Below are 115,343 nucleotides of genomic sequence, written 5' to 3' on the forward strand. Positions count from 1 at the left end.
AGGGGTGGCTCTTGCGGTAGAGGCCGTACGCGTGGAACAGCAGCTCCTCCAGCGGCTTGGGGTACGAGACGTCCTGGAGCCGCTCCATGCGCTCCTCGTACTCGACGCCGTCCGCCTTCATCGCGGCCACCGCTTCGCCGCGCGCCTTGTTCTGCTGCGCTGCCAGGATCTGGCGCGGATCGTCCAGGGTCGACTCGACCACCGAGACCATGTCCAGGGCGTAGGAGGGGGATTCGGGGTCCAGGAGCTCGAAGGCGGCCAGCGCGAAGGTGGACAGCGGCTGGTTCAGCGCGAAGTCCTGCTGGAGATCCACCGTCAGCCGCACCGTCCGCCCTTCGGCATCGGGCTCCTTGAGCTGCTCCACCACGCCGCCGTCCAGCAGCGACCGGTAGATCGCGATGGCGCGGCGGATGTGGCGCAGCTGATTGCGGCGCGGCTCGTGATTGTCCTCCAGGAGGCGCCGCATCCCCGCGAAGGGGTTGCCGGGCCGGGCGATGACCGACAGCAGCATGGCGTGGGTGACCCGGAACCGGGAGGTGAGCGGCTCGGGCTCGGAGGCGATCAGCTTCTCGAAGGTGTTCTGCCCCCAGCTGACGAACCCCTCGGGCGCCTTCTTGCGCACCACCTTGCGCCGCTTCTTCGGATCGTCCCCGGCCTTCGCCAGCGCCTTCTCGTTCTCGATGACGTGCTCGGGCGCCTGCGCCACCACAAAGCCCGCGGTGTCGAACCCGGCCCGCCCGGCCCGGCCCGCGATCTGGTGGAACTCCCGGGCCCGCAGCGTGCGCACCCGCTGGCCGTCGTACTTCGTCAGCGCGGTGAACAAGACCGTACGGATGGGCACGTTGACGCCCACACCCAGCGTGTCCGTACCGCAGATGACCTTGAGCAGCCCGGCCTGTGCCAGCTTCTCCACCAGCCGCCGGTACTTCGGCAGCATCCCGGCGTGGTGCACCCCGATACCGTGCCGCACATAGCGGGACAGGTTCCGGCCGAACTTGGTGGTGAACCGGAAGTTGCCGATGAGCGCGGCGATCTCGTCCTTCTCCGCCCGCGAGCACATGTTGATGCTCATCAGCGCCTGGGCGCGCTCCACCGCGGCCGCCTGGGTGAAGTGCACGATGTAGACGGGCGCCTGCCGGGTCTCCAGCAGCTCGGTCAGCGTCTCGGTCAGCGGAGTGGTGCGGTACTCATAGCTCAGCGGCACGGGCCGGGTCGTGGACCGCACCACGGTGGTGGGCCGCCCGGTGCGCCGGGTGAGGTCCTCCTCGAACCGCGTCACATCGCCGAGCGTCGCCGACATCAGGACGAACTGGGCCTGGGGCAGCTCGATCAGCGGGATCTGCCAGGCCCAGCCGCGGTCCGGTTCCGCGTAGAAGTGGAACTCATCCATCACGACCTGGCCGATGTCGGCGTCCTTGCCGTCCCGCAGTGCGATGGAGGCCAGCACCTCGGCCGTGCAGCAGATCACCGGCGCGTCCGCGTTGACCGACGCGTCCCCCGTGAGCATCCCGACGTTCTCGGTGCCGAAGATCTTGCACAGCTCGAAGAACTTCTCCGAGACGAGGGCCTTGATGGGCGCGGTGTAGAAGGTGACCTCGTCGCGGGCGAGCGCGGCGAAGTGGGCGCCCGCCGCCACCAGGCTCTTGCCCGAGCCGGTGGGGGTGGACAGGATGACGTTCGACCCGGACACCACCTCGATCAGCGCTTCCTCCTGGGCGGGGTAGAGCGAGATGCCCCGCTCCTCGACCCACGTCGAAAACGCCTCGAAAAGGGCGTCGGGGTCGGCGTCGCTCGGCAGCTGATCGATAAGAGTCACCCCCCTATACTGCCTGCTTTCCCGCGCGAGCCGGGAACCGGCTGGCGGGACGAAGATCGCTCGCCGCTAGGCTGTGCCGCGCTGAAGAGACCGAACTCCCGCGCGTACGCGGGAATGAACAGGGGCGGGGTTAAGACCATGATGGGACCGGCGCATTCGCTGTCCGGGGCGGCGGCCTGGCTGGGGGTGGGCGCGGCGACCGCGGCGGCGGGCCATGCGATGCCCTGGCCGGTGCTTGTCGTCGGCGCTCTGATCTGCGCCGGGGCGGCACTCGCCCCCGACCTCGACCACAAGGCGGCGACGATATCCCGCTCGTTCGGGCCGGTCTCGAGAACCCTGTGCGAAGTGACCGACAAACTCTCGCACGCGGTCTACAAGGCGACCAAGAAGCAGGGCGACCCGCGCCGCTCCGGCGGCCATCGCACACTCACCCACACCTGGCTGTGGGCGGTGCTGATCGGCGGGGGCGCCTCGGTGCTCGCCATGATCGGCGGCCGCTGGGCGGTGCTCGCGATCCTCTTCGTCCACATGGTGCTGGCCGTCGAGGGCCTGCTGTGGCGGATGGCCCGGGTCTCCAGCGATGTGCTGGTGTGGCTGCTCGGCGCGACCAGCGCCTGGATCCTCGCCGATGTGCTGCACAAGCCGGGCAACGGCGCCGACTGGCTGTTCACCGAGCCGGGTCAGGAGTACCTGTGGCTCGGCCTGCCGATCGTCCTGGGCGCGCTGGTGCACGACATCGGGGACGCGCTCACCGTCTCCGGCTGCCCGATCCTGTGGCCCATACCGATAGGCCGCAAGCGGTGGTACCCGGTCGGCCCCCCGAAGGGGATGCGGTTCCGGGCGGGCAGCTGGGTCGAGGTGAAGGTGCTGATGCCGGTCTTCATGGTGCTGGGCGGCCTGAGCGGCCTGGGCGCCCTCGGCGTCATCTGACGCCGAGGACACCGGGCCCGGCGGCGCGGGGGCGCCGCGCCGCCGGGGAGGCAGGCTACTGATGCCAGGAGCGCCACAGCGCCGCGTAGGCGCCGTCCGCCGCGACCAGTTCGTCATGGCTGCCCAGCTCGCTGATCCGGCCCTGCTCGACCACCGCGATCAGATCCGCGTCGTGCGCGGTGTGCAGCCGATGGGCGATGGCGACCACGGTGCGGCCCTCCAGCACCCGGGCCAGGGACCGCTCCAGGTGCCGCGCCGCCCGTGGATCGAGCAGCGAGGTGGCCTCGTCCAGCACCAGCGTGTGCGGGTCGGCCAGCACCAGCCGGGCCAGGGCGATCTGCTGGGCCTGCGCCGGAGTCAGGGCCAGCCCGCCCGACCCGACCTCGGTGTCCAGACCGTCCTTCAGCGCCCGCGCCCACCCGTCGGCGTCCACCGCGGTCAGGGCCGCCCACAGCTCGGTGTCCGCCGCGGCGGTGCGGGCCAGCAGCAGATTGTCGCGCAGCGACCCCACGAAGACATGGTGCTCCTGGTTGACCAGGGCGACATGCTCGCGCACCCGCTCCGCGGGCATCCGGGCCAGCTCGGCGTCGCCCAGCGTCACCGTGCCGACCCGGGGCGCGTAGATCCCGGCGAGCAGCCGGCCCAGCGTGGACTTGCCCGCGCCGGACGGCCCGACCAGCGCCAGCCGCGTCCCCGGCCGTACGCTCATCGTCACCCCGTGCAGCACATCGCTGTCGGCCCGGTACCCGAACCGCACCTCGTCCACGCGCACATGGCGGCCGCCGGGCGCCACCGTGTCGTCGGCCGAGTCCGGCTCGATCTCCCGCACCCCCACCAGCCGGGCCAGCGACACCTGCGCCACCTGGAGCTCGTCGTACCAGCGCAGAATCAGCCCGACCGGCTCCACCAGCATCTGTGCCAGCAGCGCCCCCGTCGTCAGTTCGCCGACCGTCATCCAGCCCCGCAGCACACAGGCGCCGCCGATCATCAGCACCGAACCGGTGATCAGCGAGTACGTCACATTGATCACCGGGAAGAGCACACTGCGCAGCCACAGGGTGTACCGCTCCCAGGCGGTCCACTCGCGGATCCGGCGCTCGGACAGGGCGGTCCGCCGGTCGCTCAGCCGCTGCGCCTCGATGGTCCGCCCGGCGTCCACCGTCTCGGTGAGGGACGCGGCCACCGCGGAGTATCCGGCGGCCTCCGAGCGGTAGGCGCTCGGCGCGCGCCGGAAGTACCAGCGGCAGCCGATCACCAGCACCGGGAGCCCGACCAGCACCGCCAGCCCCAGCGGCGGCGCCGTCACGGTCAGCGCGCCGAGCAGCAGCCCGGTCCACACCACCCCGATGGCCAGCTGCGGCACGGCCTCGCGCATCGCGTTCGCCAGCCGGTCGATGTCGGTGGTGATCCGGGACAGCAGATCGCCGGTCCCCGCCCGCTCCAGCACGCTCGGCGGCAGGCCCACCGACCGTACGAGGAAGTCCTCGCGCAGATCCGCCAGCATCCGCTCGCCCAGCATCGCGCCGCGCAGCCGCACCAGCCGGACGAACACGGTCTGCACGGCGAGCGCCACCGCGAACAGCGCGACGGTGCGTCCGATGTGCAGCTCACGCTCTCCGGCTGAGATGTCCTCGACCAGCCCGCCCAGCAGATACGGGCCGACCATCGAGGCGATCACGGCGGTCGCGTTCACCGCCATCAGCACGGCGAAGGCCGTCCGGTGCCGCCGCAGCAGCTCGCGGACGTAGGTCCGCACGGTGGCGGGAGAGCCGACCGGCAGCGTCGTCGCCGACCGCGGTGCGGCCGGGTCATAGGCCGGTGGGGCCACTCCGATCATGCCGACTCCTCGATTCTGTCGATCCGCCCCACGGCCCCGGCCCCGGTGGCGGTCCCCGTGGCGGTCCCCAGGCCGGTATCCGCGTCCGCGTCCTCCGGCTCGCGGGTGACCACCGCGCGGTACGCGCCCTCGGTGCCCAGCAGTTCGCGGTGGCCGCCCGCGGCCGCCGCCTTGCCGTCCTGCACGAACACCACCCGGTCCGCCCGGTCCAGCAGCAGCGGGCTGGAGGTGAAGACCACGGTGGTCCGCCCCGTCCGCAGCCGCCGCAGGCCCTGTGCGATCCGTGCCTCGGTGTGCGAGTCCACCGCGGACGTCGGCTCGTCGAGGACCAGCACCTCGGGGTCGGTCACCAGCGAACGGGCCAGCGCCAGCCGCTGCCGCTGGCCGCCCGACAGCGAACGGCCGCGCTCGGTGATCCGCGCCAGGAGCGGATCCGCCGCGCCCGGGCCGTCCACCGACGCCTGCGCGAGCGCGTCCAGCACATCGCCGCACTGGGCCGCCTCCAGCGCCTCCGGCACCGTGACCGCCCCCGAGCGGGGCACATCGAGCAGCTCGGCGAGCGTGCCCGACAACAGCACCGGGTCCTTGTCCTGGACCAGCACGGCCCGGCGCGCGGCGGCCAGGGGCACCTTGTCCAGCGGGACGCCGCCCAGCAGCGCCGACGGAGCCGGTTCGGCCTCCGCCTCCGCCGCGCCGTCGTCGCCTCCGTCGTCCGGGGGGTGTCCGCCGAGCCGGTCGGCCAGCCGCCCCGCCAGGTCCGGGTCTCCGCAGACCACCGCGGTCAGCTGCCCGGCGGGCGCGAGCACCCCGCTCGCCGGGTCGTACAGATCGCCGTCGAGGCTCTCCTCGTCCGGCCCGTCGGCCGTGGCGGCGACGCCGGGGGCCTGCGCGCCGGGCGAGAAGCGTTGCAGCCCCAGCACCCGGGCGGCGCGGCGCGCCGAAGGCCGGGAGAAGGAGTACGCCATCGCGATCTCCTCGAAATTCCGCAGCGGAAAAAGGAGAAACGTCACCGCGCTGTAGACGGTGACCAGCTCGCCCACCGTGATCTGCCCTTCCCGGGCGAGCGTCGCCCCGTACCAGACGACGCCGATCATCAGCAGCCCCGGCAGGGCGATCTGGACGGCGGCGATCAGCGCCCACATGCGGGCGCTGCGCACCGCCGCCGTCCGCACCTCCTGCGAGGCCCGCCGGTAGCGGTCGAGGAACAGCTCCTCGCCGCCGATGCCGCGCAGCACCCGCAGCCCCGCCACGGTGTCCGAGGCCAGCTCGGTCGCCCGGCCGGCCTTCTCCCGCTGCTCATCCGCCCGCCGGGTGGCCCGGGGCAGCAGCGGGAAGACCGCCAGCGCCAGGGCCGGCACGCCGAGGGCCACCACCACCCCCAGCGCGGGCTGGTACACGACCAGGGCCACACACACCGCCACCGTGGTGATCGCCGCCGCCGTGAAGCGGGACAGCGCTTCCACGAACCAGCCGATCTTCTCGACATCGCCGGTGGAGACGGCCACCACCTCACCCGCCGCCACCCGCCGCGTCAGCGCCGAGCCCAGCTCGACCGCCTTGCGCGCCAGGAGTTGCTGCACCCGTGCCGCCGCCGTGATCCAGTTGGTGACCGCCGCCCGGTGCAGCATGGTGTCGCCGAGCGCGGTGAGCCCGGTCAGCCCGGCCATCAGCCCGCCGGCCAGCGCCAGCCGCGCGCCCGAGCGGTCCACGACCGCCTGCACGGCGAAGCCGATGGCCACGGGGAAGGACACCAGGGCGGCCATGTGCAGCAGACCCCACAGAGCCGCCTTCACCTGCCCGCCCAGCTGATTTCGGCCCAGCCACCACAGGAAGTGGGGTCCTGACCGGACGTCGGGTCGACCGGGATCGTCGTACGGAAGATCGCGAATGTGCATGGTGTCCCAGGGCTCGGGCGGGGTGACGGGCAGGCAAAGAGCCGTGAAAGACTCGCGCCCCACCCCCGAGGCATTCAACTGGTTTTCCCGGGCCGGGACACGGAACACGCCAATCCCGTGTACGCCATCGCGACGCGGGAGTGGGACGATGGGGGACATGCGAATTTCCGGCACCCCCTCCCTGCGCGCCGCGGCCGCCACCGGCGCCGCCCTCATCCTGCTGACGGCCTGCGGTGGCGGGGCGGGCGGCGACGGCGACAAGGGTGGTGCCCAGGGCAAGCAGGCGCTGCGCAGCGCTTCACCCGCATCGGATCCCACCCGCATCCCGGACGTGGGCGACGCCCTTCAGGCGAAGATCCCGGCCGACGCGCGGCAGGTCGTCGCGGTGTACGGCAAGGGTGTGAACTCCGCGGACGCGACTGTCGTGCTGTACTCGAAGCAGGGCAAGAACTGGCAGCGGACTCGCAGTTGGGCCGGGCACAACGGCAAGCGGGGCTGGACGACGGAGCATCACGAGGGCGACAAGCGCAGCCCGGTCGGCGTCTACACGCTCAGCGACGCGGGCGGGGTGCTGGCCGACCCGGGGGCCCGGCTGCCGTACAGCCAGGCCGCGGCCTTCGCCGCTCCGCACTACTGGCCGAAGACACACTGGAATGACTTCAACTATGTCATCGCCATTGACTACAACCGCGTCAAGGGCACCTCACCGCTCGATCCGACCCGGCCCGAGGGCCAGAGCAAGGGCGGATCGATCTGGTTGCACATGGACCACGGCAGCGGCACCTCGGCGTGTGTGAGCCTGTCCAAGTCCGGCATGGAGTATCTGTTGAAGAACCTGGACCCCGAGCTGCACCCGGTCGTGGTGATGGGGGACAAGGCCCACCTGGCCGGGTGAGCCGACGGCCGCGCGGGCCGGGCCCGCGCGGCACCCGCTCAGCGTGGCGCGAGGGAGGCGCGCACCACGTCGATCACCTCTTCGTCACGGACCTGCGCGAAGTCCTCGTACCACAGGCCGACCGCCTGGAACGGGTCCGGCTGGCCCAGAAACACCAGGTCGTCCGTCTCGGAGCGGACCGCCGCGGCGGCCTCCGGCGAGCACACCGGCACCGCGAGGATCACCCGGGCGGGCTCGCGCCGGCGTACGGAGCGCAGCGCGGCCCGCGCGGTGACGCCGGTGGCCAGCCCGTCGTCCACGACGATCACCGTGCGGTCCCGTATCTCGGCGGGCGGGCGTCCACGGCGGTAGAGCTGCTCGTGGCGGCGCAGCTCGGCGCGCTCCTCCCGGGCCCTCGGGGCGAGCTGGGCCGACGTCAGATCGAGCAGGGCGAGCGCCCGTTCGTCGTACAGCGGCGGATCGTCCCCGGCGAGCGCGCCCACCCCGAGCTCGGGGTTGAACGGGGCGCCGATCCTCCGGGCCACCAGCACGTCCAACGGCGCCCGCAGCGCCTGGGCGATCTCGTCCGCCACCGGCGCGCCGCCCCGGGGCAGCGCCAGCACCACGGGATGTCCCAACCGCTCGCCGCGCGGCGGCTCGCACAGCCGCTCGGCCAGCTTCCGCCCGGCCTGTCTCCGGTCGCGAAAACGCATCGTCCCGCGTCTCCCTTCTGCGGTCGTCCCCGGCGGCCGTCCCCGCGTCGGGCCCGTCAGGTCCGCTCCTCGCACCCGGGTGCCCATCGGCCGGGGCGGTATGCGCGGGGAGGATTTTCCCGCTTGTTACACGCGGCTCTTCCGTGGAACCTCGCGCTCCGCCATAGTGGCGCATCGCGGAATTCATTTTCCGCATCTCAGAAAACGAGCCCGGAGGTGTTCACGTGCCGCTCGCCGCACCATCCCTTCCCCTGCGCGCCCTGAGACTGCTGCGCACCTCGCTGTTCACCCAGGTCGCCTGCGCCCTCGTGCTCGGAGTCGCCGTCGGGCGCCTCTGGCCGGATGTGGGCACGGCTGTCCAGCCGCTCGGTGACGGATTCGTGCGTCTGATCAAGGCAGTGATCGCCCCGCTGGTCTTCTGCGTCGTCGTCGCCGGGATCGCCAAGGCGGGGGACCTCAAGGCCTTCGGGCGGATCGGGCTCAAGGCCCTCATCTGGTTCGAGGTGGCCTCCACCGTGGCGCTGGTCCTCGGTCTGCTGGCGGCCAATCTGACCGGCCCCGGCACCGGAATGCACGTCGACCCCGCCTCGCTCGACTCCTCCGCCGTCGACGACAAGACCGGCGGCGGGCATCTGCCCTCGACCTCCCAGTTCGTCCTGGACGCGCTGCCGGAGAGCGCACTCGGAGCCTTCGCCCAGAACTCCCTGCTCCAAGTGCTGGTGCTGGCCTGCCTGGTGGGCGCGGCGCTGCTGCACCTGGGCAAGACGAAGGTGCCCGCGATCCTGCCGGCCGTCGAGCAGGCTCAGGAAGTCGTCTTCGCGATCGTCGGCTTCATCATGAGGCTCGCCCCGCTGGCGGTCTTCGGCGCCATGGCCCACCTGGTCGGCCAGTACGGGATGGGGGCCCTGACGACCTACGGCAAGCTGATCGCGCTCTGCTACGGCGTCGCGCTGCTCTTCCTGGCGCTGCTCGGCCTCGCGCTCAAGGCGATCACCGGGCTGAGCCTGTGGAAGTTCGTCAAGTACACCCGCGAGGAGATGCTGCTGGCCCTCGGGACCGCCTCCAGCGAAACGGTGCTGCCGCGGATGATGCAGAAGCTGCGCGCGGCCGGGTGCCGGGACGACGCGGTCGGGCTGGTCCTCCCCACCGGATACTCCTTCAACCTGGACGGCGCCTCCATCTATCTGTCCATCGGCACACTGTTCATCGCCCAGGCGGTCGGCGTGGATCTGAGCCTGGGGCAGCAGATCACCGTCGTCCTCGTGCTGATGCTCACCAGCAAGGGCATGGCGGGCGTGCCCGGTTCGGCCTTCCTCGCCCTCTCGGCGACCGCCTCCGCCCTCGGGGTGATCCCCGCGGCCGCCGTGGCGCTGCTGCTCGGCGTGGACCGGATCATGGACTCGATGCGGGTGGCGACCGGTCTGCTCGGCAACTGTGTGGCCGTCTTCGCCGTCTCGCGCTGGGAGGGCGCGCTGGACGCGGCGAAGGCCAAGCGTGTGCTGGCGGGGGAGGAACCGGCCGTCGATGAGGAGCCCGCGCACGACGCGGCCTCGGCCGAGGCCGCCCCGCCCACGGCGTCCCCCGCGTCCGGGCGCTGAGCCGACGCCGCTGGGCGCGGCGTCCCGGGGCGGGCATGGCGCGTCCCGGCGACGGGCGCCTCAGTAGCGGCCCTGATCCGGTGTGCCGGCGAGCGTGTCCAGCAGCTCACCGAGCACATCGCGCTGCCGGTCGGACAGCGGGGCCAGGATGTCCTCCGCGGCGGTCCGGCGCGCGTCGCGCAGCGCGCGGAGCGTGGCGCGGCCGGTGTCGGTGAGCTCGACGCGCACCACCCGGCGGTTCTCCGGATCGGGCGCACGGCGCACCGAGCCGTGCGCCTCCAGAGCGTCCACCAGCGTGGTCACGGCGCGCGGGACCACCTCGAGCCGCTGGGCGAGGTCCGCCATGCGCGGCGGCCGGTCGCAGTGGGCGACCGTGCGCAGCAGCCGGGACTGGGCGGGGGTGATGCCCAGCGGTTCCATGTGCCGCTTCTGTGCGCGGTGCAGTCTGCGGGTCAGGCGCAGCAGCTGCTCCGCGAGGATGCCTGAGGTCTCGGGCGTGGGCATGATCGCAGTCTATCAGGACCTGGTTCATTGTGAGTATAGGTAACAATGAGCTATGCTCTGAAAGGCCGCGCCGTCAGCGGCCACAGGTCGTCCGCCCCTGCCCTGAAGGAGCCCATGCACCACGACACATCCCCGTGGACCCCACCTGCCGCCGACCCCGACCAGCCCGCCCAGCTGCGGCGCATCCTCGGACTCTTCCGCCCCTACCGCGGCCGCCTGGCCCTCGTCGGCCTGCTCGTCGCCGCCTCCGCGCTGGTCTCCGTCGCCTCGCCGTTCCTCCTCCGCGAGATCCTCGACACCGCGATTCCCGATCGCCGCACCGGACTGCTGACCCTGCTCGCCCTCGGCATGATCGCCGCCGCTGTCGTCACCAGCGTCTTCGGCGTGCTTCAGACGCTGATCTCCACGACCGTCGGCCAGCGCGTCATGCACGATCTGCGCACCGCGGTCTACGACCGGCTTCAGCGCATGCCGCTCGCCTTCTTCACCCGCACCCGCACCGGCGAGGTGCAGTCCCGGATCGCCAACGACATCGGCGGCATGCAGGCCACCGTCACCTCCACCGCGACCTCACTGGTCTCCAACCTCACCAGCGTCGTCGCCACGGTCGTCGCGATGCTCGCCCTCGACTGGCGGCTGACCGTCGTCTCGCTGCTCCTGCTGCCGGTGTTCGTCCTGATCAGCCGCCGGGTCGGGCGCGAGCGCAAGCGGATCACCTCGCAGCGCCAGAAGCAGATGGCAGCCATGTCCGCGATGGTGACCGAGTCCCTGTCGGTGAGCGGGATCCTGCTCGGCCGCACGATGGGCCGGTCCGAGTCGCTGACGCGGGAGTTCGCGGGGGAGTCCGAGCGCCTGGTCGGCCTGGAGGTGCGCTCCAGCATGGCCGGGCGCTGGCGGATGTCCACCATCGGCATCGTCATGGCCGCCATGCCCGCCATCATCTACTGGGCCGCCGGCATGGTCCTGGACTCGGGTGGCCCCACGGTCTCCATCGGCACACTGGTCGCCTTCGTATCGCTCCAGCAGGGGCTGTTCCGCCCCACGGTCAGCCTGCTGTCCACCGGAGTGGACATCCAGACCTCCCTCGCCCTCTTCCAGCGCATCTTCGAGTACCTGGACCTGCCGATCGACATCACCGAGCCGGCCGAGCCCGTGCGGTTGGAGAAGGTGCGCGGTGAAGTCCGTTTCGACCACGTCGACTTCTCGTACGAGCAGGGCGAGAAGGGCGCGCTCAGCTCCATCGACCTGACCGTCCCGGCGGGTGACAGCCTGGCCGTGGTCGGACCGACCGGCTCCGGCAAGACCACCCTCAGCTATCTGGTGCCGCGGCTCTACGACGTGACCGGCGGCCGGGTTCTGATCGACGGAGTGGACGTTCGCGACCTCGACTTCGACACCCTTTCGCGCGCGGTCGGCGTGGTCTCCCAGGAGACCTATCTCTTCCATGCCTCCGTGGCCGACAATCTGCGCTTCGCCAAGCCCGACGCCACGGGCGAGGAGATCGTGGCGGCCGCGCGGGCCGCCCAGATCCACGATCACATCGCCTCGCTGCCCGAGGGCTATGACACCCTCGTCGGCGAGCGCGGCTACCGCTTCTCCGGCGGTGAGAAGCAGCGCCTGGCCATCGCCCGGACCATACTGCGCGACCCGCCCGTCCTCATCCTCGACGAGGCCACCAGCGCCCTGGACACGCGCACCGAGCACGCCGTGCAGGAGGCCATCGACACCCTCTCCGCCGGGCGGACCACGATCACCATCGCCCACCGCCTGTCGACCGTCCGGGACGCCGACCAGATCGTGGTCCTCGACGGCGGCCGCATCGCCGAGCGGGGCAGCCATGACGAGCTGCTGGCCATGGGCGGGCGGTACGCCGCCCTGGTGCGGCGCGACGAGAGCGTCGCGGCCCCGGCCGGGTGAGCCCTGGCCGGGTGAGCCCCGGCCGGTCCGCTCCGCTACCGGGAGGGATCGGCGGGGGCGCGCCCGCTCACCCGAACAGGCCGCGCAGAAACGCGATCTGCTCGGCCTGCTGGTGCACGCCCCCGCCCTCGTGGCCGTTGAAGGCCCACACCTTCAGGTCCTTGTCGCCCGCGTAGTGGTTGTACGCGGCGAATCCGCAGGACGTGGGGGTGACCGCGTCGCGCAGCGCGGTCGAGAAGAGCGCGGGGGCGTTGGCGCGGACGGCGAAGTTCAGCCCGTCGAAGTGGTCCAGCGTGGCCAGGACCTGATCCGCCAGATCCCGGCGGCCGGCGCAGAACCGGGCCACCTCCCCGTACGGGTCCGCGTCGGTGATCTCCATGGCGCGGCGGATGTGCGTCATGAACGGCACATCGACCAGCGCCCCGGTCAGATCGGGCACCAGCCCGGCCGCCGCCAGGGCCAGACCGCCACCCTGGCTGCCGCCGCTGACGACGATCCGCGCCGCGTCGACCAGCGCGTGCTCGCGGGCGGCCGCCACAGCGCGCACCGCGTCGGTGTAAAGACGGCGGTAGTAGTAGTCGTCCGGGGACAGAATGCCCTTGGTCATCTTGCCGGCGGCCTCGGGCCCGGTGCCGCCGACCGGATCGGGCGTGGTCCCGGGGTTGTTCGGGGACGTGCCCTGGCCACGGCTGTCCATGACGAAGACCGCGTAGCCCACCGAGGGCCACAGCAGCCAGTTGTGCGGCAGGCCCCGCCCGCCGCTGTAGCCGATGTACTGCACCACGCACGGCAGCGGGCCCGTCGCCTCCCGCGGCGCCAGCAGCCAGCCGTGTATCCGGTGCCCGCCGAAGCCGGAGAACTCCACATCGTAGGTGTGCAGTCGCGCCAGCCCCGTGTCCGTCTCGGTGAACACCGCGTCCAGGGCGTGCTCGCCCGCCTCGGCGAGGGTGCGGTCCCAGAAGGCGTCGAAGCCCTCGGGCTCGGGCAGGGACGGCCGATAGGTGCGCAGCTGGTCCAGGGGCATATCGACGAACACGGCGGAGGTACCTCCCGGGTGAGTGGTGCGACGGTGCGGGCGGGGCGGGCGCAGAGCTCTGGTAAGCGCTTACCGTAGCGCTGTCGCTCATCGCCGTACATGATCGTCCGGATATCCGGTCAGTGTTCGACTCCTCGGTCAAGAGAGAACGCCGGGCGGAGGCGCGGTGCTGGAGCGGACCACCAGCCGGGTGGACAGCTCCGTCCGGGTGCCCTCGGGCACCTCCCCCGACATCAGCCGCAGCAGACTGCGCAGCGCCGTCGCCGCCATCTCGGACAGCGGCTGGCGCACCGTGGTGAGCGCGGGCGTGACCCAGCGGGCCTGCGGTAGATCGTCGAAGCCCACCACGCTGAAGTCGTCCGGCACCCGCAGCCCTCGCTCCGCCAGCGCCTGGTACACGCCGAGCGCCATCTGGTCGGAGCAGGTGAAGACGGCGGTGGGCGGCTCGGGCAGCTCCAGGAGCTCGCACATCCGCTGATGGGAGACGCCCTCGTCGAAGTTGCCGTACCGCACATAGTCCGGCGGGACGCGCAGCCCGGCCGCCGACATCGCCGAGCGGTATCCGGCGACCCGGGCGCTGCTGCACTGCTTCCGCCGGTATCCGCCGATCACCGCGATCCGCCGGTGCCCGAGGCCGATCAGATGCTCGGCCGCGCTCACCCCGCCCTGCCAGTTGGCGGCGCCGACGGAGGGCACCCCGGGAGGCGGGTCCAGCACGGGATCGATCATCACAAACGGGATGCGGTGCTCGTCCAGCCACGCGTACTGGGTGGGCGTCAGCTCGGCCAGGTTGAACAGCACCCCGGCGCTGCCGCGGGCGCACAGCTTGTCCAGCCAGCCCCGCTCGGGGCGGCCGCCGCGGGTGCGGGTGAGCCCGGCCGAGACCACCACGTCGAGACCCGCGTCGTACGCGGCCTGCTCCACGCCGTGCAGCACGGCCCCCGACCACGCGGTGTCCAGCGAGTGCACCACCAGGTCGATCAGCGCCGGCGGCTTGGACGCCTCGAAGCGGGGCCTGCGCACATACCCCAGGCGGTCCAGCACCTCGGTGACCCGGCGCCGGGTGTCCGGGGCGACGTCCTCCCGGCCGTTGACCACCTTGGAGGCGGTCGGCACCGACACCCCTGCCTCGCGGGCGATGACCGCCAGGGTAGGACCCGTCGACCCCGAGGATCGCGCCATCGAGAATCCCCTTCCGTCCCCACCGGTTGATGCGAAAGTTTCGAATACGAGCGCTTGGCGCCCGAGATGTTGACCGGATAGCAACCGGTCCCTACATTAAGGCGCCCCAAGTCAGCGGGGAAGCCCTCGGAATTGAGGATTCAACATCGCTCGAAACTTTCGAAAAACCGAGGACAGGCCCCGTACGCTGGGGGGCGTACGGGGCCGCGGTACGGGTGCTACAGGCCGTACCGGCTCTTCAGATGGCGCCAGAAGTCGCGGTACATCCACTTGTCGAACTCGGTGATGTGGTCGGCCGTCCCCGCCTGCATCAGGAAGCCGCCGACACCGGTCGGGGTCCAGTCGTAGAAGTCGTCCAGACCGTAGGTGTGGCCGATCTCGTGGAGCAGGATATGGATGTTGTCCTGGTTCACCGCACCGACCATGTACTCACTGCCGATGCGCTGGCCCCAGTCGCCGCCCGCGCCGCCGCCGAAGCCCTTGGTGAGCCACAGCGACTGGTCGTAGTGGCGCGCCGCGCCGCCCGGACACTTGGAGTAGTTGCCGTCCTGGTGGAAGAAGCGGCCGCAGTCGGGGGAGCACTGCGGCGCGCCTTCGCTCTCCAGCCCGGTGTAGATGTCGACCGAGTTGTCGGTCCACTGGAGGGTCGAGCGGTTCTTGACGGCCCAGCCGACGATCTTGACCGGGACGTCGTTGTACGGGAAGCCCTCGAAGCCCGCGACGGAGTCGATCCACTTCTTGGACTGCCGCTTGAGGGCGGTGTGGATCTGGTCGCGCAGCGCGGCGCTGACGGGCTGGTCGGATTCCCAGCGGACGCAGTAGTTCAGGCTGCCCTTGTTGGCCATCACCTGGTCCCAGCCGTAGTTCTTGAAGCCGTACAGGTCCGGGTAGGTGGACTCGACGTGCTTCCAGACCTCGTTCAGCGGCTGGACGAGGTTGCTCGGCGGGTTCCAGGTGTCGGCCGCCGCCGAGGGGGCGGCCACCGCGGGGGCGGAGAAGCCGATGACGGACAGTGCCCCGGCCGCCACGGCGACCAGGAGCATTCGGAGTTTTCTTAAGAGCGGCATGGCGGCTCGCTTCCGGGTCGGGAAGTGGACGCGGGCGGCACGCCCCCGTGGAGGGGCGGTACGGGTACGTGCCGGCCCGCGACGGTTGGTCGCCGCCGCTCATCGAAACGTTGCCGCCCTGCCCGCCGAAAATCGCCGCCCCTGTCGCCACCGCCGGCGCGATCGCCGCTGCCGCTGCTAGCGCCGCCGTCGCCGCTTGCGGCGCTTGCTCCAGAACCAGCCCGCCGGGGGCTCGTCGGCGCGCCACGGCTGAGGCTCGGGCGCGCGGCGCCGCCAGCGGGCGGTCAGCATCCGGGTGCGCGCGGCGGGCTCGGACACCTCCGCGCCCCGTACGAACTCCTCGTCCAGCACGACATCGTCCCAGTCGCCTGGGTCGCCGGGGTCCGCTCCCCGGTCTGTGGAGCCGGTGCTCAAGGCGCACCTCCCGTTCGCCGGTGCCCTCGGGCACAAGACCGTGTTCCTCGGCCGGACAACGTCCGGGCCGCACGGTGAGTTCCACGGCCCGGGCGAGGGCCCGTAGCGCGGCCGTCCGCACAAGCCGTCCGCGCAAGCCCCTACACCGGGATCCACACCCGCATCGCGCCGGCTTCGCGGTTGGCCCACGCGTAGTAGGGGATCGCGGTCACCCGGACCGGCTCGGCCGCGGGGGAGCCCGGTCCGCCGGCCGCGCCGGGCGCCTTGGCGTCGGCGTACGGCCACCAGCCCTCGGGCCGGATCCGGGGGCGCAGCGCTCCGGCGGTGATCGCGGTGACCCCGCCGAGCAGCTCCGGCCGATGCCCGGCGGTCGGCGTCGCCGCGGGGTCGAGCCGGACGCGGTCGAGCCGCAGCCCGTCCGGCTGGTCCGGCTCCTCCAGGCAGTACACGAGCGGCCCGCGCTCGATCGCGACGCAGCCGCGCACCGCGTCCACCCGGGGGTCGGGACGGGTGAGCCGGGGGCGCAGCGGCAGGTCGAGCACCACCGTCTCACCGGGCCGCCAGCGGCGCCGCAGCCGCAGCCAGCCGTTCTCGGCGCGCGCGGCCACCGGCTCGCCGTTCACCGTCACGCCGTACTTGTCCGCCCAGTGCGGGACGCGCAGCGACAGGGTCCACTCGCCGTCGCCGGGGACCTCGTCCACCACGACCGCGATCCGGCCCTCCCAGGGGTAGCCGGTACCCACCCGCACCGCTCCGCCGCCCGCCGCGTACGAGCCCGAGGCGTACTGGTGCAGCTGAAGGCCGTCCGCGTCGCCGCTGGCCACGTAGTGCGGCAGCGAGGCCAGCAGCCGCATCACGTTCGGCGGGCAGCAGGCGCAGCGGAACCACTCCGTGCGGCGCGCCCCCTGGTCGCCGTGCGGGCCGGTGTAGTCCTCGCGGACCTGGAGCGGATTGACGTACAGCCAGCGGTCCCCGTCCAGCGAGACGCCCGACAGGAATCCGTTGTACAGGGTGCGCTCGATCAGATCGCTGTAGCGGGCCTCGCCCGTCAGCAGCGCCATGCGCCAGCCGAACTGGATCGAGGCGATGGCCGCGCAGGTCTCGGCGTACGCCCGGTCCGGCGGCAGTTCGTACGCGTCGCCGAACGCCTCCAGGTCGTGCCGGGAGCCGACGCCGCCGGTCAGATAGGTCTTCGTGGCGGCCATGTCCTCCCACAGCCGCACCAGCGCCTCCCGCAGCCGCGTGTCGCCGGTCTCCGCCGCCAGATCCGCGGCCCCGGCGAGCAGATACAACTGGCGCACGGCGTGCCCGGTGACCTCGGTCGCGTCCCGCACCGGGGCGTGGTCCTGCCAATAGGGCGCGCCGGGGCGGCGGTCGGCCTCCCGGTCCTCGGCGCCGTCGCCGAGGGTGCCCTGTCCCCGCCGGTCCATGAAGTAGGCGGCGAGGTCGAGATGGCGCCGCTCGCCCGTCTCCCGGTACAGCTCGACCAGCGCGGTCTCGATCTCCGGGTGTCCGCACACCGCGTCCACCGGTTTGCCGGGGCCGAAGGTGGCGTCGATGTGATCGGCGAACCGCACCGCCACATCGAGGAGTTCGGCACCTCCGGTGGCCCGGTGGTGGGCGACCGCGGCCTGGATGAGATGGCCCGCGCAGTACAGCTCATGTCCCCAGTGCGGCTCCGACCAGCGCTGGGCGCCCGGTCTGACCTGGTAGTACGTCTGGAGGTAGCCGTCGGTGTCCTGCGCGGCCGCCACCAGCTCGATCAACCGGCCGACCTCCCGGGCCAGTTCCCCGCCGACCGCCCCCGCTGTCCCGGCCGCCCCATCGGCCAGCTGCCAGGACGCGGCCTCCAGCCACTTGTGCACATCGGAGTCCTGGAACTGGAAGTCGCCGGTGAACCCCGGCGACTTCGCCCCGGCGGCCGCGCGCAGATTGTCCAGGTTGCCCGCCTCCTCGAGCCTGCGCGGCCCCTGCGCGATGCTCACCTCGGCGTTGACGCGGCGCCTGGCCGCCCAGAAGCCGCCGGTGATACGGGCCGCGGTGGCCGGGCGCAGCGCGGTGTGCGCCCCCTCGGAGAGCCGGATCGGTCCTGCGGTCATCTGCCCACCACTTCTTCCTGGTCACAGCTGTAGAAACCGGTTGTTGCGGCGAGCTTAGGTAAGCCTGGTCTCCGCGACAAGCCTTCAGTCTCGACGAGTGAACTGACGCCGATCCACAGTGTTTTCGAAAGTTTCGCACCTCCCACAGGGCCTGTCAGAACTCATCAGAAGCCTTAATCTCCGAACAAAATCGATCACGGGGGTCCGTCATCGGGAGACAGACTTGAGCCGCAGTGAACAGCAACCCGGCCGCCGGCTGGTCCTCAAAGGCGCCCTCGCCGTGGGCGCCGTCGTGGGCACGCCCGGCCTGGCCCATGCCTCGGACCGGGACGCCGCGCCGGGCGGGCGCCGGGCGGATCCGTACCGCAATCCCCTCGTCCTCCAGCGGGCCGACCCGCACATCGTCAGGCACACCGACGGCTACTACTACTTCACCGCCACCGCACCCGAGTACGACCGCATCGTCCTGCGCCGCTCCAGAACCCTCAACGGCCTGGCCACCGCCGCCGAGTCGGTGATCTGGAGGAAGCACGCGAGCGGCGACATGGGCGCCCACATCTGGGCGCCGGAGATCCACTTCATCGACGGCAAGTGGTACGTCTACTTCGCCGCCGCGCCCGCCAACGACGTCTGGAAGATCCGGATGTGGGTGCTGGAGAACACGAGCGCCAACCCGGTCACCGGCACCTGGACCGAGAAGGGCCGGATCGCCACCCCGCTGGACACCTTCTCCCTCGACGCCTCCACCTTCGTCCACCAGGGCACCCGCCATCTGGTCTGGGCCCAGTCCAACCCGGACGTCGGCAACAACTCCAGCCTCTACATCGCCCGGATGGCGAACCCGTGGACCATCACCGGCCCGCAGGTGGAGATCTCACGCCCGACATACGACTGGGAGACCCGCGGCTACAAGGTCAACGAAGGCCCTTCGGTCCTCCAGCGGAACGGCCGGGTGTTTCTGACGTACTCCGCGAGCGCCACCGACAGCAACTACTGCATGGGGCTGCTGACCGCCTCCGCGGGCAGCGACCTGCTGGCCCCCGCGTCCTGGGCCAAGAGCCCGACACCGGTCTTCACCAGCAATGACACCACCAAGCAGTACGGCCCTGGACACAACTCCTTCACGGTCGCCGAGGACGGTCGCACCGATGTCCTCGTCTACCACGCGCGCCAGTACAAGGACATCACCGGCGATCCGCTGCACGACCCCAACCGGCACACCCGCATCCAGACCCTGCCCTGGAAGGCCGACGGCACCCCGGACTTCGGCATACCGGTGGCCGACGCGCCCGCGCGCGGGCAGGGGACGACGATCCACCCGAAGGAGACTGCGTGATGCCCGCCCCGCGGATGAGGCGCCCCCGCCTCTGGACGCTCGTGGCCGCCGTGTGCGCGGCCCTGCTGGCCCCGCTGATGGGCGCCTCCGGCGCCCAGGCCGCCCCGGTGACCGTCCTCAACGGAACGCAGTTCGCCACCACCTCGGGCGATCCGGTGCACGCCCACGGCGGCGGAGCCATCAAGGTCGGCGCCTACTACTACTGGTTCGGCGAGAACCGGAACACCGACAACACCTTCCGCTATGTGTCCGCCTACCGCTCGAAGGACCTCAAGAGCTGGGAGTTCCGCCGGCATGTCCTGACCCAGGCGACCGACCCCGAGCTGGCGAAGGCCAATATCGAGCGCCCCAAGGTCCTCTACAACCAGCGGACCAAGCAGTTCGTCATGTGGATGCACAAGGAGAACGGCACCGACTACAGCGAGGCGCGCGCCGCGGTCGCCACCTCCCCGACCGTCGACGGCGACTACACCTGGCGGGGCAGCTTCCGCCCGCTCGACCAGCACATGTCGCGGGACATCACGCTGTTCCAGGACAACGACGGCACCGGATACATGGTCTCGGCGGCCCGGGAGAACTACGACCTCCAGATCTACCGGCTGACCGACGACTACACGGGCGTGGCGAGCCTGGTGGCCAACCCGTGGCCCGGCGGCCACCGCGAGGCGCCCGCGCTCTTCAAGCGCGGCAACGTCTACTTCATGCTGACCTCCGGCGCCACCGGCTGGAATCCCAACCAGCAGAAGTACGCCACCGCGACCGACCTGGCCGGGCCGTGGACCGAGATGGCGAACATCGGCGACGCCACCGCGTACGGCTCCCAGACCGCGTACGTCCTGCCGGTGCAGGGCGACGGGGCGACGTCCTATCTGTATCTGGGCGACCGCTGGGGCAACTCCTTCGGCGGCAAGGTCAACGACTCCCGCTATGTGTGGCTGCCGCTGTCCTTCCCGACCTCCCGCACCATGACGATGGACTGGTTTCCGCAGCTTGCCGTCGACACCGAGGCGGGCACCGTGACCGGCTCCGGCGGGCCGTACCGCACCCTCGTCGCGCGGCACACCGGCAAATGCGCCGACATCACCTCCGCCTCACAGACGGACGGCACCGCGGCCGTGCAGTACACCTGCAACGGCGGCGGCAACCAGCTGTTCTGGTCCAAGGACGCCGGAGGTGGCTATGTCCAGCTGATCGCCCGGCACAGCTCCCAGTGCCTGACCGTCAGCGGCGGCTCCGCCGACGACGGCGCCAAGGTCGTCCAGTCGGCCTGCGGCACGGCGGCCGGCCAGCAGTGGCAGGCCACGGACACCGGCGACGGGTATGTCCGGCTGACCTCCCGGAGCAGCGGCAAGTGTCTGGACGTCGCGGACGAGTCCACCGCGGACAAGGCCGCCATCGTGCAGTGGACCTGCATCGGCGGGGCCAACCAGCAGTGGAAGCGCGGCTGACCGGTCCGGTGCCCTGGTACGGCTGGGACTGTTGACTTCCAGGGAGGGGCCGGTAGCGTCACCGTGCGCAACATGTCGGACATTGTTCGTAATTTCGAACCTCTGTGAGGGAAGAACATGAACGAACCAGTCGACAGACGGCACTTCCTCGCCACCACGGCGTCCGGCGCCGCGGCCGTCGCGCTCACGGCAGCGGCCGGTGGCACGGCCCTGGCGGCCGCCCCGGCCGCCTCGGCCGCACCCCGTGGCCGGGCGCGGGCGGTCACCGCCGTCCGGCCCTTCCCGCTCGGCTCCGTCACCCTGCTGCCGGGCCCCTTCAAGGACAACCAGTCCCGCAACACCGCCTATCTGCGGTTCGTCGACATCGACCGGCTGCTCCACACCTTCCGGCTCAACGTCGGCCTGCCCAGCAGCGCCCAGGCCTGCGGCGGCTGGGAGAGCCCGACCACCGAGCTGCGCGGCCACAGCACCGGCCATCTGCTGTCCGGTCTTGCCCTCGCCTACGCCAACACGGGCGACACCGCGCTGCTGGACAAGAGCCGCAAGCTGGTGTCCGCGCTCGCCGCCTGCCAGGCGAAATCCCCGGCGGCGGGCTATGGCCAGGGCTATCTCTCGGCCTTCCCGGAGAACTTCTTCGACCGGCTGGAGTCCGGCTCCGGGGTGTGGGCGCCGTACTACACCATCCACAAGATCATGGCCGGGCTGGTCGACCAGCACCGGCTGGCGGGCAGCGCCGAGGCCCTGGACGTCGTGCTGCGCCAGGCCGCCTGGGTGGACACGCGCACCGGCAGGCTCGGCTACGACCAGATGCAGCGGGTGCTGCAGACCGAGTTCGGCGGCATGAACGAGGTGCTGGCCGATCTGCACGCGATCACCGGCGACACCAGGTGGCTGAGGGTCGCCGAGCGCTTCACCCACGCCAGCGTCTTCGACCCGCTCGCCCGCAACGAGGACCAGCTCGCCGGGTTGCACGCCAACACCCAGATCCCCAAGATGGTCGGCGCACTGCGGCTGTGGGAACAGGGCCTGGCCAGCCGCTATCGCACCATCGGCGAGAACTTCTGGAAGATCGTCACCGACCACCACACCTATGTCATCGGTGGCAACAGCAACGGCGAGGCGTTCCACGAGCCCGACGCCATCGCCGCCCAGCTGTCCAACAACTGCTGCGAGAACTGCAACAGCTACAACATGCTCAAGCTCACCCGGCTGATCCACTTCCACGCGCCCGACCGCACCGACCTGCTCGACTACTACGAGCGCACCCTCCTCAACCAGATGCTGGGCGAGCAGGACCCGGACTCGGCCCACGGCTTCAACATCTACTACACCGGCCTGGCACCCGGCGCCTTCAAACAGCAGCCGTCCTTCATGGGCACCGACCCGAACCAGTACTCCACGGACTACAACAACTTCTCCTGCGACCACGGCAGCGGCATGGAGACCCAGGCCAAGTTCGCCGACACCATCTACACCTACGCGGACCGCAGCCTGCTGGTGAACCTGTTCATCCCCTCCGAGCTGCGCTGGCAGGAGAAGGGCATCACCTGGCGCCAGACCACCGGCTTCCCCGACCAGCAGACCACCACCCTCACCGTGGCCTCCGGCACGGCCTCCCTCGAACTGCGGGTGCGCATCCCCTCCTGGGCCACCGGCGCCCGCGCGGCGCTCAACGGCACCACCCTCCCCGACCAGCCCAAACCCGGCAGCTGGCTGGTCATCGACCGCACCTGGAAGGCCGGCGACCGCGTCGAGGTGACCCTGCCGATGGCGCTGAAGCTCGACCCCACGCCCGACGACCCGGACGTCCAGGCCGTGCTGTACGGGCCGGTCGTGCTCGCCGGGGCGTACGGCAACCGCCCCAATATGACCATGCCGCGGCTGGTGAAGGACTCGGTGCGGCAGCAGTCCGGCGCCACGCTGAAGTTCACCGCCACCGCGAGTGGCGAGACCGTCACCCTGCTCCCGGTCGCCCGTGTCCACCACCAGAACTACAACGTGTACTGGCTGACCGGCGAGCCGCCCACCCCGCCGCCCGCCTTCGCCGCCTGGCACCGCTTCGACGAGACCGGCGGGACCAGCGCCGCCGACGCCACCGGCAACGGCAAGACCGCCACGCTCACCGGCGGTGCCTCCTGGGCGGCCGGGCGGACCGGTGGCGCCGTCGCGCTGGGCGGCACCGACGGATACGTCGCCCTCGCCGACGACCTCCTGGCCGGGGCCACCACATACAGCGTGGCGCTCTGGGTGCGGCTGGACAGCCAGGACACGGCATGGACCCGGATCTTCGACATCGGGACGGGCGTGACCGCCAACATGTTCCTCACCCCGCGCGCCGACTCCGGCAAGCTGCGCTTCGCCATCACCGCGGGCGGAGGCGGCGCCGAACAGCGCATCGAGGCCGACCCGCTGCCGACCGGCCAGTGGACCCATGTCGCCGTGACCTACGGAGCGGGCACCGCCGTGCTCTATGTGAACGGACGCGACGTGGGCCGCAACGCGCAGATCACCGTGGAACCCCGCCACTTCGGCAACCACATCCGTGCCGCCTACCTCGGCAAGTCCCAGTACCCCGACCCGTACCTCAAGGGCGCGGTCGACGACGTCCGCGTCTACGGCAAGACGCTGACCGCGGCGGAGGTCACGGCCCTGGCACAATGACCACGATTGACATCAAGGTCGAAAACGAGACAAGAACAGAACGGGAACGAGGACGACGCACATGGTCTATCTCGCCGCCGAGAACCGCTACGGAACGATGCAGTACCAGCGCTGTGGGCGCAGCGGGGTGCTGCTGCCGAAGGTTTCCCTCGGTCTGTGGCACAACTTCGGCGACACCCATCCGCTCGAGACCCAGCGCGCGGTCCTGCGCCGCGCCTTCGACCTCGGCGTCACCCACATCGATCTGGCCAACAACTACGGCCCGCCGCCCGGCAGCGCCGAGTCCAACTTCGGCACGATCTTCGCCCAGGACTTCCGCCCGTACCGCGACGAGCTGTTCATCGCGAGCAAGGCCGGCTACCTGATGTGGCCGGGCCCGTACGGCGAATTCGGCTCGCGCAAGTACGTCCTGGCCAGCCTCGACCAGTCCCTGACCCGGATGGGCCTGGACTACGTCGATGTCTTCTACTCCCACCGCTTCGACCCGGACACGCCCCTCGAGGAGACGATGGGCGCGCTGGACACCGCGGTGCGGCAGGGCAAGGCGCTCTACGCGGGCCTGTCCAACTATCCGCCCGAGGCCATCGAGCGGGCCACCGCCATCCTGAAGGAGCTGCGCACCCCGTACCTGATCAACCAGCACCCGTACTCCCTCCTCCACCGCGACGTGGAGGGCGGGGTACTGGAGGCCTCCGAGCGGGCGGGGGTCGGCGTGATCGCCTTCTCGCCGCTCGCCCAGGGACAGCTCACCGACCGCTATCTCAACGGGGTGCCCGCCGACTCCCGCATGGCGGTCGGCCACTTCCTCAAGCGCGAGGTGCTCACCGAGCAGCGGCTCGCCCTGCTGCACGCCCTCAACAAGCTCGCCGAGGGCCGTGGCCAGACCCTCGCCCAGCTGGCGCTGGCCTGGGTGCTGCGCGATCCGCGGGTGGTGTCCGTGCTGATCGGCGCGAGCAGCGTCGCCCAGCTGGAGCAGAACGTGGCGGTGCTCGACTCGCCCGCGTTCACTGACGCCGAACTGGCCGAGATCGACCGGCTCTCGGCCGAGAACGGCATCGCGATCCCCTGACCGCCCCGCCCCGCCCCGTCCGGTCGGCGCGCCTCAGCCGCCCGGACGGGGCGCCGGCCGGACCCGCCCGGGCAGGGGCTACGCGGCCCCGGGCCCGCCGAGCCCGGCGGTCCACTCCTCGACCAGCTCGATCAACGCCTCCGGCCGGTCCTCGTGCAGATAGTGGCCGCACTCCGGCCACGCCTCGACGCGGGAGTACGGGTGGGCGAGCGCGGCGCGCTCCCAGTCGGCCGCCGCCTCGCTCGCGTACACGCCCAGCACCGGGCAGCGGCGGCGCGCCAGATACGCCCGCGCGGCCGCCCGCGCCCCGAAGGCGTCCGGCGCCAGATACATCCCGTCGCGGCAGCGGGCGAGCACCTCCGGGTCCATGGCCGCCATCAGCCGCTCATGGCGGGCCCGCACCCCGGGCGGGGTGTGCGGCCCGAAGGCCCCGCGGACGAACGTCAGCGCCCACCCGGCCCCCTCGGCGCGCAGCGCCTCCTGCTCGGCGGGCACCCGGGCCAGCTCCGCCTCGTCCGCGCCGTACGCCGGGTCCAGCACCACCACGGCCCGTACCAGCGCGGGGTGCTCGACGGCCAGGGCGGTGACGATCTGCCCGCCCATCGAGTGGCCGACGGCGACGACCGGACCGGTGTCCAGACGGTGCAGCAGGGCCGCGAGATCGGCGGCGAAGTCCCGCGGCCCGTAGCCCTCGCGGGGCGCGGGGGAGCGACCGTGGCCGCGCAGGTCCGGGGCGAGCACACGGTGCCGGCGCGACCACGCGGCCAGGTGCGGTGCCCACTCCCCGGCGTCGCCACCCCAGCCGTGCACCAGCAGCAGCGGGGGAGCGCCCGTACCGCCCTGGTCGCAGTGGAGCGGCACGGCGGACGGGCGCGTGGTCATGCTGGCTTCCTTCTGGTCGGGGACGGCTCCGGCAGATCCTGCCAGAAAGCGCTTTCGCCCGCGCTGCCGGCTCAGTGGCCGGTGAAGCGCGGGGCCCGCTTGTCGAGGAACGCCCGCATGCCCTCGGACTGGTCCTCGGTGGCGAACAGGGCGTGGAACGTCCGCCGTTCGAACAGCAGCCCCTCGCGCAGCCCCACCTCCAGGGCCCGCTCCACCGCCTCGCGGGCGGCCCTGACCGCGGTCCTGCCGTACGACGCGATGGCCGCGGCCGCCTCCGCCACCTCCTGCGCGAGGCGTTCGTCCGGCACCACGCGGGAGACCAGTCCGCAGCGCTCGGCCTCCCGGGCGTCCATCGTCCGGCCGGTGAGGATCAGATCCATCGCCTTGGCCTTGCCCACCAGACCGGTCAGCCGCTGGGTGCCGCCGATGCCCGGGATCACGCCCAGCTTGATCTCCGGCTGGCCGAACACCGCGGACTCGCCCGCCAGGATCAGATCGCACATCATGGCCAGCTCGCAGCCGCCGCCCAGGGCATAGCCGCGGACCGCGGCGACCTTCGGGGTGCGCAGCGCGGCGAACCCCTCCCAGCCCGCGAAGAAGTCCTCCTCGGCCACCTCGGCGAAGGACTTGGCCGCCATCTCCTTGATGTCGGCCCCCGCGGCGAAGGCCCGCTCGGACCCGGTGATCACGAAGCAGCCGACGTCCGGGTCGAGGTCCAGCGGTGACAGCGCCGCGACCAGCTCCGTCATCACCTCGCTGTTCAGCGCGTTGAGCACGGTGGGGCGGTGCAGCCGCGCGGTGACCACACGCCCATGCTGTTCGATCTTGATGACATCCATGGTGTCTCCCTACGAGTCCCAGATGGCGCCGTACGCGGGGATCCCACGGCGCTCCATGCCGTGGACGACCTGCCAGGTCAGCTTCTTGTTGGAGATGCAGATCACCGCCTCCGCCCCGAACTCGGCGTACGCGGCGTAGGCCAGTTCGACCATGTCGGGCTTGCCGTGTTCGGAGGTGTCCCAGATCAGGGCGTCGGGCTGGACCGCGAGGATCTCGTCGACCAGCCCGTCGCCGTAGGTCCGGCGCGGATCGCGGGTGGCCCAGACCAGGCGGGCCGGGACCTCGCGGGCCAGCAGATGGGGCAGGCACGGGCCGATGCCGCTGCCGGTGGCCACATAGATCACCTTGGTGAACAGGGTCTCGATGTTGGCCACCCCCGCCGTGGTGATGCCCTTGACCCAGACGTGGGAGGGCAGGTCGTCGATGAACTTCCCGGTCCAGTCCCCGGCGCGGGAGATGGTGAGGCGGAACCCCGCCTGGCCGGGGGCGGGCACGTTGGCGAACGAGTGCCACTCCAGCAGCGGGTTGCGGCTGACGGCCGTGGACGACCCGGCGAACGGTGTTACGCCGTGGTCGAAGCGGACGAGCGCCACATGCGAGGAGGGGCGCTCGACGGCGACCGGCACCCGGCGCAGCCGCAGCCACGGCAGGGCCACGCTGAAGGTCAGCACGGCCACGGTCCACAGCTCGGGGGCCGTCAGCAGGGCGCCCGCGGCGGAGCCGCCGCCCCGCTCGTCGAGCGTGGTCAGCACGGTCTGCGCCCACAGCAGCGCGAGCGCCGCCCAGCCGCCGAAGCGGTGTGCCTTCTCGAAGTGGTCGTGGAACCGCGCCCGGAAGGGCGGCAGCGCGGTGGCCACGATGGCCACCAGCAGCCCGAGCAGCGCGTACGAGACGGCGAGCGTGGCGGCCGGCGCCCCGTGCCGGGTGAGGGAGCCGACCAGGGCCAGGAACCACAGGGCGCCCGCGGTGGCCCCGCCGACGTGCAGCCCGCCGAAGTGGTAGACCTTGGCCAGGGTCCAGCGGATCCGCAGCGGCCAGCTGGTGGGCGCCGCGGTGGCCAGCCGGAACAGCAGATTGATGACGTACTGCTGGCGGACCACGATCGCCAGCAGGAAGTTCGCCAGCGCGGCGTGGGAGAGGGTCCGCGGCCCGAGGCCCCCGTCCGGGCGGGTTGCGAGACAGGCCAGGTTGACCGCCCACACCAGCAGGATCAGCCGGTTGTAGTGCATCAGGCGCGGATGCTTGAGGAGCCGTCGCGGCAGCGAGGTTGGCGGCGGCAGCGCCACCTGTGTCCGGTGCGCCGGGGCCGCGGTGCGGGCGGGGGTCACGACGCCACCTCGCCACTCGTCCGGCGCTCGGCGGCCAGCCGCAGCAGCGCCACCTTGTCGACCTTGCCGCGGCTGGTGAGCGGCAGTGCCGCCATCGGGTGCACCGCCCGCGGCACGCAGTAGTAGGGGAGGGCCGCGGCGACGGCCCGCCGCGCCACATCGGGGTCGAGGTGGGCGGGCGAGACAAAGGACACCAGGCCGGTGTCGTCCGGCTTCAGCGTCACCGCGCGGGCGCAGCCGGGCAGTGACTCCAGTACCGCCGAGACGGAGTCCAGCTCCACGCGGAACCCGCGCACCTTCACCTGGTCGTCGGTTCTGCCCAGGTGTTCCAGCTCGCCGTCGGGTGTCCAGCGGCCCAGATCGCGGGTGCGGAACATCATCCGGCCCCCGCCCAGGAAGGGGTCGGGCACATAGCGCTCGGCGTTCAGCTCGGGGTTGCGGAGGTACCCGGCGGACACCCCGTCGCCGCCCGCCCACATCTCGCCCGTCTCTCCGATGGCGCAGGGCCGGCGGTCGGGGTCCAGGACGTACACGGTGTTGTTGGGGGTGGGACGGCCGATGGTCAGCCGCAGCGCGGCCGGGTCGTGGCGCTGCATGGTGTTGACGATGGTGGTCTCGGTCGGGCCGCACGCGTTGTAGAAGGCGCAGAAGCGGGCCCACCGGTCGGCGAGCCGGCGCGGGCACGGCTCCCCGGCCACGGCCGCCACCCGCACCTGACGGCACTGGTCGGGGTCGATCCGGCTGAGCACGGTCGGGGTGGCGATGACCACGTCCACCCGCCGTACGGTCTCGGCGATGTCCTTGCCGCGGATGACCAGTGTGGCGCCGTGGCTCAGGCAGCCGAGGATCTCCCACGCGGCCATGTCGAACGCCACATTGAGGATCTGGCCCACCCGTGTCCCCGGTCGCATGCCGAGGTCGCCGGGGGCGGTCAGCAGGATGTTGCAGACGTTGCGGTGGGTGACGGTGACCCCGTTGGGCCGTCCTGTGGTGCCGGAGGTGAACAGCACATAGCACCCGTCGTCGCCGCGCGGCGGCCGGGCGGGCCGGAACGCGACGGTGTCCCGGGCGTGGGCCGGCGCCTCCGCCATCACGGTGTCGATCGCGACCAGCACATGGCCCTCGGGCACCGGTATCCGCTCCGCGAAGCCGGACGTCGTGAGGATCACCCGGGCCCGGGAGGTGCGGATGACATGGTCCAGCTGGGGGCGTGGGGTGAGCCCGGCGTCCTGCGGTACGTAGGCGGCTCCGGCCTTCAGCACGGCCAGCAGGCCGACCAGCATGGGGATGGAGCGCCGCACGCATAACGCGACATGGTCGCCGGGGCGCACACCGAGCCCGGCCAGATGTGCCGCCAGCCGGTTCGCCTGCCGGTCCAGCTCTCCATAGGTGATGGTGGCGCCGAGGTGTTCGGCCGCGAGGGCGAACGGATCGGTGGCGGCGTGCCGTTCGAAGGCGTGGTGGACACAGGTGTGGGGCACCGCCGCCACCGGTCCCCGGCCGAATCTCTGGAAGAGGTGGCGGTCGTCCTCGGACAGCTCGTGCAGCGGGTGTGCGGACCAGGCCGGTGCCGCGGCCCGTTCGCTCGGTTCCTGGTGCATGGTGTCGATTCCCTCCGCGGTGATGGGGTCCAACCGCCGGTGTGTGCCGCTTTGTCCGGGCATGGGGGCGCACGTGTCCGGCGTGCCAAGCCAGATGTTCGGTATATCGTGCAGTGTTCGACTTGAAATTCGACTGAACGTGCCGGAGCTCGCCAGGGGCGGCGGGTGTGGGGCAGGCGGTGAGCCGTGTGTGTCGAAGAGTCGGCGCTCGGCGCTGATCGTGGTGCGCGGGGCCCGGCCCGGGTCACACGGGCATCGTGTGGCACAGGTGCATCAGCCGTCTCTCTTGTTGAGAGCTTAAGGACCCGGCGGGTGGCTGCGGAAGACGGCTGACAGGCGCAAGTCGGCCAGGATCCCACTAGAGTCCCGTGGCGCGGAATCGTATGGCTTGCGGAGTTGATGCCGACCTGGCGGTGGAGCGAGCACGGCTGCGGACGAGGAACCGTTCGACCGCCGGGGCGGCGCGCGTGGCCGAGACTGGTCATCGCCCCTGCGGGGGTTACGGTTGCGTCCCATGAGCGGTGAGACGGGCCTGCGGGAACGCAAGAAGCAGCGGACGTACCGGACGATCTCCGAAACGGCGATCTCCCTGTTTCTGCGGCACGGTTTCGACCAGGTGTCCGTCGCCGATGTGGCCGCCGCGGCCGAGGTGTCCAAGCCCACCCTCTTCCGCTACTTCCCGACCAAGGAGGACCTGGTGCTGCACCGGTTCGCCGACCACGAGGACGAGGCGGGCCGGGTGGTGCGGGACCGCCCGGCGGGGCAGTCGCCCCTGGCCGCGCTGCGGCAGCACTTCCTGACCGGGCTGGAGCGGCGCGACCCGGTCACCGGCCTGAGCGACGAGGAGGGTGTCCTGGTGTACCACCGGTTGCTGTACGGGACGCCCAGCCTGGTGGCCCGGCTGTTCGACTACGTCAGCAGATCGGAGGCGGCGCTGGCCGCGGCACTGGGCGCGGCGCCGACGGGGGGCGGCGAGCCGGACGACCTGACGCCGCGGCTCGCGGCGGGTCAGATCATCGCGGTCCAGCGGATCCTCGCCCTGGACAACTGGCGCCGGATCGACGCCGGCGCGACCGCGGACGAGGTCCACCCGGGCGCGGTGGCCGCCGCCGACCGGGCCTTCGCCATGCTGCGGTCCGGGCTCGCCCCGTACGCCGGATAGGATGAGCGGCCTCAACCACACCCCCCATGAGTCGCCGCACACGCATCGCTGCAACGGAGTCGCAACCTTGACCACCAGGCGGATCCCGGTCGTTCTCGTCACTGGTTTCCTGGGCTCCGGAAAGACCACCATGCTCAACCACCTGCTGCGCGGCAGCGTGGACACCCGCATCGGGGTCATCGTCAACGACTTCGGGAGCATCAACATCGACGCGATGGCCGTCGCCGGCCAGGTCGACTCCATGATCCCGATCGAGAACGGCTGTCTGTGCTGCGCCGCGGACTCCACCGAGATGGACGGGATGCTGGCCCGGCTCACCGAGCCGTCGCTCGGCATCGAGGTCATCGTGATCGAGGCCAGCGGCCTCGCCGAGCCGCAGAGCATGATCCGTACGCTGCTCTCCAGCGAGAACGAGCACATCCTGTACGGCGGGCTGATCGAGGTCGTCGACGCCGCGGAGTTCGAGAACACCCGCGAGCGCCACCCGGAGCTCGACCGCCATGTGCGCGCCGCCGACGCCGTGGTGCTCAACAAGGCCGACCGGGTCTCGGAGCAGGAGCGCGCCCGGGTGCTGGAGACGCTGGCCCGCATCGCCCCGGGCGCCCCCGTGGTCACCGCCGAACACGGGCGCGTGGACCCCGGCTTCCTCTTCGACCGCGGCCCCGGCGCACCGGGCGGGGAGCGGTACCGCCAGCTCTCCTTCGCCGAGGTGTGCACGGACGAGCACGACTGGCACGAACACCTCCACCACGCGTACCAGAGCGTGGAGTTCACCGCCGACCGGCCGCTCGACCCACGCCGGTTCCTGGAGTTCCTCGACGGCCGGCCCGCCGGGCTCTACCGGATGAAGGGGTTCATCCACTTCGCCGCCCCGGGCCACGACCGGAAGTTCGCCCTGCACGCGGTCGGCTCCTACCTCCGCTTCCATCCCTCGGAGTGGGCGCCCGGTGAGGCGCGGATGACCCAACTGGTGATGATCGGCGCCGGAATCGACGCCGAGGCCCTCACCAAGGAGCTGACGGGCTGTGTGGCCGCCGCCCCGGACGCCTTCGCCGACCAGCACATGATGGGTGTCCTGCGGTACGTCCAGGAGCGGACGGACGAGCTGGGCGTGGATGAGCCGGACGTCGAGGAGCCCGGCCCGGCCGACGCGTCACGCACAGATTGATCGCGCCCGGCGCACAACCGTCGCCGCCGATCGGCAGTCCTCCAGGGTGTACCCGAGATGAACCCTGTACCAACAGCAGGAGGACTTGTGCGTCATCGCTCCATTGCCACCGCCGTGCGCTGCGCGATGGTGGCCGCACTCGTGACCACCCCGGCCTTACTGTCCGCTTCGGCCGCGGGCGCCGCCGAGCGGGGCGCCACCGGCACCTCCCTCGCCGGGGCCGCGCCGCGGGCCGACTTCAACAAGGACGGCCACCCGGACCTCGTCGTCTCGGCCCCCGCCGCCACGGTCGGCGGCAAGACCCGCGCCGGCTATGTCGCGGTGGTCTACGGCTCGGCCACCGGGGCGGACACCACCCACCGGCAGATCATCAGCCGGGCGACCGCGGGTGTCCCCGGCGACCCGGCGGCCGAGACCTGGTTCGGCTACCGCACGGTCGCCCGGGACCTGGACGGCGACGGCTACACCGACCTGGCCGTTCAGTCCTCCGGTGACTCGCCCGTCACCGTCCTGTGGGGCTCGGCGGGCGGGCTGACGGGCGGCACCGCCCTGTCCGACGCGACCAGCACCGACGACGGGCTCCTGGCCGGCGGCGACTTCAACGGCGACGGCCACGCCGACCTGGTCGCGGAGGGCACCGGCGAGGGCGAACTGCGCGTCCTGTACGGCCCGTTCACCCGCCAGGGCGCCGCGGCCACCGCGAACACCCTGAATACGGGCCGCACCTTCGGCCCGACCGAGATGGTCGCGGGCGACATCAACGGCGACGGCTCCGACGACCTGGTCACCACCCACGCCTTCGAGGAGATGTCCGAGTCGAGCCTGTACTGGAAGGGCGGCGCGAGCGGCCTGGGCTCGGCGTCGACCCGGATCGACCACGCCGCCTCGGGCACCATCGGCGACGTCGACAAGGACGGCTACGCCGACCTGATCATCCGGACCGTCCCCGGCAACGTGGTGGAGAACCTGCCGTACGACCACGGCACCATCAAGGTCCTCTACGGCTCCGCGAGCGGCCCCGGCGCCACCCGCACCAAGGTCATCGACCAGAACACCGCGGGCGTGCCCGGGGTGAACGAGGACGGCGACCAGTTCGGCTACTCGCTGAGCGCCGGTGACGTCAACGGCGACGGATACGCGGACGTCGCGGTCGGCATCCCGTACGAGGACCTGGACGGCGGCGTGGACGCGGGCAGCGTCGTCCAGCTCTACGGCGGCGCGGGCGGCCTCAGCGGTACCGGCGCCCAGGCGTTCACCCAGGACACCGCGGGCGTCCCGGGCGTCGCGGAGGCCGGGGACCACTTCGGTGCGGCCGTGCGGCTCGGGGACACCGACGGCGACGGCAAGGACGACCTGGCCGTCGGCGCGCCCGACGAGGACGGCACCTACACCTCGAGCGGCGCGGCCTGGGTGCTGCGCGGCGGCACGGGCGGGCTGACCACCACCGGGATCGTCTCCTTCGGGCCGAACGCGCTGGGTGGCCCCGAGGCGGGCGCGCAGCTGGGCCGCGGCTTCGCGCGGTAGCGCGCCGCCACCCGGCCACCCGGCCACCCGGCCACCCGGCCGCACGGCGGGAGGGGCGCGGGCGCCGCGGCACACACGGCGCCCGCGCCTCAGCGCCTCAGGCCGATTCCCGGATCACGAGTTCGGTGGGGAGGATGACCCCGGACGGCTTCTCGCCGCCGATCTGCGCCAGCAGCACCCGCACCATCTCGGCGGTGATCCGCTCCCACGGCTGGCGGATCGTGGTCAGGCCCGGGCTGGCGGCCAGCGCGGCGGGGGAGTCGTCGAACCCGGCCACGGCGACGTCCTGGGGCACCCGCCGCCCGGTCCGCCGCAGCGCGGTCAGCACGCCCTGGGCCATCAGGTCCGAGGCGACGAAGACGGCGTCCAGGTCGGGCGCCCGCTCCAGCAGCCCGGCCGCCGCCCGCTCGCCGCCGGCGCGGCTGTAGTCGCCGGAGACCACCAGCTCCTCGTCCGCTGCCAGGCCCGCTGCCGCGAGCTCCTCGCGGTATCCGGCGAGCCGGTCGACGCCGCCGGGGGTGTCCAGCGGGCCGGTGACGGTCGCGATGCGGCGGCGCCCGCTGTCCAGCAGATGGCGCACCATGTCGCGGGCCCCGGCCCGGTCGTCGGCGGCGACGTAGGCGATCCCCGGGCCGGGGACCAGCGGTTTGCCGCAGGCCACGAGCGGCACCCCGGCCTTCCGCAGCCGGGTGGCGAGCGGGTCGCCGGAGTGGCTGGAGACCAGCAGCACCCCGTCGACATGGCCGCCGGTGAGGAAGCGCATGATCCGCCGTCGCTCCGGCTCGTCGCTCGCGCTCATCAGCAGCAGCGTGATGTCGTGCGCGGCCAGCGCCTGGGTGCAGCCGCGCAGCAGCACACTGAAGTTGGGGTCCTCGAAGAACCGCTCCTGCGGCTCGGTGAGCAGGAAGGCCACCGAGTCCGACCGGCCGGTGATCAGCGAACGGGCGTGCCGGTTGACGACATAGCCGGTCCTGCGGATGGCGGCGTTGACCGCCTCCAGCGCCGCCGGGCTCACATAGTGCCCGCCGTTGAGGACGCGCGAGACGGTGCCGCGCGAGACTCCGGCCTCGCGCGCCACGTCATGGATGGTCGGCGGCCGTCGTCGGCCGGGGGTGCTGTTGCCGGTGCGGCTCATGCGCGTTCTTATCTCTCCAGACATCGCTTCGTCGGTCAGGACTTTACGGCCCCGGAGAGCAGATCCAGACTCCAGAACCGCTGGATGACCAGGAACAGCGCGATGAGCGGGATGATCGCCAGCAGCGCTCCGGTGATGACGAGGGTGTACAGGGCCGGGGTGGCGGCGCCCTGCCGCAGCAGCGTGAACAGCCCCAGGGTGACCGGGAACTTCTCGTCGTCGCCCAGCATGATGTACGGCAGCAGGAAGTTGTTCCAGATGGTCACGAACTGGAAGAGGAAGACCGTGACCAGGCCGGGCCGCATCATCGGCAGCGCCACCGAGCGGAAGATCCGCCACTCTCCCGCGCCGTCCATCCGCCCCGCCTCGACCATCTCGGCGGGGACGGCCGCGGACGCGTAGATCCGCGTCAGATAGATCCCGTACGGCGACAGGATGTTCGGCAGCAGCACCGACAGATAGGTGTCGGCCATGTCGGCCTCGGCCAGCAGCAGGTACTGCGGCACGGCGAGGATCACCGGGGGCATCAGCACACCGGTCAGCAGGATGTTGAAGATGGCCTCGCGGCCACGGAACCGGTAGCGCGCCAGGGCGTAGCCGGACAGGGCCGAGACGGCGCAGGACAGCAGCGCGCCGAGCCCCGCGTACAGCAGCGAGTTGGCCATCCACTTCCAGTACACGCCGTCGCGGTACGCGGACAGGTCGGCGATGTTGTCCGCGAACCCGCTGCCCGGCAGGAAGGTGAACGTGGAGAAGAGCTCGGGTCCGCTCTTGGTGGAGGCGATCACGACCCAGGCGACCGGCAGCAGACAGTAGACGGCGCCGAGCAGCAGCAGGGCGGTGGGGATCCAGGAGGGGCGGGCGCGGACGGCCGTGGTGGTGCTCATCGGGAGCCTCCCTGGCGGGTGCGGGCGCCCGCGACCCGCAGGAAACCGAAGGACAGGACCAGGGTGACGACCGCGATGATCAACGAGGTGGCGGCGGCCGCGTACACATCGCCCTCGACGAAGGCTTTCTGATGGACCACCATCAGGGGGCTCCAGGTGGTGGAGACCGAGTTGGTGAGCGGTTTGAGGGTGGTCGGCTCGTTGAACACCTGCATGGTGGCGATGATCGAGAAGAAGAAGGTGAGCACCAGGGACGGGGTCACCATGGGGATCTTGATGCGCAGCGCGATCTGGAGCTGGGAGCACCCGTCGAGCCGGGCCGCCTCGTAGACCTCGGCGGGTATGGAGCGCAGCGAGGTGTAGATCACGATCATGTTGAAGCCGGTGCCGCCCCACACCGCGATATTGGACATGGACGCATAGAGTCCGCCGCCGTCCAGCAGCTCGGGCCGCGGCAGCCCCGCCTTGCCGAGCAGATAGTGGAACGGGCTCACATCGGGCAGGTAGAGGAACCCCCACAGCAGCGCGGCGACCACGCCGGGGATCGCGTACGGAAGGAAGATCGCCAGCCGTGAGAACCCGCGCAGCAGGGTGTCCTTGCGGCCCCGCCGGTCGGCGTCGAGCAGCAGCGCGAACAGCAGGGCCAGGCCCAGCATCGTGGGCACGACGATCAGGCCGTAGCCGAGGACGCGCCGGGCGCCGTCGAGCAGTTCCGGGTCGTGCAGCGCGTCGGTGTAGTTGGAGAGACCGGCCCACACCTCCTCACGGGAGCCCTTGCCGAGGCCCAGGCCCTTGACGTCGATCTTGCGGAGGCTGAGGTAGAGGGCGTAGCCGATGGGCAGCGCGAACAGGCCTGCGAAGAGCAGGATCGCGGGGAGGAGGAAGACATAGGGGGCGCGGCGCGGACCGTGCCCCAGAGGGCGCAGGGTCACTCGGCGACCTCGAAGCCGTGCTTCTTCAGATCGGCGACGGTGGCCTGCTGCATGGCCGCCAGCGCGGCGCCGAAATCGGACTTGTTCTTGGCGGCCTTGCCGAAGTTGTCGTTGAAGGACGCGTACGCGACGTTGACGTTCGGCCCCCAGGCGGCGGGCGCGATGCCCTCGGTGATCTTGGCGACCTCGGCGTAGAAGTCGGGCTGGCCGGGGAAGAAGTCGGGCGCCTTCTTCAGCGCGTCGCCGGTCTGCGCGGCGGTGGCGGCCGGGTAGACGTCGCTCTCCTTCACCAGCGCTGCGACCGCCTTCGGGTCGGTGTTGAGCCACTTCGCGAACTTCGCGGCGGCGTCCTTGTGCGCGCTGTCGTTGGTGACGGCGGTGGAGGAGCCGCCCCAGCTGCCGGTCCAGTTCGAGCCCTCGCTCCACTGGGGGAGGGGTGCCATGGCCCACTTGCCCTGGGTGTCGGGGGCCGCGGTCTTGAGGGTGCCGGGGGCCCACACCGCGCTGACCCAGGCGATCTGCTTGCCCGTGTTGAGCGCCTTGTTCCAGGCCGGGGTGTACATCGGCTGGTTGTCGATGGCCCCCTCCTTGACCAGGCCGCCCCAGAAGTCGGCGACCTTGCGGGTGGCGGCGCCGTCGATGGCCACCTTCCACTTGTCGCCCTGGGTGGTCCACCAACTGGCGCCGGCCTGCTGGGCGAGGCCCGCGAACAGCCCGGAGTCATTGGCGGAGAAGGTGGTGAGGGCCTTGTCGGGGGCCTTCTCCTTGAGCTTGCGGGCGGTGGCCGCGAACTCCGCCCAGGTGGTGGGGACCTGGAGGCCGTATTGCCGGAACAGGTCCTTGCGGTAGTACAGCATCATCGGCCCGGAGTCCTGGGGCAGGGCGTAGACCGCGTCCGAGCCGAGGGTCACCTGGCGCCAGACGCCCGCGGGGAACTCGCCCTCGGCGTCGCCCACCTGACCGGATATGTCGGCCAGGACGTCGTTGCTGACCAGGGTGGGCAGCGCCTGGTACTCGGCCTGCACCAGGTCCGGGGCCTTGTGTGCCTTGGCGGCTGTGATGATCTTGGTGACGAGGTCGTCGCCGGACGCCTGCTTCTTGACCGTCACCTTGATGTCCGGGTGGTCCTTGTTCCAGATCGCCGCGACCTTGTCGAGGTCGGGTGCCCAGGCCCAGTAGGTCAGCTCGACCGGACCGTTCGAATCGGCCGAGTCGTCGGACGAACCGCAGCCGGTGAGCAGGCCGGTGGCCGACAAGGCGGCCGCGACCGATACCGCGACGAAACGAAGGTTGACGGGGTGATGGTTCACGAATGCCTCCCTGGGCGATCTGTGAGCGTTCACAGTAGAGAAACATGGATGACGCTTGTCAATGCTCGTAGCCATGCGGTTATCTGGGGGCGGCCGCTGCTCTGTGGTCTGTGCACGTTCCCAGCGATTCCCAGGAGTGGAGGTCTGATGGTCGGCCTCGCCTATGGCGGCGACTACAACCCCGAGCAGTGGCCCGAATCCCTCTGGCCCGAGGACGTCCGGCTGATGCGCGAGGCCGGGGTCACCATGGTCAGCGTCGGTATCTTCTCCTGGGCGCTGCTGGAACCCGAGCCCGGACGCCACGACTTCGGCTGGCTGGACCGGCTGCTGGCCCTGCTCCACGAGGCCGGCATCGCCGTCGACCTCGGCACGCCCACCGTGGCCCCGCCCGCCTGGTTCTACCGCGCCCACCCCGAGGCCCTGCCGGTCAGCCGGGAGGGCGTGCGCTACGAGTTCGGCTCACGCGGCGCCATCTGCCACAGCTCGCCCGCCTACCGCCGGGCCGCGGCCGCCATCACCGAACAGCTCGCCCGGCGCTATGGCGACCACCCCGCGCTCGCCCTGTGGCACGTGCACAACGAGTACGGAGTGCCGGTGGGCGCCTGCTACTGCGACACCTGCGCGGACGGCTTCCGCCACTGGCTGCGCGAGCGCTACGGCACCCTGGACGCGCTCAACGACGCCTGGGGCACCGCCTTCTGGGGCCAGCGCTACGGCGCGTTCGAGCAGATCAACCCGCCGCGCGCCACCCCCACCGTCGCCAACCCCGCCCAGCGGCTCGACTACGCCCGCTTCGCCGACGCCACCATGCGCGCCAACTTCACCGCCGAGCGCGACATCCTGCGCCGGCTGTCCCCGGGCATCCCGGTCACCACCAACTTCATGACCGCGCTCAGCCAGTGCGACTCGGCCGACTACTGGGCCTGGGGCCGCGAGGTCGACCTGGTCACCAACGACCACTATCTGATCACCGACGGCCGTCGCACCCACGTCAACCTCGCCATGGCCGCCGACCTGACCCGCTCCGTCGCCGGCGGCGCGCCCTGGCTGCTGCTCGAACACTCCACCAGCGGCGTCAGCTGGCAGCCGCGCAACCCCGCCAAGCGGCCCGGGGAGATGGCCCGCAACAGCCTGGGGCACGTGGCCCGCGGCTCCGAGGGTGCCCTGTTCTTCCAGTGGCGCCAGTCACGGCGCGGCGCGGAGAAGTTCCACTCGGCGATGCTCCCGCACGCCGGCACCGGCAGCCGGGTATGGCGCGAGGTCGTGGCGCTCGGGGCGGACCTCGCCAAGCTGGGCGAGGTGCGGGGCAGCCGCACGGTGGCCGACGCGGCGATGGTCTGGGACTGGCAGTCCTGGTGGGCGCAGCGGCTGGAGTGGCGGCCGAGCGAGGACCTGGACGCGCGCGAACGCGCCGACAGCTTCTACGAGGCCCTCTACGACCGCCACCTCACCGTCGACTTCGCCCACCCCGAGGCCGACCTGAGCGGCTATCCGCTCGTCGTCGTGCCCGCCCTCTACCTCGCCACCGCACGCGCCGGGGACAACCTGCGCGCGTACGTCGAGGGCGGCGGCACCCTGATCGTCTCCTGTTTCTCCGGCATCGTCGACGAACACGACGCCGTGCACCCCGGCCCCTACCCCGGCGCGCTGCGCGACGTCCTGGGCCTGGTGGTCGAGGAGTTCTCCCCGCTCACCGAGGGCGGGCGGGTGCGCCTGACCGGTCCTGGCGGGGCCGAACTCACCGGCGACGTCTGGTCCGAGATCGTGGTGGAGCGCGGCGCCGAGACCGTGTGGACCTACGCCGACGGCTTCGCCGCAGGCCACCCCGCCGTCACCCGCCACCGGCTCGGCCGGGGCACCGCCTGGTACCTCTCCACCCGGCTCGCCTCCCACGACCTGGCGACCCTGCTCGCCCCCGTCTGCGCCGATGCGGGCCTCGCGGACCGCCCCGACCTGCCCCGCGACGTGGAGGTGGTGCACCGCACCGGCGACAGCGGCAGCTACCTCTTCGCGATCAACCACGGCGACACCGACGCCAAGGTGCCCCACCCCACGCCCGGCACCGAACTGCTCACCGGCGAGCGCAGCGCCGGACACCTCGCGGTGCCCTCGGGCACCGTCCGCGTGCTGCGCCTGGACGGCTGAACTGCCCATACCCCCACTCGCTCATTGTCGAAGGGACTCGACGATGCACGACATACGGAGCACCACCCGCACCCTGCTGCGAACCGCCGCGCTCCCCGCCCTCGGCGCGCTGCTGCTGACCGCGCTCCCCGCGCCGGCCGCACACGCCGCGAGCACCCTGGCCAACACCGGATTCGAGGCCGACGGCACCGGTACCGCCACCCCGTCCGGCTGGAGCACCTACTCCGCCACCGGCAACAACAACGCCTCCTACTCCGAGGCCGGCGGCCACAGCGGTGGCTACCGGCTGTCCCACTGGTCCTCCTCGGCGTACAAGGTGCAGACCTACCAGTATCTTTCCGGCCTCGCCAACGGCACGTACACCCTCACCGCCTGGGTGCGCTCCAGCGGCGGACAGAACGCCGCGTACCTCGCCCTGCGCGACTGCGGCGGCGCCGAGCAGCGCACCGATCTGCCGCCGACCCCGAACGGCAGGTGGATCCGCCTGGTCACCTCGGTCACGGTCACCAGTGGCCAGTGCACCATCAGCCTCAACTCCGACGCCCACGCGGGGGAGTGGGCCAACCTGGACGACCTCACCTTCGCCCAAGGCGGCACGGGGCTCGCGATCACGGGTGGGGACGTGTCCACCCTCGCCAAGAACGAGGCATTCGGCGCCACTTACCGCTCCGCCAACGGCACGAGCGGCGACGCCCTGGCCATCCTGCGCGCCTCCGGCATGAACTACGCGCGGCTGAAGGTGTGGGTGAACCCGGCCGACGGCTACAACACCAAGGCCAGGGTGCTGGCCATGGCCAAGCGGGCCAAGGCCCAGGGCATGAAGCTGCTGATCGACTTCCACTACTCCGACACCTGGGCCGACCCCGGCAAGCAGACCAAGCCCGCCGCCTGGGCCGGGCACGACTACAGCCGGCTCAAGCAGGACGTGTACGACCACACCTACGACGTGCTCAGCGCGCTCAAGGCGCAGGGCACCACGGCCGACATGGTCCAGATCGGCAACGAGATCAACGGCGGCATGCTCTGGCCCGAGGGCTCCACCAGCAACTTCTCGCAACTCGCCGGGTTGCTCACCTCCGGTGCCAACGCGGCCAAGGCCGTCTCGTCCGACACCAAGGTCGCGCTGCACCTGGCCAAGGGCGGGGACAACGGGGGCACGAGGTGGTGGTTCGACCAGGCGGTGGCGCAGAGGGTGCCGTTCGACGTCATCGCCCTGTCGTACTACGGCTACTGGCACGGCCCGCTGTCCGATCTCCAGGCCAACCTGGACGATGTGGCGGCCCGCTACGGCAAGCCGGTGCTGGTCGCCGAGACCGCCTACGCCCACACCCTCGCCAACGACGACGGCTTGGCGAACAACATCGCCACCGCCGACCAGCTCGTCGACGGCTACCCCGCCACCCCCGCCGGGCAGGCCGCCAACCTGCGCGATGTGATGAACGTGGTGGAGGCGGTGCCGGGTGGCCGGGGGCTCGGCGTCGTCTACTGGGAGCCGGCCTGGACCGCGGTCAAGGGCAGCGGCTGGGACCCCACCGACCCGGGTTCCGGCAACGCCTGGGAGAACCAGGCGCTGTTCGACTACGGCGACAAGGCCCTGCCCGCGATGGACTGGTTCGGCCACCGCTGACCCCGATCCAAACCGTGTGGTGCCGCCGGATATGTTGACGGACGCTCATGTTTACCCGACGGTAGGTTCATGGCGACCACAGTGACGCACGGGATGAGAGTTCGTCTTCGAACGGGCCGCGCACGACTGCTCGGGGCGGCCGCCCTGCTGCTGATGGCGGCGGTCGCCGCCCCGGGCGGCACGGCGGCCGCCGCCGAGCCGCCCTGGTCCGACGGCCCGGCCGCGGACCGGATCTCCGTACAGAGCGGCCGGTTCACCGACGGCCACGGCCGCGAGGTCGTCCTGCGCGGATTCAATGTCTCCGGCGAGGTCAAGCTGGCGGAGAACGACGGCCTGCCGTTCGCGGACGCCGCCGACGCCCGGAAGTCCGCCCAGGCCATGCGCGGCCTCACCGGCGCCAACTCCGTCCGCTTCCTGCTGTCCTGGGCCCACGCCGAGCCCGAGCCCGGCAAGGTCGACGAGGAGTATCTGCGCAGGGCCACCGAGCAGATGCGGGCCTTCCTGGACGCCGGGATCCGGATCTACCCCGACTTCCACCAGGACCTCTACTCCCGCCACCTGTTCGACAAGGACAGCTGGTACTCGGGCGACGGCGCGCCCCAGTGGGTCGTCAAGGCCGGCGGCTACGCCAAGGAGTCCTGCGGCATCTGTGTCCACTGGGGCCAGAACATCACCCAGAACCCGGCCGTCCAGGACGCCACCCGCGACTTCTGGAAGAACCGCACCCTGGAGACCTCCGCCGGGCCCGTCCGGGTCCAGGACGCCTTCCGGGCCACCGCCGAGAAGACGATGGCCTACCTCGTCGGCCATCTGACCGCGCACGAGTTCGCCCGCGTCGTCGGCTTCGACCCGTACAACGAGCCGTACGCGGGCCGCTACGACAGCGGCCAGTCCAGCCGCGCCTGGGAGAAGGACGTCCTGTGGCCGTTCTATGAGAAGTTCCGGGCGCGCATGGACGCCGCGGGCTGGACCGACAAGCCCGCCTTCGTCGAGCCCAACCTGTTCTGGAACTCCAACATCGACTTCCAGCGCCACGAGGGCGGACTGCTCGACGCCGGCGCCATCGGCTCCCGCTATGTGTTCAACACACACTTCTACGACCAGAAGGCCATCTCCGGCGTCTTCATGCCCGGCAAGGCCCAGGACGGCCAGTACTCCACCGACTTCGCCAACGTGCGCGACCGCGCCTCCGCGCTCGGCACCACCGCCGTCGTCAGCGAGTACGGACACCCGCTGACCGGCTTCACCTCCGACAAGGCGCCGACCGTGGTCAAGGGCCTGTACCAGGCGCTGGACTCCCGGCTCGGCGGCGCCACCTGGTGGAGCAAGGCCGCCGCCTCCGGCCCGGTCCTGTCCGCCAACCAGTGGCAGTGGGACCTGTACAACGGGCGCCACCACGAGGCGATGAACGGCAACCCCGACAAGATCCTCACCGACGGCGACGCCTGGAACGACGAGGACCTGTCGGCCGTCCGCCTCGACGACACGGGGGCGGCCGTGCTCCGCCAGGACGCCCGGCTCCTGGACCGCGTCTACCCGACCGCGGTCGCGGGCCGCACCCTCGCCTTCACCTTCGAGGACCGCTCGCGCGACGGCTCCACCACCCTGAGCTGGGACCGCGTCCCCAGCAGCCTGCCCAATGTGGCACGGCTGGTCGGCTCCGGCCGCTACGGGATGCTGGTGTGGCGCCAGAACAGCGCCACCGAGGCCCCCACCGAACTGCATCTGCCCCGCGACTTCGACCCCGCCACCACCACCGTGGTCTCCGACCTGGGCACCGTCACCGGCCCGCCCGCCTACACCGCACACGGACACACCGCCGACCACCCCGTGGCCACCGCGGCGGAGAGCGGCGGCACCGACGCCCGGCGGCTGCTGCTCTCCGCGCCGCCCGGCGCCGGAACCCTCCACTACGCGCTGGTCGCCGACGGCACCGCCGCCCCCTCGGCCGAGCTGCGCGCCGCGGCGCAGCGCGAGCTCAGCGGGTGGGCGCAGGCCGCCGGGTTCCCGAACTGACCCACCGGCATCACCAGCGGTGGTGCACCTGGGCGCGGATCCGCCGGTCGTACAGCCCGCGGACCGCGTCCAGCGTGCCCTGCTCGAGCCCGGGCAGCGCCGCCGCGGCGCCGTTCGCCCGCGCCTGCTCGGGCGAGCGCGCCCCCGGGATGACCGAGGTCACCCCGGGCTGCTGGACGACCCACCGCAGCGCGGTCTGCGCGGGCGTCGCTCCTTCGGGCGCCAGCTCACCGAACTCCACCGCCGCCTCGACGCCTTCCGTGAAGTCCACGCCCGAGAAGGTCTCGCCCTGGTCGAACATCTCGCCATGGCGGTTGTACGTGCGGTGGTCGTTCTCTGCGAACACCGTGTCCTTGGTGTACCGGCCGGACAGCAGACCCGACGCCAGCGGCACTCGCGCGATGATCCCCACCCCGGCCGCGGCGGCCGCGGGCAGCACCCGCTCCAGCGGCTTGAGCCGGAACGGATTGAGAATGATCTGCACGCTGGCCGTCCCCGGGTGCTCGATCGCCGCCAGCGCCTCCTCGCAGGTCTCCACGCTCACCCCGTACGCCGCGACACGCCCCCGGTCCACCAGAGTGTCCAGCGCGTCGAAGACGGCGGCGGAGGAGTGTACCGACGACGGCGGGCAGTGCAGCTGCACCAGATCCAGCGTGTCCACCCCGAGGTTGGCGCGCGAACGGTCCGTCCAGGCAAGGAAGTTGTCCAGCGTGTAGTTCTCCGCGACCTGCGGCAGCCGCCGCCCCATCTTGGTCGCCACGAAGATCCGCGCGTCCGGGCGGCTTCGCAGATAGCGTCCGATGAGCTGCTCGCTGCGCCCGTCCCCGTACACATCGGCGGTGTCGAAGAAGGTCACGCCCGACTCGACGGCCGCGTCCAGCACCGCCAGCGCGTCGTCCTCGCGGACCTCGCCCCAGTCCGCGCCCAGCTGCCAGGTGCCCAGCCCGACGACGGACACCTTCCGGCCGATCCGGGCGAACTCACGCTGCTCCATGGTCCCTCTCTCTCCTGTGGTCCGGCTCACCGTATCCGCACCCCGCGCCAAACCCTCCCGCAACCTTGCTGCAACCTTGTCAAGTACCTACAAAAACAATATTTGACCTGCGGCGATTGCTGTCGGGGTACCTGGCAAGTAGGCTGGGAGCATGTCAGCTCTCAACGTGGAATTCAGCGATCGGGAACTTGAGGACCTCCGCCAGATCGCCAAGGAGCGTGGCACCACGATGAAGGCCCTCGTCCGGGAGGCGACCGTCGCCGACATCGCCCGCCATCGGGCGCTCCAGGAGGGCGCCGAGGTCTTCCGGCGCTTCTTCGCGGACAACGCGCAGGCGTTCGCCGACGCGTTCCCCGACGACGAACACCGCCCCCACGACCCGGGACAGGCCGCCTGACCATGGCCCCGCTACTGCATATCGACGTCCCCTGGCTGCTCCAGCGCCACGAGGAGGTCATGCCGGAACAGCCGTCCATCTCCGACTTCTCCGGCCTGGTCGCCGCCGTGGCCCGGCATCGCGTCGACCCGCCACGCCTGGGGGTCGACCCGGACCCCGCGTGGCGGGCCGCGGCGCTGCTGCACACCATCGCGCTGCTGCGCCCGCTCCCGGGGAGCAACGCGCGGTTCGCCAGCGCCACGGCCGTCGCCTATATGCACGCCTCCGGCGAGGGCATCGACCCGCCGTACGGCGCGCTGATCGACCTGGTCCGCGACATCCTGTCCGGCAAGGCCGATGTCTTCGACGCGGCGGGCCGCATCCGCTCCTGGCGGATCTGAGCCCCCCGCCGTCAGCCGAGGTCGAAGGCGTTGGGCAGCCCCAGCCGGTAGCGGGTCTCGTCGATGCGGCGCAGCGGCTCCAGCTCCGGCGGCTGGTACAGCGTCCGGATGGCGCACCGTGCGGCGCTCGAGCCCTCCGCGTCCAGCAGCGCGTTGACCGCCCGGCGCGCCGACTCGTTGGCGCCCTCCATCGTCGCCAGGTCCATGTCGGTGGCCACATAGTCCCCGGCCAGGAAGAGGTTGGCCACCGCGGTGGCCGCGGTGGGGCGGTTGTACCAGGTGCCCGCCGGGTGGATCAGCAACTGCTCGCGGTTGGTGGGGGAGGGGCCGCCGAGCCCTTCGACGGCCGGGTCCATGAACCAGGAGTGCACATCCGCGTCGCGCAGCACCGTCCGCCCGGTGTCGTGCAGGCTGTCCTTCAACTGGGCCCAGATCTCGCGGACGACCTCCTCGCGCGTGCACTGCTTGGCGGTCTTCCCGTAGAGGATCCCCGGCTTGTCCCACTCGGAGACGATGGTGGACAGGCAGTCAGCGACCTGCCCGTCCCCGTAGTCGGCGGGGAAGTCGCGCCCCTTCCAGAACTGCGCCTGCCCCACGGCGGTGATCGACCAGGGGGAGTCCACGCAGTCGACATGCCCGTTGAGGATCGGGGTGGGGGTGCGCAGATAGAACTGGACTCCGACCATCCAGTCCGTCCGCAGCTTGTCGCAGCGGGCGAGCTGGGGGTCGGCGGCCCGCAGCGTCGCGCCCCAGGTGGTGCGGGCGTGCTCGACGGGCAGCGCGCTGAGGTAGTGGTCGGCGGTGGCGGTGCGGGTCGCGCCCGTCTCCGGGTCCCTCAGCCGCGCCCCGGTGATCCGCCCGCCCTCGTACACCAGCTCCGTCAGCTCGGCGCCGAGCTCGAACCGCACGCCCAGGGAGCGCAGATACGCCTCCCACGGGTCGATCCACGCCTCGCTGGTCGGGGCGTTCAGCACCCGGTCCGGCTCCCCGTCGTGGCCGCGGGCCAGGACGTTGTAGACGAACGCCTGGAGGACGCGGGCGACGGTGCGGGTGCTGGCCTCCTCCGCCTTGGTGGCGACGATGTTGCGGGTGATGCCGACGGCCAGTAAGCGCTGGTAGTCCTGCGACATCCGGTCCGCCTTGACGAAGTCCCACCACGGCACCCGCTCCCACTGCCCCTCGCGGCGCGGATCGCAGCTGGTGAGGTGGACCAGGACGCGGTTGGCGAAGTACGCGATCTCGGTGGCGGGCAGGCCGAGCGCGGTGTCCAGGAATCCGATGAGGAGCTGGAGCAGCGCGTCGGGGGTGAGCGAGCCGGGGTCGGGCGGCGCGGTGAGGGTACGGAACGGCAGCCGCAGATCCGGGGTGCCGCCGTTTCGCGCGAACAGCTCCTCGGTGGCGGCGACCAGGTTGTCCCGGCAGCCGCCCGCGTTGCCGGGGAAGGGGATCCGGCGCAGGGTGTCGGGAAGGTTCCGGTAGAAACCCGGAAAGAAGCGGAATCCGTGTTCGCCCGGGAGGGCCCCGCGCCCGCCGCTGCCGGTGCCGGGCACATCCATGCTGCGGGCCTTGCCACCGAGGGTGCGGTTGCGCTCGTACACCGTGACCGCATACCCCCGCTCGGCCAGCTCGTGCGCGGCGCTCAGCCCTGAGACACCGCCGCCGAGCACGGCGACGCTGCGGGCCGCCGCGGGGGCGGCCGAGGCGGTGCCGGCCGTCGCGGTGCCCAGCGCGAGGGCGCCGCCGGTGGCGCCCGCCGTGGCCAGGAACTGACGCCGTGTCCTGCCGTCCTTTTCCATCGCGACTCGCGACTCCTCCCCTTGCCGACCCTTGCCGATTTGGTCATGCCCACGTCACGCTAGCGGGGTGGGTCGGACGGCGGAAGACGGCTCCCCCTGCCCCCCTCCCGCGGTCGGCGCCCCGCGGCGTAGGATCGCGCCCGGCAACGGACGGAGCACCCGGAGAAGGCGGCCGGGGCACCGGGAGAAAAGGGGCGGCATTGCGGTTCGGACTGCTGGGCACCGGCCACTGGGCGGCCGAGACACAGGGCGCGGCCCTCGCCGCGCACCCCGAGGCTGAGCTGGCGGGCGTCTGGGGCCGTGACCCGGCCAAGGCGCGGGCGCTGGCCGAGCGGTACGGCACCCGGGCCTACGACCGGGCCGATGAGCTGATCGCCGACGTCGACGCGGTCGCCGTGGCCCTGCCGCCGGACATCCAGAGCGACCTGGCGCTGCGCGCCGCCCGCGCCGGGTGCCATCTGCTGCTCGACAAGCCGCTCGCGTTCACCACCGAGGAAGCCGACCGCGTGGTGCGCGCCGTCGAGGAGCGCGAGCTGGCCTCCGTGGTGTTCTTCACCCGCCGCTTCGCGCCATCCGTCGAGGAGTTCCTGACCGGGGCCGCGGCCGCCGGAGGCTGGGACGGCGGCCGGGCGACGGCCTTCGCCGCCATCTTCCGGCCCGGCAACCCCTACGGGGACTCCCCGTGGCGGAAGGAGCGCGGCGGCCTGTGGGACGTCGGCCCGCACGCCCTGTCCGTCCTCCTGCCCGTCCTGGGCCCGGTCACCGAGGTCACCGCGGTCGGCGGACCGCGTGGCGCGGCGCATGTGCTGCTGCGGCACCGCTCCGGCGCGGTCGGCACGCTCGCGCTCACCCTCGACGCCCGGCCCGCCGCCGTCGCGCACAGCTGCGACTTCTACGGCGAGCTGGGCGTGGCGGAGGTGCCCGACACCGGGATCACCGCCGTCGAGGCGTTCACCGCGGCCACGGATCGGCTGCTGCGCAGCGCCCGCACCGGGACCGGCGACCCCTGTGACGTGCGGTTCGGCCGCGAGGTGGTGGCCGTCCTTGAGGCCGCCGATGCCTCGCGCCGCACCGGCCGCACCGTCGCGCCGCGCTGACCCGCCTCCGGGTCCGCCTTCCGGTCCGCCGCCCGCCCGCGGCCGTCGTGCGCCCGCGGCCGTCGTGCGCCCGCGGCCGTCGTGCGCCCGTACCCCACTCGCCGCATACTTCGGCGGCTGCTGGGGAACCGGGAGCCATGACCGAGCCGCGCCTTCCGAAGACCGTCCGGGCCTGCCTGTTCGACCTCGACGGGGTGCTGACCCGAACCGCCGTGATCCACGCGGCGGCGTGGAAGGAGATGTTCGACGACTTCCTCCGCCGCCGCGAGGGCCCTGACTTCCGCCCCTTCGACAAGGTCGCCGACTACGACGAGTACGTCGACGGGCGGCCCCGCGCCGACGGGGTGCGCACCTTCCTCGCCTCCCGGGGCATCGAGCTCCCCGAGGGGACGGACCAGGACCCGCCCGGCCTGGACACGGTGCACGGCCTGGGCACCCGCAAGAACGCCCTGGTCCTGGAGAAGATCCGGAAAGAGGGGGTCGAGGCGTATCCGGGGTCGGTGCGCTTCGTCGAGGCGGTCCGCGCCGCGGGCCTGCGCACCGCGGTCGTCTCCTCGAGCGCCAACTGCCGCGATGTCCTGATCTCTGCGAAAATAGAGCACCTCTTCGAGGTTCGCGTCGACGGCGTGGTCGCCGCCGAGCGCGGGCTGGCGGGCAAGCCGCACCCGGACACCTTCCTCGCGGCCGCCCGCGAACTGGACGTCGCCCCCGCGGCCGCCGCGGTCTTCGAGGATGCCCTGGCGGGCATGGAGGCCGGCCGCGCCGGACACTTCGGCCGGGTGGTGGGCGTCGACCGGGTCGGCCAGGCCGAGGCGCTGCGCGCCCACGGCGCGGACATCGTGGTGCGGGACCTCGCCGAGCTGCTGGAGGAGGACGCCTCGTGATCACCGATTCCTCGTACGCCGTCGACCCGTGGGTGCTGCGCGAGACCGAGCTCCACCTCGATGTGCTGCCGCAGAGCGAGTCCCTCTTCGCGCTCTCCAACGGCCATGTCGGCTGGCGCGGCAATCTGGACGAGGGCGAGCCGCACGGCCTGCCCGGCTCCTATCTCAACGGCGTGCACGAGCTGCGCCCGCTGCCGTACGCCGAGGCCGGATACGGCTACCCCGAGTCCGGCCAGACCATGATCAACGTCACCAACGGCAAGATCATCAGACTGCTGGTGGACGACGAGCCCTTCGACCTGCGCTACGGGCGGCTGCGCTCGCACGAGCGCGTGCTCGACATGCGCAGCGGGCTGCTGCACCGCACCTGCGAGTGGACCTCCCCCTCCGGCGTCACCGTGAAGCTGCGCTCCACCCGGCTGGTCTCCCTTCCCCAGCGGGCGATCGCCGCCGTCGCCTACCAGGTTGAGGCCGTGGACGCCGAGGTCCGGGTGGTCGTCCAGTCGGAGCTGGTCGCCAACGAGCAACTGCCGCAGCGGGCCGGCGACCCCCGGGTCGCCGCCGCCCTTGAGTCCCCCCTGCGGCCCGAGGAGGACGCCGCCTGGGACCTGCGGCTGCGCCTGATCCACTGCACCGAGGCCAGCCAACTGCGGGTCGCCTCCGCCGCCGACCACTTCATCAGCGGGCCGCCGCCCACCCGCACCTCGAGCGAGAGCAGCGAGGACGTCGCCCGCCTCACCATCACCTCGGTGCTCCAGCCGGGCGAGGTGCTGCGGCTGGAGAAGCTGGTCGCGTACGGCTGGTCCGGCGCCCGCTCGCTGCCCGCCGTCCGCGACCAGGTGGAGGCCGCGCTGGCCGGCGCCGCGAGCACCGGCTGGGACGGCCTGGTGGACCAGCAGCGGGACTGGCTCGAGCGCTTCTGGAACCGCGCGGACGTCGAGGTCGAGGGCGACGCCGAGATCCAGCAGGCCGTGCGCTTCGGCCTCTTCCATGTGCTCCAGGCCGGGGCCCGCGCGGAGGAGCGGGCGATCCCCGCCAAGGGCCTCACCGGGGCGGGCTACGACGGACACTCCTTCTGGGACACCGACACCTTCGTGCTGCCGCTGCTCACCTACACCTTCCCCGAATCCGTCGCCGAGGCGCTGCGCTGGCGGCAGTCCACACTGCCCGCCGCCCGGGAACGGGCCCGCCAGCTCGGCCACCACGGAGCCGCCTTCCCCTGGCGCACCATCGACGGCTCCGAGTGCTCCGCGTACTGGCCGGCCGGCACGGCGGCCTTCCACGTCAACGCCGATGTGGCCGACGCCGTGGTGCGCTATGTCTCGGCCACCGGCGACGACGAGTTCGAACGCGACAGCGCGGTGGAACTGCTGGTGGAGACGGCCCGGCTGTGGCGCTCGCTGGGCCACCACGACCACCACGGCCGCTTCCACATCGACGGGGTGACCGGCCCGGACGAGTACAGCGCGCTCGGCGACGACAACGTCTACACCAACCTCATGGCCCAGTCGAACCTGCGCGCCGCCGCGGACGTCGTCGAGCGCCACCCGGACCAGGGCACCGCGCTGGGGGTGGACGACGAGGAGGCCGCGGCCTGGCGGGACGCCGCCGAGGCCATGACGATCCCGTACAACAAAACCCTGGGCGTCCATGAGCAGTCGGCCGACTTCACCGGCCACCAGGTGTGGGACTTCGAGGGCACACACCCCGACCAGTACCCGCTGATGCTGCACTTCCCCTACTTCGACCTGTACCGCAAGCAGGTCGTCAAACAGGCCGACCTGGTGCTGGCGATGTATCTGCGCGGCGACTCCTTCACCGTGGAGGAGAAGGCGCGCAACTTCGCCTACTACGAGGGGCTGAACGTCCGCGACTCCTCCCTGTCCGCCTGCGCCCAGGCCGTCATGGCCGCCGAGGTGGGCCATCTGCGCCTGGCCTACGACTACTTGGGCGAGGCCGCTCTGATGGACCTCAGGGACCTGGAGCACAACACCCGCGACGGACTGCACATCGCCTCGCTGGCGGGCACCTGGATGGCGCTGGTGGCCGGGTTCGGCGGCATGCGCCACTGCGAGGGCACTCTCGACTTCTCCCCCAAGCTGCCGGCGGAGAAGCTGGCCCGGCTGGCCTTCACCGTCCAATGGCTGGGCAGAAGCCTGCGGGTGGAGATCACCGAGACCTCGGCCGTCTACACCATGGTGCGCGGCGCCCCGCTGGAGATCCGCCACTACGGCCGGCCGCTCACCGTCACCGAGAAGTCGCCGCAGAAGCGCAAGATCCCCGAGCCCACCACCCGCCCCGAGCCGCGCCAGCCCCCCGGCCGCCGCCCCGACCGCCGCGCCTGAGGCCGCGGGACGGGCGTCCCGCTCCGCCGGAGCCCTCGATCTTCCGCAGCCCTCGATCTTCCGGAGCCTTCGCTCTTCCGGGCGGGCGGCGGCGGGTGCCAGACTTCTCGGGTGCCCGACTTTGACATGCTCGTGATCGGATCCGGCCCGGGTGGCCAGAAAGCCGCCATCGCCGCGGCCAAACTGGGCCGCCGCGTGGCCGTGGTCGACCGGCCCGACATGGTCGGCGGTGTCTCCATACACACCGGGACCGTGCCCTCCAAGACCCTACGGGAGGCGGTGCTCTACCTCACCGGCCTGACCCAGCGCGATCTGTACGGCCAGAGCTACCGGCTCAAGGACGAGATCACCGTCGCCGACCTGACCGCCCGTACCCAGCACGTGGTCAGCCGCGAAGTGGACGTCATCCGCAGCCAGTTGTCCCGCAACCGGGTCGCGCTCTTCGCGGGGACCGGACGCTTCGTGGACGACCACACCGTCGCCGTCCGCGACGCCGACGGCCATGAGCAGCTGCTGACCGCGCAGCACATCGTGATCGCCACCGGCACCCGGCCGGCGCGCCCGGCGACCGTGGCGTTCGACGAACGGACGATCATGGACTCCGACAGCGTCCTGAACATGGAGCGGGTGCCGCGCTCCATGGTCATCGTGGGCGCCGGGGTGATCGGCATCGAGTACGCCTCCATGTTCGCCGCCCTGGGCAGCAAGGTCACGGTGGTCGAGCAGCGCGAGGGCATGCTGGACTTCTGCGATGTCGAGGTGGTCGAGGCGCTGAAGTACCGGCTGCGGGACCTGGCCGTCACCTTCCGCTTCGGCGAGACGGTCGCCGCGGTCGAGCGCCACGCCCGCGGCACCCTGACCGTGCTGGAGAGCGGGAAGAAGATCCCCGCCGACGCGGTCATGTACTCCGCCGGACGCCAGGGGCTGACCGACGAACTCGACCTCGGCCGGGCCGGTCTCACCGCCGACAAGCGGGGCCGGATCACGGTGGACGAGCACTACCGCACGGCCGTGCCGCACATCTACGCCGTCGGCGACGTCATCGGCTTCCCCGCGCTCGCCGCCACCTCGATGGAGCAGGGCCGCAGCGCCGCGTACCACGCCTGCGACGAGCCGGTGAACCCCATCCACGACCTCCAGCCCATCGGCATCTACACCATCCCCGAGATCAGCTTCATCGGCCGCACCGAGGACCAGCTCACCGACGCGTGCGTGCCCTTCGAGGTCGGCGTCTCGCGCTACCGCGAGCTGGCCCGCGGCCAGATCGTCGGCGACTCGCACGGCATGCTCAAGCTGCTGGTGTCCCCGGAGGACCGGCGGCTGCTGGGGGTGCACTGCTTCGGCACCGGCGCCACCGAGCTCATCCACATCGGCCAGGCGGTGATGGGCTGCGGCGGCACCGTCGACTACCTGGTCGACGCGGTGTTCAACTACCCGACCTTCGCCGAGTCCTACAAGGTCGCGGCCCTGGACGCGACCAACAAGATGCGGGAGATCGACCACCTCGGGGACTGAAGCCCCCCGTTGTCACAGCCGGGGCGCACACTGGAGGCATGTGCCGCAGCATCAAGACACTCCGCCCGCCCATGACGCCCGAGATCCACGACGAGGACATCAGGGCGGCCGCCCTCCAGTACGTCCGCAAGGTGTCCGGGTTCCGCGCGCCCGCCGCCCACAACCGCGAGGTGTTCGACCAGGCCGTCGAGGCGGTGGCCGAGGCCACCCGCAGGCTTCTCGACGGCATCGAGGTGCGCGGCGGCGGTGGCCGGGTGAGCTGAGCGCCCCCGCTCGCCGTAGCGGGCGGGGGCGCGTACCGTGCTCCCGGCTCAGGAAGCGGGCCGGTCGCAGCTGGTGCGGCCGGGCTGCGGGCGGCAGGCGATGGCCGCGAAGCCGCCGTCCGCGACGACCGGTACGGACAGGGTGTCCCCGCCGCGCACCACCCGGGACTCACGGACCAGGCCGCCCGGCGCGTCCGGGCCGTCGAGGACCAGGTCGACCCGCCAGGTGCCAGGCCCCAGCCGCAGCGGCACCTCGGCGGTGCGGGCGGCACCGGCGAAGGTGCCGCCGATGAACCACCGCCCGCCGCTCTCCCGGGCCAGCACCGCGCTGTCGCCCGGCCGCCCGGTGAGCAGCCGGGTGCGGTCCCAGGCCGCGGGGAGCTGTTCGAGGAAGCCCCGGGCGAGCGGGCGCGCGTCGTACGACTCGGGGGTGCCCGCGAGGTTCTGGATGCCCGACTCGTACAGCACGGACAGCCCCAGCTCCCCGGCGTCCGAGGCCGCGTTCGGGCGCTGCGGGCGGTGGAAGGCCCCGGGGGTGAAGTCCATGGAGCCGATGACATTGCGGGTGAAGGGGAGGATGGCCAGGTGCTGCGCGGTGTTGACGCGCTTCTCCTCGCCGTTGACCCCCTCCATCGTCATCACCTGCGGCCAGGTGCGCTGGATGCCCTTGGGAATCGTGGAGCCGTGGAAGTTGACGAGCAGGTGGTGGGCGGCGGTGGCCGGGAGGATCTCGTCGTACCAGCGCAGCGTGGTCTGGGACTCGGAGTCCATGAAGTCGATCTTCACGCCCTTCACGCCCCACCGCTCCAGGGTGGGCAGCCACTGCGCGCGCTCCTCGGCCGTGTCCAGGTCGCGCTGGTGCATCCAGACCTGGATGCCGACGCCGCGCTCCCGCGCGTACCCGACGAGCTCCGGCATCCAGCTGTTCGTCTGCCAGTCGGGGTCGGTCACATCCCACTGGTCCGGGTCGAAGTACCAGCCCGCGTCGACCACGACATACGGCCAGCCGCGCTGGGCCGCGTAGTCCACATAACCCTTCTGCATGGACAGGCTCTGCCCGGCCGGGCGCCCCCCGGCCAGCCAGGTCCACAGGGCGGGCCCCGGCCGGATCCACGAGGTGTCGGCGACCCGCGAGGCGGGCGCGAGGTCGTCGGTGAAGGTGGACTCCGTGACGGTCGCGAGGTCGCCCACGACCACGGCCCGCCACGGTGTGCTCAGCCCGCCGTCGGACTCCACGCGCTCGTCCCACAGCCCGATGCGATAGGTGGGTCGGCCGGCCTCGTGCACCAGGCGGGCGGCGGAGTAGCGGCCGGTCAGGTCGGACTCGGCGATCAGGGCGTAGCCGCCCCGCGTCTCGAACAGCGCCTGTGCCATGTACTCGCCGGTCGGCGCGGTGGCCGCCGGGTACTCGTTGAACAGGTTCTCGTTGTCCCGCCGGTAGGCGCCCAGCCACGCGGTCGCGTCCGCCGGCAGGGTGAAGGCCGAGGTCTCGCCGAGGACGTCCCCGCTGCCCTCCGGCAGGACATAGCGGTAGGCGACGCCGTCGTCCGAGACCCGGACCACGAGGTCGAGCCGGGTGCCCTCGCCGGCGCGGAACCGGAACCTCGTCTCGGTCATGCGTACGTTGCGCGAGCGGTCCTTGCCGGCGGTGGTCCGGTAGCGCTCCGCGACCACATGTCGCTCGCGCCCCAGGAAACGCAGGCCCCGCGACAGATCCGCCCTCTCGGTGCGGATGCCGACGGGCGAAGGCTCGAGCACGGTACGGCCGCCCCGCGACACCTGGAGCGTCAGTGCGCCCGTGGCCGCGTCGAGTTGCAGCCGGGCCTGCGGGCCGGAGCGCGCCGAGGGGCCGCTCACGGTCCACGCGGAGTCCTGGGCATGTGCGGGTGCCGAGACGAACAGCGTCATCGAGAGCACGCCGCTGAGCAGAAGAGCCAGGGTGGTGCGTCTGACAGATCTCGCCATGATTGCCTCCCGAGCCCGATACGTTACCTAGTCATCCGATAACTGGGGAGGGGTTGGGTGCTGTTGAGGGGAAAGAAGGGGAGAGGCGGTGCAATAGATCGGATCTATAGTGGCTAATGGCTATGCGCATACGCCGTCGCAGGCGTCCCTGCAATCGTTCCCACTCGTTTCATCCCATGGCCGCGGCAGACGCCCCGTCACTTCCCCCATGACCATTGACGGGTCTGCAAACGAATGCAACTCTTCCCTGGATCTTCAATCAGCCAGCAGCGGGAGAGGAATCGCATGGTCGCCACCACCCCAGCCAGGCGCGTCGCCATCGTCGGCACCGGCCACCGAGCACAGACCTTCACCGAAGCCTTCTCCCGCCGCCCGCAACTGCATGTCGCCGCCCTGTGCGACCCCAACCCGGTGCGGATCGCCCACCACAACGACCTGCTCGCCGCCGCGGGCCGCCCGGCGGCCACCGCGTACGGCGCTGAGGACTTCGAACGGCTGCTGCGCACCGAGGACATCGACGAGGTGCTGGTCACCACCGTGGACGCGCTCCACGACCACTACATCGTCCCCGCCCTGGAGCACGGCGCGCGCGTCGTCACCGAGAAGCCCATGACCGTCGACGCCGAGCGCTGCGCCCGCATCCTGGAGGCGGTGCGCCGCACCGGCAACAGCCTCTCCGTGGCCTTCAACTACCGCTTCAACCCCGTCCATGAGCGGGTGCGCAGGCTGCTGGCCGAAGGCGCCATCGGCGATGTGCTGTCCGTGCACTTCGAGTGGCTGCTCGACGTGCGCCATGGCGCCGACTACTTCCGCCGCTGGCACCGCGAGAAGGCCAACAGCGGCGGCCTGATGGTGCACAAGTCCAGCCACCACTTCGACCTCGTCAACTGGTGGCTCGGCGCCCGCCCCGAGCAGGTCTTCGGCTACGGGCGGCTCGCCTTCTACGGCCGGGAGGCGGGGGAGCGCACCGGCTACCGGCGCGACTACGACCGGGCCCATGGGGCGCAGGCCGCGGCCGACGACCCCTTCGCCGTCCACCTGGAGGACAACGAGGCGCTGAACTCCCTGTATCTGCGGGCGGAGGCCGAGGACGGCTATCTGCGCGACCGCAACGTCTTCGGTGACGACATCACCATCGAGGACGACATGGCGCTCCTCGTGCGCTACTCCACCGGCGCCACCATGACGTACCACCTCACCGCCTACTCGCCGTGGGAGGGCTACCGGGTGATGTTCAACGGCACCCGCGGCCGCCTCGAGCTTCAGGTCGAGGAGAGCCTGTGGCAGCCGCCCCGGGCCCGTCTCGCCTCCGCCAAGGGCGCGGTCCACGGCGACACCGCCCTCGCCAACGCGGGCGGCCACCGCATCACCGTCCACCCCCTGTGGGAGCCCCCGCACGAGGTGGCCGTCACGGACTTCGACCACGCCGGACACGGCGGCGGCGACGCCCGCATGCTGGACGCCCTCTACGGGTCCGCCGACCCCGAGGCCGCGCCCGACACCGGTGACGCGGCCGGGCTGCGGGCGAACGAGGTGGACGGGGCGCTCGCCCTGGCCGCGGGCCTGGCGGCCAACCGGTCCTTCGCCACCGGGCTCCCCATGGACATCGCGGACGTGGTGCGGGTGTGACCCGATAGCCGACAGTGGGAGGCGGGCCGGACACGGCCCGCCTCCCACGTCCGCCCTCAGGCGCTCGGCCCTCAGGCGGTGTGCAGCCGCAGTCCGTACACCGACAGGATCTCGTTCACCGGCTGGAACCAGGTCTCGCCGCCGCTGGAGCAGTTGCCCCAGCCGCCGGAGGTCACGCCCTGGGCCTGGTCGCCGCTGATGAACGAACCGCCCGAGTCACCGCCCTCGGCGCACACATTGGTCTTGGTCATCTGGTACACCGCGCCCTGGCTGTAGTTCACCGTCTCGTTCTTGGCCAGCACCGTGCCGCAGTGCCAGTGGGTGGTGGACCCGGAGCGGCAGATCGAGGCGCCGACCGGGGCCTCCGCGGAGCCGCGGACCAGCGCGTCGGGCACCGTGCCCCAGCCGAGCACCACCGGGACGGTCCACCAGCCGCTGCCGACGCTGACCCACGCGTAGTCGTTGCCGGGGAAGGACGAGCCCTGGAAGTTGCCGATGTACGAGCCGTCCCAGCCGTTGACGGAGGCGCCGGCCCCGCTACAGTGCCCGGCCGTGACAAAGCCGCCCTGTACCGAGAAGCCGATGGAGCAGCGGACGTTGCCGGTGTAGTACGGGTCGCCGCCGACCGTGCCCGCGGCCAGGGTGGCCGGCGCCTGCGCGGCGGCTTTCTCGACCGCGACCGGGACCGAACCCGCCCGCGCGGCCTGGTTCTTCGCCTCGTCGACGAACGCGCGTACGGCGGCGTCGCCCTCGGACCCCCGGCGTACGGAGATCACCACGCTGCCCGCCTTCGGGTCGACGCGCCAGCTGCTCACCCCGGCCGGGGCGGCCTTCTTCCCGGCCTTGTCGTCGAGTCTCGCCTTCACCGCGTCGAGCTCCTTCGCGGTGTGCCGGACGGTCCGGGCGGTGGCGCCGGTCGCCCGCACGGCCTCGGCCTGCTTCTCGCCGGTGACGCCGACAACCAGCTTTCCGGTGTCCGCGTCGAACCAGGAACCGCCGAACGCCTTGCCCGCGGCGCGCTCGGCCTTCGGCGCCAGCTTCATGGCCGTCGCTTCCTGGCTCAGGCGTGCCCGCGCCTGGCCCTCCGTCAGCCCCAGATCGCGGCCGAGGGCGCTGACGAGCTTCGTGGAGGGCGCGGACGAGTCGGAGCTCGGAGCCGCCGTGGCGGTGGAGAGCGCGGCTCCGGCCCCCGAGAGGGAGCCGAGGACGAGTAGGGCGGACAGGCCGACACGGACGGCGGTCGTGCGTCGCATGGCAGTTCTCCTTCTGTCGCACTGCGGGACGAGGGCAGAACAGGGGGAGACCTGAGAGCGCTCTCATGGCCGATCGCGGAGGAGCCTAGAGTGCGCGGACTTGATATGTCCATACCAATGGCGGGCGGTGGGGTCGCTCCGGGGAAACCTCTAGGGGTTCTCCCAGGCGCCATGCGGTCCGGCCCGTCCCTGCCGGTGCCTCCGTCGGCTCAGCGGCCACCGGGGACGACCAGGCCGGACTCATAGGCCAGGATCACGGCCTGGGTGCGGTTCTGGGCGCCCAGCTTGGTCAGCAGATTGCTCACATGCGTCTTGACGGTCTCCAGACTGACCGTCAGGTGGCCCGCGATATCAGGGTTGGACAGGCCGGTCGCCATGAGCCGCAGGATCTCGGTCTCACGGACGGTCAGCGGCGCCTGGCCGGCGGCCGGGCCGGCCAGGGGCAGCGGACGGGCCGCCACCAGCCTGCGCACGGCGTCGGGGAAGAGCACCGAGTCCCCCGTGGCCACCAGCCGTATCGCGTGGGCGATCGCCTGCGCCGGGGTGCGCTTGAGGAGGAAGCCGTCGGCGCCCGCCCGCAGCGCGTCATAGACGTGGTCATCGCTCTCGAAGGTCGTGATCACCACGACCTTCGGCGGCTCGTCCAGGGCCGACCGCAGTTGCCTGGTCGCCTCGATGCCGTCCATCCCGGGCATCCGCACATCCATCAGCACCACATCCGGGCGGGTGGCCCGGACCAGGGGCAGCACCTCCCCGCCGTCCGCCGCCTCGCCCACCACCTCCAGGTCGGGCTTGGCCGACAACAGCGCCCGCAGCCCGGTGCGGGTCAGCTCCTCGTCGTCGGCGATGAGCACGGTCACAGGCGCGTGGTTCATGGGCGCGTCGTTCATGGCGCCGACCGTAGTGGTATCCGGGCCAGCAGCCGCCACCGGCCGTCCGGCGCGGGCCCGGTGGTGACCTCGCCGCGCAGCAGCCGCACCCGTTCGGCGATCCCGGCCAGGCCCTGCCCCCGCCGCCCGGGCCGGGTGAGCCCGAGCGCACGGGCGCCCGCCATCGGGTTGCTGAGCTCCGCCACCAGCCAGTCGTCCGTCACCGCCACGCGCAGCGTCACCGGCGCCCGGTGGGCATGGCGCAGGGCGTTGGTCAGCCCTTCCTGGACGATGCGGTAGGTCTCCCGGGACACGGCCGCCGGGACCCGCGCCCAGTCGCCGTCGATGTCGGCGCGCACCTCGGTGCCGGTCAGCCGCACCCGCTCCAGCAGGGCGTGCAGATCGCCCAGGGTGTGCTGCGGGGCCGTCGGCGCCTTGCCCTCCCGCAACACGCCGAGCACATGGTCCAGGTCGTCCATCGCGCTCCTGGAGGACTCCTCGATGCTGCTGAGCGCGCGCCGGGCCGCCTCCGGCTCCCGCTCCATCAACTCCGCCGCCACGGCGGCCTGGATGGTGGCGGCCGTGAGGGTGTGCCCGATGGAGTCGTGCAACTCCTGGGCCAGCCGGTTGCGCCCGGCCAGCAGGCGCGTCCGCTCCTCGAGCGCGGCCAGCCGCTCGGCCGGCCGGGGGCCGAGCAGGGCCGGGGCCGCCGACCGCAGGACGGCCACCGCGCCCGCGCAGACCCACGCCGCCACCGCGAGGCAGCCGACCGCGGCGAACGGGGCCCACCCGCCCCGCCAGCCGCCCGCCACCCGCACCGACAGACCGAGCAGGGCGATCCGCTCGCCACCGCCGAGCCAGACCGCGGGCAGCACCGCCGCCGCCATCACCAGCGGGCCCGTCACGGCCACCACTGCCCAGCCCACCGCCATGTGCAGCGCCAGCCACGCCGGGGTGCGCAGCACGTCGGGCCGGCCGGCGCCGGGGGACGCGACGGGCGCGGGCAGGCCGGTGCGCAGCAGCCGGTTGGCCAGGCGGACACACCTCGCGCGCACCGCGCGCGGGCGGCCGGCGGCCGCGAGCAGCGCCGCGAACACGGCACCGAAACACAGCCAGCGAAGCCCCGCCGGCCACGACCGCGCCGCCCCCGCCGCCACGGCGAGCGCCACCGCGATCGGCGGCAGGCTCCAGGCCGCGCCGGTCAGCGCGTACGCCCAGCCCCGCACGGTGTCCGCACAGCCGATCGCCTGCCACCAGGGCCATTTCCAGTCGGGGGCTCTCCACACGGGCACAAGTATCGTGGCCACCCCACCGGATCCGCCTCCCCCCTGAGAGCCAGAGACGCCTTCCCTCGACCGGGGGAAGCGGAATTCCCTCCCCGCCGCGAAGCGCCCGCACACCCCGCCCGGCGACAGTGGCCCCATGCTCGAACTGATCGATGTCAGCAAGGTCTACCGGGGCGGAAAACGCGCCGTCGACCACATGACGCTCCGTCTGGGCCCCGGCCTGCTGGGTCTGCTGGGCCCCAACGGCGCAGGAAAGTCCTCTCTGATGCGGATGGCCGCCACCATCACCCGCCCCACCGCCGGAAGAGTCCTGTACGACGGGGTGGACGCGGTGGCGCGGCCGGACGTCCTGCGCCGGGCGCTCGGCTATCTGCCGCAGGACTTTGGCGTCTACCCCCACCTGACCGCGCGGGAATTCCTCTCCTACCTCGCCGCGGCGAAGGGCATCGCGGCCCGCGCCGCGCGCGCCCGCATCGACGAACTGCTCGAACTCGTCAACCTCACCGAGGCGGCCGGACGCCCCCTGGGCGGATACTCCGGCGGGATGCTGCGCCGGGTGGGCATCGCGCAGACCCTGCTCGCCGACCCGCGGGTGATCGTCGTCGACGAGCCGACCGCCGGCCTCGACCCGCAGGAGCGGGTGCGCTTCCGCAACCTGCTCAGCGAACTGGCCGCCGACCGGGTGGTGATGCTGTCCACACACATCGTCTCCGACGTCGAATCAGTGGCGTCCGACATCGCGGTGGTCGCCGACGGGCGGCTGCGGCGGCGCGGCACCCCCGAGGAGCTGCTGGGCGAGGTGGCCGGGCAGGTGTGGGAGGCGCTGGTCGGCCCCGAGCAGGCCGCCGCCGCGCAGACGCGCTACCCGGTCAGCCGCGCCGTGCGCACGGCCGCCGGGGTACGGCTGCGGCTGCTGGCCCCCGAGGCGCCGTACCCGGACGCGGAACCGGTGGCCCCGGATCTGGAGGACGCCTACCTCGCCGTCATCCATCAGCCGGACGTCCCACCGGACGTCCCACCGGACATTCCCCTCGCCGACCCGCGGTGGGAGGCGCGGCGATGACGGCCGGCCGGCTCGGCAGGCTCGCCCTCGCCGACTTCCGGGAGCGGGCCCGGCGCCCCGCCTACGCGCTGACCCTGGCGGCCGCGGTCGGCCTCGGCTACCTGGCCGTGCCGGACCCCGGCACCCGCTGGGTCATCATGCAGCTCGGCGACTACCGCGGCGTCTACAACAGCGCCTACACCGGCATGGCGACCGCGCTGGCCGGGGCGCTGTGGCTGACGCTCGGCGGCTTCTACGTCGTACGCGGCACCGTCGCCCGGGACGAGGCCACCGGCGTGGGCCGGCTCCTCGCCGCGACACCACTGCGCGGCTCCGGCTACCTCGCGGCGAAATTCCTCAGCAACGCGATGGTGCTCGGCTCCATGGCGGCGGTGCTCGCGCTCACCGCGCCGGTGATGCAACTGGCCCGCGGCGAGTCCGGCACCGTGGAACCCGGCCCGCTGCTGCTGCCCTTCGCACTGATCACCCTCCCCCTGGTGGCGGCGACGGCTGCGGCCGCGCTGCTGTTCGACGCCACGCCCCTGCTGCGCAAGGGGCTCGGAAACGTCATCTGGTTCTTCGTGTGGCTGGCCGTCGCGTTCGGCGGCCAGGGGCCCGGCGCACCGCTCGGCGGCCTCGGGGTGCACGGCGTCGTCGTCTCGATGCACGGCGACATGACGGCCCGCGGCCTCGATCTGTCCGGCCAGGAGTTCAGCCTGGGCCTGACCTACGTCGACCTTCCACTGCGGACCTTCGAGTGGCACGGGTTCACCCCGGGCACGGAGTTCGTGGCCGCACGGCTGACCCTGGTCCTGGCGGCGGCCCTGGTGGCGCTCCTCCCCGCCCTCTGGTTCGGCCGGTTCGACCCCGCCCGCGGCGGCGCGGTGCCGCCGCCCCGGCAGGCCCGGCCGGGCGGCACACCCCCGCCCGCGCCCGCGGCGGACCCGACGGCGCCGGTGTTCACCGGGCCGCCGCGCACCGAGGTGCGCCCGGGCGGCGCCCTCGGGCGGCTGCTGGCCGGCGAGCTCCGCATCCTCCTCCAGGGCACCCCGCCGTGGTGGTGGGCGGTCGCCGCGGCCATCACGGTCGCCGGTCTGGTGGCGCCGCTCTCGGCGATACCCCGGTTCGTCCTCCCGGCGGCCTGGATCTGGCCCGTCCTCATCTGGTCCCGCCTGGGCACCCAGCGCCACGAGTACGGCGTGGAGTCGCTGCTCGGCGCCTACCCGGCACGGCGCCGCGGAACGCTCGCCGAATGGCTGTCCGGGCTCGCGGTCACGGCGCTGGCCGCACTCGCCCCGCTGGTGCGGTTCGTCGCGGCGGCCGACTGGGCCGGGGCCGGCGCCTGGGCCGGTGGCGCGCTCTTCGTCCCGTCGCTGGCCCTGGCCCTGGGCACGCTCAGCCGCACCCACCGGCTCTTCCAGGCCGTCTATCTGCCGCTGTGGTACGCGACCGCCAACGGTCTGCCGCTGCTCGACTTCATGGGCGCGGTCCGGTCCGGCGGCCACCCGGCCGGACCGCCCGCGGCGGCTGTCGCCGCCCTGTCCGCGCTGCTGCTCGGCGCCGTCTTCGCGGCCGGCGCCACGCGGCGCGGCAAGGTGTGAGCCGCCGTCAGGGCTCGGAGCGCAGCGTGCGCACCACGGACCAGACGACCGACACCATCGGCACGGCCACGATCGCGCCGATCACCCCGGCGACGAGGCTGCCGGCGATGACCGAGATCGCCACGACCACCGGGTGCAGCTGCACCGCCCAGCTCATCACCAGCGGGTGCAGCACATGGCCCTCGATCTGGCCGATGACGACGATGAGCACCACCACGGCGGCGGCGATGACCGGGCCCCGCCCGGCCAGCGCCACCACGGTCGCCACGGCCAGCGCGATGGGCGCGCCGATCAGCGGGATGAAGGTGGCGAAGAACACCAGCACCGTCAGCGGCAGCGCCAGCGGCACCCGCAGCAGGAACAGGGCGATGCCCACCATCGTCGCGTTGGCGGCCGCCACGATGATGATGCCGCGCGTGTAGCCCGCGAACGTGGTCCACGCCGCCCGGGCCCCCCGGTCCCACACCGACCGGGCGGACTCGGGCAGCTGGGCGTGGAACCACAGCCACATCCGGTCGCCGCCGTAGATGAAGAACACCGAGCAGAACAGGGCCAGTGCCGCGCCGGTGAGCGCTTCCACGGCCCGGTTGGCGCCGCTGACCGCCCGGCTGATCAGCGCTCCCCGGTGGGCCGAGACGAAGGTGCTGATCCGCTCGTGCAGCCCCTGAAGCGTGCCGTGCCTGATCCGGAACGGCGGCTGCTCCAGCCAGCGGCTGATCCGGCCCACCCCGCCGCGGAACTCGCCCACCAGCTTGCCCGCCTCCGAGGCCGCCACGCTGCCCACCAGCGCCAGCAGGCCGAGCACCACGACGATGCTGCCGATCAGCGCCACCGCCACCGCGAGCGGCCGGGGGAGCGCCCGCGCGCACAGATCGGCCAGCGGCCGCAGCACCGCGGTCACCACCAGCCCCAGGAACACCGCGACCGCGACGAGTTCGAAGCGCCCCAGCACCTTGAACGCCGCGTAGACGAGCGCTCCGACCACCAGCAGCCGCCACGCGTACCCGGCCGCGAGGCGCAGCGCGGGGTGTACGCGCTCGCCCCCGCCCCGCCCGGCCGCCCTCCGGTCCGGCGCGGCGGCGCGTGCCCGGGTCACCGCCCCCGGGGTCATTCCGCCGGGGCGGCCGCCCCGCACCACGCGCCGCGCGCGTCGGCCGTCCGGTGGGCGAGATGTGCTGCTCACCTGGGCGCCACCGCCTCCTGCGTCCCGGTCCCGCGGGGCCGGCACGGATCTGAATCATGCCGGTATGTGCCGATGTGTACGCCGATTCAATCAGGGACGTGTCGCCCCATGACGGCAATCGGCCGCGGCGTGGCGGAGCGGGCGGGCCGGGCGCGCCGGGTTACGCCTCGGTCCTGCGCAGGATCAGATGGACGAAGCCGAAGGAGTCCCGGTAGTGGCGCAGCCACCCGGTGCGGTGTTCGGCGGCCGTCTCGAGCGCCTGGGCGCTGCTGGGGTCCTCGGGGTGGTCCAGCGCCCAGGCGGCCAGCGACCCCGTCCAGGCCCATTCGTACGCGTCCAGCTCCCCGCGCGTGCTGACGTGCCCGTGGACGGGGGTCCATCCGTCGGCGACGACCCGGTCCACGGTGGTCGCCAGGTCGTCGAACTCGCCCAGCATCTCGACGGCCTCCGGGGACGGCTCGCGCTCCCAGTAGCCGTCACCGATCAGGACGCGCCCACCGGGGGCCAGATGGCGGCGTGCCGCCTCGAGCGTGGGGAGCAGCCCGCCGAAGGCGTGGGCGGCACCGACGCTGAGCACGAGGTCGAAGGAGTGCGGGGAGGTGAACCCGTCGGCCTCCTGCTGGTGGAGGACGAGCCGGTCCGCGACCCCGAGGCGCTCGGCCGCCGCGCGGGCGTCGGTCAGGGCGGGCTCCGAGACATCGACGCCCTCGGCCCGCACCTTGGGGTTCGCGGCCAACGCGCGCAGCAGCCACTCCCCGCCGCCGCAGCCGAGGTCGAGCACCCGTTCGTCGCCGCGCGGCAGGCCCACTTCGAGCAGCCGGCGCACCGCGTCGTCGGCGACGGGGGAAGCGATCGAGTGGTCGGCGTGGGCGAGTCTGGAGATCTTTTCACGATTCACCGCGGCAGATTGCCAGCCCTCACGCCCGGCCCGCATCTGGTTTTCCCTCACGGGCGCGATGCCCCGAGGACTCGGCCCTGTCCGGCGGATCGTGGCGCCTGCGGCGCCACGCGGCGGAGCCGCGCATCGGCGTAGCTCCACCCACCCCGCCCCTTCCCGAAACTGGGGCGCTGCCCCGGACCCGGGTCCAGGGGCAAAGCCCCCCACGCGGCGGAGCCGCACATCGACTGGAACCAGGAAGGGGCGGGGTGGGGAAAAGCCCCGCCGGACACCCGCTAGCCCGGGATCATCCGGGTGCTGATCGCGATGCGGTTGTACGCGTTGATGACGACCGCGGCCCAGATGATCGCCGCCACCTGCGGCTCGTCCCACACCTCGCACGCGGCCCGGTGGACATCGTCCGGCACATGCCCGTCCTGGACCGAGGTGACCGCCTCGGTCAGCGCGAGGGCGGCCCGCTCCCGCTCGGTGAAGAACGGCGTCTCGCGCCAGGCGCTCAGCGTGTGGAGCCGCTGGTCGCTCTCGCCGTGGGCGCGGGCGTCCTTGGTGTGCAGGTCGAGGCAGAAGGCGCAGCCGTTGAGCTGCGAGGCCCGGATCCTGATCAGTTCCAGCAGTTCGGGCTCGACCCCCGCCTCCGCGGCCGCCAGCGCCGCCGCCGCGTGCAGTTCGCCCATCGCCGACGAGACCTTGGGCGTCAGCTGCTTCAGATTCATCCGGGGCGTCGGTGCCGTACCGGGAGCCATCGTCATCGGAAATCTCCATTCGTCGTGGGCAGCGGTTCCGCCACCGTGTCGAGCCAGGACTGCCAGGAGGCCGCGTGCCGGGCCGGCCCCGCACGCAGGGGGCTGCCGAGCCACTCGGTGACCGGCCGGATGCCGTGCAGGGCGTTGACGAACCACACCTCACGGCCGTCCAGGTCCGCCGCGGTGGGCCGGCGGTGCTCCACCGCCACCTCCAGCCGCGTGGCCCGCTCCTCGATCAGGGCCGTTGTCACGCCCGCGAGCAACGGCAGCTCGGTGGAGGGACGGCACAGGACGTCCCCCTCCCACCACAGGACGTTCGCCGTCGTCCCCTCCAGCACCAGCCCGTCCGGCGTGGTGAGCATCAGATCCTGCGCCCCGCGCCCGGTGGCCCGCCCGCGCAGCTCGGCCAGGAGGGACAGGTCGGGCCCCTTGCGGCGGGGAAGGGTCCGTGGGTCGGCCTCCTCGTCCACCCACACGGCCACGCTCCCGGTACGCGGCGGCGCGGGCCGTATCCGCAGAAACAGCCGGGCCGGTTCGGGGCCGGCGAGTTCCACCCGCGGAAACCACGCACCGGCGCGCGGCAGCGCGTCGACCGCCTCCTGCCAGAACCTCTCGATCCGCGCCGGGGAGTCGCCGGTGGCCTCCGCGCAGGCCGTGACGAACCGGTGGCGATGCCGCTCAAGGCCACGCACCCGCCCCTCGTCGACCAGCCATGAATCGGCGGCCAGCAGCGCGGTGTCCGGGACCGGCCGGCACGGCGTCAGGCCGCGGTCCTCGCACCACATCAGCGCCCGGATGTCCGGCTCGCTCCCCGCGTCCTGGCCGACTTGCCACACCACGGCCATCTCCATCCTCACGTGCTCCTTCATGATCCGAGCCGGGTTCAGTATCTACCGGCCGAGGGGCTGCCGGGCAGTGCGCCCGGCGGTCCGTGGCGCGGCCCGTAGGGGGCGTGCTCCAGCCACGATCCGCAGCGCGGCACCACGGGGGCCAGCGCCGCCGCGGCGCGCTGTCTGACCCGTCCCCAGCGCCGGGGCCGCAGGTGCGCCAGCGCGGTCTCGGCGGCCGCGCTGTTGAACACCGCCGCGGCGCGCCGCGCCGCGGCGAACTCGCCGACGGCCGCCGTCGCCCGCGACGGATCGCGGCGCGCCGTCGCCACCGCCTCGGCCGCCGCCACCGCGTCCGCTATTCCGCTGTTCATCCCCCGTGCCCCGAAGGGCGGGAACAGATGGGCTGCCTCTCCGACCAGCAGCACCCGTCCTTTCGGGTCGGTGAACGACGCGGCCACCTTGCGCAGGAAGTGATACCGCGACACCCACAGGACCTGGTCCCCGTACCGCTCGCCGACCAGCGGCGGCAGCCACCGGCGCACCGCCTCCTCGCTGCCGAAGGACTCCAGTGGGTCGTCGGCGCGGCACTGGATATCCACCTGGAAACCGCCGGTGAACGGCACCCGCAGCACACTGCGGCCGCCGACGCCCGGATGCTCGTAGTGGAAGACCCGCTCGACCGGCAGCCCGTCGTCGCCCGGCTCCGCCACGTCCACCACCACGTGGTATCCCTCGGACCTGTCGCCCTCCAGCGGGATGTACAGCGCCCGGCGCACCGCGGACCGCGCGCCGTCGGCGGCCACCACATGGCCCGACCTCCAGCGCCGCCCGTCGGCCGCGGACACCACCACCTCATCCCCGGCCACCCGGGCGTCGCTCACCTCCGCGTCCCAGCAGAACTCCACGCCCGCCGAGACACACGCCTCGAACAGAAACCGCTCGGTGTCCACCTGGCGGAGGCTGGCGAAGGCGGGCAGCTCCCCGCCGTCGGCGGCCGGGGAGTTGGTCCGCGCGAACACCTCGCGGCCGCGGTAGAGCGTGCGCCGGGTGTGCCAGGTCGTCCCGTACGCCGCGATGCGCGCGCCCAGCCCCGGCCACGCCCGCTCCAGCAGCCGCAGCGACTGCCGGTGCACGAACAGCGCCCGGCTGCCGGGCCGCACCCGCCCCCGCGGCCCGGCCTCCACCACGGTGACCGGCACTCCGCGGGCGGTGAGGGCCAGCGCGGCCGTCATCCCCACCGGCCCGGCGCCCACCACCAGGACCGGCCGCCGCTCCGCCACGTCAGGCCCCGGTCCGCGCCGGGGAGAGCGTGGGCAGCTCACCGGAGACGAGCAGCCGGGCGATCTCCAGGCGCTTGATCTTCCAGGTGCCGGTTCTCGGCAGGTCCTGGAAGCGGCAGTGCACCGGCGCGGACAGCCGCGGCAGGTCCGCGGTGGCCTGCCGCCACCGGCCGTCCTCCAGCGGCTTGTCCCCGCGTGTGCACACCAGCGGCACGGGCCGCTCGTCCGGCCCGGGCACGATGATCACCTCGCGCAGCTCGCCGAGCCGCGACAGCAGCGCGTCCTCGATCTCCAGGTTGCTGTCCAGCTCGGGGATCTGGTCGACCTCCCGGTCGATCAGATACAGCCCGCCCCACCGGTCCCGGTAGCCCATGTCGCCCATCCGCCACCACCCCCGGTCGACTTGCCGGGCGTACTGCTCGGGTGCGCCGAGGTAGGTGAGGATACGGCCCCGGGTGCGGGCCTCGATGGCCCCGGGAGTGCCGGGCGGACACGTGCGGCCGCGCTCGTCCACCACCCGGATCCGGGTGAACCCGGGGATCGCGTTGCCGACCCGCCGCCCGCTCGTGTGTTCCGCGCCGCGGCGGGTGTGCCGGCGGAACACCACCGGCCCCGTCTCGCTCTGCCCGTACAGCTGCACCAGACGCGGCGCGCGGCGCCGGGACGCGCCCAGCAGCCGCCGTACGGTGCGCGGATGGATCGCGTCGAAGGTGGAGCCGTAGGCCCGGACGTTGGACAGCGGCGCGCCGGGAGCCGTGGCCAGGTCCTCCCACAGCACAAAGGTGTTGGGATGGGTCTCGACGATGCCGGGGCGGTGCGCCGCGAGCAGCGGGCCGGCCTGCTCCGGGTCCGGGTCGACGAGCAGCAGCAGCGGGCTGCCGAAGTGCAGCAGCACGCCCAGCAGATGGTAGAAGCGGGAGTGCACATGCGACATGTGGAGCGCTGCGGGCTCGCCACGGGTCGGCCTGCCCAGCGCCTTCTGCGGCACCAGCCGGTTCCACATGGTGTACGGGCAGTGCACCGCCAGCTTCGGGATCCCGGTGGTCCCGGAGCTGTGGGTGATCAGGGAGGGTTCCCTGGGGTGGAGGCGTACGGCGGGCCGCCGCGGCGCCCCGCCGAACTTCGCCAGCTCGACCGCGTGTCCCGGGCCGTCCGGTGCGTCGTCCACCGTCAGCACACCGCGCGCCAGCCCGGTGTCCAGCCCGCTCAGGGGGCCCTCGAGCGTCGCGCGGTCGGTGATCAGCCACGGCGCGTGCAGCCGGTCGAGCAGCACCCCGGTGACCGCCCCGTCCAGCGAGGGCGACAACAGCGCGGGCACCGCGCCGATCCGCGAGACCGCGCAGGCCAGCAGCGCGATGTCGACGTTGTCCGACTTGTGGACCGCCACGTGCTCGGTCGGCCGCACCCCGGCCGCCCACAGCCGCCCGGCCATGTCGTCGACCAGGTCGGCGAGTTCGGCGTAGCCCAGTTCCCTACCGGCCCCGGGGGCGATGTCCAGGGGGCGGTCCAGGGTCACCGGCACATTGCCGTGCCGGGCCGCGGCCTCCCGGAACATCAGCCCGATGTAGAAACCGTGTTCGGGAATCAGCTGTCGCAACATTTCCGGTTCCTTACGCGTTCGATGTACGTCACGAAGGCGGGCCTCGGCGCGGGGCGCCCGCCGCTCACCAGGACCCCTGCCGCACCAGATGGCGGCGGAGCTTGCCCGACGGCGTGCGCGGCAGCGAAGGCACCAGATGCACCGCGCGGGGAGCCTTGAAGGAGGCGAGCCGCTGCCGGGCCAGGGCGATCAGATCCGCGCTGAGCGCCCGCCCGTCGATCCCCGGGCCCTTCCCCGCGGGCAGGGCGGGGACCACGAACGCGTGCAGCCGCGTGGCCCCGCGGTCGTCGGGCACGGCGGCCACCGCGACCTCCCGCACCGACGGGTGATGCCGCAGCACGTTCTCGACCTCCAGCGGCGAGACCGTGATCCCGCCGACCATCTCCAGGTCGTCGACCCGCCCCAGATGGCGGTAGCTGCCGTCCGGCTCACGGCGCACCCGGTCCCGGGTGCCCAGCCAGCCGCCGACCAGCCGGGCCCTGGACTCCTCCGGCAGCCCCAGATAGCCGGGGGTCACCGTCGGGCCGCGCACCCACAGTTCGCCGTCCGCGCCGTCCGGCACGGCGGCGCCGGTGCCGTCGCGCACCTCCAGTTCGAACCGGGGCACCGGACGGCCCACGGTGCCGGGGGAGTTGTCCCAGACCGTGTTGGCGCAGAAGGCGTGCCCGGCCTCGGTCGAGCCGATCTGCTCCAGGACGGGCGCGCCGAGCAGCTCGCCGACCCGTTCCCCCAGTGTCAGGGGCAGCCCCTCACCGGCGCTGACGGCCGCGCGCACCGAGGAGAAGCAGGCCGTGTGCCCGGCGCCCCGCTCGTCCACCAGCGCCGCGTAGGCGGACGGCACGGAGTACAGGACGGTCACCCGGTGGCGGGCGACGAGGTCGTCGGTGAGCGCCGGTCCCGGACGGCCCCCGGTCAGCACCGCGGACGACCCGGAGAAGAGGGGGAAGACGAAGGCGTTGCCGAACCCGTAGGCGTAGAACAGCTTGGACACGGAGAACGTCACGTCCTGCGGGCCGATGTCCAGGACGTCCTGGCCGATCAGCTCCCAGTAGGCAGCCGGGTCGCCGTGGCAGTGCACCACACCCTTGGGCGGCCCGGTGGTCCCCGAGGTGTACTGGATGTACAGCGGGGCGCGGGCGGTCACCGGCTGCGCGGCGGTGGCCGGGGGAGCGGTGCAGGCCTGCGCCGACAGGTGGTCCGCCCCCAGCCAGCGATCCGCCTCGAAGTGGTCCTCGATGCCGGGCCCGGAGACACAGAGCACCGCCTTGGAGTTCTCGGCCATGAAGCGGTGCTCGTCGGCCGTGAGCGCGGGATTGACCAGGACCGCGATCGCGCCCAGGCGCGCCGTGGCCAGGAATGTGCTCACCCAGGGGACCCCGTCGGGCAGGGCGAGCAGGATCCGGTCGCCCGCCGCCACTCCCCGCCGTGCCAGCACGGTGGAGACGCGTGCGGCCAGGTCATGGATCTCGCCGTGGGTCCACACACGGTGGCCCTCCACGAAGGCGGGCCGGGCCGACCACCCCTCCCGCTCGGCGCGCACCGCGAGGTACTCGGCCAGATTGGCGGGCGCGGGCGCCTGCGCGGGCCGGGGCGCGGGCGCGGCTGGGGCGGTCACCGGTCCGCCTCCTCGGCGGAGGTGCGGCCGCCGGGCGCGGCGGCGGCCAGGAGCGCCGGGCCGGGCTCCGCGGGGGGCAGGGCGCCCGCGGCGCGGTAGGCGCGCATCGTCGCGGCCGTCTTCACCAGCATCTCCTGGTACTCCTCCGCCGGGTCGGACGCCAGGACGACGGCCCCGCCCGCGCCGATGTGCATCCGGCCGTCGGTGAACACGGCGGTGCGGATGACGATGTTGAGGTCTGCCGCGCCGTTGCAGCTGAGGAAGCCGAGCGCCCCGGAGTAGACGCCGCGCGCCTCGGTCTCCAGGTGGTCGATGATCTCCAGGGTCCGCGTCTTGGGCGCGCCGGTCATGGAGCCGCCGGGGAAGCAGGCCCGCACACAGTCGACGGCGTCCCGGTCCTCGTGGAGCCGGCCGCGCACGGTGGACACCAACTGGTGCACGGTGGCGTAGCTCTCGGTGTGCATCAGATCGGGGACGCGCACGGTCCCCGGCTTGCAGACCCGCCCCAGGTCGTTGCGGAGCAGATCGACGATCATCAGGTTCTCGGCGCGGGTCTTCGGGCTGGTGGCCAGGGTGGCCCGGGCCCGGGCGTCCTCGTCGGCGTTCCGGCCGCGCGGCGCCGTTCCCTTGATCGGCCTGGCCTCGGCCGTCCTGTCGGGCTTGATGCGCAGAAAGCGCTCAGGGGAGGCGCACGCCACATCCGCCTCGCCGAACCGCAGAAAGGCCGCGTAGGGCGCCGGGTTGACGCGGCGCAGGGCGCGGTAGAAGGCGTACGAGTCGTCCGGCGCGGGCAGCCAGGCCGAGTCGGTGAGACAGATCTCGTAGCTCGTCCCGGCCCGCAGCTCCCGCAGACATGCCTCGATGTCGGCCAGGTAGCGCTCCCGGTCCCGCACCAGCCAGGGCTCGACGGCGGCGGTGTCGCCCGCGGACGGCGTCGGGGGCGGGGCGAGCTCGCCGCCCACCGGTATGCCGGTGAGCGTGGTGATGGTGTCGTCCAGCCACTCCGCGGCCTCGCGTTGGCCCTCGGCGGTGTCCTCGGTCAGACACAGGGCGTAGGTGACGCCCTCCTGGTGGTCGACCGCGAGGAACCGGTCGGCGAACAGCCAGCAGGCGTCGGGGGTCTTCGCCCGGTGCCGGTTGGGGGAGCCGCAGTCGGCCTTGAGCTCGTAGCCGAAGTACCCGATGTAGCCGCCGGCGAAGTCGAACGGGAGGGTGGGGGCGTCGACGTGGCGGCGCGCCAACTCCTTCTTGAGGTAGTCGAAGACGCTGCCGGACACCCGGGTCGCGGGCTCCCCGGCCCGCTCGACCTCGCACTCGCCCCGGTCCACGTCGTAGCGGACGAACTCGGACAGCGGGCCCCGTCCGTCGCCCAGGAAGGAGAAGCGGGCCTCGCCGGACCGCGTCCGCGCGCTGTCCAGCCAGAACGCGCGCGGCGCGTCCGCGTACAGGCGGGTGAAGGCGGCCTCCGCGTCGATGGGGACGGCCAGCCACCGGGAGTGCAGCCGGTAGCCGACGCCGTCCGCGGCGGCCACCGGCTGCCGGGTGGTCTCGGATGCGGCAGCGGTGGCGGCAGCGGCGGCCGTGTCTGAGAACGCCGGGTGTTTCACCGGGCCGGCCGCGGGGCGGGCGCGCGGGGGCGAGGACGGCTCGTCCGCGGTCATCGCCGCGTATTCGCGGGTCAGATCGCGAAAGTTGGCCAGGATGCGGTGGCCGTATCCGGTGAGGACGGACTCCGGATGGAACTGCACACCCCACAGCGGCCGGGTGCGGTGCCGCAGCGCCATCAGCACACCGTCCTCGGACCAGGCGATGGCCTGGAGGGGCAGCGGCAGCGGCTCCGCCACGCACAGCGAGTGGTAGCGCACCGCCGTGAAGTCCTGGGGGAGTCCGCGGAACAGCCCGCGCTCACCGTGCCGGATCCGGGAGAGATGTCCATGGCGGGGCTCGGGGGCCGGCAACACCCGGGCCTGGGCGCCGAGCGCGATGCCCTGGTGGCCCAGACACACCCCCAGGACCGGGACCGGGGACCGGTCGATCACCTGGGCGGTGGCCCCGAAGTCGCGTGGGTCGGCCGGATGGCCGGGGCCGGGCGACACCACGATGTTGTCGAACGTGGACAGGGCCGAACGGTCGACCAGGTCCAGGAGCTCCGGCGCGTCGTGGAGGACCACCGTCGGCTCCTCGCCGTTCACCTCCGTGAGCAACTGGAAGAGGTTGTAGGTGTACGAGTCGTGATGGTCGATCAGGAGCGTCTTCAGCACGTCCATCTGTATTGCCTCCTCGCTTTACTACCGGCCGGGCCATCGCCTCGGCCGGGGCCCCCGTGGTCCGCGCGCTTTACCGGCGCGAACGTGGGCCGTTCGCCGCCACCCGCTTGTGACGCCCCCGAATCGACTGAAGCGGCGGATAGAGCCACTTCTTCAGGAGCATTTGCAGGCGCGGCATAACAAGCCAGGTCACCATCGCGGTCACGCCAAGACAGAGTGCAAGGGTCCGCAGCAGGAAATTGGTGTCGGCCAGGAATGGGATCACCAACACATTGAACATGAGGACGGGAGGGAAAACCGCACTCAAATTCACGAGCCAGAGCTTCCATTTGGGGGGCGGCGGCAGTGGCCGCACCGGCCCTTCGAACCAGTTCTTCAGACCGGCCATGCGCTGCACCCCGGTCTCCTGTACGAAGGCCCCCGCCCGGGCCGCCCAGCGGGCGCGTTCCATCGAGTACTCCCAGGCCTGGGCGGATTCTTCTCTGTCGAATCGGTAGATGACATGCCACTCCGCGCGGCCCTGCCCGGAGCCCAGCACGCCGCCGCCCAGGTAACCGGGAAGGCGGGCCGTGACATTCAGCATCGCAATGGCCCAGGCGTAGAACTCGCTCTCCTGGCCGGGGTCCACTCGGTATGCGGCAGTCACCGTGACCGGTTCACTGTCCACTCCAGCCGCAACTCCTTTCCGGGCAGCGTACGGCCCGACTGCGGGCCGTCGCCAAAAGGCCGTGCCGACGGCCGCTTCCGTCGCATCGGGCCTGCCGGAACAACGCTTTCTCGGCGGGTCCTTGCTGCGGACGACTCGAAGTGTCGCACACCGGACATGCTTTGCGAGCGAAATGCTCACCAACGGATATAATTAAGCGAAGGAAAGACCGTGACCTGGGCGTTACCCGGGGTTCTGGCGATAGCCGCCCGCGAAGAAAGGTTTTCTCGGGACCGAGGGGCGGCGCGCGGTGTATATTTCCGCGGCGGGTGAGTTTCCGTGCGGCGGCCGCCCGGGGTGCGGTGATCGGTGATGAGTGATCCGGACCTTGGGTCACCGATCACCGATCACCGATCACCGCGCCCCGGGCGCCGGCCACGCTTCCGTCAGGAGCGTTCGGCCATGCCGTTCAGATGCGGCAGATGATGGTCGAGGCGGTCCGCTTTGGCCTGGAGATAGGCGAGGTTCTCCTCGCGCGGCGGGATCAGCAGCGGCACCTGCTCCGCGATCTTGATGCCATGCCGTACCAGCGCCTCCCGCTTGCGCGGGTTGTTCGACAGCAGCCGCACGGACCGCACGCCGAGGTCGTGCAGCATGTCCGCCGCCACCCGGTAGTCGCGGGCGTCGACCGGGAGTCCGAGCGCGAGGTTCGCCTCCACCGTGTCCAGCCCCTCCGCCTGGAGTTGCATCGCGCGGAGCTTGGCCAGCAGCCCGATGCCACGCCCCTCGTGACCCTGGAGGTAGATCAGAACGCCGCGTCCCTCGCTCACGATGGCGCGCAGCGCCGCGGACAGCTGATCGCCGCACTCGCAATGCCGTGAGCCGAAGGCGTCTCCGGTCAGACACTCCGAATGCACGCGGGTGAGCGCTCTGTCTCCCTGGATATCGCCGTAAACCAGCGCCACTTGTTCGTCTCCGCGAATGCAGTCCAGGTAGCCGACCGCGCGGAAAACGCCGTACTCGGTGGACAGCTGGACCTGTGCCACTCGTTCGACGCCTGACGGTCGAGTGTTCTCGCCGAACGGGCCATCGCTTTCTGTCATGTTCTGATCCTAACTGGAAAACGGGAAAATACTCGCGGTGTGCGCGAAAATGACAAAGGAAACCAACTCGCTGTCCGGTTCATCACGTTCGGTCGATGAAAGTGCGCCGGACCGCGTAGCCTGGCATCACGCGCACAAACACGGAACGCAGAGCGAAAGGCCAAAGAGACATGACCGGTTCGGGAACGCGACCGCAGGCCCCGGGCCTGCTGCCGCCGGACACCACCGAGGACATACGGGCCCGGAAGGCCGGCGTCGCCGTCCTCCCCATCGGCAGCTTCGAGCAACACGGCGCATTTCTGCCCCTGGTGACCGACACGGTCATCGCCTGCACCATAGCCCGGGAGATCGCCGCCGCATATCCGGTCCTTCTCCTTCCTCCGCTCACCATCTCCTGTTCGCATGAGCACGCGGCCTGGCCGGGAACCGTCAGCATTTCCGCCGCGACCCTCCACGCCGTCGTGCGGGACATCGCCGATTCGCTCCGCCGATCCGGTGTCGACGCCCTGGTTCTGGTCAACGGGCACGGCGGAAATTACGTGCTGCGCAACGTGGTTCAGGAATCCGCCGCCACCGGTACCCGCATGGCGCTTTTCCCGGGGTCCGCGGACTGGAACACCGCGCGCACCGAAGCCGGAATCCAGACCCCGGCACCGAGCGATATGCATGCCGGGGAAGTAGAGACATCCATTCTCCTGCATGCTCACTCCGAACTCGTCCGCCCCGGATATGAATCCGCTGATTTCCTCGCCGACGACCGTAGACATCTGCTCACCCTCGGTATGCCGGCCTACACGGAATCCGGAGTCATCGGCCGCCCTTCCCTGGCGTCCGCCGGGAAGGGAAAGGAACTCCTCACCGCACTCGTCGATTCCTTCGCCGAATACCTCTCCCTGCTGACCGAGAAGGAGGCGCGATGACCGTGCTCGACGAGGCGGCGGCCTGGGAGCGGCTGCGCGCCATCCGGTCCGCGGCGGACGCCGAGGCCGCCGGCCTGGTCCGCGGCCCCGACGGCGCCCGGCGCTGGCGGGAAGAGGCCTCGCCCGCGGCGCGGGCGCTCACCGACCGCTATCTGCCGCTGTGTCTGGCCGGCCCGCGCCTCACCTTCGCGCAACTCGGCCAGAGCCTCGACGGCTTCATCGCCACCCGCACGGGCGACGCCGACTATGTCACCGGGGAGGAGGACCGCGCTCATCTGCACCACCTGCGCGCGCTCGCCGACGCGGTGGTCGTCGGAGCCGGGACCGCCATCGCGGACGACCCCCAACTCACGGTGCGCGCCTGCACGGGGACCAACCCGGTGCGCGTCGTCCTCGATCCGCACGGCCGGGTGCCACCGCAACGCCGGGTGTTCACGGATGGCTCAGCTCCCACCCTGTGGGTGGTGGCCGCGGACAGCGGCCACGGCCGGCACCCGGCGCACGGCGACGGCGACAGCGTCGGCGTTGACATACTCACCCTCCCGGACAGCGAGGCGTTCGCGCCCCGGCGCCTGGTGGAGGCGCTGGCGCGCCGCGGCCTTGGCCGGGTGCTGATCGAGGGCGGCGGCGTCACCGTGTCGCGGTTCCTGCACGAGCGGGCGCTGGACCGGCTCTACGTCACGGTGGCCCCGGTGCTGCTCGGCGACGGCGTCCCCGGGCTGCGCTTCGCCGGTACGACCGTCATGCGGGAGGCACTCCGCCCGCCGATGCGCCGCGCCCACCTCGGCGAGGACACCCTCTTCGAGATCGATCTGCGGACGGCGCAACCCGGCACACCACTGCGCCACGAGCACGCCGAAGCCGGGCAGGCTCGCCGCGAAGGTGAGCACTCCGTAGACCACGGCGACGGTCAGCCCCTGGGCAGCGCCCAGTCCCGCGGCGCCGAAGGCCCAGGCGGTGACGCCCTCCCGGGGCCCCCAGCCGCCGACGTTCAGGGGCAGCGCCATGGCGAGCAGCGCCAGCACCATCAAGGGCAGCAACTCGGCCACCGGGGCGCTTGAGCCGGCGGCCCGGGCGGCCAGCAGGAACATCCCCAGATACCCCGCCAGCACCACGACGGACGAGACCGCCACCCCCGGCCAGCTCCCACGGGCCAGCAGTCCGCGCCGCGCCTCCGCCAGCGCGGCGCGGACCGCCCGCCGCCACCGCGAGGTACCCGGACCGCCACGCCGCCGTACGGCGGCCACCACCGCCAGGGCGCACACCACGGCGAGTACCGCCAGGGCGCCCGGCGTCGTCGCCACGTGGTGCGCGAGGCGGCCGATCTCCGCCACGGCCACCGACGGGTGGGCCAGCAGGACCGCCACCCCGACCACGGCCAGGACCACCTGGCCCGCGGCCCGCTCCAGCACCACCGCGCGCACCCCCCGGCCGACATCGCCGGAGTCGCGACCGTGCCGCACCGCGCGGTGCACATCGCCGAGGACACCGCCGGGCAGCGCCGCGTTCAGGAACAGGGACCGGTAGTAGTCGGCGACGGCCCGGCCCAGCGGCAGCCGGATGCCCAGCGCCCGGGCCACCACGCACCAGCGCCAGGCGCTGAACACCGTGGTGAGCAGGCCGAGGCCGAGCGCGCCCACGAGCGTCACGGCGTCGATCCGGCGCAGGCCGTCCAGAAAGGCGCCCGTGCCCACCCGCCACAGCACCACGGCGAGGATGACCGCTCCCGCGACCGTGCCGAGCCGGGCCTTCAGCGCCCCCGCCTTCATGAGACCCCGCCCCCGTAAGGCCGCTGCCCGGGCAGTGCCAGCAGGTCGCTGTGGTGCACCACCACCCGCAACCCGCCCGCCGCGCACTCCGTCAGACGGCGCTCCAGATACGCCTCGGCACGCGGCGCGAGCTCCGGCCGCTGCTCGACGGCAGCCCCGACCCAGCCCCGCAGCCACTGAGCCGTCAGCGCGGACTCACCCGCGCCGAGTTGCCACGGGCTGCTGTGCACCCGCACCGTCGCGCCCCGTTCCGCGAAGGCCTCCGAGGCCGCGGTGACCGCGTCAGGCCCCAACAGGCCACCGCGGCGCTGATGGGCGTTGAACGCCTCCGCGATCTCGGCGTCCAACGGGTCGGCCGGGGCGAGCTCGACCCGCCCCGCCACCGACAGCGCGAGCAGCACCGGGCACTTCGCCCCGGCGCACGCGGCGACCAGCGCGTTCACCTCGTCCCGGGTCAGCACGTCCAGCAGCGCGGAGGCCGTCACCAGCGAGGCCCCGGCCAGGTCGTCCGCGGTCAGCCGGCCGAGGTCGGCGCGCCGGGTCAGGACCGTGACGCCGCTGCCGTCGGCGGTCGTCGAGGGCGTTTGCGCGGCGGCCCGGCCCAGCAGCGCCGGATCGCGGTCGTACAGCACCCAGTGCTGCGGGCCGGGCAGCCGCGGCGCGAGCCAGCGGCCCATCGAGCCGGTGCCGCAGCCGAGGTCATGGACCGTCAGCCCGCCGGGCCGCCGTCCGGGGCCCGCAAGCCACGCGCGCAGCGGATCGAGGAGCTCCGGGGCGCGGGCGGCTGCGTCCGCGCCCTCCCGCAACTCCAGCCACTCCGGCTGGTACAGCGGCACATCCGTGGTGCTCATGCGGCCCTCCGGGGTTCATATCGAAGCTGTTCCAGCACCTCGGCCAGGCGCCGCGCCGTCGTCTCCCACCCGTCAAGAGCGGCGCGCCGCCCCCGGGCCGCCGCCTTCAACCGCCCCCGTACACCCGGCTCGCCGAGCCAGCGCCGCAGCGCCGCCGAGAGCGCGGCCGGGTCCCGCGGGGGCACCAGAACGCCGGGCAGCCCGCCGTCGGGGGCCCGCCCCATCGCCTCCGGGACCCCGCCCACGGCGGTGGCCAGCACCGGAATGCCCCGTGCCAGGGCCTCGGTCACCGCCATGCCGTACGTCTCGGCGTACGAGGCGAGCACCAGAAGGTCGGCCGCGGCGTAGCTCGCGTCCAGATCGGCACCGGCACGCGGGCCGGCGATCCGCACCCGGTCGCCGAGGCCGTGCTGGTCGATCAGTTCACGCAGCCGGGTGACATAGCCGGGGTCCTGGCCGAGGCCGCCGACACACAGCAGGCTCCAGGGCAGGTCGGCGACCTCGGCCAGGGCCTCGACCAGCTGATGCTGGCCCTTGCGCGGGGTCACCGCGGCGACGCACAGCAGCCGCGAGGCGCCGTCGGTGCCGGGCGCCGGGGGCGCGAGGTCCGCGCCGGGCGCGGCGACATGGACCCGGCCGGGGGCGAGCCCGTGGTGGGCCACCAGCCTGCGGGCCGCCCAGTCGCTGGTCGCCACCACCGCCGGGACGGCGCGCAGCGTCCTGCGCTCCAGCGCGTCCAGATCCGCGGCGCGGCCGGGGGCGAGCCCCGTCTCGTCGCCCAACGGCAGATGCACCAGCACCGCCAGGCGCAGCCGCTCGGCCTCGGGGACCACGAGGTACGGCACGGCGCAGGCCACCAGCCCGTCGATGAGGACGACGCTGCCGTCCGCCCGCTCGGCCAGGACACGGGCCAGCTCGGCGCGCGCCTCGGCCGAAGGCTGCGGCCAGGCGCCCGCCACGGCGTGCTCGTGGACCTGCCAGCCGACGCCGGGCAGGTCCCGGCACACCCTCAGGTCATAGGTGTTCCCGCCGCTCGGCGCGGCCGGGTCGGCCACGCCGCCGGGCATGACGACGTGCACGGAGCGCGGGTCCGTCGCGTTGGCGTCGGCGCGGCTCATCGGGCGCGCCCTCACAGATCCCGCTCGTAACTCGCCCAGGCGATGTGCGACTCGTGCAGCGTGACCGTCAGGCTTGACAGACCGCGGGCGCCCTCGCCCAGCGACCCGTCGTGCACCCGGTCGGCGAGCCGGTCGGCGATGACCTTCGCCAGGAACTCCGTACTGGTGTTGGTGCCCGCGAAGGCGGGCTCCTCGTCCAGGTTGCGGTAGTTCAACTCGCCGACCACGGCGTTCAGCTGCTGGGTGGCGAGGCCGATGTCGACCACGATGTTGTCGGCGTCCAGCTCGGCACGGCGGAAGGTGGCGTCCACCAGGAACGTCGCCCCGTGCAGGCGCTGCGCGGGCCCGAAGACCTCGCCGCGGAAGCTGTGAGCGATCATCAGGTGGTCACGGACGGTGATGCTGAACAACGTACGACCCTCCAGGTGCGGCACATCCGGCGGCCCTCGGCCGGGCCGCGTCGTGTAGTACGGCCTACCCGTTCCCCTTGTTCAGAGCCGCGGCGAATCCGGATCCCCGGCGGGCGCGTACCGGACCAGGTGACACAGCGCGGGCAGCTCCCCGGACGCGAGGCGGGGCAGCACCGCGGGCAGCTCCTCGAAGGCGCACTCCCCGGTCAGCAGCGCGTCGAAGACGGGGTCGGCGAGCAGATCGAGCGCCAGCGCCAGCCGGTCGGCGAAGGTGCGCGACCGCCGGGCCGGGGACACCGTCCCCACCTGGCTGCCGCGCACCACCAGGCGGCGGGAGTGGAAGGCCTCGCCCAGCGGCAGACTCACCTTCCGGTCGCCGTACCAGCTCAGCTCCAGAACGGTCCCCTCCGGGGCCAGGAGTTCGAGAGAGCGCGCGAGCCCGGCCTCGGTGGCGCTGGCGTGGACGACGAGATCGCGGTCGCCCGCGGCGTCCTGGGGGAGCGCGAAGTCCACCCCGAGGGCCTCGGCGAGCGCGGCGCGCGCGGGCTCCGCGTCGACCAGCTGGACCCGCACGCCCGGGTAGCGGGCGAGGACGGCCGCCACACACGCGCCGACCATCCCGGCCCCGACCACCGCGATCCGGTCACCGACCAGCGGTGCCGCGTCCCACAGGGCGTTCACCGCCGTCTCCACCGTCCCGGCCAGCACCGCCCGCGCGGCCGGCACCGCCTCCGGCACCGGGGTCACGGCGCTCGCCGGGACGACATACCGCGTCTGGTGCGGATACAGGCTGAAGACCGTACGGCCCAGCAGGGCGGGCGGCCCCTGCTCCACCAGGCCTACGCTGAGATAGCCGTACTTGACCGGACCCGGGAACTCGCCCTCCTGGAACGGGGCCCGCATCGCGGCGTACTGGCTCCGCGGCACCCCACCGCGGAAGACCAGGGTCTCGGTGCCCCGGCTCACCCCGGAGAACAGGGCGCGCACCACGACGTCGCCGTCGCCAGGCTCCGGCAGCGGGGCCTCCCGTAGCTCGCCGTGGCCGGGTGAGCGGAGCCAGAAGGCGCGGGCGACGCGCTCCATCGACGTCCTCCAGAAAGATCGGGTCGAACCAGGTGCTGAACACTCGGCCCGTGACGCACGTACTGACCATCACGAAGCCGCGAACACGGTACGCGGCACTCAACAACTCCGCCACACAGCCGGAGGGTGCACGGTGGCTGCCCTGAACAACACATACGACACGACGCTGTTGCGGCAGGAGACCGCCGTCGGAGCGGTCGCGCAGATACTCCTGCTGACGCTCCTCGGCACGGCGCTCGGCCTGGGACCCGCGGGATGGCTGACGGGCCTGGTCTTCGCGTTCGCCACCTGGGCCGTGCTCACCCGCGCCGTGTGCCGCTCCTGGCTCAGGACCTTCGGGGCGGCCAACCGCGTCACCCTGGCCCGCGCCACGCTCGTCGGAGGCGTGACCGCGCTGGTCGCCGACTCCTTCGAGAGCCCGCCGCGCGTCCCGGTCCTGGTCGCGCTCACCACGGTGGCGCTGATCCTCGACGGGGTCGACGGCAAGGTCGCCCGGCGCACCGGAACGGCGTCCCCCCTGGGGGCACGCTTCGACATGGAGGTCGACGCCTTCCTCATCCTGGTGCTCAGCGTCTACGTCGCCACCTCGCTGGGCCCGTGGGTACTGGCCATGGGCGCCATGCGCTACGCCTTCGTCGTGGCGGCCCGCGCGCTGCCGTGGCTGAACGAGCCACTGCCCGTGAGCACCGCACGCAAGACGGTCGCCGCGCTCCAGGGAATCGCCCTCCTGGTGGCCGCGTCCGCGCTCCTCCCGTACCCGGCGGCGCTCGCGGTGGTCCTGGTGGCGCTGGCGCTGCTCGTCTGGTCCTTCGCCCGCGACATCATCTGGCTGTGGCACCACAGGACCCGCCACACCGCCCCGCCCCAGCCCGCCACCGCCGTCCGGCACATGACCCACGCGGACGCCTGATGCCCTGGGGCGGTGGCTGGTTGGCGCCGCCCACCGGGAAGGCATGAGGCAGGATGGCAGACCGCGTCAGGGCCCCGCAGCACGCCCGGGCGCGGCCCGACATCCCAGGCAGGAGCAGGTAACACGGTGACAAGACAGCACTCCGAACTCCCCGGCAGACCCCGCCGCGAGGGCGCACCCGGACCACGGCCCGCCGCCCCGTACGGCCCGGCCCGCCACAGGTCGCCTCGCCCCTCGCGGCGCACCGTCCGAGGCGCGGGGAGCGGCCGGTGAACCGCGCGCTCACCCTGCACGACCTCATCGTCGTCTGCGCCGCGCTGGCGGCGAGCGTGGCGATGGGCCTGCTGTCCCGCATGGCGCTGCGCTGGCTGGGCGAGCGGGCGAGCAGAACCCGGTGGCGCGGCGACGACATCATCGTCGACGCGCTGCGCACCATCGCCCCCTGGGCCTGCGGCGCCGCCGGTGTGTCCGGGGCGGCCGCGGCTCTGCCACTGACCGCCGCGGTCGACCACAGCGTCAATCAGGTGCTGACCGCCGTGCTCATCCTGGTCACCACCGTCGCCGTGGCCCGCGTGATCGCCGACCTGGTGCGCGCCCAGGCGCTGTCCCGGTCCGGAGTGGCGGGCAGCGCCACCATCTTCGTCAACATCACCCGCATCGCGGTGCTGGCGATGGGCGTCCTCATCCTGCTGGAGACGCTCGGCATCTCGATCGCCCCGCTGCTCACCGCGCTCGGCGTGGGCGGCCTCGCGGTCGCCCTGGCGCTCCAGGACACACTGGCCAATCTCTTCGCGGGCGTCCACATCCTCGCGTCCAAGACGGTGCAGCCCGGCCACTACATCCGGCTCGGCAGCGGCGAGGAAGGCTATGTCGTCGACATCAACTGGCGTAACACCACCGTGCGCCAGCTGCCGGACAACCTCGTGATCATCCCGAACGCCAAGCTCGCCGGCGCCATCACGATCAACTACCACCAGCCGGAAGAGCAGATGTCGATCATGATCCAGGCGAGGGTCGACTACGACAGCGACCTCGAGCATGTGGAGCGGGTGAGCATCGAGGTGGCCACGGAGGTGATGGCCGAGGTGTCCGGCGGTGTCCCGGACTATGAACCGGTCGTCCGATTCCACACCTTCGGGGAGGCCGGCATCGACTTCTCGGTCATCCTGCGCGTCCAGGAGTTCAGCGACCAGTACCTGATCAAGCACGAATTCCTGAAGCGGCTCCACCAGCGCTACCGGACCGAGGCCATCGACATCCCCCTGCCGATGCGCACGGTCGTGCTGCAACAGCCGGGCCAGGTACCGCTCCCCGGCCCCCGGACCCCGGAGGGCGACCCCGCCCTGGGCCCGAAGTCACCGGTGCGGATGTCGAAAGCCGGCCACTGAGCGGCGCGCCGCACGCGGCGGCAGCGCCCGCGCGCTGCCGCCGCGGCCTACTCCTCGAACCAGACCACCAGGCGGACATGGTGTTCGCCGTGGACCTCGGCGAGCGCGCGCATCACGGTCCACACCGGCCGCCAGATGCCGTCGGCCGGCACGGCATCGCGGCGCCGGGCGCGCTCGGCGCGGAACACCGTGGTGCCCACCTCCCACTCCGTGCCCTCGTCCCACAGCTCGCCGATCCGGTCGGCGCCGACCGCCAAGGTGTCCACTCCACTGGCCCTCGCGAACCCGCGAGTCCACACCGATCGGTACACCCGCTCCAGCGAGCCGTCCGGCTGCCGCCGGTAGCGTGCGATATCGGTCGCCCGGGGGAGCGCCGGCTCGTCCCAGTCGATGGCGAGGACCTCGTCCCAGCCGAGCCATGTGGCCCCGAACGCGGCCTCGCCCCACCCGGCGAACTCGGCCCTGGTGGCCTCCGCCGTATCGGCCGGAAGCCCGCGATCCGCAGCCACCGGCCGCCAGTGGCCGCTGAAATCGCGGACCCCGAAGAGACATGCGAAGGCCTCATAGTCCCTGGTCACCCCGAGCATCGACAGCTCGATGGCCGCGTACCAGGCCGTCTCGCCGATCTCGAGCCCGGGGCCCCAGGTGCGGCACTCCACGAACCCTCTGATGTCTGTTCCCACAGGCAGATTCTGCCCCGGCCGGACCGGTCACGGGTTCTGGCACGCGACACGAGCCGAGGGCCCCGCGCGGGCACCACAGCGCGATGACCGGGTCGCGGATCGCGCGGCCGAGCGACGAGTCGTGGAAGAACGGGATCAGGGGGCTGCCCTTGAGACCACACGCCGGGACCAGCACCCGTACGCTCATCCGCCGCTTCCGGGACCAGACCGGCACCACTCCGCTCCAGTGGCTCCACCGCGCCCGCATCCGCCAGGCCCAGCGTCTGCTGGAGTGCTGGAGACCACCGAGCACTCCGTCGAACGCATCGGCGCCCAGGTCGGCTTCGGCTCACCCACCGCCTTCCGCGACCGCGTCAAACGCACCGCGGGCGTCAGTCCGCACACCTGCCGCCGCACCTTCGGCGGTCGGCAGTGAGGGTGTCCGGTCCCGCTCAAAGCCGCCGGCTCAGCCAGCGCAGCGAGGAGAGGCCCAACGCGGTCATCATGGCCACGAGGTTGCGGTCCGCGGCCGGCCCGGCCGTGGTGGCGGCGCGCAGCAGAAAGCCGGCGTGCAGTGCCAGCACCTCGTCGAGCCGGCCGCGGTCGAGGTCACGCGTCAGCGGGTGGCTCTCGGCGATCGGCTGTGGATCCACGCCGCTGAGCGACGCGCTCGACAGCAGTGTGACGACATCGCAGTGCCGGGGCCCGACCCAGGAGTGCGGCCAGTCGACGACGAAGACACGGTCCGCGGTCAGCATGATGTTGAAGGGGTAGAGGTCTCCGTGCAGGAGCGTGTGGCCGTCGAGCGAGGCGTTCTCCTCCAGGGCGACGAGCCGGTCGATGTGGCGGGCCGCCCACGGCGACAGCTCCGCCACCTTCGCCCGGGCGGCGGTGTCTTCGGCCAGGGCCGGCCAGCCGCCCAGGCGCGGTCCGCCCAGCACCGCTGCCTCGACGGGCGACGGCGTCAGGACGTTCGCCATCTCGGTGACCGCCGCGAGCACCCTGTCGAGTTCGTCCGGCCGCCACGGCTGGGCCGGCAGACGCCCCGGGATCTCCTCGAAGACCAGCGCCACCCAGGTGCCGTCGTCGTAGGCGTCGAGCAGCCGCGGCACCGGCGCCCGGCCGGGAAGCCGCCGCGAGACCGCGATCTCCCGGCGGTGGAAGTCCGCCACCGCGGGCGCCGTCGACGAGCTGGCCGCCTTGACGAACGCCCGGCTGCCGTCCGCCAGCAGCACTCGCGCGGCCAGGCCCTCCGAAAACCCGCCCGGCTGGCTGATGGCCGTGGTCACCGGGCTGCCGAGCAGCCGCTCGATCCGGGCCGTCACCTCACGCGGCAGCGCCGCCCAGGCCACCCTCCGGCTTCCGGTGGCCTCGGGCAGGCCCGGGGCCACCGCGGCGAGCTCTTCGCCGGGATCGCGTGTCATCGTGGTTTTCCCCTGTCGATCGGCGTGGATGTGGCAGCGTGAGAGTCCATCCGCCACTCGGCCGTGCCGGGCCGCGCCGTTCGCAGGGCTACCCGGCGGGCAGGGCCTCCCGCATCGACTGCGCGGTGGAAGCCGCGTCGTAGCCGTCGGGGAGGCCTCCGACCAGGATGATGTCGCTCTCGATGTGCTTCGAGCGCAGAGGGGCGATCTCCTGATACGCGGGGGAGTCCCACCAGGCCCGCGCCTCGGCGGTCCCGGGGAAGCCGATGACCACGGCATGCCCGGGCCAGCTGCCCTCCAGCACCTCGTGGCGCGTGGCGTGCACGAGGAAGCGGCCGCCGTACGGCTCGAAGGTGGCGGTGATGCGCTCAATGTACTCGGCGATCTCCGCGTTCGGGGCGGCTTCCTGGAGATGGGCTATGACGTAGGCGGTCATGGTGTCCCTCCGGTCGGTCGGTCTCCGTATGCCGACGATCGTGGCAGGTGGCCATGACGGGGTCGATGACCTGACAGGTAAGCGGCCGGGCGTGAGGTCGTTCAGACGAGCTTCTCGAAGAAGAACTCGTGCTTGAGGAACGATGTCTCGTGCTCGGCCCCGGGGTAGGGCGGGATGAGCTGGGCGGCCTGGAACAGCCGCCAGCCGTCCTCCAGCGCCGCGACACCCGTCGCGTACGGGGGCTCGTCGCTGTCGCCGGTCGTGGGGCGGGTGCGGCCGGAGCCGTCATAGCGGGCCCAGCCGACGACATCGGAGTCGAGGGCGGAGGTGGACAGGTACAGGACGAGGACCTGCTGCTTCACGGCGCTCTCCGGAATCCTGGCGTTCTCGGTGTTCTCGGTGGTCACGCGGTGCTCCTTCACGCGGGCCGGTTGGCGACGCGAGTGGCCCAGTAGTCGATGTCGAAGCCGGGGTCGGCGGTCATGGCCCGCCACAGCTTGATGCGGTTGTGGATCTCCAGCCGGCCGGTGGCCTTCTCGTACCAGGGGAAGCTCCGCCGCAACTCCTCGCGGACCGCCGGGCTGTCGGGGCCGTCGGAGGCTTCCGTGTCCCACAGGCGGACCTGCGGCACGGTCGGATTGAAGCGGATCTTGTACATGTGGCGGACCCGGCCGCTGTCGTTGCGGCGTCCGCCGTGCCAGATGCCGTGGTGCAGCAGGATGACGGTGCCGGCCGGACAGGTCAGCCGGGTCTGGCCGCGCAGGTTCTGGTAGCGGCCGGTGTCGGATTCGTTGGTACGGCGCAGATGGCTGCCCGGGACGATGAGTGTGCCGCCCATCTCGGCGGTGACTTCCTGCGGGTAGTACATGAGCTGTACGTCGAACGCGTCCGTCCGCAGGTCGATGAGGGCGTCGGCGTGCAGCGGCTGGGCGCTGCCCTGGTGCGGTTCCCGGGTGTGCACGAAGTGGTGGTCGACGGTCGGGTCCGGCCCCACCAGACTCTCCAACGCCCCGGCCACGAAGGGGAGTTCGACGAGCCTTCGGGCGAAGGAGCCCTCGGGAAACGCCTCGGGGACCGGCGTACCGTACGGCACCGAGGGCAGCCCGGCCTCGAACACGCCGAACGCCTCGTCGTTCATCTCCTGGGGGACGGCCCCGTCGAGCCTCAGGAAGCCGTGCGCCACGAACCGCGCCACCTGAGCGGACGTCAAAAGGTGTCGTGTGGTTGACATGCGACAACCATAGGAAGCACCACTCGGTCAGTCGTGGGTCGTAATCAGCATCGACTGGTAATTTTTCACCATGACCGAGCGCGTGGAACTGGCCCTCGACCTGCCGCCGCAGGTCGTCAACGCGGGCGTGGGGGTGCACGGCTCGGCCGGGCCCGAGGTGTTCCGGCTTCCTCACCTGTGGCAGCTCCATCTGTACGGCTACTCCGGGACGTTGGAGCTGGGCGGGTCCGCGCATCCGATCCGGCCCCGGCATGTGAGCCTCGTACCGCCGGACGCGGAGGTGCGCTTCCACTACGGCGCGCGGCGCTGTGAGCACCTGTACGCGCACTTCCGCCTGCCCGGCGGTGGGGAGCGCCGGAAGGTGCCGGTGATGCAGGACGCCGGCGCGGACGCGGCGGCGCTGCGCGAGGCGCTGCGGCAGACGGTCGCGGCGACCGCCCAGTCCCAGGCGCGGGCATCGGCCGAGCTGTGGACGGTGCTGTGGCGCACGACCGGCCTGACCGGTGCCGCCGAGAGCCGCCCGGGCGCCCCGCACCCCGCCCTCCGGACGGCCCTGGCCCATATCGAGGAGCGCTTGGCCGGCCCCGTGAGCGTCCCGGACATCGCCCGTGCCGCCGGTGTCTCGCACACCCATCTGACCCGGCTGTTCCGCGAGGGCACCGGGGCCACGGTCGTCGGCTACATCAGACGGCGTCGCATGGAACGGGCCCGGCACCTGCTGCGGGCCTCGACCCTGGCGATCCCGGCCATCGCGGCGACGGTCGGGATCCCGGACCTCCAGGCGTTCAACAAGGCGTGCCGCAAGGAGCTCGGGGCCTCGCCGCGCGCGGTGCGCGACGCCGCATGGTCGAGCGCGGCAGATCGCTGACCGTGCGCCGCGGGCCGCCGTTATTCGCGCGGCCCGCCTGTCGTTTCGCCCACCAGGGACTCGTGGGCGACTCGGAACTCGCTGGGCGATGTGCCGTAGGTGGTGCGGAAGAGCCTGCTGAAGTGGGCGGCGTCCGTGAAACCCCAGCGTGCGGCGATGGTGTGAATGGCGCGTCGGCTCTGGCGGGGATCCATCAGGGCGCGGCGGCACTGCTCCAGGCGTTTCCGCCGGATCATGGACGCGGGAGTCGTGTCGGCGGTGGCGAGCAGCTGTTGCAGATGGCGCAGGGAGACATGGTGAGCCTCGGCCACGGTCTGCGGGGAGAGATCCGGGTCCCCGAGATTCTGGTGGATGAACGTGTGAACCCGGGCGAGCAGAGCCTGCCGATGGCTCTCCGGTGGCAGTGTGCGCAGTGCGCGGAGTTCATGGGCCAGGAGCGTGGTCAGCAGTTCCAGAGCGATGTCGAACAGACGGATGATCTCGGCGGCTCGGTACGGGGCGGGCTCCCTGAGGATTTCGCGCAGGCAGTCGGACAGGATGCCGCCGATGCCCTTACGGCCCGGGAGCGGTGTGGCCAGGAGCATGGCCACGTCTGTGGCGGGCAGCGGCAGCAGGGCTTTGGGCAGGAAGAACATCTGGTGCGCGCCGCCCTCGTAGCACGCGCGGAACGGCTGCGAGGAGTCGAAGAGCACCAGATCGCCCGCCCCGACGGTTACCTCGCGGCCTCTTTGGCTGAAGCCATGGGTGCCGGTCCGGATGACTCCGAGCAGGTATTGCTCCGGATCCGACTGGCGGATGTGCTTGGCGGTGCGGTCCGCGCGCAACGGCGACCGCACCACTTCGGTGGACACCTGAAAGGTGTTCGTGCCGATCACCCGGGCCGAGGCGCGGAAGTCGGCCGCGTCCTCACTGCGCACCCGGGTCGAGATGAGCGCGTGGCGGGTCATCTCGTACCAGCTCGCGAAGCGCTCTCCGACGGGTAACCTCTCGCTGTCGAAAACCGTCTCGATCATTGATCCCCCCGTGTGGCCGACCAGTCCTCGAGGCACGGCCTCACCATGTGCGGCCGGTCTTGCCGGAACCTTGGCGGCACCTTGAAATGGCTGGCCGGGGCGTGGCGGGGGGCGACCGAGCCGCGGCACGATGCGTACAGGGGACGGTCGGCACTGTCGCTCCGGGCCGCATGGTGGTGTTATGGAAGTGGCACCGAGGGCGAAAAGAGACACGGAGAAGCGGTTCAGGCCGCGCACCGTGCAATCAGGGCCCGCGAGAAGTGGGCAGCCCTCGGCGCCCCGTGTTGTGACGGACGGTGGCGCCTCGTCACCCGCGGCACAGGGGCAGCAGACAGCTCTCGCCCGGGGCCACGGACACCGTGCGGTCGCCCAGCACCACGTGGATCGGTTCGCGGTCGGAGGACGGCACGGCGATCCGCAGCCGCTCGGTGCTCAGCGTCAGCCGCACCCCCCAGTGGCCCCGGTAGCGGATCGACAGCCCGAACCGGGACAGCTCGGGCAGTGGCACGGGGTCCAGCCGCAGCGCCCCGCCGCGGGGCTCCAGTCCGGTCAGGCCGCGCTGTACGAGGTCGAGGGTGCCGGCCATGGCGCCGAGGTGGATGCCCTCCCCGGTGGTGCCGCCCTGGAGGTCGGCGATGTCGCCGGCGAGCGCCTCCTGGCAGAACCGCCATGCCTCCGCCCGCCGCACCCGGGGCAGGACCCAGGCGTGGACGACGCTGCTGAGGGTGGAGCCTTGGCTGGTGCGGCGCAGGTAGTAGTCGACGGTCCGCCGCCAGATGGTGTCGTCCAGCTCGTAGCCGAGCCTGCCGAAGAGGCGGCGCAGCTCGGCGGGCGCGAAGAGGTAGCCGAGCATCAGCACGTCGGCCTGTTTGGACGCCTGGTAGTGGTTGACCGTGTCGCCCTCGGCCTCCAGGATCCGGTCCAGGCGCCGGATGTCGCCGTAGGCCTCGCGATAGCGGTCCCACGCGAGCTCGGCGAGGTCGCCGAAGCCGTCGAACTGGCTGATGATCCCGTGGTGCCAGGGGACCAGCAGCCGCCGGGAGACGTCCTGCCAGAGGTCCAGCTCCGCTTCGGCGAGCCCGGTGCGTTCGAACAGGTCCCGGCGGCGCGGCTCGGGCAGGGAACGCAGCAGGTCGAGGGCGCGGGCCAGCACCCACGCCGCGGTGACATTGGTGTACGTGTTGTCGTCGATGCCGGGGCGGGAGGCGCCGGGGTAGGCGTCGTGATACTCGTCGGGGCCGACCACGCCGAGGATCCGATACCGTCCCCGGGCGCCGTCCCAGGTGGCCGCGTCGGCCCAGAACCGGGCGATCTGAAGCAGCATCTCGGCGCCCTTGGTGTGCATGAACTCCGCGTCGCCGGTGGCCTCGCCGTACTGCCACACGTTGTACGCGATCGCCGAGCCGACGTGGTGCTGGAGCCGGGAGTGGTCGGGCAGCCAGCGCCCCGAGCGCGGGTTGAGGTGCAGCCGCTGGGTCTCCTCGCGGCCGTCGCTGCCGCTCTGCCACGGGTACATCGCGCCGGCCCGCCCGGCGTCACGGGCCGCGAAACAGGCCTGCTCCAGCCTGCGGTGGCGGTAGGCCAGCAGCGCCCGGGAGACCTCGGGGAGGTGCAGGTTCAGATACGGCAGCACGAACAGCTCGTCCCAGAACACATGGCCCCGGTACGCCTCGCCGTGCAGCCCGCGCGCGGGCACCCCGACGTCCAGGTCTGCGGTGTGCGGGGAGAGCGTCTGGAGCAGATGGAACAGATGCAGCCGCAGAATCCGCCCCGCCTCCCCCGGCACGTCCAGCTCGCACGCACGCCACAGCTGCTCCCACGCCGCACGGTGGGCGGCGGCCAGCGCCGTGAAGCCCGGCGCGCGGGACACGCGGTCCACGGCGGCGTGCAGCGGATCGCTGATCGCCGGGTCGCGGGAGGTGTGCAGGGCGACACACTTGTCGACGGTCACCGTCCGGCCCGGCTCCAGAGCGGGCCGCAGCAGGAGGCGGGCGCGTCCCGGCGCCTGGGCGGTGGCCGGGTCCGTGTCGCCGTCGGTGGTGGTGCGGGCGGCCATGCCGACGCGGATGTCGGAAGTGCTGGTGCGGCAGCGCAGCCAGACCACGTCACCGCCGGGCGCGGTGCCCGTGTGCACATGGGTCAGATGCCGGCCGGCCAGCTGCCGGTACCGGGCCACACCGGTGTTGGCCACCGTGCCGTCCAGCGCCGACTCCACCTCCAGCCGACCCGACCAGTCCTCCGCGGTGAACTCGGTCCGCAGCGCCGCCAGATGCGGGTCGCCCATGTGGACGAGGCGCAGCTGCCGCACCGCCAGGTGCCGGCCGGCGCCGTCCACGTACCGCGCGGTGCGCTCCAGGACACCGGCGCGCAGATCGAGGGCCAGCCGGTGGTCGAGCGGCGGGTGGGTGTCCGGTGAGAACCACGGCGCCGTGGACTCGTCGGCGGTGTCCCCGTCCCTGATCCGGAAGCGCAGGGGCAGCCAGTTGGGCAGGTTGACCAGGTCCTCGTTCTGCACGCGCCGGCCCGCCACCTCCGACTCCAGCCGGTTGTAGCAGCCCGCGACATAGGTGCCGGGGCTGTGCACGGTGTCCGCGGCGCACTCCGGGACGGCGCCCCGGGTCGCGAAGTAGCCGTTGCCGAGGGCGCACAGGGACTCCCTCAGCCGCTCCTCGGCCGGGTCGTATCCCTCGTACACCCAGGTCCATGCGGGCGGCGTCGCACCCATGGATCACCCCCGCGGCTCCATGACGACCACCGCCCTTCCCGTGGGCTCCGTCTTTCCACCCTGCCCCTGCCGCCGCGCGGTGTCAGCCCGGGGCGCGGCGGCGCACGCGCCGAGCGCCGGGGAGCGACGCAGCGGATGCGGCCGGGCGGCACCGACACCACGATGAAGGCATGACCGCCCCTGGGCTGTCGCGGGAGGAGGCGGCACGACGGCTGGCGGAGTACGGGGCCAACGTCGTCGCCCGGGAACGGCGCACCCCCGTGTGGCGCCGTGTGCTCCAGCAGCTGCGCGACCCGCTGATCGTGGTGCTCCTCGTGGCCGCCGTGCTGACCCTCGCCACCCGAGACCTCCCCGACGCCGCGGTGATCCTGCTCGTGATCACGGTGAACACCGTGGTCGGCGTCGTCCAGGAGGTACGGGCGGAGCGGGCCGTGGCGGCCCTCTCGGCGCTGAGCGCCCCGGTCGCCCGCGTGGTGCGCGGCGGCGCGGAGTGTTCCGTACCGGCCGCCGATGTGGTGCCGGGGGACCTGGTCCTGCTGGCCGAGGGCGACATCGTGCCCGCGGACGGCGAGGTGTGCGACGCGGCGCTGCTCCTGGTGGACGAGTCGGCGCTGACGGGCGAGTCGGTCCCGGTGGAGAAGGCGGCCGGCGAGGACCGGTCGCTCCGTACGGTGTCGGCGGGCACGGTGGTCGTCCGCGGCCGCGGACGCGTCCTGATCACCGGCACCGGGCCGCACAGCGCGCTCGGCCGGATCGCCGCACTGATGGGAGCCGCGTCCGGCCTGACCCCGCTCCAGCGCAGGCTGGCCCGGTTCGGCCGGGTGCTGGCGGCCGTCATCGTCGCGCTGTGCGCGGTGGTGCTCGCCCTGGGGCTGGCGCGCGGACAGCCGGTGGAGCTGATGGTGGTGGCCGCGATCAGCCTCGCCGTGGCGGCCGTACCCGAGTCGCTGCCCGCCGTGGTCACCCTCGCCCTCGCGCTGGGAGCCCGGCGGATGGCGGACCGGCACGCCATCGTCCGCCGGCTGCCCGCGGTGGAGACCCTGGGATCGGTCACGGTGCTCGCCACCGACAAGACCGGCACCCTGACCGAGGGGCGGATGGCCGCCGAGAAGCTGTGGACGCCACAGGGCGAGGCCACGGTCACGGGCGTCGGCTACGACCCCGAAGGCCGCGTCACGCGCGGCGGGCGGACCGTGACCGCGGACGACGCCCCCGACCTGGCCGCCCTGCTGCGCGCCTCGATGCTGTGCAACGACGCCGCGCTGGAACCACCGCCGGACGGCGACACGCCGTGGCGCGCGATGGGCGACCCCACCGAGGCCGCGCTGCTCACGGCCGGAGCCAGACTGGGGGTGGACCGCGGCGCGCTGGATCGCGGACTCCCACGGGTCGACGAGATCCCCTTCGACAGCGCGCGCAAGCGCATGACGACGGTGCACCGCACACCAGGTGGCGGACTGCGCGTCGTGTGCAAGGGAGCGCCCGAGGCCATGCTCGGCCCCACGGTCCTCGCCGGCCCTCCGGACACTCTCTCCCAGGCCGCGGCGCAAGCCGAGGAGCTGGCCCGCGGCGGATACCGGGTCCTCGCCGTGGCCTCGTCCGACCACGACGAAGCACGCGCCCGGAGCCCCGACACCTGGGAGACGGGCCTGTCGCTGCTCGGGCTCGTCGGCATCCTCGACCCGCCCCGCGACACCTCCCGGACGACCATCGCCGCCTGCGAACACGCCGGGATCACCCCCGTCCTGATCACCGGCGACCACCCGCTCACCGCACGCGCGGTGGCGGCGCGCTCGGGCATCGTGGCCCGGCCGGACGAGGTCACCACGGGCGAACGCCTCCGCCGGGGCACCGCGGGCGAGCCCACCTCGCTGCGCGTCTACGCCCGGACCACGCCCGAGCAGAAGCTGGACATCGTCCAGGCGTGGCGCACGTCGGGCCATGTGGTGGCGATGACCGGCGACGGCGTCAACGACGGGCCCGCCCTGCGCCGGGCGGACATCGGCGTGGCCATGGGAGAGCGCGGCACCGAGGTCGCCCGCCAAGCGGCCGACCTCGTGCTCGCCGACGACAACCTGGCCACCGTCGTCGCCGCTGTCGAGGAGGGCCGTCGCGTCTACGCCAATGTGCGGCGGTTTCTGCTGTACGCCCTCGCCGGAGGCACCGCGGAGATCCTGGTCATGCTCCTCGGCCCCTTCCTCGGGATGCCCCTGCCCCTGCTCCCCGCCCAGATCCTGTGGATCAACCTGCTCACCCACGGCCTCCCCGGGGTGGCGCTCGGAGCGGAACCCGTGGCCCCGGGCGTCATGCGCCACCCGCCCAGGCCGCCCGAGGAGAGTGTGCTGGGCGCCGGGCTCTGGCCCCGCCTCCTCGCCATGGGGGCCTTCGTCGCCGGTGTCACCCTGGTGGCGGGGGTGTGGGCGCGGGAGACCGGCCGACCGTGGCAGTCCCTGATGTTCCTGGTGCTCGGCGCCACCCAACTCGGTGTCGCCGCGGGCTCCCGCGCCCGTCCGGGCAGTCTCTCCAACCCGTTCCTGCTGGTCGCCGTGGGAGCGGCACTGGCCCTCCAGGCGGCGGGCGTCTATCTGCCGCCCCTGCGCGCCCTGTTGGGCACCGAACCACTGCCGCCCCTCGACCTCGCCATCGCCTGCGCGCTCTCCGGCCTGGGACACGTCGTCATGCGGGCACAGCGGAGTCTCTTCCCCGAGCGCCCGCCACGCGCGGGTCCCGCGTCAGTCCCGGCCCGACGGCGCCGCGTCAGCGACGGAAGGGCCCGGTCACCTCGTACGTGATGCCGTCCGCGGAACTGCCGCTCGTGCCGCGCTGGCTGGAGAAGTACAGCCGGGTGCCGTCGGGGGAGAAGGCCGGGCCGGTGATCTCCGAGCCGGACTGGCCGTTGATGCGCAGGAACGGCGCGACGATCTCGTCCGGCGTGATCATGCAGATCTCCATGTTGCCGCCGTCCTCGGCGACGAACAGGTCGCCGGAGGACGAGCCGGTGACATTGTCCACGCCGGTCAGCGGGGCGGAGCCGGGGTTGACCAGGGAGTCGTCGTAAGCCAGCTCGTAGGTGCTGTCGGTCAGGTTGAGCCGCCAGACGCGGTTGTCGCCCTTGGTGGTGAACCAGACGGTGTCATTGGCGTAGTGGCAGCCCTCGCCGCCGTTGAAGATCTTGGCGCCCGAGACCTGGTCACGGGTGTACGTGGGAGAGCCGTCGGGGTCGGGCACGTTCGTCCAGCTGAACGACCCGGCGGCGCCGCTGCCCGCGACCAGCACCTGAAGGGTGCCCGAGGAGAGATTGCCCCAGGTGGTCGGTATGAACCGGTAGAAGCAGCCGTCCGTCTCGTCCTCGGTCATGTAGACCACCTTGCGCACCGGGTCCGCGGCCGCCGCCTCGTGCTTGAACTGGCCCATGGCGGCGCGCCGCGTGGCGGCGTTCACGCCCCACGGGTCCGTCTCGTAGACATAGCCGCGGCTGACCTCCTCACAGGACAGCCAGGTCTGCCAGGGGGTGGCGCCGCCCGCGCAGTTGTTCCGCGTGTTGGACAGGATGCGGTAGGCGCCGGTGATGGCTCCGGAGGAGTCGAACTTCACGGCGCTCGCGCCGCCACCGGTGCTGATCTCCGAGTTCGAGACGTAGATCCAGCCCGTGCCGTCCGCGAAGCAGGCGCCGCCGTCAGGGGCGTTGTGCCAGGCGTAGGAGGTGCCGGAGACGGCCTTTCCGGAACGGGCGATGACTCTGCTGGTGAAGCCGCCCGGCAGCAGGATGCCGTTCGCGTCGGCGGCGCCCAGCGCTCCGTAGGGGCTGGGGCCGTTCTGGGCCGGGGCCGCGTAGGCGGCGCCGCGCATCAGGGTGCCGCCGAAGGCCGCGGCCGAGGTGCCGATGACGGCTCCGCGCAGGAAGGTACGACGTTCCACACTCACTCCCGGGGGTGTGTTCACCCGCCACCGGCCGGCGGCGGGCCGCGCTCACGGACCCTAGGGAGAAGAGATTGACTGTCAATAGACGACCGATGAAGGGGTCGTGAGGTGTGACACAACGGCTGAAAGTGATCGACCCAGCCGACGGCGCCGGTGCAGATCCTTCGCGTCGGCGCCGCTCAGCGACCGCCGGCGCAGAAGCAGGACGTGGCGATCGGAACGTCGGCGAGCGCGGCGGCGACGGTCAGTTGCCGGGCCACGATCCCCGCCTCCGCCACCTTGCCGAGCCGCACCAGGCATGCGTGGTACCCACGCAGCGACCATACGTTCCCGGGGTGTTGAGAGGCTCTCGGGAGCGTGTCGTCGAGCCCGAGATCCGCCTGGTACACGGCCTCCGCCTCCTCGACCCGGCCACGCTCGAGAAGCAGCGCGCCGTATGCGTGACGGGTCGGTTGCATCCAGCCCCAAGGCTCGTCGTACGGGAGGTTGTCGTCGAGGCCGATCGATCGGGCGAGCGACGCGAAGGCCGCGTCGTACTCGCCCTTTCGGTAGTGGAGTTCGCCGTCGAGCATCGCCGACGCGATCGCGAGAATGTCCCGGCAGGTGTTGTTGAACAGCATCCGGCTCTCCGGAACACGCTCGACCGCGGCCACGAAGGACTCACGTTCGGCTTCGGCCTGCCGGACCATCCCCGTGGCCGAGTACGCCACGCCCCGGGCATAGTGCAGCATCGCGGCCGTGACGCAGTAGAGCTGACGATCGGTCGGCGACGGCAGCGCGAGGATGTCCTCCCAACGGCCGAAACGGATGAGCACGTGCACCCGCATGGCGAGGAAGCCCTCGAGCCAGTCGGCCATGGGCGGGCTTTCGACCCGCAGCAGCTCCTCGGGGATCGACGCCTCCAGCCGGGCCGCGGTGTCGAGCGCTGTCCTGTACCGCCCGAGGAACATCGCACCGTAGATCTTGAAGTGATAGTTGTGGCAGCGGTAAAGCGTGTAGAAGTTCATCGCGCCCGCATGCCGCAGATATTTCTCGTCGGCCGCGATGGCATCCGTGTTGACCTCCACGACGTGCCGGTAATCGCCGCAGAGAACATCGAGATGTGACGGCATGTGATGCAGATGGCCCGCGTCGGGAACCAGCCCGCGCAATTGGTCGGCGACCACGAGCGCCTTTTCGGGAGTCGGTGACATCTCCATCAGATGGATATACATATGGAGAACGCCGGGATGACCGGCGCCGGCGTCGCTCAGCAGCGCCCGGTTGAGCACGGTCTCGGCCTCGACCGTCCGCGCCTCCGCGGCGGGCTTCCCGGTGCGCAGGTCCCACAACTTCCACGGAGTGAGGTTCATCAGCGCGTCGGCATAGAGGGTGGCGACATCGAGGTCGTCGGACGCCAGCGCGTACACCGCGCGCATGGCGTCGGCGTACGACGCGTTCCAGACCGAGCAGTCCGCCACCGCGTGCGACTGCGGATAACGGGCGCGCAGGGCTTCGACCAGCGCCCGCTCGGTGGCCGTCGCCCCTGCTGACGTCGCGTGGGCCCGCTCCACCGCGGCGTGTGTCCGGCGGACCGTCCGCTCCAGATCCGCCTCGTCGAAGAAATCCCAGGGCTTGTTGTAATTGGGCCCCAGCGCGTACGCGACACCCCAGTGGGCCATGGCGCAGTCAGGGTCCGCGGCCGCGGCGGCCTCGAAGCAGACCACGGCCTCCTCGTGATTGAACGCATACGTCCACACCATGCCGCGGTCGAACCAGATCTGCGCTTCGGGTGAACGCGTCGAGACGGGCCGGGAGAAGGTCCCCAGGTCGAAATAGTCCATCAGCTGTGCCGTTCGGGAACTCGTCGTCGCCCTCGCGCCTGATGCGGGCGAGCCTTTTGTGGTGCCGGGCGTGAATTCAAAAGATCGCGCGGAGTTGGCACCGTAGCATCCCGAAGACCCTCTCGCGGTGTGCGTCAATGCTCGCGCGTTGGAATGCGCTTGTAGGCGCTCACTCGGGGCGCCTGGCGCTCAGGATCGCATAGCCGAGGTCCATCGCCGCGGTGATCTGTGCCCACTCCGCCACGACCGTGTCGAACCGCTCGGCGTCGACGCCGAACGCCGCCGCGAAGTCGGCGGGTTTGGCGGAGACGGCATGGCCCAGGGCTTCCATGGACGGGCGGACGATGTCGTCTCCCAGGTCGGCCAGCTCTTCCAGGCGCAGGCCCGCGCCGAGGATCAGCCGGGGGTACTCCGCCAGTTCGATATGGGCCGGGACCGCGAACATCGAACGGCCGCGCTGAACGGCGTCGTGGTCCCGCGCCGCGACCGGCTCCCGCAGCACGACGTCCATGACGGCGAGCCGTCCGCCCGGGCGGAGCACCCGCGCGATCTCCCCCAGCACCTGCGCCGGGCTGGGCATGTGGAACATGCACTCCAGCGCCCACACAGCATCGAACGAGGCGTCGGGGAACGGCAGTGTCATGGCGTCGGCGCAGACGAAACGCACCCGGTCGGCGACCCCCTCCCGCTCGGCGAGCGCCGTCGCCCGCTCGACCTGCACGGGGCTGACGGTGACGCCGACGACCTCGACCGGCGCGCTGAGCGCCAGCCGTACGGCCGGCTTGCCGGAGCCGCAGCCGACGTCCAGGACCCGGCGGCCGGCGATGTCGCCGAGCTTGCCGATGAGATGGTCGGTCAGCCGGTCGGCGGCGACCCCGAGGGGGCTCCCGTCGTGCGGGTGCGGCCAGTAGCCGAAGTGGAGGTTTCCACCCGCCGCCTCACCGAACAGGTCGGTGAGGCGGTTGTAGTAGTCCGCCACATGGTCGGGGGAGATTTCCTGCGATGCGGTGGTCATGGTGCGAATCCCTCCAGGTCAGGGGCGCCCGTGCGGACGGCCGCTGCCGCCGTGACGCGACCACCCTAGGGATTCCGGAGCGGCCGGAGACCCCCCTAGTGACTCCAGTTGTTCAGCCCCGCCGCCGGCCGGTACGGGTTCCATGTCATCGAGATGCGGCTCCGTCGCGCGGCACCCCGGTCCGGGTGACGGCCGTGCGGCGGATGACCACCTCGCCCCGGTCCGTGGCGACGGCCACGGCGTACAGACCGGGACGCTCGCCGTTGTACTTCAGCGGAAGGTCGGTGGCGCCGTCGCCCAGCCAGGAGCGCATGTCCTCCTCGGTGCCGCCGACCTCCATCCAGGTGATGCCCTGGGGTGCGGTCCTCTCCTCGGAACGCGGCTGCGCGGCCGGGTGGTCGGCGAGGTCCTCGATGAGGAAGACATTGGGCACCCCCCGCTGCCAGCAGGGGATCGTCTCGGGGACGCGGATCGCGTTGCGCTGGATGCCGTCCGTCCGCTTGCGCAGCGGCTTGTCGATGACGTCGGTGCCGAAGTGCTTGGCCAGCTCCTCCAATTCGTCGCGCGTGTCGACGCGCAGGCACCAGCCGATGAAGACGTCCCCACCTTCGATCTGGTCGTAGAACCAGCGGGCGTTGGGGTTGGTCTGCGGGGAGTACGCGTCGATGACGCTCTCCACCTCGATGTACTGGGCCGGGCCCAGCGGCACGATGCGGTTGGCGATGCCGAGATGCGGAAACCAGCCGCCCTCGTACTGCCCGAACCCGGTCTCCTCGCAGAGTCGTTCGGTGCCCTCGTAGATGTTGCGGGCGCCGAGGGAGATGTGGTCGATGTGAAGCATGGTGTCCGTCCTCGATGGATGATCAGTGAGCGGCGATCTCTTCGGCGCCGTCGTGGTGGGTGGTGGTGGACCGGCCGTGGTCCGAGGGCCTGGGCCGGATGCGGTTGCCGGCCACGGTGACGACCGCGCAGGCGATGAGCGACACCGCGATGAAGTACAGGCCGCTGTCGAAGTTTCCGGTCGCGTCGCGCAGCCAGCCCACGATGTACGGCGCCATGAAGCTGCCGACGTTGCCGAGCATCGTGGTCAGGGCGATGCCGACCGACATGGCGACCGGGCCCGACAGGTGCGCGACCGGAATCTGCCAGATCAGGAAGAGGGCGGCGTAGATGCCGGAGGTGAGCAGGATCGTGCCGAGCAGGGTCGGCCACAGACCGGAGGTGGTGACCGCCACCACGGTGCCGACCGCCGCCAGCAGCGCCCCCGAGGCCACGTGCCACACGCGCTCGTTGCGCCGGTCCGAGCTGGAGACCCACACGAGGGCGACGAGCGTCGCGGGGACGTAGACGAAGCCCGACAGCAGCCCGGTCTGGATCAGGCTCAGCTTCGAGCCGGCGTGCTCGGCGAAGCCCGCGACGATCAGCGGCAGGAACGAGGTGATGGCGACGAAGCCGACCCACAGGAGGCTGACGCCCAGCGCGAGGGTGACCAGGCGCGCGTCGCGGATGTGGTGGAGGATGTCACGCGCGCGGATCTTCGGCTTCTCCACGGACTCCTCCGCCGAGGTGACCCGCAGCAGAGCCGTCCGCTCCTCCTCCGACAGCCAGGTGGCGGTCGCCGGGGAGTCGGTGAGGAACTTCAGCAGCACCAGGCCGATGACGACCGTGGGGGCTCCCTCCAGAAGGAACATCCACCGCCATCCGGCCAGGTCGGCCAGGCCGTCGGCGTACTGCATGATGAACGCGGAGAGCGGGGTGCCGAGAATCGCGTAGAACGGCAGACAGACCAGCGCGGTGATCCGCCCGCGCATCCGCGGCGGAAACCAGATCGTCAGGTACAAGAACATTCCGGGGAGCATCCCCGCCTCGACGGCGCCCAGGACGATCCGGACGACGATCAGGCTCGTCTCGCCCTGGACCAGGCTCGTCAGCATGGCGACGATCCCCCAGGACATCGTGAGGAGACCGAGCCAGCGCCGCGGGCCCAGCCGGTTGAGCGCCAGATTGCTGGGGATCTGGAGGGCGATGTAGCCCGCGGAGAAGATCCCGGTGGCGAAGCCGAAGGAGGCGGCGCTGATGCCGAGATCCGAGTTCATCGTGAGTGCGGCCGTGCCGAGGTTGACCCGGTCCAGATAGCCCGCTGTGTACAGGAGGAGGATCAGCGGGGCCAGCCGTCTGGCGGCCTTTCTGACGGCCTGGCGCTCGATCACGGAGGAGTCGTTCACTGTGGATCTCTTTCGGTTGCGCAGAGGTGGCGAGGCGCCATCACAGTCCGAGGAAGGCACGGGCGTTGGAGATGAGTGCCTCGGCGTCCGGTCCGTGGGTGGTGGCGAAGCGGACCGGGTCCCGCTGGGCCATGTCGAAGGGATAGTCGCTGCCGCAGACGACCCCGGCCTTGGAGGCGTGCGCGGTCAACAGCCGCAGGAGCTCGGGATCGTGGGTGACGGTGTCGAAGAAGAGCTCGCCGAACACCTCGTCCGGCGGCCGGGTCGAGTGGCGGCGCACATCGGCCCGGGTGTGCCAGCCGTGCGTCCAGCGGCCGAGCAGCCCCGGCGCGCATCCCCCGCCGTGGACGAAGCAGATCCTCAGCCGTGGCAGCCGCTCCTTGACGCCCCCCAGGATCAGTGAGGCGACGGCGGTGGCGCTCTCGACCGGGTTGCCGATGAGGTTGGCGAGGTAGTGGTCCGTCCACTCGGGCCGTGGGAGCTGCATCGGGTGGACGAGCACGGCGAGGCCGAGGTCCTCGGCGTCGGTCAGGATGCCGCGCAGCGGGTCCTGGTCCAGGGACCGGCCGCCGAGCAGGGGCGGTATCGCCACTCCGGCCATGCCGTCGGTCCGCGCCAGCCGCTCGAGCTGGTCGCGGGCCCGCTCGGGGTCGTCGAGGCTGACCAGCCCGAGCCCCACCAGCCTGCCGCCGGCCTCGGAGACCACGGCGGAGAGCGCGTCGTTGAACGCCGCCACATACGAGGCCGCCCCGGCCGTGCCCTGGACCGGGAAGGCGAACGGCGGCGCGGACAGGACCCGCACGCCCACGCCCGCGGCGCGCATGTCCGCGAGGATCGCGGGAATGTCGCTCATCGCCCGCGTCGGGATGGACAGCGGGATGTCCCCGAGACAGAGTTCGCCGTCGCGGTCCCGCATCGGCCCGTACGGGGCGCCCGGGGGAAGGTCGAACAGTTCGGCGGGCAGCCAGTGGGAGTGGACGTCGATCACCCCATCGGCGAGCGGAGCGCTGATCATGCCTGGCCCTCCTGCCGCTGGTCCGAGCCGTCGCCGTGGATGTCCAGGGGCGGGTTGGCGCTGTCGAGGTGTTCGACGGTGGTGAACACCAGCTCGCCCTCGCCGATGTTCTCGATGTCGTGCAGCAGGTATTCGCCCGGGCCGAAGGTGAAGTGGCGGGTCTCCCCGGCGGAGTAGGAGACCTCACGGACGGTTCCGTCGTGGGTGTGCTGGCGGCTGCTTCCCGCGTTCACCGCGGTCCAGAAGTAGTCGAGGACATGCCGGTGGGCGTGCCAGCGCTCGCCGGGGGCGAGCCGGATCTCCCACACGCGCACCCGTGCTGTCTCGCTCAGCAGCCGTGAGCCGACCCGGCCGTCGTGGGAGTGGGTCTCGAACTCTTCCCGCAGGGCCGGTGACCATCGGTCGAACCCGGTGGCGACGAGCTTGCCCGCCAGGGGCAGGTCGGTGAGAAAACTGTTGTCGGTCATCGTTCCTCCGTCTTTCATCAGGGGGTCTCGGTGTACGTCGGGTGGTGTCAGAGCCCGGGGCCGTAGAGGCCGAACCGCAGGCTGGGGTCGCCGGGTGTCCAGGTGTTGGCGAACTGGGACCGATTCCCCATGTCGACCACCCGGTCGAGCAGTCGGGCGCTGAGTTCCAGCTGGGCCGGCTCCCAGGCGCGCAGCGCGGCGCCGATGTCACCCGCCGCCTTTTCGAGCGCGGCGCTCAGCGCCCAGGCGTCGGCCGCCGCCTTCGCGGTGCCCGCCGCCGCGTGCGGTCGAGCGGCGCAGGCCGCGTCCCCGATCAGGGCCACCCGGCCCTTGGCCATCCGGGACGCGCGTACGTCGGTGACGACCTGGACGTACGGAGTGGCCGTCGACGTCACGACCTCGGCCGCCGCGGGGGACAGCATCCGGCGCGCGGCCTGCCGCATCTCGTCGACGTAACGGTCCTGGACGTGGGCCGGATGCACCGACACCGTGCCGGGGATGCCCCGTTTGTCGATCCGCAGCTCGGACAGGTCCGGGCCCTCGGGCACATTTCTGTACCAGACGTAGTTCATGAGCCGGTCCTGCGGGCCGGTCCCGCCGTCGCCGGGGATCGGGTAGAGCGTGATGTGCGAATGGGGCACCACGGTGTAGCTGATGGAGTTCCGAAGCAGCTCACGGGTGTCCTCGGACAGCTCCCGCTCCGGCACCGTGCCGCGCCATCCGATGTAGCCCGAGTACCGCAGAGCCGCGGCCGGATCGAGGCGCTCGCGGCCCACCGAGGTGATCCCGTCGGCGAAGACCACCAGGTCCGCGGACACCTCGCGGCCGCTCACAAAGCGGACGGTGACCCGGTGTTCGTCCTGGTCGAAGCCGCAGGCGAACTCGCCCAGGTGGTAGTGGTCCGTCCCGAAGTCGCCGAGCAGGGCCCGGTAGAACGTGCCCCAGGACGTATAGCTCCACCGCGTCCGCTCGCGGTGGACGACGGAGTTGTCGGTGTCCAGGTACTGCACCCAGTCGGTGCTGGTGCTCAGGTCCTCGGGGTGCTGCTCGCTGCGCTCGGTGAACCAGCGCAGGGTGTCCGGCTGGAGCACGATGCCACTGCCCCGGCCGTCGAGGGCGTTGGGGGTCCGCTCGAAGACATCGACCGAGAAGCCGAGGTCGCGCAGCAGCAGCGCGGTGGTCAGCCCGCCGATCGACCCGCCGATGACCGCCGCGGTGGCGCCGTCGTAGGCGTTCATGAATGCATCTCCTTGACTGTGGCCGGTCCGGCCGGCGCCTGCGCCTGCTCCGGACCGGGGTGAACGGGATCGCGTGGCAGGTCCGCCCCGCGGGTCTCGGGCGCGTAGACCAGCCCCACGGCCCCTATCAGGCCGACCGCCGCGACGCAGGTGGTGGCCATCCCCAGATCCCCGCCGAACCAGGAGGCCGCGATGACCCCGGCCACCAGCGGGCCCGCCGCGGTGATCAGACGGCCGACGCTGTTGCACAGCGCCATACCGGTCGCCCGCACACTGGGCGGGAAGAGCTCGGGGCCATAGACGAACGTCCCGGACAACGCCCCGAACAGGCCGAATCCGACGACCGGAAGGGCGGCCAGAAACTCGCCGTAGCCGTGGTGGAAGGGGAAGAGGTAGGCGACGCCCAGGGTGGACACCGCGAAGCTGACGGCGAACGCCTTGCGCCGCCCGACCGCGTCGGCGAGGAACCCCCATGAGGCGTAGCCGACGACGCCGCCCGCGTTGAACAGCATCGACGCGACCGCGACATGGCTGTTGGCGGTCCCCGTGGACAGGTCGTCGGCGGCGGCGATCTGACGGATGATCTGGGGGTACCAGGTCGACACGCTCCAGAAGGAGACCAGCGAGCCGGTGGCCAGCGCCGTACCGACGAGTGTCCGGCTCAGGAAGGGCGGGGCGAGCAGCCGGCGCAGCACGAACCGGTCCTCCGGGGCGGTCTGGCCCCGAGCCTTCCGTGTCCTGCGCGCCGCGATGACATCCTTGATCTCCGGGGGATCGGGGACATACCGGCGAATGAACCAGACCAGGAGGGCGGGGACCACGGCGATGCCCAGCATCGGACGCCAGCCGTGGTCGCCGAGCAGCTCGTACGCGAGCGCGGCGATGAAGAACCCGGCGGCGTAGCCGGACATCATCACACCGCAGGCACGCGCCCGGTAGCGGTTGTTCCACGCCTCGGCCACCAGCGCGGCCCCCACGGGCGCCTCGACGCCCGAGCCGAGTCCGGCGATGAACCGCAGCACGCCGAGCTGCCACCAGGTGTCGGTCACCGCCGCCAGCGCGGTGAACACCGCGTAGGTGACCACGCCGACGGACAGCACCCGGACCCGTCCGAAGTAGTCGGCCAGGACGCCGAACAGGATCCCGCCGACCGCCCAGCCGGTGAGGAACAGGGCCACCGTCAGCCCGCCGTACAGCCCGATCCCGCTCGCGTCGGCCTGGATGCCGCTGTTCGGGAGCAACTCGGTCATGGCCGGGCCGAGGACCAGGGCGTAGAGGCTTCCGGAGAAGCCGTCCAGGGCCCAGCCCAGCGTCGTCCCCAGCAGGACGAGCCATTGCATCCGGGTGATCTCCGTACGCCGACCCCGGTCGGGGCTGCCGCCGGTCACTGATTTCGACATGTGCGGGTCCTTCGCTGTACGTGGCGGAAGAGGTGGTGTGTCAGAACCAGTGGGGGGTGAGGCCATGTGTGCGGTGGTCAGTTGAGGCGGCCGGGCTCGGCGCTCCCGTACCAGTCGACGTCGTCGGCGGCGGTGCGCACCACGACGGTCTTGACCCAGGTGAAGTCGTCGAAGGACTCCTGGCCGGCGTCCCGGCCGGTGCCGGACTCTTTGACCCCACCCCACGGAAGGGACGGCTCCAGCCGGTGGTGGTCGTTCACCCACACCATTCCGGCGACGACCCGGTCCGCGACGCGGTGGCCGCGCGCGATGTCCCGGGTCCAGACGCCGGCGCCGAGACCGAACCGGTTGTCGTTCGCCATCGCGACCGCGTCGTCCTCGTCGTCGAAGGGCACGACGACCGCGACGGGGCCGAAGATCTCCTCCTTCGCGACGGTCATCGACATGGTGGCGTCGGCCAGGACGGTGGGCCGCAGGTAGTAGCCGCCGGCGAGCTCGGCGGGCAGCTCGGGAACACCCCCGCCGGCGGTGACGCGGACGCCTTCCTCGACACCGGTGGCGATCAGCCGCAGCACCTTCTCGCGCTGGACCTCGCTGATCAACGGGCCGAGCTGGGTACCCGGCCGCGCGGGATCCCCGATCCGGATCGCCGAGGCCCGGGCGCTGAGCGCCTCGACGAACGCGTCGTAGACGCCCCGCTGGACGAGGAAACGCGAGCCGGCGACACAGGACTGCCCGGCCGCCACGAAGGCCGCGAACGCCGCTCCCTCGGCGGCCACCCGCGGATCGATGTCGTCGAAGACGACGATCGGGGTCTTGCCGCCGAGCTCGGCCGTGACGCGGGCGAACCGGGCCGCGGTGGCCACCGCGGCCGCCCGTCCCGCCTCGGTCCCCCCGGTCAGGGTGATCTTGGCGATGTCCGGATGCCCGGTCAGCCGCTCACCCACCTCCCGCCCGCCGGTCACCACGGTGACGACCCCCTCCGGCAGCCCGGCGTCCCGCAGGATGCCGACCAGCGCGAGCGTGGTCAGCGGAGTCAGCTCGGAGGGCTTGACCACCACCGTGTTCCCGGTGGCCAGCGCAGCGGACAGGCTGCGGGCCAGAATCAGCAGCGGGTGGTTGAACGGGGTGATGATGCCGCACACTCCGAGCGGCGAACGGCGCTGGTAGGTGAGGTACGGGCCGTCTCCCGGCAGCACCGCGTCCCGCTGGGCGGCCAGCAGCCCCGCGTTGTAGCGGAACCACTCCGGAACACGCGAGAGCTGGGCCCTGGTCTCGCTGATGGGACGGCCGTTGTTCCGCGTCTCCGTCTGGAACAACACCTCGCTGTTCGCCTCGATCGCGTCGGCGCACCGCAGCAGGTGCCTGGCTCGTTCGCTGCGCGGCAGGCGTGGCCACGGGCCGGACTCGAAGGCGGCCCTGGCCGCCCTCACCGCCTCGTCCACCTCCGCCGCCGTGTTGTCCGCGACGGTGCGGATCACCTGGCCGGTGGCCGGGTTGACGATGGCTCGGTCGCGCCGGGGAGCGGCGGCGCTCGGCGTCGGGGCAGGGGTGTGGGAGAGCAAGCTGCTCGTCTCCTTCGAGGTGCGGGCTTCGAACGAAGCGGGACTGCTGGTCCGTCCGGTGCGGCGGGCACGGCGGGGCAGCCGCGCGACGCGCGGAGTAGGGGTGCGTAACCGGGGCCGGTGCTGCTGTTCACCGAACTGCGATCGAGTATTGGCCGAGGCAAAACGCATTTCTATGTTCGGTCCGACATAGTCAGCGCATTTCTATGTCGGCTGAAACATTCCCCCGTCATGCGGCCCCCGGAGCCCCGGTGAACCCCGCGATCAGGGCATCTGCTGCTCGGTCCAGATGCATTTCCCGGCGGAGGTGTAGCGGGTGCCCCAGCGCTGGGAGAGGGCCGCCACCAGCTGGAGCCCGCGTCCGCCCTCGTCGGTGTCCGAGGCGTGGCGGATCCGGGGGGTGGTCAGACTGGCGTCGGAGACCTCGCAGATCAGCTTCTCGCTCCGCAGCAGACGCAGCCCGATGGGGCCCTTCGCATGCCGGATGGCGTTTCCGACCAGCTCACTGACCAGCAGCTCGGCGGTTGTGGTGAGCGCGGCGAGATCCCAGCGGGCCAGCTGGTCCCGGACGTGGTCGCGGGCCTCGCGCGCGGCGATCGGCCCCTCGGGCAGCAACCAGGTCGTGATGTCCTCGGAGGTGATCGCATGGGTGCGGGCGATCAGCAGCGCGGCGTCGTCGTCCGTGAGCTGTTTGTCCGGCAGCAGCTCGGCGAGCACGTCGTCGCACAGATGCTCCAGCGATTCGTCCTGTCCGCCGGGCCCGAGGCCGGACCTGGACACCGCTCCGGACAGCGCCCTCGCCAGATGGGTCATCCCGTGGTCGATGTCGCGGGTGCCGGCCTCCACCAGACCGTCGGTGTACAGCACCAGCAGGCTCCCCTCCGGGAGGCTGATCTCGCTGGTCTCGAACGGTGGCCGGGCGGCGCCCAGCGGTGGGTCGGGGGAGTAGTCCGGAAACCGCACGGGCTGTCCCGGGCGCACGATGGCCGGTGGCGGATGTCCGGCGCAGGCGAAGGTGCAGGTGGCGGGCGCGGGGTCGTACACGGCATACAGGCAGGTGGCGTAGAAGCTCTCCCCGAGGTCGCTGACCAGGTCGTTGAGGCGGGTGAGCAGTTCGGCGGGCGGGAACTCCAGATCGGCCAGCGTGTGCACGGCGGTGCGCAGCCGCCCCATGGTGGCCGCCTCCGGCAGGCCGTGCCCCATCACATCCCCGATGACCAGGGCCACCCGGGCCCCGGACAGGGGGATCACGTCGTACCAGTCGCCGCCGACGTCGATGCCCTCACTGGCGGGCAGATAGCGCGCGGCGGTCTCCACGGAGCGCAGTGAGGGGAGCGCCCGCGGCAGCAGTCCCCGCTGGAGCTCCTTGGCGCGGTTGTGCTCGGTGTCGTACAGCCGGGCGCGCTCGATGGCCTGTCCCAGCAGCCCGCTGAGCGTGGTGAGCAGACCCCGCTCCTCTCCGTTGAGGTGGCGCCGTTCGGCGAAGGAGATGACGCAGCAGCCGATGCAGCGGCCGGAGACGATCAGCGGCAGAAAGGCCCAGGAGGCCTTGTCGGCGGCGGCGGGGAGCTGGGACATCAGGGGATAGCGGGCGATGTACTCCTCGACCGAGCCGATGAACGCGGGTTTCCCGCTGTGGTACACCTCCGCGACCGGGGAAATGGCGGCGACGGGGGATCCGTCGATCCGGTCGAGAAATGCCTGGGGGTATCCGACGGCCCCGGCGATGCGTATCGCCTGGCCCTCGATGAGCTGGATGACCAGACCCGAGGCGCCGAACGGCGGCAGCAGCCGCTCCGCGATGGCCGCCACCACATCGCGCATGGTCAGGGCCTGTGCGAGGGCGGTGGTCAGCTCGGTGATCCGGGCGGTGCGCGCGGCCGCGGACCGTTCTGCCGCGGCGCGTTCCGCCTCCCGGGCCTGGCTTTCGGTGACGTCGGCGGCGTAGACCGTCAGCCCGTCCGGCACCGGGACCAGCCGCATCTGGTACCAGCGCTGGTTGGTGGGCCAGCGCATCTTGAAGTTGGCCGGGACGCCGCTGTCGACGGCCTGTCGGCAGCGGGTCTGGAGGCCCGGCTCGGCGAGATCGACGCGCAGACCCGCGAAGGCGTCCCACAGGGTGCGGCCGAGCAGCGAGCGCGAGGCGCCCAGCAGCCGCTCCGCCTCCGCGTTGACGAACGTGATGCGCCACGCCCTGTCCAACGCGAAAAACGCGTCGCCCATGTGCCACAGCGCCCGGCTCACCGAGTCCGGCGCGGCGGGGGTCAGTCCGCCGCCACGCGGCGCGAGCCACGCGGCGAGCGCTTCGACGGCCGCGCGCTGCCGCGGCGTGGGCCCCTCGGCGGTGGCCGCCAGCACGGACAGCGCGCCCACCGTCCCCTCGGGGGCGATCAGGGGAACGGCCAGCAGCCCACCGCCACCGGGCAGCGCCACACCGGTGCGATCCTCGACGGTGCGGCAGGGCTCCCAGATCGGCACCCCGCGGGCCACCGCGCGGGCCGGGGCGGTGGGGCCCGTCTCGTCGATCTCCCTCCACTGCCGGGCGGCCGTGCGGAGCAGCCCGTGCACCGCCGCCAGCAGCAGCCCACGGCCACCGGGGTTGCGCAGATGGACCATGCCGCCAAGGCCACCGGACTCGGTCACCGCGTGGTCGAGGGTGAAGCCCAGCAGGTCGGTGCCGGTCAGACGGTCGCCCGCTGTGGTGATCACGCGCAGTCTGGCAGCGGCCGCGTCCACGCGGGCCCGCTTGGACATTCGCTCACCTCCGCCGGGAGCGAGGGAGGTAGTTGTTCTTGATAGTTCTTATTTTTGCAATATATGGCGGCAAGGGGGCGTGCCGCGGGCAGGGACCGGCGTCATCCGCGGGCGACCAGGCGCATCGCCGGGGGCCGTGCCGATCTCCTGGACGATGAGGTGGAGCGGGAGCGGCCGGGTCGGGCCGGCTCCAGACGCCAGCGTGCCGCGATGGTGGAGAGGGCGAGAACACCCTCGATGGTGCCGAACTTGTCGCCGATGCATTTGCGTGCTCCGCCACCGAAGGAGAGGAACGCGCCCCGGGGAGGCTTCCGGCCGGTGTCCAACCATCGGTCGGGGAGGAAGAGATCCGGCTGCGGATAGACGTCGGGGCGTCGGTGGACGACCTGACCCGAGTAGGCGACGACGCTTCCGGCGGCGAGACGGAGCCCGGCGACTTCGGTGTCCTCCGTGGTCACCCGGGTGACGAGCCAATCCGACGGGAAGTGGCGCATCGCCTCCGTGAAGATCCTCCCGGTCAGGGGCAGGGCGGGCAGATCGTCCCAGGTGGCGCATCGGCCACCGAGCACCTCGTCCACCTCGGAGTGGAGGCGTTTTTCGATGTCGGGGTGTTGCGCCAGGCTGTGGAATGCCCAGCTGAGGGTGTTGGGGACGGTACCGGTGCCGGCGAGAACCATCGTCACGACCTCGGCGAAGATCTCCGCGTCGGTGAGCCCGCTGCCGTCGTCGTCGCGTGCGGACAGCAGCATGGACATCAGATCGCCGTGGTCGGTGTCACTGGCACGGTATCGCCGGGCCATGGTGTACACGGCGGAACGGAGTTCTTCGGTGGTGCGGGTGAAGTGGCGTTTGCCGGGGGTCGGTACCCCCTTGAGCGCCGCGTCCCACAGGAGCCGCCAGCTCAGCTTGGAGGTGATCAGCTCGGCGTAGGGGATGAGCGCCGCGATCGCCGGGCCGCTGAAGTCCGCGGTGAAGATCGTCCTGCTCAGGACTCTGGTGGCGAGCCCCGTCAACTCGTTGCGCAGATCGAGGACCTGACCGTCGGCCCAGGAGCTCGTCGTCTCGTCGATCTGCCGGGTCATCACCGTGGCGTACAGCGGGAGCCGGGTGTGATGGAACGCCGGCTGCACCAGCCTGCGCCGACGGCGGTGGATGGCGTACGGACACGAGGCGAGACCGTCGCCGATCAGGTCGCGCAGCCTGTCGTACAGCGGCCCGCCCTTGTCGAAGCACCGGTCCGAGGCCAGGAGGCGGTGGACGAGTTCGGGGTGGCAGACCACATGGACCGGCCACGGCCCCATCCTGATCTTCACCAGGTCCCCTTGGTCCGGAAGGGAAGCCAAGAAGTCCAGCGGCTTGAACAGCAGTTGCGCGGCATGTCCCAGCAGCGGAACCCCGCCCCGCGCGGACGCCACCGAGAAATCCCCGACCGGTGTTTTCGGCCCCGGCTGGTGTCGGCTGTCGTCGGTCATGACGTCACCGCCGCCGCTCGACCAGCCGTACCGGAAGGTAGCGCGGGGGCGGGGCGACCGCCCCCGCGTGGGGGCGGACGCGCGCGTCGGGGAGGCACTCCAGGCGCCACCGGCTCGCGATCGTGGCCACGACGAGCTTGAGCTGGGCCATGCCGAGGACATCTCCGACGCACTTGCGCGCGCCACCGCCGAACGCCTTGAAGGCGCCGCGCTGGGTGGCCGAATCGCACTCCGGGCGCCAGCGGTCGGGATCGAAGGCCCTGGGGTCTTCGAAGAGGTCGTCGCGGCGGTGCGGGATGAGGGGGACGACGAGAACGGTGGCTCCGGCCGGCAGGTCCCGTCCGGCCAGCCGGACTTCCCTGGTGGTCTTGCGGAAGATAGTCCAGGCGGGCGCGTACAGGCGCAGTGTCTCGGTGATCACTCGGCCGGTGAAGGCCAGGTCGGGAAGGTCCGTCCAGCGAGCAGGGCGCCCGCCCAGCACGGCGTCGACCTCGCGGTGGAGCCGGTGCTCGGCCGCCCGGTGCTCGGCCAGCAGATAGAAGACGGAGGTCAGCACGGTGGCCGGGCTGTGACTGCCGGCCGCCAGCATGATGATGGCCTGGTTGCGGACCTCGGTGTCGTCCAGCCGCTCACCGTCCTCGTCCCGGGCGGCGAGCAGCGCCGACAGCATGTCCTTCCCTGTTTCACCGGCCCGCCGATAGTCCGTGACGATTCGGTCCACGGTGCCGCGGAGCTGATGGGCGGCCCAGCGCCGGCGCCCCTCCGCCGGGCCGGGCCGGCTGATCAGCCGCGCCACCCCATGGCGCGGTGTGACTCCGCCGGTCATCGCGAGGAACAGGCGGTGCACCTCGTCCATCGTCGCGTCGTCCACCCGGTCGGAGAACAACATGCGGATCACGGATCGCAGGGTGAAGGTGTACAGCACGGGAAAGAGGTCGAACGTCTGCCCCTCGCGCCATGAGTCCGGCAGTGCCGCGGCGTCGGCCTCCACCACCGGGGCGTACTCATCGAGCCGGTCGTGGTGGAACGCGGGCTGGATGAGGCGGCGCTGTCTGCGATGGCCGTGGTGCGTGGCCGTGGCCACGCACTCTCCGAAGAGTTCGAAGAACTGATCCTGAAGCGCGCCGCCACGGTCGAAGGTGCGGTCGTCCGTCAGGACCTGTCGCACCAGCTCGGGGTGGCAGGGCACATAGACCCGCTCGCGGCCGAGTCTGATCTCGACCAGGTCGCCGATGTCCGGCAGCGACTCCAGGAAACGAAGGGGGCGCCGCCGCAGCTGTCGCGCGTGGCCCAGCAGAGGAAGCGCTCCGGGCGCGAGGCCGGTGGTGAAGGTCTTCGACATGGTCGTTCTCTGTTCTTTCTGTTCTCGGAGTCGGGCGCGGAGTGGTCATCCGGCCGGAAATCCGCGGCTCAGCCCCCGCCCACCGTCATGAGCCACTCATGGACGCACCGCGCCGTCGAACCGGCGTGGTCGGCCAGCATGTTGAGGTGATTGCCCGGCACATCGACGACGGTGTGCGGAAGTGTCCAGGAGGGTCGGACGTCGAAGCCCTCCAGCGGCTCTCCCGTCCTTCCGGGAAACGGATCCCGCGCGCGCAGCAGGAGGGTCGGCGTGGCGATCTCGGCCGGTGCCCAGTCGGCGAAGACCCGAAGATATCCGCCCATCGCGCTGACCATCGCGTGGTCCACCTGGACGAGGGACCGCACCCGTTCCCACATACCGTTGTTCATCGCCGTCTCGAAGACCAGGGCCGAGTCGTCGGGCGGGTAGGTGTCCATGAGCACCACACCCGCCGGGGCCGTCCCGAGGCTCTCCAGACGGTGGGCCACCTCATGCGCGAACCAGCCCCCCGCGCACTGTCCGACGAGCGCGAACGGAGCCCCGTCGGCGCATTCTCGCGCGGTGTGGGAAAGCATCTCGGCGACCGCGTCCACGGTCGCGGGAAGGCGCTCGCCCGCGGCGAAACCCGGCAGCGGCACATGCCATACGTCGTGTCTGTTCTCCAGGGCCGAGGCGAAGCCGGCGTAATGGCGGTGATCGGGCGGGCCCGCGATCGTGGGAAAGCACACCAGGAGAGGCCGTTTGTCACCCCGCGCGAGCCGAGTGGCCTCCGGCAGCCGGCATTCGCCGCCGGGGAGGTCGAAGGTGGGGCGGAGCCGGGAGGCGGCTTTGATCAGTTCGATGCCCGCGCCGGCCCGCCCGGACGTGCAGGAATCGAGGAACATCGAAGAGACGGTGTCGGGTGCGTCCTCATCAGCTGCCGCCTCGCCCCCTCCGCTGTCCTCGGTGACACCGCTCGCGGCATCAGGATTCCCCGCCGTCAGCCGCGTCAGCAGATCCTGTGCCAGGGCCAGGGGCGTGGGGTGGTCGAAGACGACCGTGGCGGGCAGTCGGCAACCAGTCGCGTGTACCAGCCGGTTACGCAGCTCGATCACCGTCAGGGAGTCGAACCCCATGGCGCGGAATTCGCGCTTCGCCTCGATCGTGCCGGTCCCGGTGTGGCCGAGGACGGTGGCGGCGTGGGTGCGGACCAGTTCCAGAAGAGCCTGGTCCTGCCCTTCCGGAGGAAGCCGGAACAGACGGTCACGGGTCCCCGCCGGGGCATCCGCGTTCCGGCCGGCGCGGCCGTGTGCCGAGCCGCGCGACGGCCGTCGTGGCCCTGCCGCGGCCGGGGCGATGAGCGCCGGGATGTTCAGCCGGGCGGCGATGAGGAAGGGGTGGTGCGAGGCCCGTCCGGTGTCGAACAGGGACAAGCCCTCCTGCACGGTCATGGGGGTCACGCCCTCGCGCGCCATGCGGGCTCGGTCGGTGTCGCTCATGCGTCCGGTCATACCGGTGCTCCGGGCCCACAGGCCCCAGGCCAGCGAGACGGCGGGGAGCCCCTGCCCGCGGCGGTGTTCGGCGAGGGCGTCGAGGAACGCGTTGGCTGCCGCGTAGTTGCTCTGGCCGGGATGGCCCAGCACGCCCGCGGTCGAGGAGAACAGGACGAAGGCCGCCAGATCGGCGTCCTGGGTGAGCGCGTGAAGGTTCAGCGCCGCATCCACCTTGGCTCGCAGAACGGCTTCGCACCGTTCGGGGGTGAGCGAGGTGAGCACGCCGTCGTCCAGGACACCGGCCGCGTGGATGACGGCCGTCAGGGGATGCCGGTCCGGGACGGTGGCGAGGAGGCGGGCGAGTGCGTCACGGTCGGCCGCGTCACATGCCACCACCGACACCTCGGCGCCCGACTCCTGCAGGTCAGCGGCGAGTCGGGCCACGCCCTCGGCCTCGACGCCCCGCCGGCCGGCCAGGATCAGGTGCCGTACCGCGTGAGCGGCCACCAGGTGCCGGGCCACCAGCCCGCCCAGGCCCCCTGTGCCGCCGGTGATGAGCACCGTCCCGTCAGGGGCGAGCGGGCGAGGCACGGTGAGCACATTCTTGCCCACGTGCCGGCCCCGGCCGAGGAACCGGAACGCTTCCGGGGCCTGCCGCACGTCCCAGGCGGTGACCGGCAGCGGACGGAGCACACCGCGTTCGAACAGGGCCAGCAGTTCGGTCAGCATCCGCTCGATCCGCTCGGGCGCGACCGTCAGCAGGTCGAAGGCCCGGTACGCGACGCCACGGTGGCCCGCCGCCACGTCACGGGGATCGCGGACGTCCGTCTTGCCCATCTCGAGGAAGTGACCGCCGCGTGGCAGCAGGCGCAGCGACGCGTCCACGAACTCCCGCGTCAGGCAGTTCAGGACCACGTCCACGCCGCGCTTCCGCGTGGCGGCCATGATCCGCTGTTCGAAGTCCACGGCGCGGGAGGAGGCGATCCGGTCGTCGCCGATTCCCATGGACCGCAGGACGTCCCATTTCCCGGGCGCGGCGGTGGCGAACACCTCCGCGCCGAGGTGGCGGGCGAGTTGAACGGCGGCCATGCCCACCCCGCCGGCCGCGGCGTGCACCAGCAGGGATTCGCCCGGCCGCAGCTCCGCCAGGTCGACGAGCGCGTGGTAGGCGGTGAGGAACACGACCGGGACCGACGCGGCCCGGGCGAACGACCAGCCGGCCGGGATACGGGCGAGCAGCCGCCGATCGGCGATCGCCACGGGGCCGAAGGCCCCGGTGAAGACGCCCATGACCCGGTCGCCCACGGCAAGTCCGCGGACCCGCGGCCCCACCTCGGTGACGAACCCGGCACCTTCGAGGCCCATGCCTTCCTGACCGGTCACCAGACCGTGCGCGACGGCGACGTCGCGGAAGTTCAGGCCGGCGGCCCGTACGGCGATCCGTACCTGTCCCGGCTCCAGCGGGGCCACCGCCGTGGAGCACGGCGCCAGGGCCAGGCTCTCCACCGTGCCCGCGGGCGGCAGTTCCAACCGCCAGGACCGTGCCCGGGCCGGAGGCGGCAGGGCGTCGTCGCGGCCCGCGCGGGCCAGAGCCGGAAGGTGGACGGCGCCGGCCCGTACGGCGATTCGCGGCTCCCCGCTGGTCAGGGCAGACGGGAGCGCGGCGAGCGAAGCGGCCTGCCCGTCGACATCGGCGAGCACGAACCGGCCGGGGTGTTCCGCCTGCGCCGAGCGCACCAACCCCCAGACCGGAGCGTGCGCCAGGTCCCGTCCGCCCTCTCCGGGAGCCACCGCGACGGCGCCGCGCGTGAGCACCACCAGCCGGACGGCGGTGAACCGCTCCTCGGCAAGCCAGGACCGCAGCAGATCCAGGACCCGGTACACCCCGGTGTGCACCGCCCCGGCCGCACCGCGGTCCGTCCAGATCCCCGACCCGGATGCGCCATCGGCGAGGAAGACCTGCGCTCCGTCCGCTAGGACGGGGACGATCACCGTGTCCGGGAGCGCAGCGCCCGTGGCGACGGCCTCACCCAGCCGGGCCGGATCCGCGTACACGTCCACCGGGCCACCGGCGCCGCCCAGAGCCTCGGCGACACCGAGCGGGTCCGGGCCCAGGACCGCCCAGCGGTCACTCCCGGCCGTGACGGAAGGCTCGGGGGCCACGGCCGGGTTCCACTCCAACTGGAAGATCCCGGCGGCCCGGCCGGTGCGGGCGGCCTGGAGCTGCTCGTCGGAGACCGGGCGCAGCACCAGTGACCGTACGGTGGCCACCGGCCGGCCGCGGTCGTCGGCCACGGCCATGGCGACCTCGTCCGGCCGCAGCGGCGACAGCCGCACACGCAGCGCCGAGGCACCGCGGGAGTGCAGGGTCAGCCCGCTCCAGACGAACGGC

At 72.1% G+C, this 115,343-nt stretch carries 87 protein-coding genes and 4 pseudogenes (2 of these 91 only partly in view); 31 read left to right on the top strand and 60 right to left on the bottom strand.

Annotation, left to right across the window (positions count from 1 at the left end; all coding sequences use genetic code 11):
• Window positions 1-1,816, bottom strand: the 5' portion of a protein-coding gene (locus ABTY62_RS24165; RefSeq protein WP_352131517.1) for a DEAD/DEAH box helicase. It extends 698 nt beyond the left edge of the window; the window shows 1,816 of its 2,514 coding nt (coding positions 1-1,816); its start codon is at window positions 1,814-1,816; its stop codon lies beyond the left edge, outside the window.
• Window positions 1,817-1,954: 138 nt separating this feature from the next.
• On the opposite strand from ABTY62_RS24165, the gene ABTY62_RS24170 reads away from it, so the two are divergent.
• Window positions 1,955-2,746, top strand: a complete 792-nt coding sequence (locus ABTY62_RS24170; RefSeq protein ID WP_311728721.1) for a metal-dependent hydrolase — start codon at window positions 1,955-1,957, stop codon at window positions 2,744-2,746.
• Window positions 2,747-2,801: 55 nt separating this feature from the next.
• Here the strand turns inward: ABTY62_RS24170 and ABTY62_RS24175 are convergent, their stop codons facing one another.
• Both ABTY62_RS24175 and ABTY62_RS24180 read right to left on the bottom strand, forming a co-directional pair.
• A complete protein-coding gene (locus ABTY62_RS24175; RefSeq protein ID WP_352131518.1) occupies window positions 2,802-4,583 on the bottom strand; it encodes an ABC transporter ATP-binding protein in 1,782 nt (593 codons plus the stop codon).
• On the bottom strand, window positions 4,580-6,478 hold the full coding sequence (locus tag ABTY62_RS24180; RefSeq protein WP_352131519.1) for an ABC transporter ATP-binding protein: 1,899 nt from the start codon (window positions 6,476-6,478) through the stop codon (window positions 4,580-4,582). Before ABTY62_RS24180 ends, ABTY62_RS24175 begins: the two co-directional genes overlap by 4 nt.
• A gap of 148 nt (window positions 6,479-6,626) precedes the next feature.
• On the opposite strand from ABTY62_RS24180, the gene ABTY62_RS24185 reads away from it, so the two are divergent.
• Window positions 6,627-7,373, top strand: a complete 747-nt coding sequence (locus ABTY62_RS24185; protein ID WP_502997505.1) for a hypothetical protein — start codon at window positions 6,627-6,629, stop codon at window positions 7,371-7,373.
• 38 nt (window positions 7,374-7,411) lie between these two features.
• On the opposite strand, the gene ABTY62_RS24190 is transcribed toward ABTY62_RS24185, so the two are convergent.
• The gene (locus ABTY62_RS24190) at window positions 7,412-8,065 is read right to left on the bottom strand and encodes a phosphoribosyltransferase (RefSeq protein WP_352131521.1); all 654 of its coding nucleotides are present in this window, start codon (window positions 8,063-8,065) and stop codon (window positions 7,412-7,414) included.
• A 224-nt stretch (window positions 8,066-8,289) separates the two neighbouring features.
• On the opposite strand from ABTY62_RS24190, the gene ABTY62_RS24195 reads away from it, so the two are divergent.
• Window positions 8,290-9,663, top strand: coding sequence for a cation:dicarboxylate symporter family transporter (locus tag ABTY62_RS24195; protein WP_352131522.1), 1,374 nt, complete (start codon window positions 8,290-8,292; stop codon window positions 9,661-9,663).
• A 60-nt stretch (window positions 9,664-9,723) separates the two neighbouring features.
• On the opposite strand, the gene ABTY62_RS24200 is transcribed toward ABTY62_RS24195, so the two are convergent.
• The gene (locus tag ABTY62_RS24200; RefSeq protein ID WP_352131523.1) at window positions 9,724-10,167 is read right to left on the bottom strand and encodes a MarR family winged helix-turn-helix transcriptional regulator; all 444 of its coding nucleotides are present in this window, start codon (window positions 10,165-10,167) and stop codon (window positions 9,724-9,726) included.
• Between the two features lie 114 nt (window positions 10,168-10,281).
• Between ABTY62_RS24200 and ABTY62_RS24205 the strand changes: the two genes are divergently transcribed.
• Window positions 10,282-12,084 carry an ABC transporter ATP-binding protein gene (locus ABTY62_RS24205; protein WP_352131524.1) on the top strand — a complete coding sequence of 601 codons (1,803 nt, stop codon included), beginning with the start codon at window positions 10,282-10,284 and terminating at the stop codon, window positions 12,082-12,084.
• 67 nt (window positions 12,085-12,151) lie between these two features.
• Here the strand turns inward: ABTY62_RS24205 and ABTY62_RS24210 are convergent, their stop codons facing one another.
• The 5 genes from ABTY62_RS24210 to ABTY62_RS24230 form a co-directional block, all read right to left on the bottom strand.
• Window positions 12,152-13,120 carry an acetylxylan esterase gene (locus ABTY62_RS24210; RefSeq protein ID WP_352131525.1) on the bottom strand — a complete coding sequence of 323 codons (969 nt, stop codon included), beginning with the start codon at window positions 13,118-13,120 and terminating at the stop codon, window positions 12,152-12,154.
• A gap of 138 nt (window positions 13,121-13,258) precedes the next feature.
• Window positions 13,259-14,302 carry a LacI family DNA-binding transcriptional regulator gene (locus ABTY62_RS24215; RefSeq protein WP_352131526.1) on the bottom strand — a complete coding sequence of 348 codons (1,044 nt, stop codon included), beginning with the start codon at window positions 14,300-14,302 and terminating at the stop codon, window positions 13,259-13,261.
• 218 nt (window positions 14,303-14,520) lie between these two features.
• Window positions 14,521-15,345 (bottom strand): hypothetical protein, encoded by an 825-nt coding sequence (locus ABTY62_RS24220; protein WP_352131527.1) that lies wholly within the window; start codon window positions 15,343-15,345, stop codon window positions 14,521-14,523.
• 201 nt (window positions 15,346-15,546) lie between these two features.
• Window positions 15,547-15,783: an SGM_3592 family protein gene (locus tag ABTY62_RS24225; protein WP_352131528.1), complete on the bottom strand. Its 237-nt coding sequence runs from the start codon at window positions 15,781-15,783 to the stop codon at window positions 15,547-15,549.
• 140 nt (window positions 15,784-15,923) lie between these two features.
• Window positions 15,924-17,882, bottom strand: coding sequence for a glycoside hydrolase family 127 protein (locus tag ABTY62_RS24230; protein ID WP_352131529.1), 1,959 nt, complete (start codon window positions 17,880-17,882; stop codon window positions 15,924-15,926).
• 223 nt (window positions 17,883-18,105) lie between these two features.
• Between ABTY62_RS24230 and ABTY62_RS24235 the strand changes: the two genes are divergently transcribed.
• The 4 genes from ABTY62_RS24235 (at window position 18,106) to ABTY62_RS24250 (ending at window position 24,396) form a co-directional block, all read left to right on the top strand.
• The gene (locus ABTY62_RS24235) at window positions 18,106-19,218 is read left to right on the top strand and encodes a glycoside hydrolase family 43 protein (protein WP_352131530.1); all 1,113 of its coding nucleotides are present in this window, start codon (window positions 18,106-18,108) and stop codon (window positions 19,216-19,218) included.
• Window positions 19,218-20,666, top strand: coding sequence for an RICIN domain-containing protein (locus ABTY62_RS24240; protein ID WP_502997506.1), 1,449 nt, complete (start codon window positions 19,218-19,220; stop codon window positions 20,664-20,666). Before ABTY62_RS24235 ends, ABTY62_RS24240 begins: the two co-directional genes overlap by 1 nt.
• 117 nt (window positions 20,667-20,783) lie before the next feature.
• Window positions 20,784-23,327, top strand: coding sequence for a glycoside hydrolase family 127 protein (locus tag ABTY62_RS24245; RefSeq protein ID WP_352131531.1), 2,544 nt, complete (start codon window positions 20,784-20,786; stop codon window positions 23,325-23,327).
• Window positions 23,328-23,388: 61 nt separating this feature from the next.
• Complete coding sequence (locus ABTY62_RS24250; protein WP_352131532.1) at window positions 23,389-24,396, top strand: aldo/keto reductase; 1,008 nt, start codon at window positions 23,389-23,391, stop codon at window positions 24,394-24,396.
• A 78-nt stretch (window positions 24,397-24,474) separates the two neighbouring features.
• On the opposite strand, the gene ABTY62_RS24255 is transcribed toward ABTY62_RS24250, so the two are convergent.
• The 4 genes from ABTY62_RS24255 to ABTY62_RS24270 all read right to left on the bottom strand — a co-directional run bounded on the left by ABTY62_RS24255 (window position 24,475) and on the right by ABTY62_RS24270 (window position 29,047).
• Window positions 24,475-25,278 (bottom strand): alpha/beta fold hydrolase, encoded by an 804-nt coding sequence (locus ABTY62_RS24255; RefSeq protein ID WP_352131533.1) that lies wholly within the window; start codon window positions 25,276-25,278, stop codon window positions 24,475-24,477.
• A gap of 71 nt (window positions 25,279-25,349) precedes the next feature.
• Window positions 25,350-26,117, bottom strand: a complete 768-nt coding sequence (locus ABTY62_RS24260; protein ID WP_352131534.1) for an enoyl-CoA hydratase-related protein — start codon at window positions 26,115-26,117, stop codon at window positions 25,350-25,352.
• 9 nt (window positions 26,118-26,126) lie between these two features.
• On the bottom strand, window positions 26,127-27,446 hold the full coding sequence (locus ABTY62_RS24265; RefSeq protein WP_352131535.1) for an FNR domain-containing protein: 1,320 nt from the start codon (window positions 27,444-27,446) through the stop codon (window positions 26,127-26,129).
• On the bottom strand, window positions 27,443-29,047 hold the full coding sequence (locus ABTY62_RS24270; RefSeq protein ID WP_352131536.1) for an amino acid adenylation domain-containing protein: 1,605 nt from the start codon (window positions 29,045-29,047) through the stop codon (window positions 27,443-27,445). Before ABTY62_RS24270 ends, ABTY62_RS24265 begins: the two co-directional genes overlap by 4 nt.
• A 514-nt stretch (window positions 29,048-29,561) precedes the next feature.
• Here ABTY62_RS24270 and ABTY62_RS24275 point away from each other — a divergent pair.
• The 3 genes from ABTY62_RS24275 (at window position 29,562) to ABTY62_RS24285 (ending at window position 32,901) form a co-directional block, all read left to right on the top strand.
• Window positions 29,562-30,209 carry a TetR/AcrR family transcriptional regulator gene (locus tag ABTY62_RS24275; RefSeq protein WP_352131537.1) on the top strand — a complete coding sequence of 216 codons (648 nt, stop codon included), beginning with the start codon at window positions 29,562-29,564 and terminating at the stop codon, window positions 30,207-30,209.
• A 67-nt stretch (window positions 30,210-30,276) separates the two neighbouring features.
• Complete coding sequence (locus tag ABTY62_RS24280) at window positions 30,277-31,377, top strand: CobW family GTP-binding protein (protein WP_352131538.1); 1,101 nt, start codon at window positions 30,277-30,279, stop codon at window positions 31,375-31,377.
• Between the two features lie 87 nt (window positions 31,378-31,464).
• On the top strand, window positions 31,465-32,901 hold the full coding sequence (locus ABTY62_RS24285; RefSeq protein ID WP_352131539.1) for an FG-GAP-like repeat-containing protein: 1,437 nt from the start codon (window positions 31,465-31,467) through the stop codon (window positions 32,899-32,901).
• 97 nt (window positions 32,902-32,998) lie between these two features.
• Here ABTY62_RS24285 and ABTY62_RS24290 read toward each other — a convergent pair whose 3' ends face one another.
• Genes ABTY62_RS24290 through ABTY62_RS24305 form a run of 4 tightly spaced genes read right to left on the bottom strand, consistent with a single transcriptional unit; the run spans window position 32,999 to window position 37,165 of the window.
• Window positions 32,999-34,036, bottom strand: a complete 1,038-nt coding sequence (locus ABTY62_RS24290) for a LacI family DNA-binding transcriptional regulator (RefSeq protein ID WP_352131540.1) — start codon at window positions 34,034-34,036, stop codon at window positions 32,999-33,001.
• 35 nt (window positions 34,037-34,071) lie between these two features.
• On the bottom strand, window positions 34,072-34,923 hold the full coding sequence (locus ABTY62_RS24295; protein ID WP_352131541.1) for a carbohydrate ABC transporter permease: 852 nt from the start codon (window positions 34,921-34,923) through the stop codon (window positions 34,072-34,074).
• Entirely contained in the window at window positions 34,920-35,855 is a 936-nt protein-coding gene (locus ABTY62_RS24300) for a carbohydrate ABC transporter permease (RefSeq protein WP_352131542.1), read from the bottom strand. The genes ABTY62_RS24295 and ABTY62_RS24300 overlap by 4 nt, the downstream gene beginning before the upstream one ends.
• Window positions 35,852-37,165 (bottom strand): ABC transporter substrate-binding protein, encoded by a 1,314-nt coding sequence (locus tag ABTY62_RS24305; RefSeq protein ID WP_352131543.1) that lies wholly within the window; start codon window positions 37,163-37,165, stop codon window positions 35,852-35,854. Before ABTY62_RS24305 ends, ABTY62_RS24300 begins: the two co-directional genes overlap by 4 nt.
• A 147-nt stretch (window positions 37,166-37,312) precedes the next feature.
• Here ABTY62_RS24305 and ABTY62_RS24310 point away from each other — a divergent pair, with 147 nt between their 5' ends.
• The 3 genes from ABTY62_RS24310 to ABTY62_RS24320 all read left to right on the top strand — a co-directional run bounded on the left by ABTY62_RS24310 (window position 37,313) and on the right by ABTY62_RS24320 (window position 42,953).
• A complete protein-coding gene (locus ABTY62_RS24310; protein ID WP_352131544.1) occupies window positions 37,313-39,310 on the top strand; it encodes a beta-galactosidase in 1,998 nt (665 codons plus the stop codon).
• Between the two features lie 43 nt (window positions 39,311-39,353).
• The gene (locus ABTY62_RS24315) at window positions 39,354-40,937 is read left to right on the top strand and encodes a glycosyl hydrolase 53 family protein (protein ID WP_352131545.1); all 1,584 of its coding nucleotides are present in this window, start codon (window positions 39,354-39,356) and stop codon (window positions 40,935-40,937) included.
• 69 nt (window positions 40,938-41,006) lie between these two features.
• The gene (locus tag ABTY62_RS24320) at window positions 41,007-42,953 is read left to right on the top strand and encodes a cellulase family glycosylhydrolase (RefSeq protein WP_502997507.1); all 1,947 of its coding nucleotides are present in this window, start codon (window positions 41,007-41,009) and stop codon (window positions 42,951-42,953) included.
• A gap of 10 nt (window positions 42,954-42,963) precedes the next feature.
• On the opposite strand, the gene ABTY62_RS24325 is transcribed toward ABTY62_RS24320, so the two are convergent.
• Window positions 42,964-43,947, bottom strand: a complete 984-nt coding sequence (locus ABTY62_RS24325; RefSeq protein WP_352131546.1) for an aldo/keto reductase — start codon at window positions 43,945-43,947, stop codon at window positions 42,964-42,966.
• A 151-nt stretch (window positions 43,948-44,098) separates the two neighbouring features.
• Here ABTY62_RS24325 and ABTY62_RS24330 point away from each other — a divergent pair, with 151 nt between their 5' ends.
• The gene (locus tag ABTY62_RS24330) at window positions 44,099-44,344 is read left to right on the top strand and encodes a hypothetical protein (protein ID WP_014174261.1); all 246 of its coding nucleotides are present in this window, start codon (window positions 44,099-44,101) and stop codon (window positions 44,342-44,344) included.
• 2 nt (window positions 44,345-44,346) lie between these two features.
• Window positions 44,347-44,724, top strand: coding sequence for a toxin Doc (locus tag ABTY62_RS24335; protein WP_352131547.1), 378 nt, complete (start codon window positions 44,347-44,349; stop codon window positions 44,722-44,724).
• Between the two features lie 11 nt (window positions 44,725-44,735).
• On the opposite strand, the gene ABTY62_RS24340 is transcribed toward ABTY62_RS24335, so the two are convergent.
• Window positions 44,736-46,520, bottom strand: a complete 1,785-nt coding sequence (locus ABTY62_RS24340; protein WP_352131548.1) for a hydroxysqualene dehydroxylase — start codon at window positions 46,518-46,520, stop codon at window positions 44,736-44,738.
• Between the two features lie 200 nt (window positions 46,521-46,720).
• Here ABTY62_RS24340 and ABTY62_RS24345 point away from each other — a divergent pair, with 200 nt between their 5' ends.
• From ABTY62_RS24345 to ABTY62_RS24365, 5 genes are all read left to right on the top strand, one after another.
• Window positions 46,721-47,617, top strand: a complete 897-nt coding sequence (locus tag ABTY62_RS24345; RefSeq protein ID WP_352131549.1) for a Gfo/Idh/MocA family protein — start codon at window positions 46,721-46,723, stop codon at window positions 47,615-47,617.
• Between the two features lie 137 nt (window positions 47,618-47,754).
• A complete protein-coding gene (locus ABTY62_RS24350; RefSeq protein ID WP_352131550.1) occupies window positions 47,755-48,501 on the top strand; it encodes an HAD family hydrolase in 747 nt (248 codons plus the stop codon).
• Window positions 48,498-50,846, top strand: a complete 2,349-nt coding sequence (locus tag ABTY62_RS24355; protein WP_352131551.1) for a glycoside hydrolase family 65 protein — start codon at window positions 48,498-48,500, stop codon at window positions 50,844-50,846. The genes ABTY62_RS24350 and ABTY62_RS24355 overlap by 4 nt, the downstream gene beginning before the upstream one ends.
• A gap of 111 nt (window positions 50,847-50,957) precedes the next feature.
• Window positions 50,958-52,361 (top strand): Si-specific NAD(P)(+) transhydrogenase, encoded by a 1,404-nt coding sequence (gene sthA, locus ABTY62_RS24360; protein WP_352131552.1) that lies wholly within the window; start codon window positions 50,958-50,960, stop codon window positions 52,359-52,361.
• A 38-nt stretch (window positions 52,362-52,399) separates the two neighbouring features.
• Window positions 52,400-52,624 (top strand): DUF2277 domain-containing protein, encoded by a 225-nt coding sequence (locus ABTY62_RS24365; RefSeq protein ID WP_352131553.1) that lies wholly within the window; start codon window positions 52,400-52,402, stop codon window positions 52,622-52,624.
• 48 nt (window positions 52,625-52,672) lie between these two features.
• On the opposite strand, the gene ABTY62_RS24370 is transcribed toward ABTY62_RS24365, so the two are convergent.
• Window positions 52,673-54,589: a glycoside hydrolase family 97 protein gene (locus tag ABTY62_RS24370; protein WP_352131554.1), complete on the bottom strand. Its 1,917-nt coding sequence runs from the start codon at window positions 54,587-54,589 to the stop codon at window positions 52,673-52,675.
• Window positions 54,590-54,874: 285 nt separating this feature from the next.
• Between ABTY62_RS24370 and ABTY62_RS24375 the strand changes: the two genes are divergently transcribed.
• Window positions 54,875-56,218, top strand: coding sequence for a Gfo/Idh/MocA family protein (locus ABTY62_RS24375; protein WP_352131555.1), 1,344 nt, complete (start codon window positions 54,875-54,877; stop codon window positions 56,216-56,218).
• A 71-nt stretch (window positions 56,219-56,289) separates the two neighbouring features.
• Here ABTY62_RS24375 and ABTY62_RS24380 read toward each other — a convergent pair whose 3' ends face one another.
• The 3 genes from ABTY62_RS24380 to ABTY62_RS24390 form a co-directional block, all read right to left on the bottom strand.
• Window positions 56,290-57,471: a S1 family peptidase gene (locus ABTY62_RS24380; protein ID WP_352131556.1), complete on the bottom strand. Its 1,182-nt coding sequence runs from the start codon at window positions 57,469-57,471 to the stop codon at window positions 56,290-56,292.
• 209 nt (window positions 57,472-57,680) lie between these two features.
• Window positions 57,681-58,361 carry a response regulator gene (locus ABTY62_RS24385; RefSeq protein ID WP_352131557.1) on the bottom strand — a complete coding sequence of 227 codons (681 nt, stop codon included), beginning with the start codon at window positions 58,359-58,361 and terminating at the stop codon, window positions 57,681-57,683.
• Window positions 58,358-59,626, bottom strand: coding sequence for a sensor histidine kinase (locus ABTY62_RS24390; RefSeq protein WP_352131558.1), 1,269 nt, complete (start codon window positions 59,624-59,626; stop codon window positions 58,358-58,360). Before ABTY62_RS24390 ends, ABTY62_RS24385 begins: the two co-directional genes overlap by 4 nt.
• A gap of 136 nt (window positions 59,627-59,762) precedes the next feature.
• Here ABTY62_RS24390 and ABTY62_RS24395 point away from each other — a divergent pair, with 136 nt between their 5' ends.
• Both ABTY62_RS24395 and ABTY62_RS24400 read left to right on the top strand, forming a co-directional pair.
• Complete coding sequence (locus ABTY62_RS24395; RefSeq protein ID WP_352131559.1) at window positions 59,763-60,689, top strand: ATP-binding cassette domain-containing protein; 927 nt, start codon at window positions 59,763-59,765, stop codon at window positions 60,687-60,689.
• Window positions 60,686-62,269 (top strand): hypothetical protein, encoded by a 1,584-nt coding sequence (locus ABTY62_RS24400; RefSeq protein WP_352131560.1) that lies wholly within the window; start codon window positions 60,686-60,688, stop codon window positions 62,267-62,269. The genes ABTY62_RS24395 and ABTY62_RS24400 overlap by 4 nt, the downstream gene beginning before the upstream one ends.
• Before the next feature lie 7 nt (window positions 62,270-62,276).
• Here ABTY62_RS24400 and ABTY62_RS24405 read toward each other — a convergent pair whose 3' ends face one another.
• The 10 genes from ABTY62_RS24405 to ribA all read right to left on the bottom strand — a co-directional run bounded on the left by ABTY62_RS24405 (window position 62,277) and on the right by ribA (window position 74,434).
• Window positions 62,277-63,380 (bottom strand): AI-2E family transporter, encoded by a 1,104-nt coding sequence (locus tag ABTY62_RS24405; protein ID WP_502997508.1) that lies wholly within the window; start codon window positions 63,378-63,380, stop codon window positions 62,277-62,279.
• A gap of 232 nt (window positions 63,381-63,612) precedes the next feature.
• Window positions 63,613-64,350: an SAM-dependent methyltransferase gene (locus ABTY62_RS24410; protein WP_352131562.1), complete on the bottom strand. Its 738-nt coding sequence runs from the start codon at window positions 64,348-64,350 to the stop codon at window positions 63,613-63,615.
• A gap of 275 nt (window positions 64,351-64,625) precedes the next feature.
• Window positions 64,626-65,099, bottom strand: a complete 474-nt coding sequence (locus ABTY62_RS24415) for a carboxymuconolactone decarboxylase family protein (protein ID WP_352131563.1) — start codon at window positions 65,097-65,099, stop codon at window positions 64,626-64,628.
• Window positions 65,096-65,962: an aminotransferase class IV gene (locus tag ABTY62_RS24420; protein ID WP_352131564.1), complete on the bottom strand. Its 867-nt coding sequence runs from the start codon at window positions 65,960-65,962 to the stop codon at window positions 65,096-65,098. The genes ABTY62_RS24415 and ABTY62_RS24420 overlap by 4 nt, the downstream gene beginning before the upstream one ends.
• A gap of 14 nt (window positions 65,963-65,976) precedes the next feature.
• A complete protein-coding gene (locus ABTY62_RS24425) occupies window positions 65,977-67,203 on the bottom strand; it encodes an FAD-dependent monooxygenase (RefSeq protein ID WP_352131565.1) in 1,227 nt (408 codons plus the stop codon).
• A 1-nt stretch (window position 67,204) separates the two neighbouring features.
• A complete protein-coding gene (locus tag ABTY62_RS24430) occupies window positions 67,205-68,803 on the bottom strand; it encodes a class I adenylate-forming enzyme family protein (protein ID WP_352131566.1) in 1,599 nt (532 codons plus the stop codon).
• Window positions 68,804-68,867: 64 nt separating this feature from the next.
• Window positions 68,868-70,418: an AMP-binding protein gene (locus ABTY62_RS24435; protein WP_352131567.1), complete on the bottom strand. Its 1,551-nt coding sequence runs from the start codon at window positions 70,416-70,418 to the stop codon at window positions 68,868-68,870.
• Window positions 70,415-72,685 carry an aminodeoxychorismate synthase component I gene (gene pabB, locus ABTY62_RS24440; protein ID WP_352131568.1) on the bottom strand — a complete coding sequence of 757 codons (2,271 nt, stop codon included), beginning with the start codon at window positions 72,683-72,685 and terminating at the stop codon, window positions 70,415-70,417. Before pabB ends, ABTY62_RS24435 begins: the two co-directional genes overlap by 4 nt.
• A gap of 70 nt (window positions 72,686-72,755) precedes the next feature.
• Window positions 72,756-73,352, bottom strand: a complete 597-nt coding sequence (locus tag ABTY62_RS24445; protein WP_352131569.1) for an antibiotic biosynthesis monooxygenase — start codon at window positions 73,350-73,352, stop codon at window positions 72,756-72,758.
• A gap of 425 nt (window positions 73,353-73,777) precedes the next feature.
• Entirely contained in the window at window positions 73,778-74,434 is a 657-nt protein-coding gene (gene ribA, locus ABTY62_RS24450) for a GTP cyclohydrolase II (RefSeq protein ID WP_311728669.1), read from the bottom strand.
• A 170-nt stretch (window positions 74,435-74,604) separates the two neighbouring features.
• Between ribA and ABTY62_RS24455 the strand changes: the two genes are divergently transcribed.
• Window positions 74,605-75,354 (top strand): creatininase family protein, encoded by a 750-nt coding sequence (locus ABTY62_RS24455; RefSeq protein ID WP_352131570.1) that lies wholly within the window; start codon window positions 74,605-74,607, stop codon window positions 75,352-75,354.
• A pseudogene (locus ABTY62_RS24460) lies at window positions 75,351-76,004 on the top strand (RibD family protein); the annotation flags it as partial. The gene ABTY62_RS24455 and the pseudogene ABTY62_RS24460, both read left to right, overlap by 4 nt.
• Before the next feature lie 279 nt (window positions 76,005-76,283).
• On the opposite strand, the pseudogene ABTY62_RS24465 reads toward ABTY62_RS24460, so the two are convergent.
• The 5 genes and pseudogenes from ABTY62_RS24465 to ABTY62_RS24485 form a co-directional block, all read right to left on the bottom strand.
• Window positions 76,284-77,123: pseudogene (locus ABTY62_RS24465) on the bottom strand (lysylphosphatidylglycerol synthase transmembrane domain-containing protein); the annotation flags it as partial.
• Window positions 77,120-77,974 carry a class I SAM-dependent methyltransferase gene (locus tag ABTY62_RS24470; protein ID WP_352131571.1) on the bottom strand — a complete coding sequence of 285 codons (855 nt, stop codon included), beginning with the start codon at window positions 77,972-77,974 and terminating at the stop codon, window positions 77,120-77,122. The pseudogene ABTY62_RS24465 and the gene ABTY62_RS24470, both read right to left, overlap by 4 nt.
• On the bottom strand, window positions 77,971-79,092 hold the full coding sequence (locus ABTY62_RS24475) for a glycosyltransferase family 4 protein (protein WP_352131572.1): 1,122 nt from the start codon (window positions 79,090-79,092) through the stop codon (window positions 77,971-77,973). The genes ABTY62_RS24470 and ABTY62_RS24475 overlap by 4 nt, the downstream gene beginning before the upstream one ends.
• Window positions 79,093-79,103: 11 nt before the next feature.
• On the bottom strand, window positions 79,104-79,502 hold the full coding sequence (locus ABTY62_RS24480) for a 6-pyruvoyl trahydropterin synthase family protein (protein ID WP_352131573.1): 399 nt from the start codon (window positions 79,500-79,502) through the stop codon (window positions 79,104-79,106).
• Between the two features lie 81 nt (window positions 79,503-79,583).
• On the bottom strand, window positions 79,584-80,585 hold the full coding sequence (locus ABTY62_RS24485) for a zinc-dependent alcohol dehydrogenase (RefSeq protein ID WP_352131574.1): 1,002 nt from the start codon (window positions 80,583-80,585) through the stop codon (window positions 79,584-79,586).
• Between the two features lie 133 nt (window positions 80,586-80,718).
• On the opposite strand from ABTY62_RS24485, the gene ABTY62_RS24490 reads away from it, so the two are divergent.
• Together ABTY62_RS24490 and ABTY62_RS24495 are read left to right on the top strand one after the other, a co-directional pair.
• Window positions 80,719-81,495: a CDP-alcohol phosphatidyltransferase family protein gene (locus tag ABTY62_RS24490; RefSeq protein WP_352131575.1), complete on the top strand. Its 777-nt coding sequence runs from the start codon at window positions 80,719-80,721 to the stop codon at window positions 81,493-81,495.
• Between the two features lie 269 nt (window positions 81,496-81,764).
• Complete coding sequence (locus ABTY62_RS24495) at window positions 81,765-82,883, top strand: mechanosensitive ion channel family protein (protein WP_352131576.1); 1,119 nt, start codon at window positions 81,765-81,767, stop codon at window positions 82,881-82,883.
• Window positions 82,884-82,930: 47 nt separating this feature from the next.
• Here ABTY62_RS24495 and ABTY62_RS24500 read toward each other — a convergent pair whose 3' ends face one another.
• Window positions 82,931-83,566, bottom strand: a complete 636-nt coding sequence (locus ABTY62_RS24500) for a hypothetical protein (protein WP_352131577.1) — start codon at window positions 83,564-83,566, stop codon at window positions 82,931-82,933.
• Between the two features lie 158 nt (window positions 83,567-83,724).
• Here ABTY62_RS24500 and ABTY62_RS24510 point away from each other — a divergent pair.
• Window positions 83,725-83,981 (top strand): annotated as a pseudogene (locus ABTY62_RS24510) (helix-turn-helix domain-containing protein); the annotation flags it as partial.
• 16 nt (window positions 83,982-83,997) lie between these two features.
• Here ABTY62_RS24510 and ABTY62_RS24515 read toward each other — a convergent pair.
• From ABTY62_RS24515 to ABTY62_RS24530, 4 genes are all read right to left on the bottom strand, one after another.
• Window positions 83,998-84,969: a phosphotransferase family protein gene (locus ABTY62_RS24515; RefSeq protein WP_352131578.1), complete on the bottom strand. Its 972-nt coding sequence runs from the start codon at window positions 84,967-84,969 to the stop codon at window positions 83,998-84,000.
• Window positions 84,970-85,057: 88 nt separating this feature from the next.
• Window positions 85,058-85,405, bottom strand: coding sequence for a DUF1330 domain-containing protein (locus ABTY62_RS24520; protein WP_352131579.1), 348 nt, complete (start codon window positions 85,403-85,405; stop codon window positions 85,058-85,060).
• Window positions 85,406-85,506: 101 nt separating this feature from the next.
• Window positions 85,507-85,767: a hypothetical protein gene (locus ABTY62_RS24525; RefSeq protein WP_352131602.1), complete on the bottom strand. Its 261-nt coding sequence runs from the start codon at window positions 85,765-85,767 to the stop codon at window positions 85,507-85,509.
• A 56-nt stretch (window positions 85,768-85,823) separates the two neighbouring features.
• Window positions 85,824-86,636: a phytanoyl-CoA dioxygenase family protein gene (locus tag ABTY62_RS24530; RefSeq protein WP_352131580.1), complete on the bottom strand. Its 813-nt coding sequence runs from the start codon at window positions 86,634-86,636 to the stop codon at window positions 85,824-85,826.
• A 70-nt stretch (window positions 86,637-86,706) separates the two neighbouring features.
• Here ABTY62_RS24530 and ABTY62_RS24535 point away from each other — a divergent pair, with 70 nt between their 5' ends.
• A complete protein-coding gene (locus ABTY62_RS24535) occupies window positions 86,707-87,504 on the top strand; it encodes an AraC family transcriptional regulator (RefSeq protein ID WP_352131581.1) in 798 nt (265 codons plus the stop codon).
• A 20-nt stretch (window positions 87,505-87,524) separates the two neighbouring features.
• On the opposite strand, the gene ABTY62_RS24540 is transcribed toward ABTY62_RS24535, so the two are convergent.
• Window positions 87,525-88,517 carry a helix-turn-helix domain-containing protein gene (locus tag ABTY62_RS24540; RefSeq protein WP_352131582.1) on the bottom strand — a complete coding sequence of 331 codons (993 nt, stop codon included), beginning with the start codon at window positions 88,515-88,517 and terminating at the stop codon, window positions 87,525-87,527.
• 307 nt (window positions 88,518-88,824) lie between these two features.
• Window positions 88,825-91,242: a glycoside hydrolase family 65 protein gene (locus ABTY62_RS24545; protein WP_352131583.1), complete on the bottom strand. Its 2,418-nt coding sequence runs from the start codon at window positions 91,240-91,242 to the stop codon at window positions 88,825-88,827.
• A gap of 170 nt (window positions 91,243-91,412) precedes the next feature.
• Between ABTY62_RS24545 and ABTY62_RS24550 the strand changes: the two genes are divergently transcribed.
• On the top strand, window positions 91,413-94,034 hold the full coding sequence (locus tag ABTY62_RS24550; RefSeq protein WP_352131584.1) for a cation-translocating P-type ATPase: 2,622 nt from the start codon (window positions 91,413-91,415) through the stop codon (window positions 94,032-94,034).
• Here ABTY62_RS24550 and ABTY62_RS24555 read toward each other — a convergent pair.
• The 14 genes and pseudogenes from ABTY62_RS24555 to ABTY62_RS24620 form a co-directional block, all read right to left on the bottom strand.
• Complete coding sequence (locus tag ABTY62_RS24555) at window positions 94,000-95,160, bottom strand: alkaline phosphatase PhoX (RefSeq protein ID WP_311728651.1); 1,161 nt, start codon at window positions 95,158-95,160, stop codon at window positions 94,000-94,002. The two genes, ABTY62_RS24550 and ABTY62_RS24555, sit on opposite strands and share 35 nt — an antisense overlap.
• 182 nt (window positions 95,161-95,342) lie before the next feature.
• On the bottom strand, window positions 95,343-96,986 hold the full coding sequence (locus ABTY62_RS24560; protein WP_352131603.1) for a tetratricopeptide repeat protein: 1,644 nt from the start codon (window positions 96,984-96,986) through the stop codon (window positions 95,343-95,345).
• A gap of 169 nt (window positions 96,987-97,155) precedes the next feature.
• Window positions 97,156-98,001, bottom strand: a complete 846-nt coding sequence (locus tag ABTY62_RS24565) for an SAM-dependent methyltransferase (RefSeq protein WP_352131585.1) — start codon at window positions 97,999-98,001, stop codon at window positions 97,156-97,158.
• Between the two features lie 145 nt (window positions 98,002-98,146).
• Window positions 98,147-98,842: a VOC family protein gene (locus ABTY62_RS24570; protein WP_352131586.1), complete on the bottom strand. Its 696-nt coding sequence runs from the start codon at window positions 98,840-98,842 to the stop codon at window positions 98,147-98,149.
• Between the two features lie 22 nt (window positions 98,843-98,864).
• Window positions 98,865-100,226 (bottom strand): MFS transporter, encoded by a 1,362-nt coding sequence (locus ABTY62_RS24575; RefSeq protein WP_352131587.1) that lies wholly within the window; start codon window positions 100,224-100,226, stop codon window positions 98,865-98,867.
• Window positions 100,227-100,266: 40 nt separating this feature from the next.
• Window positions 100,267-101,241: an amidohydrolase family protein gene (locus tag ABTY62_RS24580; protein ID WP_352131588.1), complete on the bottom strand. Its 975-nt coding sequence runs from the start codon at window positions 101,239-101,241 to the stop codon at window positions 100,267-100,269.
• A complete protein-coding gene (locus ABTY62_RS24585; RefSeq protein WP_352131589.1) occupies window positions 101,238-101,708 on the bottom strand; it encodes a cupin domain-containing protein in 471 nt (156 codons plus the stop codon). Before ABTY62_RS24585 ends, ABTY62_RS24580 begins: the two co-directional genes overlap by 4 nt.
• 47 nt (window positions 101,709-101,755) lie before the next feature.
• Entirely contained in the window at window positions 101,756-102,946 is a 1,191-nt protein-coding gene (locus ABTY62_RS24590; protein ID WP_352131590.1) for an FAD binding domain-containing protein, read from the bottom strand.
• The gene (locus ABTY62_RS24595; protein ID WP_352131591.1) at window positions 102,943-104,346 is read right to left on the bottom strand and encodes an MFS transporter; all 1,404 of its coding nucleotides are present in this window, start codon (window positions 104,344-104,346) and stop codon (window positions 102,943-102,945) included. The genes ABTY62_RS24590 and ABTY62_RS24595 overlap by 4 nt, the downstream gene beginning before the upstream one ends.
• A 77-nt stretch (window positions 104,347-104,423) precedes the next feature.
• Window positions 104,424-105,911, bottom strand: a complete 1,488-nt coding sequence (locus ABTY62_RS24600) for an aldehyde dehydrogenase (RefSeq protein ID WP_352131592.1) — start codon at window positions 105,909-105,911, stop codon at window positions 104,424-104,426.
• A gap of 264 nt (window positions 105,912-106,175) precedes the next feature.
• The gene (locus ABTY62_RS24605; RefSeq protein ID WP_352131593.1) at window positions 106,176-108,665 is read right to left on the bottom strand and encodes a SpoIIE family protein phosphatase; all 2,490 of its coding nucleotides are present in this window, start codon (window positions 108,663-108,665) and stop codon (window positions 106,176-106,178) included.
• A gap of 101 nt (window positions 108,666-108,766) precedes the next feature.
• Window positions 108,767-110,137, bottom strand: coding sequence for a cytochrome P450 (locus ABTY62_RS24610; protein ID WP_352131594.1), 1,371 nt, complete (start codon window positions 110,135-110,137; stop codon window positions 108,767-108,769).
• A gap of 4 nt (window positions 110,138-110,141) precedes the next feature.
• Window positions 110,142-111,479: a cytochrome P450 gene (locus ABTY62_RS24615; protein WP_352131595.1), complete on the bottom strand. Its 1,338-nt coding sequence runs from the start codon at window positions 111,477-111,479 to the stop codon at window positions 110,142-110,144.
• 104 nt (window positions 111,480-111,583) lie between these two features.
• Window positions 111,584-115,343 (bottom strand): annotated as a pseudogene (locus ABTY62_RS24620) (SDR family NAD(P)-dependent oxidoreductase) (its annotated part continues 6,356 nt past the right edge of the window); the annotation flags it as partial.

It is taken from the genome of Streptomyces sp. NPDC097640, assembly GCF_040302705.1.
GTDB lineage: Bacteria > Actinomycetota > Actinomycetes > Streptomycetales > Streptomycetaceae > Streptomyces.

What these genes read in the sequence shown, in the direction of transcription:
- ABTY62_RS24170 (WP_311728721.1), top strand. Translation starts at nt 1,955, where the DNA reads ATGATGGGACCGGCGCATTCGCTGTCCGGGGCGGCGGCCTGGCTGGGG.
- ABTY62_RS24175 (WP_352131518.1), bottom strand. Translation starts at nt 4,583, where the DNA reads ATGATCGGAGTGGCCCCACCGGCCTATGACCCGGCCGCACCGCGGTCG.
- ABTY62_RS24180 (WP_352131519.1), bottom strand. Translation starts at nt 6,478, where the DNA reads ATGCACATTCGCGATCTTCCGTACGACGATCCCGGTCGACCCGACGTC.
- ABTY62_RS24185 (WP_502997505.1), top strand. Translation starts at nt 6,627, where the DNA reads ATGGGGGACATGCGAATTTCCGGCACCCCCTCCCTGCGCGCCGCGGCC.
- ABTY62_RS24190 (WP_352131521.1), bottom strand. Translation starts at nt 8,065, where the DNA reads ATGCGTTTTCGCGACCGGAGACAGGCCGGGCGGAAGCTGGCCGAGCGG.
- ABTY62_RS24200 (WP_352131523.1), bottom strand. Translation starts at nt 10,167, where the DNA reads ATGCCCACGCCCGAGACCTCAGGCATCCTCGCGGAGCAGCTGCTGCGC.
- ABTY62_RS24205 (WP_352131524.1), top strand. Translation starts at nt 10,282, where the DNA reads ATGCACCACGACACATCCCCGTGGACCCCACCTGCCGCCGACCCCGAC.
- ABTY62_RS24215 (WP_352131526.1), bottom strand. Translation starts at nt 14,302, where the DNA reads ATGGCGCGATCCTCGGGGTCGACGGGTCCTACCCTGGCGGTCATCGCC.
- ABTY62_RS24220 (WP_352131527.1), bottom strand. Translation starts at nt 15,345, where the DNA reads ATGCTCCTGGTCGCCGTGGCGGCCGGGGCACTGTCCGTCATCGGCTTC.
- ABTY62_RS24230 (WP_352131529.1), bottom strand. Translation starts at nt 17,882, where the DNA reads ATGACCGCAGGACCGATCCGGCTCTCCGAGGGGGCGCACACCGCGCTG.
- ABTY62_RS24240 (WP_502997506.1), top strand. Translation starts at nt 19,218, where the DNA reads ATGCCCGCCCCGCGGATGAGGCGCCCCCGCCTCTGGACGCTCGTGGCC.
- ABTY62_RS24245 (WP_352131531.1), top strand. Translation starts at nt 20,784, where the DNA reads ATGAACGAACCAGTCGACAGACGGCACTTCCTCGCCACCACGGCGTCC.
- ABTY62_RS24250 (WP_352131532.1), top strand. Translation starts at nt 23,389, where the DNA reads ATGGTCTATCTCGCCGCCGAGAACCGCTACGGAACGATGCAGTACCAG.
- ABTY62_RS24255 (WP_352131533.1), bottom strand. Translation starts at nt 25,278, where the DNA reads ATGACCACGCGCCCGTCCGCCGTGCCGCTCCACTGCGACCAGGGCGGT.
- ABTY62_RS24260 (WP_352131534.1), bottom strand. Translation starts at nt 26,117, where the DNA reads ATGGATGTCATCAAGATCGAACAGCATGGGCGTGTGGTCACCGCGCGG.
- ABTY62_RS24270 (WP_352131536.1), bottom strand. Translation starts at nt 29,047, where the DNA reads ATGCACCAGGAACCGAGCGAACGGGCCGCGGCACCGGCCTGGTCCGCA.
- ABTY62_RS24275 (WP_352131537.1), top strand. Translation starts at nt 29,562, where the DNA reads ATGAGCGGTGAGACGGGCCTGCGGGAACGCAAGAAGCAGCGGACGTAC.
- ABTY62_RS24290 (WP_352131540.1), bottom strand. Translation starts at nt 34,036, where the DNA reads ATGAGCCGCACCGGCAACAGCACCCCCGGCCGACGACGGCCGCCGACC.
- ABTY62_RS24295 (WP_352131541.1), bottom strand. Translation starts at nt 34,923, where the DNA reads ATGAGCACCACCACGGCCGTCCGCGCCCGCCCCTCCTGGATCCCCACC.
- ABTY62_RS24310 (WP_352131544.1), top strand. Translation starts at nt 37,313, where the DNA reads ATGGTCGGCCTCGCCTATGGCGGCGACTACAACCCCGAGCAGTGGCCC.
- ABTY62_RS24315 (WP_352131545.1), top strand. Translation starts at nt 39,354, where the DNA reads ATGCACGACATACGGAGCACCACCCGCACCCTGCTGCGAACCGCCGCG.
- ABTY62_RS24320 (WP_502997507.1), top strand. Translation starts at nt 41,007, where the DNA reads ATGGCGACCACAGTGACGCACGGGATGAGAGTTCGTCTTCGAACGGGC.
- ABTY62_RS24325 (WP_352131546.1), bottom strand. Translation starts at nt 43,947, where the DNA reads ATGGAGCAGCGTGAGTTCGCCCGGATCGGCCGGAAGGTGTCCGTCGTC.
- ABTY62_RS24330 (WP_014174261.1), top strand. Translation starts at nt 44,099, where the DNA reads ATGTCAGCTCTCAACGTGGAATTCAGCGATCGGGAACTTGAGGACCTC.
- ABTY62_RS24335 (WP_352131547.1), top strand. Translation starts at nt 44,347, where the DNA reads ATGGCCCCGCTACTGCATATCGACGTCCCCTGGCTGCTCCAGCGCCAC.
- ABTY62_RS24340 (WP_352131548.1), bottom strand. Translation starts at nt 46,520, where the DNA reads ATGGAAAAGGACGGCAGGACACGGCGTCAGTTCCTGGCCACGGCGGGC.
- ABTY62_RS24350 (WP_352131550.1), top strand. Translation starts at nt 47,755, where the DNA reads ATGACCGAGCCGCGCCTTCCGAAGACCGTCCGGGCCTGCCTGTTCGAC.
- ABTY62_RS24365 (WP_352131553.1), top strand. Translation starts at nt 52,400, where the DNA reads ATGTGCCGCAGCATCAAGACACTCCGCCCGCCCATGACGCCCGAGATC.
- ABTY62_RS24370 (WP_352131554.1), bottom strand. Translation starts at nt 54,589, where the DNA reads ATGGCGAGATCTGTCAGACGCACCACCCTGGCTCTTCTGCTCAGCGGC.
- ABTY62_RS24375 (WP_352131555.1), top strand. Translation starts at nt 54,875, where the DNA reads ATGGTCGCCACCACCCCAGCCAGGCGCGTCGCCATCGTCGGCACCGGC.
- ABTY62_RS24380 (WP_352131556.1), bottom strand. Translation starts at nt 57,471, where the DNA reads ATGCGACGCACGACCGCCGTCCGTGTCGGCCTGTCCGCCCTACTCGTC.
- ABTY62_RS24385 (WP_352131557.1), bottom strand. Translation starts at nt 58,361, where the DNA reads ATGAACGACGCGCCCATGAACCACGCGCCTGTGACCGTGCTCATCGCC.
- ABTY62_RS24395 (WP_352131559.1), top strand. Translation starts at nt 59,763, where the DNA reads ATGCTCGAACTGATCGATGTCAGCAAGGTCTACCGGGGCGGAAAACGC.
- ABTY62_RS24400 (WP_352131560.1), top strand. Translation starts at nt 60,686, where the DNA reads ATGACGGCCGGCCGGCTCGGCAGGCTCGCCCTCGCCGACTTCCGGGAG.
- ABTY62_RS24405 (WP_502997508.1), bottom strand. Translation starts at nt 63,380, where the DNA reads ATGACCCCGGGGGCGGTGACCCGGGCACGCGCCGCCGCGCCGGACCGG.
- ABTY62_RS24415 (WP_352131563.1), bottom strand. Translation starts at nt 65,099, where the DNA reads ATGACGATGGCTCCCGGTACGGCACCGACGCCCCGGATGAATCTGAAG.
- ABTY62_RS24420 (WP_352131564.1), bottom strand. Translation starts at nt 65,962, where the DNA reads ATGAAGGAGCACGTGAGGATGGAGATGGCCGTGGTGTGGCAAGTCGGC.
- ABTY62_RS24430 (WP_352131566.1), bottom strand. Translation starts at nt 68,803, where the DNA reads ATGTTGCGACAGCTGATTCCCGAACACGGTTTCTACATCGGGCTGATG.
- pabB (WP_352131568.1), bottom strand. Translation starts at nt 72,685, where the DNA reads ATGGACGTGCTGAAGACGCTCCTGATCGACCATCACGACTCGTACACC.
- ribA (WP_311728669.1), bottom strand. Translation starts at nt 74,434, where the DNA reads ATGACAGAAAGCGATGGCCCGTTCGGCGAGAACACTCGACCGTCAGGC.
- ABTY62_RS24455 (WP_352131570.1), top strand. Translation starts at nt 74,605, where the DNA reads ATGACCGGTTCGGGAACGCGACCGCAGGCCCCGGGCCTGCTGCCGCCG.
- ABTY62_RS24470 (WP_352131571.1), bottom strand. Translation starts at nt 77,974, where the DNA reads ATGAGCACCACGGATGTGCCGCTGTACCAGCCGGAGTGGCTGGAGTTG.
- ABTY62_RS24475 (WP_352131572.1), bottom strand. Translation starts at nt 79,092, where the DNA reads ATGAGCCGCGCCGACGCCAACGCGACGGACCCGCGCTCCGTGCACGTC.
- ABTY62_RS24485 (WP_352131574.1), bottom strand. Translation starts at nt 80,585, where the DNA reads ATGGAGCGCGTCGCCCGCGCCTTCTGGCTCCGCTCACCCGGCCACGGC.
- ABTY62_RS24515 (WP_352131578.1), bottom strand. Translation starts at nt 84,969, where the DNA reads ATGACACGCGATCCCGGCGAAGAGCTCGCCGCGGTGGCCCCGGGCCTG.
- ABTY62_RS24520 (WP_352131579.1), bottom strand. Translation starts at nt 85,405, where the DNA reads ATGACCGCCTACGTCATAGCCCATCTCCAGGAAGCCGCCCCGAACGCG.
- ABTY62_RS24530 (WP_352131580.1), bottom strand. Translation starts at nt 86,636, where the DNA reads ATGTCAACCACACGACACCTTTTGACGTCCGCTCAGGTGGCGCGGTTC.
- ABTY62_RS24535 (WP_352131581.1), top strand. Translation starts at nt 86,707, where the DNA reads ATGACCGAGCGCGTGGAACTGGCCCTCGACCTGCCGCCGCAGGTCGTC.
- ABTY62_RS24540 (WP_352131582.1), bottom strand. Translation starts at nt 88,517, where the DNA reads ATGATCGAGACGGTTTTCGACAGCGAGAGGTTACCCGTCGGAGAGCGC.
- ABTY62_RS24545 (WP_352131583.1), bottom strand. Translation starts at nt 91,242, where the DNA reads ATGGGTGCGACGCCGCCCGCATGGACCTGGGTGTACGAGGGATACGAC.
- ABTY62_RS24550 (WP_352131584.1), top strand. Translation starts at nt 91,413, where the DNA reads ATGACCGCCCCTGGGCTGTCGCGGGAGGAGGCGGCACGACGGCTGGCG.
- ABTY62_RS24560 (WP_352131603.1), bottom strand. Translation starts at nt 96,986, where the DNA reads ATGGACTATTTCGACCTGGGGACCTTCTCCCGGCCCGTCTCGACGCGT.
- ABTY62_RS24565 (WP_352131585.1), bottom strand. Translation starts at nt 98,001, where the DNA reads ATGACCACCGCATCGCAGGAAATCTCCCCCGACCATGTGGCGGACTAC.
- ABTY62_RS24570 (WP_352131586.1), bottom strand. Translation starts at nt 98,842, where the DNA reads ATGCTTCACATCGACCACATCTCCCTCGGCGCCCGCAACATCTACGAG.
- ABTY62_RS24580 (WP_352131588.1), bottom strand. Translation starts at nt 101,241, where the DNA reads ATGATCAGCGCTCCGCTCGCCGATGGGGTGATCGACGTCCACTCCCAC.
- ABTY62_RS24585 (WP_352131589.1), bottom strand. Translation starts at nt 101,708, where the DNA reads ATGACCGACAACAGTTTTCTCACCGACCTGCCCCTGGCGGGCAAGCTC.
- ABTY62_RS24590 (WP_352131590.1), bottom strand. Translation starts at nt 102,946, where the DNA reads ATGAACGCCTACGACGGCGCCACCGCGGCGGTCATCGGCGGGTCGATC.
- ABTY62_RS24595 (WP_352131591.1), bottom strand. Translation starts at nt 104,346, where the DNA reads ATGTCGAAATCAGTGACCGGCGGCAGCCCCGACCGGGGTCGGCGTACG.
- ABTY62_RS24605 (WP_352131593.1), bottom strand. Translation starts at nt 108,665, where the DNA reads ATGTCCAAGCGGGCCCGCGTGGACGCGGCCGCTGCCAGACTGCGCGTG.
- ABTY62_RS24610 (WP_352131594.1), bottom strand. Translation starts at nt 110,137, where the DNA reads ATGACCGACGACAGCCGACACCAGCCGGGGCCGAAAACACCGGTCGGG.
- ABTY62_RS24615 (WP_352131595.1), bottom strand. Translation starts at nt 111,479, where the DNA reads ATGTCGAAGACCTTCACCACCGGCCTCGCGCCCGGAGCGCTTCCTCTG.